General features: G+C 69.3%; 114 protein-coding genes and 1 tRNA gene (1 of these 115 only partly in view). 70 read left to right on the plus strand and 45 right to left on the minus strand.

What is annotated here, in order from left to right:
* From DVR07_RS09910 to DVR07_RS09920, 3 genes are all read left to right on the plus strand, one after another.
* A protein-coding gene (locus DVR07_RS09910; protein WP_115796876.1) for an inositol monophosphatase family protein crosses the window boundary here: on the plus strand, positions 1 to 689 show its 3' portion. 127 nt of this gene lie to the left of the window's left edge; the window shows 689 of its 816 coding nt (coding positions 128-816); its start codon lies beyond the left edge, outside the window; the stop codon is at positions 687 to 689.
* A gap of 132 nt (positions 690 to 821) precedes the next feature.
* Entirely contained in the window at positions 822 to 1,286 is a 465-nt protein-coding gene (locus DVR07_RS09915; RefSeq protein WP_115796878.1) for an Lrp/AsnC family transcriptional regulator, read from the plus strand.
* A 71-nt stretch (positions 1,287 to 1,357) separates the two neighbouring features.
* Positions 1,358 to 2,485: a DUF63 family protein gene (locus DVR07_RS09920; RefSeq protein ID WP_115796880.1), complete on the plus strand. Its 1,128-nt coding sequence runs from the start codon at positions 1,358 to 1,360 to the stop codon at positions 2,483 to 2,485.
* A gap of 102 nt (positions 2,486 to 2,587) precedes the next feature.
* Here DVR07_RS09920 and DVR07_RS09925 read toward each other — a convergent pair whose 3' ends face one another.
* The 5 genes from DVR07_RS09925 to tbsP form a co-directional block, all read right to left on the minus strand.
* The gene (locus DVR07_RS09925) at positions 2,588 to 2,761 is read right to left on the minus strand and encodes a zf-TFIIB domain-containing protein (RefSeq protein ID WP_115796882.1); all 174 of its coding nucleotides are present in this window, start codon (positions 2,759 to 2,761) and stop codon (positions 2,588 to 2,590) included.
* 156 nt (positions 2,762 to 2,917) lie between these two features.
* Positions 2,918 to 3,982 (minus strand): DUF2332 domain-containing protein, encoded by a 1,065-nt coding sequence (locus tag DVR07_RS09930; protein WP_115796884.1) that lies wholly within the window; start codon positions 3,980 to 3,982, stop codon positions 2,918 to 2,920.
* A 67-nt stretch (positions 3,983 to 4,049) separates the two neighbouring features.
* Entirely contained in the window at positions 4,050 to 4,994 is a 945-nt protein-coding gene (locus DVR07_RS09935; protein WP_115796886.1) for a hypothetical protein, read from the minus strand.
* Positions 4,995 to 5,111: 117 nt separating this feature from the next.
* On the minus strand, positions 5,112 to 6,887 hold the full coding sequence (locus DVR07_RS09940; RefSeq protein ID WP_115796888.1) for a YcaO-like family protein: 1,776 nt from the start codon (positions 6,885 to 6,887) through the stop codon (positions 5,112 to 5,114).
* An 82-nt stretch (positions 6,888 to 6,969) separates the two neighbouring features.
* Positions 6,970 to 7,794 (minus strand): transcriptional regulator TbsP, encoded by an 825-nt coding sequence (gene tbsP, locus DVR07_RS09945; RefSeq protein ID WP_115796890.1) that lies wholly within the window; start codon positions 7,792 to 7,794, stop codon positions 6,970 to 6,972.
* A 322-nt stretch (positions 7,795 to 8,116) separates the two neighbouring features.
* On the opposite strand from tbsP, the gene DVR07_RS22510 reads away from it, so the two are divergent.
* A complete protein-coding gene (locus tag DVR07_RS22510) occupies positions 8,117 to 8,251 on the plus strand; it encodes a hypothetical protein (protein ID WP_255457518.1) in 135 nt (44 codons plus the stop codon).
* Here the strand turns inward: DVR07_RS22510 and DVR07_RS09950 are convergent.
* On the minus strand, positions 8,248 to 10,350 hold the full coding sequence (locus tag DVR07_RS09950; protein WP_115796892.1) for a hypothetical protein: 2,103 nt from the start codon (positions 10,348 to 10,350) through the stop codon (positions 8,248 to 8,250). The genes DVR07_RS22510 and DVR07_RS09950 overlap by 4 nt on opposite strands.
* 103 nt (positions 10,351 to 10,453) lie before the next feature.
* Between DVR07_RS09950 and glyA the strand changes: the two genes are divergently transcribed.
* Complete coding sequence (gene glyA, locus DVR07_RS09955) at positions 10,454 to 11,701, plus strand: serine hydroxymethyltransferase (RefSeq protein ID WP_115796894.1); 1,248 nt, start codon at positions 10,454 to 10,456, stop codon at positions 11,699 to 11,701.
* A 322-nt stretch (positions 11,702 to 12,023) separates the two neighbouring features.
* Positions 12,024 to 12,917, plus strand: coding sequence for a bifunctional methylenetetrahydrofolate dehydrogenase/methenyltetrahydrofolate cyclohydrolase (locus tag DVR07_RS09960; RefSeq protein ID WP_115796895.1), 894 nt, complete (start codon positions 12,024 to 12,026; stop codon positions 12,915 to 12,917).
* Positions 12,918 to 12,948: 31 nt separating this feature from the next.
* Here the strand turns inward: DVR07_RS09960 and DVR07_RS09965 are convergent, their stop codons facing one another.
* Positions 12,949 to 13,272, minus strand: a complete 324-nt coding sequence (locus DVR07_RS09965; RefSeq protein WP_115796898.1) for a hypothetical protein — start codon at positions 13,270 to 13,272, stop codon at positions 12,949 to 12,951.
* Between the two features lie 78 nt (positions 13,273 to 13,350).
* Between DVR07_RS09965 and DVR07_RS09970 the strand changes: the two genes are divergently transcribed.
* Positions 13,351 to 14,289, plus strand: a complete 939-nt coding sequence (locus tag DVR07_RS09970; protein ID WP_115796900.1) for an alpha/beta hydrolase — start codon at positions 13,351 to 13,353, stop codon at positions 14,287 to 14,289.
* Between the two features lie 56 nt (positions 14,290 to 14,345).
* Here DVR07_RS09970 and DVR07_RS09975 read toward each other — a convergent pair whose 3' ends face one another.
* Positions 14,346 to 15,089: a DUF7117 family protein gene (locus DVR07_RS09975; protein WP_115796902.1), complete on the minus strand. Its 744-nt coding sequence runs from the start codon at positions 15,087 to 15,089 to the stop codon at positions 14,346 to 14,348.
* A 162-nt stretch (positions 15,090 to 15,251) separates the two neighbouring features.
* Between DVR07_RS09975 and DVR07_RS09980 the strand changes: the two genes are divergently transcribed.
* The 5 genes from DVR07_RS09980 to DVR07_RS22080 all read left to right on the plus strand — a co-directional run bounded on the left by DVR07_RS09980 (position 15,252) and on the right by DVR07_RS22080 (position 17,677).
* Positions 15,252 to 15,503 (plus strand): hypothetical protein, encoded by a 252-nt coding sequence (locus tag DVR07_RS09980; protein ID WP_115796904.1) that lies wholly within the window; start codon positions 15,252 to 15,254, stop codon positions 15,501 to 15,503.
* Positions 15,504 to 15,755: 252 nt separating this feature from the next.
* Positions 15,756 to 16,163 (plus strand): DUF7528 family protein, encoded by a 408-nt coding sequence (locus DVR07_RS09985; protein WP_115796906.1) that lies wholly within the window; start codon positions 15,756 to 15,758, stop codon positions 16,161 to 16,163.
* Positions 16,164 to 16,237: 74 nt separating this feature from the next.
* Positions 16,238 to 17,182: a DUF1028 domain-containing protein gene (locus DVR07_RS09990; protein WP_115798308.1), complete on the plus strand. Its 945-nt coding sequence runs from the start codon at positions 16,238 to 16,240 to the stop codon at positions 17,180 to 17,182.
* Between the two features lie 101 nt (positions 17,183 to 17,283).
* Positions 17,284 to 17,472 carry a hypothetical protein gene (locus DVR07_RS09995; RefSeq protein ID WP_115796908.1) on the plus strand — a complete coding sequence of 63 codons (189 nt, stop codon included), beginning with the start codon at positions 17,284 to 17,286 and terminating at the stop codon, positions 17,470 to 17,472.
* Between the two features lie 58 nt (positions 17,473 to 17,530).
* Complete coding sequence (locus tag DVR07_RS22080; protein ID WP_165881746.1) at positions 17,531 to 17,677, plus strand: hypothetical protein; 147 nt, start codon at positions 17,531 to 17,533, stop codon at positions 17,675 to 17,677.
* 355 nt (positions 17,678 to 18,032) lie between these two features.
* Here the strand turns inward: DVR07_RS22080 and DVR07_RS10000 are convergent, their stop codons facing one another.
* On the minus strand, positions 18,033 to 18,317 hold the full coding sequence (locus DVR07_RS10000) for an amphi-Trp domain-containing protein (RefSeq protein WP_115796910.1): 285 nt from the start codon (positions 18,315 to 18,317) through the stop codon (positions 18,033 to 18,035).
* A 176-nt stretch (positions 18,318 to 18,493) separates the two neighbouring features.
* On the opposite strand from DVR07_RS10000, the gene DVR07_RS10005 reads away from it, so the two are divergent.
* A complete protein-coding gene (locus tag DVR07_RS10005) occupies positions 18,494 to 18,781 on the plus strand; it encodes a helix-turn-helix transcriptional regulator (RefSeq protein ID WP_115796912.1) in 288 nt (95 codons plus the stop codon).
* A 270-nt stretch (positions 18,782 to 19,051) separates the two neighbouring features.
* Here DVR07_RS10005 and DVR07_RS10010 read toward each other — a convergent pair whose 3' ends face one another.
* Positions 19,052 to 20,326 carry an AI-2E family transporter gene (locus DVR07_RS10010; protein WP_115796914.1) on the minus strand — a complete coding sequence of 425 codons (1,275 nt, stop codon included), beginning with the start codon at positions 20,324 to 20,326 and terminating at the stop codon, positions 19,052 to 19,054.
* A 132-nt stretch (positions 20,327 to 20,458) separates the two neighbouring features.
* On the opposite strand from DVR07_RS10010, the gene DVR07_RS10015 reads away from it, so the two are divergent.
* Together DVR07_RS10015 and DVR07_RS10020 are read left to right on the plus strand one after the other, a co-directional pair.
* Complete coding sequence (locus DVR07_RS10015) at positions 20,459 to 21,724, plus strand: MgtC/SapB family protein (protein ID WP_115796916.1); 1,266 nt, start codon at positions 20,459 to 20,461, stop codon at positions 21,722 to 21,724.
* A gap of 90 nt (positions 21,725 to 21,814) precedes the next feature.
* The gene (locus DVR07_RS10020; protein WP_115796918.1) at positions 21,815 to 23,146 is read left to right on the plus strand and encodes a class-III pyridoxal-phosphate-dependent aminotransferase; all 1,332 of its coding nucleotides are present in this window, start codon (positions 21,815 to 21,817) and stop codon (positions 23,144 to 23,146) included.
* 20 nt (positions 23,147 to 23,166) lie between these two features.
* Here DVR07_RS10020 and DVR07_RS10025 read toward each other — a convergent pair whose 3' ends face one another.
* Positions 23,167 to 23,676: a hypothetical protein gene (locus DVR07_RS10025; RefSeq protein ID WP_115796920.1), complete on the minus strand. Its 510-nt coding sequence runs from the start codon at positions 23,674 to 23,676 to the stop codon at positions 23,167 to 23,169.
* 166 nt (positions 23,677 to 23,842) lie between these two features.
* On the opposite strand from DVR07_RS10025, the gene DVR07_RS10030 reads away from it, so the two are divergent.
* The 9 genes from DVR07_RS10030 (at position 23,843) to DVR07_RS10070 (ending at position 33,582) form a co-directional block, all read left to right on the plus strand.
* A complete protein-coding gene (locus DVR07_RS10030) occupies positions 23,843 to 24,298 on the plus strand; it encodes a hypothetical protein (RefSeq protein ID WP_115796922.1) in 456 nt (151 codons plus the stop codon).
* Positions 24,299 to 24,373: 75 nt separating this feature from the next.
* Entirely contained in the window at positions 24,374 to 25,612 is a 1,239-nt protein-coding gene (locus DVR07_RS10035) for an alanyl-tRNA editing protein (RefSeq protein ID WP_115796924.1), read from the plus strand.
* 66 nt (positions 25,613 to 25,678) lie between these two features.
* The gene (locus DVR07_RS10040; RefSeq protein ID WP_115796926.1) at positions 25,679 to 28,735 is read left to right on the plus strand and encodes a PAS domain S-box protein; all 3,057 of its coding nucleotides are present in this window, start codon (positions 25,679 to 25,681) and stop codon (positions 28,733 to 28,735) included.
* A gap of 270 nt (positions 28,736 to 29,005) precedes the next feature.
* The gene (locus tag DVR07_RS10045; RefSeq protein ID WP_240318871.1) at positions 29,006 to 30,262 is read left to right on the plus strand and encodes a carboxylate--amine ligase; all 1,257 of its coding nucleotides are present in this window, start codon (positions 29,006 to 29,008) and stop codon (positions 30,260 to 30,262) included.
* Between the two features lie 11 nt (positions 30,263 to 30,273).
* A complete protein-coding gene (locus DVR07_RS10050) occupies positions 30,274 to 30,768 on the plus strand; it encodes a DUF7344 domain-containing protein (protein ID WP_193570126.1) in 495 nt (164 codons plus the stop codon).
* A 28-nt stretch (positions 30,769 to 30,796) separates the two neighbouring features.
* Positions 30,797 to 31,186: a hypothetical protein gene (locus tag DVR07_RS10055; protein ID WP_115796930.1), complete on the plus strand. Its 390-nt coding sequence runs from the start codon at positions 30,797 to 30,799 to the stop codon at positions 31,184 to 31,186.
* A gap of 99 nt (positions 31,187 to 31,285) precedes the next feature.
* The gene (locus tag DVR07_RS10060; protein WP_115796931.1) at positions 31,286 to 32,413 is read left to right on the plus strand and encodes an acyl-CoA dehydrogenase family protein; all 1,128 of its coding nucleotides are present in this window, start codon (positions 31,286 to 31,288) and stop codon (positions 32,411 to 32,413) included.
* A 121-nt stretch (positions 32,414 to 32,534) separates the two neighbouring features.
* Positions 32,535 to 32,942, plus strand: coding sequence for a hypothetical protein (locus DVR07_RS10065; protein WP_115796934.1), 408 nt, complete (start codon positions 32,535 to 32,537; stop codon positions 32,940 to 32,942).
* Positions 32,943 to 33,018: 76 nt separating this feature from the next.
* Complete coding sequence (locus tag DVR07_RS10070; RefSeq protein ID WP_115796936.1) at positions 33,019 to 33,582, plus strand: HAD family hydrolase; 564 nt, start codon at positions 33,019 to 33,021, stop codon at positions 33,580 to 33,582.
* A gap of 459 nt (positions 33,583 to 34,041) precedes the next feature.
* On the opposite strand, the gene DVR07_RS10080 is transcribed toward DVR07_RS10070, so the two are convergent.
* Positions 34,042 to 34,299, minus strand: a complete 258-nt coding sequence (locus tag DVR07_RS10080) for a DUF5822 domain-containing protein (RefSeq protein ID WP_115796939.1) — start codon at positions 34,297 to 34,299, stop codon at positions 34,042 to 34,044.
* Between the two features lie 172 nt (positions 34,300 to 34,471).
* On the opposite strand from DVR07_RS10080, the gene DVR07_RS10085 reads away from it, so the two are divergent.
* From DVR07_RS10085 to DVR07_RS10100, 4 genes are all read left to right on the plus strand, one after another.
* Entirely contained in the window at positions 34,472 to 34,816 is a 345-nt protein-coding gene (locus DVR07_RS10085) for an SHOCT domain-containing protein (RefSeq protein WP_240318872.1), read from the plus strand.
* The gene (locus tag DVR07_RS10090) at positions 34,813 to 36,321 is read left to right on the plus strand and encodes a multicopper oxidase family protein (RefSeq protein ID WP_115796941.1); all 1,509 of its coding nucleotides are present in this window, start codon (positions 34,813 to 34,815) and stop codon (positions 36,319 to 36,321) included. The genes DVR07_RS10085 and DVR07_RS10090 overlap by 4 nt, the downstream gene beginning before the upstream one ends.
* A gap of 93 nt (positions 36,322 to 36,414) precedes the next feature.
* Positions 36,415 to 37,230 (plus strand): 3-methyl-2-oxobutanoate hydroxymethyltransferase, encoded by an 816-nt coding sequence (gene panB / locus DVR07_RS10095; RefSeq protein ID WP_115796943.1) that lies wholly within the window; start codon positions 36,415 to 36,417, stop codon positions 37,228 to 37,230.
* A gap of 174 nt (positions 37,231 to 37,404) precedes the next feature.
* Positions 37,405 to 38,127, plus strand: coding sequence for a ZIP family metal transporter (locus tag DVR07_RS10100; protein ID WP_193570127.1), 723 nt, complete (start codon positions 37,405 to 37,407; stop codon positions 38,125 to 38,127).
* An 80-nt stretch (positions 38,128 to 38,207) separates the two neighbouring features.
* Here DVR07_RS10100 and DVR07_RS10105 read toward each other — a convergent pair whose 3' ends face one another.
* Positions 38,208 to 38,987, minus strand: coding sequence for an alpha/beta fold hydrolase (locus tag DVR07_RS10105; protein ID WP_115796945.1), 780 nt, complete (start codon positions 38,985 to 38,987; stop codon positions 38,208 to 38,210).
* A gap of 220 nt (positions 38,988 to 39,207) precedes the next feature.
* Here DVR07_RS10105 and DVR07_RS10110 point away from each other — a divergent pair, with 220 nt between their 5' ends.
* A complete protein-coding gene (locus DVR07_RS10110) occupies positions 39,208 to 39,453 on the plus strand; it encodes a DUF7127 family protein (RefSeq protein ID WP_115796947.1) in 246 nt (81 codons plus the stop codon).
* Positions 39,450 to 41,714 (plus strand): CDC48 family AAA ATPase, encoded by a 2,265-nt coding sequence (locus DVR07_RS10115; RefSeq protein ID WP_115796949.1) that lies wholly within the window; start codon positions 39,450 to 39,452, stop codon positions 41,712 to 41,714. Before DVR07_RS10110 ends, DVR07_RS10115 begins: the two co-directional genes overlap by 4 nt.
* A gap of 312 nt (positions 41,715 to 42,026) precedes the next feature.
* Here the strand turns inward: DVR07_RS10115 and DVR07_RS10120 are convergent, their stop codons facing one another.
* The 3 genes from DVR07_RS10120 to DVR07_RS10130 form a co-directional block, all read right to left on the minus strand.
* Positions 42,027 to 42,980: a DNA replication complex subunit Gins51 gene (locus DVR07_RS10120; RefSeq protein WP_115796951.1), complete on the minus strand. Its 954-nt coding sequence runs from the start codon at positions 42,978 to 42,980 to the stop codon at positions 42,027 to 42,029.
* Between the two features lie 132 nt (positions 42,981 to 43,112).
* A complete protein-coding gene (gene priS, locus DVR07_RS10125; RefSeq protein WP_115796953.1) occupies positions 43,113 to 44,270 on the minus strand; it encodes a DNA primase small subunit PriS in 1,158 nt (385 codons plus the stop codon).
* Between the two features lie 345 nt (positions 44,271 to 44,615).
* Complete coding sequence (locus DVR07_RS10130; RefSeq protein ID WP_115796955.1) at positions 44,616 to 45,539, minus strand: site-2 protease family protein; 924 nt, start codon at positions 45,537 to 45,539, stop codon at positions 44,616 to 44,618.
* 204 nt (positions 45,540 to 45,743) lie between these two features.
* On the opposite strand from DVR07_RS10130, the gene DVR07_RS10135 reads away from it, so the two are divergent.
* From DVR07_RS10135 to DVR07_RS10145, 3 genes are read left to right on the plus strand one after another with little or no spacing between them, the layout of a single operon-like run.
* Positions 45,744 to 46,412 (plus strand): outer membrane lipoprotein-sorting protein, encoded by a 669-nt coding sequence (locus DVR07_RS10135; protein WP_115796957.1) that lies wholly within the window; start codon positions 45,744 to 45,746, stop codon positions 46,410 to 46,412.
* Positions 46,409 to 47,317, plus strand: coding sequence for a S49 family peptidase (locus DVR07_RS10140; protein ID WP_205410984.1), 909 nt, complete (start codon positions 46,409 to 46,411; stop codon positions 47,315 to 47,317). Before DVR07_RS10135 ends, DVR07_RS10140 begins: the two co-directional genes overlap by 4 nt.
* On the plus strand, positions 47,304 to 48,371 hold the full coding sequence (locus DVR07_RS10145) for a DUF4350 domain-containing protein (protein WP_115796959.1): 1,068 nt from the start codon (positions 47,304 to 47,306) through the stop codon (positions 48,369 to 48,371). Before DVR07_RS10140 ends, DVR07_RS10145 begins: the two co-directional genes overlap by 14 nt.
* Positions 48,372 to 48,508: 137 nt before the next feature.
* Here DVR07_RS10145 and DVR07_RS10150 read toward each other — a convergent pair whose 3' ends face one another.
* A complete protein-coding gene (locus DVR07_RS10150; protein WP_115796961.1) occupies positions 48,509 to 48,997 on the minus strand; it encodes a GNAT family N-acetyltransferase in 489 nt (162 codons plus the stop codon).
* Positions 48,998 to 49,200: 203 nt separating this feature from the next.
* On the opposite strand from DVR07_RS10150, the gene DVR07_RS10155 reads away from it, so the two are divergent.
* From DVR07_RS10155 to DVR07_RS10185, 7 genes are all read left to right on the plus strand, one after another.
* Positions 49,201 to 49,614 carry an archease gene (locus DVR07_RS10155; protein WP_115796963.1) on the plus strand — a complete coding sequence of 138 codons (414 nt, stop codon included), beginning with the start codon at positions 49,201 to 49,203 and terminating at the stop codon, positions 49,612 to 49,614.
* Positions 49,615 to 49,717: 103 nt separating this feature from the next.
* Positions 49,718 to 50,824, plus strand: a complete 1,107-nt coding sequence (locus tag DVR07_RS10160) for a DoxX family protein (protein ID WP_115796965.1) — start codon at positions 49,718 to 49,720, stop codon at positions 50,822 to 50,824.
* A complete protein-coding gene (locus DVR07_RS10165) occupies positions 50,821 to 52,302 on the plus strand; it encodes an RtcB family protein (protein WP_115796967.1) in 1,482 nt (493 codons plus the stop codon). The genes DVR07_RS10160 and DVR07_RS10165 overlap by 4 nt, the downstream gene beginning before the upstream one ends.
* A 371-nt stretch (positions 52,303 to 52,673) precedes the next feature.
* Positions 52,674 to 52,898, plus strand: coding sequence for a hypothetical protein (locus DVR07_RS10170; RefSeq protein WP_115796970.1), 225 nt, complete (start codon positions 52,674 to 52,676; stop codon positions 52,896 to 52,898).
* 80 nt (positions 52,899 to 52,978) lie between these two features.
* Positions 52,979 to 53,242: a hypothetical protein gene (locus DVR07_RS10175; RefSeq protein ID WP_115796972.1), complete on the plus strand. Its 264-nt coding sequence runs from the start codon at positions 52,979 to 52,981 to the stop codon at positions 53,240 to 53,242.
* Between the two features lie 212 nt (positions 53,243 to 53,454).
* Positions 53,455 to 53,649 carry a hypothetical protein gene (locus DVR07_RS10180; protein WP_115796974.1) on the plus strand — a complete coding sequence of 65 codons (195 nt, stop codon included), beginning with the start codon at positions 53,455 to 53,457 and terminating at the stop codon, positions 53,647 to 53,649.
* 163 nt (positions 53,650 to 53,812) lie between these two features.
* Entirely contained in the window at positions 53,813 to 53,989 is a 177-nt protein-coding gene (locus DVR07_RS10185) for a ribbon-helix-helix protein, CopG family (protein ID WP_115796976.1), read from the plus strand.
* 49 nt (positions 53,990 to 54,038) lie between these two features.
* Here the strand turns inward: DVR07_RS10185 and DVR07_RS10190 are convergent, their stop codons facing one another.
* Positions 54,039 to 54,443 carry a hypothetical protein gene (locus tag DVR07_RS10190; RefSeq protein ID WP_240147522.1) on the minus strand — a complete coding sequence of 135 codons (405 nt, stop codon included), beginning with the start codon at positions 54,441 to 54,443 and terminating at the stop codon, positions 54,039 to 54,041.
* Between the two features lie 137 nt (positions 54,444 to 54,580).
* Between DVR07_RS10190 and DVR07_RS10195 the strand changes: the two genes are divergently transcribed.
* Positions 54,581 to 55,432, plus strand: a complete 852-nt coding sequence (locus DVR07_RS10195) for a translation initiation factor eIF-2B (RefSeq protein WP_115796978.1) — start codon at positions 54,581 to 54,583, stop codon at positions 55,430 to 55,432.
* Between the two features lie 86 nt (positions 55,433 to 55,518).
* Entirely contained in the window at positions 55,519 to 55,983 is a 465-nt protein-coding gene (locus tag DVR07_RS10200; protein WP_193570128.1) for a hypothetical protein, read from the plus strand.
* A gap of 21 nt (positions 55,984 to 56,004) precedes the next feature.
* Here the strand turns inward: DVR07_RS10200 and DVR07_RS10205 are convergent, their stop codons facing one another.
* From DVR07_RS10205 to DVR07_RS10225, 5 genes are all read right to left on the minus strand, one after another.
* The gene (locus DVR07_RS10205; protein WP_115796981.1) at positions 56,005 to 57,117 is read right to left on the minus strand and encodes a Gfo/Idh/MocA family protein; all 1,113 of its coding nucleotides are present in this window, start codon (positions 57,115 to 57,117) and stop codon (positions 56,005 to 56,007) included.
* A gap of 76 nt (positions 57,118 to 57,193) precedes the next feature.
* Complete coding sequence (locus DVR07_RS10210) at positions 57,194 to 57,895, minus strand: class I SAM-dependent methyltransferase (protein WP_115796983.1); 702 nt, start codon at positions 57,893 to 57,895, stop codon at positions 57,194 to 57,196.
* A 133-nt stretch (positions 57,896 to 58,028) separates the two neighbouring features.
* Complete coding sequence (locus tag DVR07_RS10215; RefSeq protein WP_115796985.1) at positions 58,029 to 58,412, minus strand: DUF7522 family protein; 384 nt, start codon at positions 58,410 to 58,412, stop codon at positions 58,029 to 58,031.
* A 69-nt stretch (positions 58,413 to 58,481) separates the two neighbouring features.
* Entirely contained in the window at positions 58,482 to 59,450 is a 969-nt protein-coding gene (locus tag DVR07_RS10220; RefSeq protein ID WP_115796987.1) for a sugar phosphate isomerase/epimerase family protein, read from the minus strand.
* A gap of 50 nt (positions 59,451 to 59,500) precedes the next feature.
* Entirely contained in the window at positions 59,501 to 60,013 is a 513-nt protein-coding gene (locus DVR07_RS10225; protein ID WP_115796989.1) for a helix-turn-helix domain-containing protein, read from the minus strand.
* Positions 60,014 to 60,179: 166 nt separating this feature from the next.
* Between DVR07_RS10225 and DVR07_RS10230 the strand changes: the two genes are divergently transcribed.
* From DVR07_RS10230 to DVR07_RS10240, 3 genes are read left to right on the plus strand one after another with little or no spacing between them, the layout of a single operon-like run.
* The gene (locus DVR07_RS10230; protein ID WP_115796991.1) at positions 60,180 to 60,590 is read left to right on the plus strand and encodes a DUF7344 domain-containing protein; all 411 of its coding nucleotides are present in this window, start codon (positions 60,180 to 60,182) and stop codon (positions 60,588 to 60,590) included.
* Complete coding sequence (locus tag DVR07_RS10235; RefSeq protein WP_115796993.1) at positions 60,587 to 61,318, plus strand: DICT sensory domain-containing protein; 732 nt, start codon at positions 60,587 to 60,589, stop codon at positions 61,316 to 61,318. The genes DVR07_RS10230 and DVR07_RS10235 overlap by 4 nt, the downstream gene beginning before the upstream one ends.
* A gap of 32 nt (positions 61,319 to 61,350) precedes the next feature.
* On the plus strand, positions 61,351 to 61,752 hold the full coding sequence (locus DVR07_RS10240; protein ID WP_115796996.1) for an acyl-CoA thioesterase: 402 nt from the start codon (positions 61,351 to 61,353) through the stop codon (positions 61,750 to 61,752).
* 155 nt (positions 61,753 to 61,907) lie between these two features.
* On the opposite strand, the gene DVR07_RS10245 is transcribed toward DVR07_RS10240, so the two are convergent.
* Positions 61,908 to 61,992 (minus strand) — tRNA-Leu (locus tag DVR07_RS10245).
* 124 nt (positions 61,993 to 62,116) lie between these two features.
* Here DVR07_RS10245 and DVR07_RS10250 point away from each other — a divergent pair.
* Complete coding sequence (locus tag DVR07_RS10250) at positions 62,117 to 62,674, plus strand: DUF420 domain-containing protein (protein ID WP_115796998.1); 558 nt, start codon at positions 62,117 to 62,119, stop codon at positions 62,672 to 62,674.
* A 120-nt stretch (positions 62,675 to 62,794) separates the two neighbouring features.
* On the opposite strand, the gene DVR07_RS10255 is transcribed toward DVR07_RS10250, so the two are convergent.
* The 3 genes from DVR07_RS10255 to DVR07_RS10265 all read right to left on the minus strand — a co-directional run bounded on the left by DVR07_RS10255 (position 62,795) and on the right by DVR07_RS10265 (position 64,327).
* Positions 62,795 to 63,055, minus strand: a complete 261-nt coding sequence (locus DVR07_RS10255) for a hypothetical protein (protein ID WP_115797000.1) — start codon at positions 63,053 to 63,055, stop codon at positions 62,795 to 62,797.
* Between the two features lie 107 nt (positions 63,056 to 63,162).
* The gene (locus DVR07_RS22360) at positions 63,163 to 63,543 is read right to left on the minus strand and encodes a hypothetical protein (RefSeq protein ID WP_115797002.1); all 381 of its coding nucleotides are present in this window, start codon (positions 63,541 to 63,543) and stop codon (positions 63,163 to 63,165) included.
* Between the two features lie 106 nt (positions 63,544 to 63,649).
* Entirely contained in the window at positions 63,650 to 64,327 is a 678-nt protein-coding gene (locus tag DVR07_RS10265) for a hypothetical protein (protein ID WP_115797004.1), read from the minus strand.
* 91 nt (positions 64,328 to 64,418) lie between these two features.
* Between DVR07_RS10265 and DVR07_RS10270 the strand changes: the two genes are divergently transcribed.
* Together DVR07_RS10270 and DVR07_RS10275 are read left to right on the plus strand one after the other, a co-directional pair.
* Positions 64,419 to 65,054: an urea carboxylase-associated family protein gene (locus DVR07_RS10270; RefSeq protein ID WP_162829504.1), complete on the plus strand. Its 636-nt coding sequence runs from the start codon at positions 64,419 to 64,421 to the stop codon at positions 65,052 to 65,054.
* A 135-nt stretch (positions 65,055 to 65,189) separates the two neighbouring features.
* The gene (locus tag DVR07_RS10275; protein ID WP_115797008.1) at positions 65,190 to 65,933 is read left to right on the plus strand and encodes a YqcI/YcgG family protein; all 744 of its coding nucleotides are present in this window, start codon (positions 65,190 to 65,192) and stop codon (positions 65,931 to 65,933) included.
* Between the two features lie 68 nt (positions 65,934 to 66,001).
* Here DVR07_RS10275 and purF read toward each other — a convergent pair whose 3' ends face one another.
* Positions 66,002 to 67,528, minus strand: coding sequence for an amidophosphoribosyltransferase (gene purF, locus DVR07_RS10280; RefSeq protein WP_115797010.1), 1,527 nt, complete (start codon positions 67,526 to 67,528; stop codon positions 66,002 to 66,004).
* A 290-nt stretch (positions 67,529 to 67,818) separates the two neighbouring features.
* Here purF and DVR07_RS10285 point away from each other — a divergent pair, with 290 nt between their 5' ends.
* On the plus strand, positions 67,819 to 68,370 hold the full coding sequence (locus DVR07_RS10285) for a hypothetical protein (RefSeq protein ID WP_115797012.1): 552 nt from the start codon (positions 67,819 to 67,821) through the stop codon (positions 68,368 to 68,370).
* 43 nt (positions 68,371 to 68,413) lie between these two features.
* Here DVR07_RS10285 and DVR07_RS10290 read toward each other — a convergent pair whose 3' ends face one another.
* Positions 68,414 to 69,205 carry a hypothetical protein gene (locus DVR07_RS10290; RefSeq protein ID WP_115797014.1) on the minus strand — a complete coding sequence of 264 codons (792 nt, stop codon included), beginning with the start codon at positions 69,203 to 69,205 and terminating at the stop codon, positions 68,414 to 68,416.
* A 172-nt stretch (positions 69,206 to 69,377) separates the two neighbouring features.
* On the opposite strand from DVR07_RS10290, the gene DVR07_RS10295 reads away from it, so the two are divergent.
* Together DVR07_RS10295 and DVR07_RS10300 are read left to right on the plus strand one after the other, a co-directional pair.
* On the plus strand, positions 69,378 to 69,776 hold the full coding sequence (locus tag DVR07_RS10295; protein ID WP_115797017.1) for a nuclear transport factor 2 family protein: 399 nt from the start codon (positions 69,378 to 69,380) through the stop codon (positions 69,774 to 69,776).
* A 2-nt stretch (positions 69,777 to 69,778) separates the two neighbouring features.
* Positions 69,779 to 69,976: a hypothetical protein gene (locus DVR07_RS10300; protein ID WP_115797018.1), complete on the plus strand. Its 198-nt coding sequence runs from the start codon at positions 69,779 to 69,781 to the stop codon at positions 69,974 to 69,976.
* 81 nt (positions 69,977 to 70,057) lie between these two features.
* Here DVR07_RS10300 and DVR07_RS10305 read toward each other — a convergent pair whose 3' ends face one another.
* Positions 70,058 to 71,011: a zinc-dependent metalloprotease gene (locus DVR07_RS10305; RefSeq protein WP_115797020.1), complete on the minus strand. Its 954-nt coding sequence runs from the start codon at positions 71,009 to 71,011 to the stop codon at positions 70,058 to 70,060.
* A 911-nt stretch (positions 71,012 to 71,922) separates the two neighbouring features.
* On the opposite strand from DVR07_RS10305, the gene DVR07_RS10310 reads away from it, so the two are divergent.
* The 5 genes from DVR07_RS10310 (at position 71,923) to DVR07_RS10325 (ending at position 77,143) form a co-directional block, all read left to right on the plus strand.
* Positions 71,923 to 73,152, plus strand: a complete 1,230-nt coding sequence (locus tag DVR07_RS10310; RefSeq protein ID WP_115797022.1) for a Cdc6/Cdc18 family protein — start codon at positions 71,923 to 71,925, stop codon at positions 73,150 to 73,152.
* Positions 73,153 to 73,314: 162 nt separating this feature from the next.
* Positions 73,315 to 73,491: a DUF7501 family protein gene (locus DVR07_RS22090; RefSeq protein ID WP_165881747.1), complete on the plus strand. Its 177-nt coding sequence runs from the start codon at positions 73,315 to 73,317 to the stop codon at positions 73,489 to 73,491.
* A 493-nt stretch (positions 73,492 to 73,984) separates the two neighbouring features.
* Complete coding sequence (locus DVR07_RS10315; protein ID WP_115797024.1) at positions 73,985 to 76,633, plus strand: AAA domain-containing protein; 2,649 nt, start codon at positions 73,985 to 73,987, stop codon at positions 76,631 to 76,633.
* Positions 76,634 to 76,781: 148 nt separating this feature from the next.
* On the plus strand, positions 76,782 to 76,973 hold the full coding sequence (locus tag DVR07_RS10320) for an LSM domain-containing protein (RefSeq protein WP_115797026.1): 192 nt from the start codon (positions 76,782 to 76,784) through the stop codon (positions 76,971 to 76,973).
* Positions 76,970 to 77,143, plus strand: coding sequence for a 50S ribosomal protein L37e (locus DVR07_RS10325; RefSeq protein ID WP_115797028.1), 174 nt, complete (start codon positions 76,970 to 76,972; stop codon positions 77,141 to 77,143). The genes DVR07_RS10320 and DVR07_RS10325 overlap by 4 nt, the downstream gene beginning before the upstream one ends.
* Before the next feature lie 125 nt (positions 77,144 to 77,268).
* Here the strand turns inward: DVR07_RS10325 and DVR07_RS10330 are convergent, their stop codons facing one another.
* The gene (locus DVR07_RS10330) at positions 77,269 to 77,802 is read right to left on the minus strand and encodes a cob(I)yrinic acid a,c-diamide adenosyltransferase (protein ID WP_115797030.1); all 534 of its coding nucleotides are present in this window, start codon (positions 77,800 to 77,802) and stop codon (positions 77,269 to 77,271) included.
* 51 nt (positions 77,803 to 77,853) lie between these two features.
* A complete protein-coding gene (locus DVR07_RS10335; protein WP_115797032.1) occupies positions 77,854 to 78,093 on the minus strand; it encodes a glutaredoxin family protein in 240 nt (79 codons plus the stop codon).
* Between the two features lie 403 nt (positions 78,094 to 78,496).
* Between DVR07_RS10335 and DVR07_RS22095 the strand changes: the two genes are divergently transcribed.
* The 3 genes from DVR07_RS22095 to DVR07_RS10345 all read left to right on the plus strand — a co-directional run bounded on the left by DVR07_RS22095 (position 78,497) and on the right by DVR07_RS10345 (position 82,011).
* Positions 78,497 to 78,664, plus strand: coding sequence for a DUF7838 family putative zinc beta-ribbon protein (locus DVR07_RS22095; protein ID WP_165881748.1), 168 nt, complete (start codon positions 78,497 to 78,499; stop codon positions 78,662 to 78,664).
* A gap of 868 nt (positions 78,665 to 79,532) precedes the next feature.
* A complete protein-coding gene (thrS, locus tag DVR07_RS10340; RefSeq protein ID WP_115797035.1) occupies positions 79,533 to 81,461 on the plus strand; it encodes a threonine--tRNA ligase in 1,929 nt (642 codons plus the stop codon).
* 133 nt (positions 81,462 to 81,594) lie between these two features.
* Entirely contained in the window at positions 81,595 to 82,011 is a 417-nt protein-coding gene (locus DVR07_RS10345) for a DUF7522 family protein (RefSeq protein WP_193570130.1), read from the plus strand.
* A gap of 98 nt (positions 82,012 to 82,109) precedes the next feature.
* Here the strand turns inward: DVR07_RS10345 and DVR07_RS10350 are convergent, their stop codons facing one another.
* On the minus strand, positions 82,110 to 82,970 hold the full coding sequence (locus tag DVR07_RS10350; protein WP_115797039.1) for a class I SAM-dependent methyltransferase: 861 nt from the start codon (positions 82,968 to 82,970) through the stop codon (positions 82,110 to 82,112).
* Positions 82,971 to 83,125: 155 nt separating this feature from the next.
* On the opposite strand from DVR07_RS10350, the gene DVR07_RS10355 reads away from it, so the two are divergent.
* The gene (locus DVR07_RS10355) at positions 83,126 to 83,482 is read left to right on the plus strand and encodes a response regulator (RefSeq protein ID WP_115797041.1); all 357 of its coding nucleotides are present in this window, start codon (positions 83,126 to 83,128) and stop codon (positions 83,480 to 83,482) included.
* A 63-nt stretch (positions 83,483 to 83,545) separates the two neighbouring features.
* On the opposite strand, the gene gcvPB is transcribed toward DVR07_RS10355, so the two are convergent.
* Positions 83,546 to 85,036, minus strand: coding sequence for an aminomethyl-transferring glycine dehydrogenase subunit GcvPB (gene gcvPB, locus DVR07_RS10360; protein ID WP_115797043.1), 1,491 nt, complete (start codon positions 85,034 to 85,036; stop codon positions 83,546 to 83,548).
* 1 nt (position 85,037) lies between these two features.
* On the minus strand, positions 85,038 to 86,381 hold the full coding sequence (gene gcvPA / locus DVR07_RS10365; RefSeq protein ID WP_115797045.1) for an aminomethyl-transferring glycine dehydrogenase subunit GcvPA: 1,344 nt from the start codon (positions 86,379 to 86,381) through the stop codon (positions 85,038 to 85,040).
* Positions 86,382 to 86,514: 133 nt separating this feature from the next.
* On the opposite strand from gcvPA, the gene DVR07_RS10370 reads away from it, so the two are divergent.
* The gene (locus DVR07_RS10370) at positions 86,515 to 88,728 is read left to right on the plus strand and encodes a hypothetical protein (protein WP_115797047.1); all 2,214 of its coding nucleotides are present in this window, start codon (positions 86,515 to 86,517) and stop codon (positions 88,726 to 88,728) included.
* 2 nt (positions 88,729 to 88,730) lie between these two features.
* On the opposite strand, the gene DVR07_RS22100 is transcribed toward DVR07_RS10370, so the two are convergent.
* Positions 88,731 to 88,868 carry a DUF7503 family protein gene (locus tag DVR07_RS22100; protein WP_165881749.1) on the minus strand — a complete coding sequence of 46 codons (138 nt, stop codon included), beginning with the start codon at positions 88,866 to 88,868 and terminating at the stop codon, positions 88,731 to 88,733.
* Positions 88,869 to 89,105: 237 nt separating this feature from the next.
* Here DVR07_RS22100 and DVR07_RS10375 point away from each other — a divergent pair, with 237 nt between their 5' ends.
* The gene (locus DVR07_RS10375) at positions 89,106 to 89,870 is read left to right on the plus strand and encodes a DUF7504 family protein (protein WP_115797049.1); all 765 of its coding nucleotides are present in this window, start codon (positions 89,106 to 89,108) and stop codon (positions 89,868 to 89,870) included.
* Positions 89,871 to 89,914: 44 nt separating this feature from the next.
* Here the strand turns inward: DVR07_RS10375 and gcvH are convergent, their stop codons facing one another.
* The 5 genes from gcvH to DVR07_RS10400 all read right to left on the minus strand — a co-directional run bounded on the left by gcvH (position 89,915) and on the right by DVR07_RS10400 (position 95,227).
* On the minus strand, positions 89,915 to 90,298 hold the full coding sequence (gcvH, locus tag DVR07_RS10380) for a glycine cleavage system protein GcvH (RefSeq protein WP_115797051.1): 384 nt from the start codon (positions 90,296 to 90,298) through the stop codon (positions 89,915 to 89,917).
* A 2-nt stretch (positions 90,299 to 90,300) separates the two neighbouring features.
* Positions 90,301 to 91,392, minus strand: coding sequence for a glycine cleavage system aminomethyltransferase GcvT (gcvT, locus tag DVR07_RS10385; protein ID WP_115797053.1), 1,092 nt, complete (start codon positions 91,390 to 91,392; stop codon positions 90,301 to 90,303).
* Between the two features lie 70 nt (positions 91,393 to 91,462).
* Positions 91,463 to 91,642 (minus strand): hypothetical protein, encoded by a 180-nt coding sequence (locus tag DVR07_RS10390; protein ID WP_115797054.1) that lies wholly within the window; start codon positions 91,640 to 91,642, stop codon positions 91,463 to 91,465.
* Positions 91,643 to 91,817: 175 nt separating this feature from the next.
* Positions 91,818 to 93,545 carry a cation:proton antiporter gene (locus tag DVR07_RS10395; RefSeq protein WP_115797056.1) on the minus strand — a complete coding sequence of 576 codons (1,728 nt, stop codon included), beginning with the start codon at positions 93,543 to 93,545 and terminating at the stop codon, positions 91,818 to 91,820.
* Positions 93,546 to 93,649: 104 nt separating this feature from the next.
* A complete protein-coding gene (locus tag DVR07_RS10400; RefSeq protein ID WP_115797058.1) occupies positions 93,650 to 95,227 on the minus strand; it encodes a S8 family serine peptidase in 1,578 nt (525 codons plus the stop codon).
* A gap of 175 nt (positions 95,228 to 95,402) precedes the next feature.
* Between DVR07_RS10400 and DVR07_RS10405 the strand changes: the two genes are divergently transcribed.
* Positions 95,403 to 95,846 carry an NYN domain-containing protein gene (locus tag DVR07_RS10405; RefSeq protein WP_115797059.1) on the plus strand — a complete coding sequence of 148 codons (444 nt, stop codon included), beginning with the start codon at positions 95,403 to 95,405 and terminating at the stop codon, positions 95,844 to 95,846.
* A 47-nt stretch (positions 95,847 to 95,893) separates the two neighbouring features.
* Here DVR07_RS10405 and DVR07_RS10410 read toward each other — a convergent pair whose 3' ends face one another.
* The gene (locus DVR07_RS10410; RefSeq protein ID WP_115797061.1) at positions 95,894 to 96,364 is read right to left on the minus strand and encodes a hypothetical protein; all 471 of its coding nucleotides are present in this window, start codon (positions 96,362 to 96,364) and stop codon (positions 95,894 to 95,896) included.
* A gap of 112 nt (positions 96,365 to 96,476) precedes the next feature.
* Here DVR07_RS10410 and DVR07_RS10415 point away from each other — a divergent pair, with 112 nt between their 5' ends.
* From DVR07_RS10415 to DVR07_RS10435, 5 genes are all read left to right on the plus strand, one after another.
* Positions 96,477 to 97,328, plus strand: a complete 852-nt coding sequence (locus DVR07_RS10415; RefSeq protein WP_115797063.1) for a TatD family hydrolase — start codon at positions 96,477 to 96,479, stop codon at positions 97,326 to 97,328.
* 49 nt (positions 97,329 to 97,377) lie between these two features.
* Positions 97,378 to 97,965 (plus strand): DUF2150 family protein, encoded by a 588-nt coding sequence (locus DVR07_RS10420; RefSeq protein WP_115797065.1) that lies wholly within the window; start codon positions 97,378 to 97,380, stop codon positions 97,963 to 97,965.
* Between the two features lie 47 nt (positions 97,966 to 98,012).
* Positions 98,013 to 100,064, plus strand: a complete 2,052-nt coding sequence (locus DVR07_RS10425) for an Ig-like domain-containing protein (RefSeq protein WP_115797067.1) — start codon at positions 98,013 to 98,015, stop codon at positions 100,062 to 100,064.
* Positions 100,065 to 100,140: 76 nt separating this feature from the next.
* The gene (hmgB, locus tag DVR07_RS10430; protein ID WP_115797069.1) at positions 100,141 to 101,478 is read left to right on the plus strand and encodes a hydroxymethylglutaryl-CoA synthase; all 1,338 of its coding nucleotides are present in this window, start codon (positions 100,141 to 100,143) and stop codon (positions 101,476 to 101,478) included.
* Between the two features lie 349 nt (positions 101,479 to 101,827).
* The gene (locus DVR07_RS10435) at positions 101,828 to 102,895 is read left to right on the plus strand and encodes a DUF7351 domain-containing protein (RefSeq protein ID WP_115797071.1); all 1,068 of its coding nucleotides are present in this window, start codon (positions 101,828 to 101,830) and stop codon (positions 102,893 to 102,895) included.
* Positions 102,896 to 103,123: 228 nt separating this feature from the next.
* On the opposite strand, the gene DVR07_RS10440 is transcribed toward DVR07_RS10435, so the two are convergent.
* On the minus strand, positions 103,124 to 103,621 hold the full coding sequence (locus DVR07_RS10440) for an Lrp/AsnC family transcriptional regulator (RefSeq protein WP_115797074.1): 498 nt from the start codon (positions 103,619 to 103,621) through the stop codon (positions 103,124 to 103,126).
* Between the two features lie 305 nt (positions 103,622 to 103,926).
* Here DVR07_RS10440 and DVR07_RS10445 point away from each other — a divergent pair, with 305 nt between their 5' ends.
* Together DVR07_RS10445 and DVR07_RS10450 are read left to right on the plus strand one after the other, a co-directional pair.
* Positions 103,927 to 104,229, plus strand: coding sequence for a hypothetical protein (locus DVR07_RS10445; protein ID WP_115797076.1), 303 nt, complete (start codon positions 103,927 to 103,929; stop codon positions 104,227 to 104,229).
* Positions 104,226 to 106,403, plus strand: coding sequence for a universal stress protein (locus tag DVR07_RS10450; protein ID WP_115797079.1), 2,178 nt, complete (start codon positions 104,226 to 104,228; stop codon positions 106,401 to 106,403). The genes DVR07_RS10445 and DVR07_RS10450 overlap by 4 nt, the downstream gene beginning before the upstream one ends.
* A gap of 82 nt (positions 106,404 to 106,485) precedes the next feature.
* On the opposite strand, the gene DVR07_RS10455 is transcribed toward DVR07_RS10450, so the two are convergent.
* Together DVR07_RS10455 and DVR07_RS10460 are read right to left on the minus strand one after the other, a co-directional pair.
* A complete protein-coding gene (locus tag DVR07_RS10455; RefSeq protein ID WP_115797080.1) occupies positions 106,486 to 107,232 on the minus strand; it encodes an archaeal proteasome endopeptidase complex subunit alpha in 747 nt (248 codons plus the stop codon).
* Positions 107,232 to 107,960 (minus strand): proteasome subunit beta, encoded by a 729-nt coding sequence (locus tag DVR07_RS10460; protein WP_115797082.1) that lies wholly within the window; start codon positions 107,958 to 107,960, stop codon positions 107,232 to 107,234. Before DVR07_RS10460 ends, DVR07_RS10455 begins: the two co-directional genes overlap by 1 nt.
* Positions 107,961 to 108,049 lie beyond the last annotated feature (89 nt).

The following is a 108,049-nucleotide window of genomic DNA, read 5'->3' on the forward strand; positions in this document are numbered from 1 at the left end:
TGACCGAGGCCGACCGCCGGACCCAGCGCCGGGTCATCGAGGTGCTCCGCGAGGAGTACCCCGACGACGCCGTCGTCGGCGAGGAGGAGGACGAGCTCAAGGAAGTTCCCGACGAGGGCGACGCCTGGGTCATCGACCCCATCGACGGGACGAACAACTACGTCCGGTCGATACCGGTCTGGACCACCAGCGTCGCGGCGGTCAGGGACGGCGAACCGGTCGCGGCGGTCAACGACTGCCCCGCGCTCGACACGACGTTCGCGGCCGGCCCCGACGGCGCCCGGCGCGACGGCGACCCGGTGTCGGTCAGCGAGAAGACCGACCCGGAGACGTTCGCCGTGGCGCCGACCATCTGGTGGGGGTTCGACCGGCGCGACGAGTACGCCGCCGTGCTGGCGGCGCTGGTCGAGCGGTTCGGCGACGTCCGGCGGTACGGGTCGGCCCAGGTCACCCTCGGGATGGTCGCGGCCGGGTCGCTGGAGGCCGCGGTGTCGACCGTCGACCCGAACCCCTGGGACACCGTGGCCGGGGTCCACATGGTCCGGCGGGCCGGCGGCACCGTGACCGATCTGGCGGGCGACCGGTGGCGCCACGACTCCGAGAGCATCGTCGCCTCGAACGGCGAGGCCCACGGCGAACTCCTGGCCGCGCTCCGGGACGCCGCGGAGGCCGACCCCGACCCGCTGTAGCCGTCCGCGTTGGTCCCGAGTCGGCCACCCTCTCCGGATGCCGGAACGTGTCGCTCGCGCAACCACAGAAAGCCTCGACCGCGCCGAGGTGAATTCTAAGGTTATTTAGTCTGAAAGAATCTCATGGGAGGTATGGAACTCGATGATACCGACCGCGCGATCCTCGAAGCGCTGCAGGAGGACGCGAGAACGCCGTTCAGCGAGATCGCGCGCCGCATCGACATGTCGAGCGCGACCGTCCACGACCGCGTCAACCGGATGGAGGACGCGGGCGTCATCGAGGGGTACCACGCGAAGGTCGACCCCAAGGCGCTGGACTACGGCATCTCGGCGGTCGTCGGCCTGCAGGTCGAACAGGGCCAGGAGCAGGACACCCTGGGCCGCCTCGAGGACGTCCCCGGGGTCCAGGAGGTCCACCTCACCACCGGGTCGTGGGACGTGCTGATGCGCGTCTTCGCGGAGGACGCCGACAAGCTCCGCGAGCTCATGTTCGAGCACATCGCCCAGATGGACGGGTTCGCCCGCTCGCAGACCATGGTCATCCTCGGCACGCCCTACGAGACCGAGCAGCTCCCGGTCGACGGCGGCGACGCCTGAGTCGGGCGCGCGCTCGGCGGGTCCGTGGCGAGACCGGAACCGTAAAACCACGCGCTTCCAGTGTGGAACACATGAGCACCGCAACCGAGGGTATGGACAACGAGCGCCTCTGGGGCGGGACGGTCCTCGCGCTGCTGGTCGCGCTCGTCGGCGGCGCGCTGGCCTTCCCCGAGCGCGTCTACTACGGGTTCGTCTGGCACTACTTCTGGGGCCCGGTCGCCGCCGACGCCAAGAGCGCCCAGTGCGCGGCCTACGCCGACGGGTCGGTGGAGTACCTCTACGACGCCGCGGCGTGCACCGCGGCGGCCGAACCGGTGGCCTACCCCGGCTACACCCTGGTCTCGGAGGTGGGCTACGCGCTCACGATGCTGCTCGCGCTGGTCGGCGTCGTCTTCCTGCTCCGGCGACTCGGCGTCGGGCAGGACCGGGGCCTCTTCTACGCGCTGTTCCCGTACATGCTGTTCGGCGGGGCACTGCGCGTGGTCGAGGACGCCTTCGACGGGCTCTCGGCGGCCGAGACGACCATCACGTTCCCGTGGAACACTCTCATCATCAGCCCGATCATCTACTTCACGATGTTCGCCATCACGCTGGCGGCGCTGCTGGCGAGCGTCTGGCTCCGGAACGCGGGCACCACCGACAGCTACTACCGCCCGCTGGCGGGCGTCGGGACCGCGCTGCTCGCGACTACGGTCGGCTACCTGACCCTGCTGGCGTTCACCACCGACAACGTCGCCTTCCACCCCCAGATCACGGTCGTCGTGCTCGTCGGCGCGACGCTGGTGGCCCTGCTGACCTGGGAGGCCGTCGAGCGCTACGCACCCGCGATCAACCGCGGCACCGAGCGGATGGGGTTCGTCGTCATCTGGGCCCACGCGGTCGACGGCGTGGCCAACGTCGTCGGTATCGACTGGGCGAAGGAGCTCGGCCTGCCGGCCGACCTCGTCCCCAAACACCCGGTCAACCGCGCGCTCATCAACGTCGGCGAGCAGTTCCCTCAGCCGGTCATCGACCTCGTCGGCACCGCGTGGCCGTTCCTCGTCGTGAAGATCGTCGCCGCGGTGCTGGTCGTCTGGGTGTTCGACGAACGGATATTCGAGGAGAGCCCGCGATACGCCATCCTGTTGCTCGTGGCCATCGTCGCGGTGGGGCTCGGCCCCGGCACGCGAGACATGATCCGGGCGACGTTCGGCGTCTGAGACCGACTCGCGGTCCGCCGCGCCGAACCACCTGCCCCCGCGTTCTACCCCCTCGTTCGTTTTCACCGGTCGAGTTCGAGCGCCCCCGTGTCCCGCGGGGAGTTACGTACCGAGCCGCTCCAGGGTCGTCTCGGGGAAGTACCGACCGCCGCAGTTCGAACACTCCGCCACCTCGAGCGCGTCGGCGACGCCGAGACCGAGCGACTCGCCCGCCACCTCCCGGCGCGTCAGCGACGTCCCGCAGGTCGCACAGTCGAGGTCGAACTCCGAGGTCACCGACGGACACCCCTCTCGGGCCCGAGTAATAATGACATACGTTACCACGTACGTCCGACCTCGTCATAAAACCCTTGCTCACTAAACCGACACCGGCGCCGGACGACGCGCTCCCGGTACCTCCGTCACCGACGCGGCCGGTCCGGACGCGACCCGTTATCGATCCCAGGCGATCCACTCGCCGTGCTGCTGGTAGACTCCCAGACGCTCGGTCCGCAGTCCGTCGTCGACCGTCGTCAGGGTGAGGTCGATGGCCTGGTCGTACTCGTCGGCCGCGGCGTCGCCCGACACCCAGTAGAGCTCGCGGTCTGTCCCAAGGTCCGCGAGGAGGGCGTCGAACCGCTCGCGCTCGTCGTCGCCGAGCTGGTACCGGACCTGGGTGTCGAACACGCAGACCGGCCGGTGGTCCGGGATCTCGGCCACGACCGCGGGCAAGCGCTCGAGCGCGTCGCCAGTTCGGAGGTCCGGCGGGTCCTCGCGGGCGACGCCCAGGGCGTTCCGGAGCGTCCGGTGGCGCTCGGCGTGCTCGGGCCAGACCAGCGCCCGTAACCACCGGGCGTCGGCCTCGTCGGTCGCGTCGAGGGGGTTGACGTCGACGCCGACACGGGAGGCGACCGGCGGGAACGCCCCGGGCAGGGGCGGGTCGCCCGCCCTGACCGCCGACTCGATGCGGACCGGCAAGCCGGCGTCGCCGTACCGGCCCGCCGACCCGTAGTCGTAGGCGTAGTGGTCCCAGAGCAGGTTGAGGCCGGCGCTCGGGCCGACCTCCACCAGCGCGAGCGGTTCGCGCGACTCGCCGCCGGACCGCCCGCGACTCGCGCGTCGCGAGACCGTCTCGAACGCCGGGAGGAGCGCGGCGCACCGCCGGACGCTGTTGGTCTGGGTCCGGCGGGTCGCCAGCACGTTCCGAATCTCGTCGGCGTTCGCCAGGCAGAACCTCCGGAACGCCGCGACCGGGTCGCCGTCTGCCGGGTCCAGCGGGTCGTCGACGACGGTGGGGTAGTAGTCGGCCAGCGGGTCGTCGCGGCCCGCGAGCAGGCGGGAGTGGACCGCCGCGAACAGGAGGTGGGCCGGCGACCGGCCCTCCGGCGTCTCGGCGGCGAGCGCGAGCAGGTCGGAGTCGGCGGCGACGCCGCGGCCGAGACGCTCGTACAGCGGGGAGGTCCCGACGCACCAGTCGGCGAACCACTCGAAGTGGGCGGGGAGGTCGGCGCGGTCCATGCCGGCCCTTCGAAGCAACCGGCCTTAGCGGTTTCTCCGGACCCTACTCGGCCCGCCATCGCGCCGCTTACGCCCGGAGCGTGCGTTCGAACAGGCGCTCGGCGCCCGCGGTCGCGACGCAGGAGACGAACGCGACGGTGCCGAGCTTCCCGCCCGCGCCGGCGAAGGCGGTCCCGACCGCGACGAAGACCAGCCCGCAGACGGCGCCGGCGAGCGCGATCCGGGCCTCGCCGGCGAGCCGGTCGAACGAGGACATCCCGACGAACGACGCACAGAACGCGGCCGCGGCCAGCGTCCCGCTGACGAACGGGAGGGTCGCGGCCGCGAGGCCCGCGGCGAGTCCGACGAGCGCCGAGCCGACCACCGAGCCCAGGTCGAGCCGGACGCTCAGGACGGTGGTCGCGACCGCGGCGGCGACCGTCACCGGGACGACCAGCGGCGCGCGAGTCCACGGGAGGGCGCTGCCGGCGGCGTAATCGGCGCCGGTCAGCGCGGCCGCGGTCGCACACCCGAATAGCGCGAGCGTCCCAAGCTTGCCGCCGACGCCGGCGAACGACCGGTCGGCGGCGACGAAGGCCAGGCCCGCCACCAGCCCCGCTCCGGCGAGGTAGTCGACCGACGGGAACAGCTCGGGGGAAGCCATGCCGACGAACGACCCGCAGTAGGCCGGTACGTCGAGGTCGGTCCCGGACAGCCCGGCGGCCAGGCCGACGAGCGCGGAGGCGACGACCGGACCGAGGCCGGCGGTGACGCTCAGTCCGTAAGTGAGGACCGCCGCGACGGCGACCGCGAGCGCGCCGCGGGCGTCCTTCCGGTCGAAGCTGAGTTCGGCAGACGTCCCGAGGACCCGTTCGTGCTCTGCGACCACCGCGGCGCCGCCGGCGAGGACCAGCCCGCCCTCCAGGCCGACGACGGCGGTCGAGGCGTCGCCGGCGACCAGCGCGCGGGCGAGCAGCGCGGCGGGGGTCAGCGACAGCACGGCGTAGCCGGTGACACGAGTCGGCGCGTACACGTCGCCCGAGTAGTCCGGCGACCCCTGTTGTGTATTGCGATTTCGGAACGGAGAACCGGCAAGAAAAGGGGGAGACGTCGCGGCGAGACGGTCGCGAAGGAGAAAGCTGGGACCGGGTTACGGATACGGGTGGTGGTCCCGGTCGGGTCGGAACTCGAAGCCCAGCTCGCCCGGCACCTCGCGGGCGCGCTCGCCGAAGAAGGCGTCGCCGGTGAACAGCGGCTGGGCCTCGGGGACCAGCGCGCGGACCGCCTCGAACCCCAGCCGCTCGACGTCGCGGGGCGTGAGCCGGGCGGCGTACGCCGACAGCCCGGCGTCGGCGAGCCTGTCGAGGACCGCGTCGAGTTCGGCCGCGCCGGCCGGCGGGTCGGCCGGGCCGACGCTGCCGGCCGGAACGGCGGTCTCGGCGTCGACGAACTCGCGGGCGGACTCGGGGAAGTCGGCGTACCGACCGATGGCGCCGTCCGCCCCCGCGGCGTCGGCCTCGCCCATCGACCGGAGCTCCATCCAGTTCTGGAGCGCCTCGGCCAGCGCCGCCGTCGCGGCCGCCTCGGGGTCGAGGTCGGCGTCCGAGCCGACCGCGAACCGGGGCCACGCGCCCTCGCGGTGGACGGCCACCGCGACCACGGGCACGTCGACGTCCTGGGTGACCAGCAGGGCCGTCACGTCGAGGTCCTCCGCGCGTGCGCGAGACCGGAGCGCCGCGAACCGGTCGCTCTCGACCGACAGCGCCAACGGCTCGAACGACGAGTACCACGCCAGCATCGTGGCGTCGCGCTCGACGACCTCGTAGAGCCCCGACAGCAGCGCCTCGACGGTCGAACTGCCGAGGCCCAGGCCGGTCGTGATGGAGGGCTTGTGCCGGACCTCGGGCGGCGGGAAGTGGACGAACTCCGCCGGGAGCCGGACGGGGACGTCGGCGTGCAGATTTCGGCCCTCGACCCACGCGAGGGAGTCGTCCGCCGCGGGGCCGGTCCAGTCGTCCGGCCGGACGAACGCCGCCGGGGCGACCGCGCCGTCGACCTCACCGGGTCGGCCGGTCTCGAACGCGGCGGTCCGGTAGACGCCCGCGGCGTAGCGCTCGAGCGCCTCGCCGAGCGCCTTCATCAGCGCCTCGTTCCAGTCGACCGAGACGCCCGCGGCCTGTTCGGCGGCCCGCGCGTCGCTGAACCCCGTGGTGTCGGCCAACTGGGCGAGGTAGTACGGCGTCGGGAACGACTCGGCCTCGCCGATCGAGGAGACGACGCCGATTCGCTCGTCGACGGCCTGCTCGGCGCGGGTGAGCGCGTCCTCCAGGTCAGCATCGCGGTACTCGGGGTCGAGCGCCCGGTCGCCCTGGGGGTTCTTGCTCCCGTCTCGGCCCGCCTCCCGGCCGCAGATCTCGCAGCCGGGGACCGGCAGCAGGGTCCGCTCGACGTGTGGTACCTCCACGACTCCGCCGAGGACGGTCGACTCGCCGCCCGAGAGCAGGGTCGCCGCCTCGCGCCCCGCGAGCGCGCCCGCGAAACGGGCGTCGGTGGCGGAAACTTCGGGGTCATCGGTCGACGGCGCAGAATCTTCGCCCTCGCGGTTCGCCGCGACCCGCGTTCGGAGGCAGGCCCAGCAGGCGGTCGCCGGCGCGAACCCCGAGACGGCGGCGTCGACGTCGGACAGGACGCGCCCGCCGACGCAGCCGAGTTCGACAGCGAGCCACGGCGTCTCCCCCTCGCGGGCCGACCGGGCGGCGGTCGCGAACCGGGCGGTGCCCGCCTCGCCGACGACCGCGGCGAAGTCGACGGCCCCGACGCGCTCGGGGTCCGACTCGACGGGGTCGGCCCCGGCGTCGGCGAGCGCGGCTCGCACGGCGTCGGCCGCCGGCCCCGCGCCGACGAGTCCGACTGTGGGTGTGCTCATACCGGGACGGTCGCAGTCGGCGGGCAAAAGCGCGGTGCTATCGCTCGGCGGTCGGCCGACGAAAGAATATCGGATTCGGCGATCAGTTCAGCAGGCTCTGGGCCGCGCTGGCGAGCTGGTCGGTGTCGGCGTCGCGCAGGTCGTCGTTGGCCAGCTTGAGGCGCAGGCGCGGTCGGCCCACGTCGATGGGTACCTTCTCGGTGCCGATGAGGCCCATGTCCTCGAGCTTGGTCTTCGTCCGCGAGAACGTCGCCTTGCTGGCGATGCCGACGTCCTCGCCCCACTTGCTGATGTCGTACAGCAGCGCCTCGTTCTTCGCGGCCACGAGCAGGCTGATGGTGACCTCGTCGAGGCCGTCGCCGTCGCCGCGGGCGGTCTCCATCGAGGACAGCACCTCGTCGAAGTCCTCCCGGGCCTCGGGGCTGATCTCGTCGCCGAGCGTGTCGCGGACGCGCGAGAGCGGCGGCGTGCGCAGCGAGAACTCGTCGGCCTCCTCGAACTGAGCCGAGTAGGAGTCGTACGCCTCCGAGACGAACGCGTCGTCGTCGGCCGTCAGCCCGCCCACGCGGTCGTCCGCGGTCACGAGCGCGATGACGACCTCGTCGGTGACCAGCAGCGAGTTGCTCGGGACCTCGTCGGTGGTGCGGAGCGACAGCGAACCGGCGTCGATGAGGTCGGCGGCGTTGCTGGCGACGATGAAGTCCTCCATCACGTCCTTCAGCGTGCCCGACTGCGCGAGCATCCGGAGCTCCGGCAGGTCGCCGTCGTACTCGGTGGCGACGTTGATGAGCTCCTCGATGGCGTTCTTCGAGGGGTTGACCACGAGCAGCGTGTCCGGCGCGCCGTCGATGACCGTCCGAAGGATTTCGGCGATTTCCTGGTCGAGTAAATTCGATTCGGTCTCCATGTACCGACAAACGTTTTACCCCTACTTAATTTTAACGTTAGTAACGGGGGGAAATCAGCGATTATGCGCCCGTACTCCGGCGTCAGCCACACAATTCCAATCGAAAGCCCGCCGGGAACCTTAGTTTCGATGGCGGTCGGAGGGAGACCGGATTCGGCCGGTCGAAACCGAACGACGAAACCGCGACGGGGGAGTCGTCGTCTCGGATTCGATACACGTTTGCGTAGGTTTAACGGCAGATTTCCGGTGTTATTCTCCGAGTACTAACGGATGAAAGATGCGCAACAATCAAGTAGTGTGGTTGATTAACAAGAATCGAACTATGCGAGGTAAAATTCGGCAGTGGTTCGTCGACAACCCGCGAGCGATGGACGGAGCGTACGCACTCGTCGCCGCCAGCGCGGTGGCCGTGCGTATCACGACCCAGGAAGCGACCGGCGCGACGAGCGGCCCCTAAGACCGGTCGATCTGGTCGAGGAGCTCCTCCGACCAGAAGAGGTCGCCGTCGTAGACGAACGGTGTTTTCGCGCGTTCGAGGAACGAGAACAGCTCCGACCGGTCGAGCGTGAACGTCGACTCGGTCCCGTGGAGCCGGGGCTTCTCGTCGCCGTCCCGGTAGACCTCGTAGACGCCGCCGATGTTTCGCATCGAGAGGTTCCGGTACTCCAGCCGGTACTCGTCGCCGACCTCCTCGAGGGTGGCGATGGTCGGGTACCGGTTGTCGCACTGGGTGAGCTGGTGGGTGCCGTCGCCGACCACCGCGTAGTCCTTGCCCATCATGATGCGCCGCCGGGCGAGCTGGATGGCGTGGGCGATGTCGTAGCCGTTGATGAGCAGCTGGGAGAACGCGACCCCGACCTTCGCGGCCTGCTTGTTGAGGACCTTCGTGAACGTCACCGCGCCCGCGACGCTGCCCTTCTCGACGAGGTCGCGGCCCTCGTAGTAGGAGCCGCAGGCGTTCAGGAAGAACGTCTGGACCCTGCTTCGCTCCAAGTCCGCGACCGCGAGGTTCCCGTCGCGGCACCTGAGCCCGCCCTCCTCGCAGTGTCCGATGTAGTGGACGAAGTCGTGAGAGGACTCCAGCACGTCGGCGAGTTCGGCCTTCGAGAGGTGCTCGTGGACGGTCACGTCGATGGGGATCCGCTCGGCCCGCTCCTCGTAGATGGCCGCGACGGTCTCGTGCTCGTCGACCATCTCCTGGTCGTTGAGGATGACCGTGACGTCGATGTCGCCGCCCTCGCGGTCGAAGTAGTCGAACCGGTTCTCGTAGGCCTCTGGGACGGCCTTGAACACGTCGATGGGCACGCCCTCGGCGAGCCAGCCGTTGACCTGCCCCTCGTGGAGCACCGGGTTGCGCCGGTCGACCGACCGCACCGGGCCCGGGCCCTTCCGGACCCGCGCGGGCTCGGGCGACGGCGGCTCGACCCGGGACGGGTCCGCGCGGTAGAAGTCGTCGATGGACTTGTTCAGCAGTTCGTCCTTCTCGAGGTCGGTCGACTCCGGGAGGTAGATCAGGCTCAGGGTGTCGAGGAAGTACGGCAGCGACGTGGCGCTGTCGGCGCGGGGCGTGACGTGCATGGCCAGGAGCCACTCCGGCAGGTCGTCCTCGATGCGCTCGAAGGGCGCGTCGAGGTACGTCGCCAGCTGGTCGGCGGGCGACGCCTCGTAGGTCGCCGCCGCGTCGACGCCGACGTCGTCCAGCAGCGACAGTTCGGCCAGGTCCCAGCTGTACTCGCCGGCGTTCCGGACCAGGCAGTCCATGAAGAACGTCCGCCGGAGCAGGTCGGCCGCCTCGTGCTGAAACTGCGGCAGCGTCCCGAACTCGCGGTCGACGCCCGCCGCGGGCGCCCGGAGCACCGGCCGGCGCCGGTCCTCGACGCGCAGCTCGGCCTGGAGGTAGTAGGCGAGCGGGGCCGCCACGAACGCGTAGTCGAAGCGCTCGGGGACGACCAGTTCGATGCCGACGTCGAACCGCTCGTCGCGGAGCCGGTCGGGCACGTCGGTCTCGTCGCCGAGTTCGATGCGGGGCGGGTGGCCCCGGAGCGTGGGGTACGACCGGTCGGGGCCGGTGACCTTGTGGGACGACGAGAGGTGGGTGACCGCCGTCGCCACGCCCGCGGGCGTCGGCGGGACGGTTATCGTGTCGACCGGCGCCTCGTGGTGGCTCCGGAACCCGAAGGTCACCGACACCGGATCCGGAAACGAGACGTGGAGTTCGTTGTAGTCGGACGTCTTCGCGATCCTCGCGCCGCCCGAGAACCGGAGATACGTCTTCACGTTGAGGCTGAGGTTGAGCAGGTACTCCCCGTCGGGCAGGTCGAGGGGTTCGGCGTCGCCGCCGTGGGTGTACTCCTCACCGGAGTGAAGTTCGGTCGCCTTCACCAGCGCGGGCGGGAGCCGGAGTTCCGAGACGCGGCCCGAGAGGGTCTCGTCGAGCGGGCGGTCGATGTCGTAGCCGTCCTCGACCGCCTCCCACGCGTCGGTCTCTATCGAGACCTCCGTCTTGGTGCGGTCGAACACGCGCAACCCAGAACTCGTCTCCTCCCACTCGATCATGTCGGGGTTGTACAAGGTGTCTCACCGGGACTTTATATTTTTGTCGCCCGGCGTCTTTCCCTCGAAAGGTAAGCTTATACTCCGGGACGCACCGATTTTTCCCATGGAGTACGACCGCGTCCGCGCCGTCGACCCGGAGGTCGCCGACGCCCTCGAGGCCGAAGTGGACCGCCAGCGCGACACCCTGGAGATGATCGCCAGCGAGAACCACGTCAGCGAGGCGGTGATGGAGGCCCAGGGCAGCGTCCTCACCAACAAGTACGCGGAGGGGTACCCCGGCTCGCGCTACTACGGCGGGTGCGAACACGTCGACACCATCGAGGAACTGGCGATAGAGCGCGCGAAGGAGCTGTGGGGCGCCGAGCACGTCAACGTCCAGCCCCACTCGGGCACCCAGGCCAACATGGGCGTCTACTTCGCCATGCTCGAGCCCGGCGACAAGATCCTGTCGCTGGACCTGACCCACGGCGGCCACCTCAGCCACGGCCACCACGCCAACTTCACCGGCCAGCTCTACGAGGTCGAGCAGTACGAGGTCGACCCCGAGACGGGCTACCTCGACTACGAGGCGCTCCGGGAGCACGCCGAGGAATTCGAACCGGACATCATCGTGTCGGGCTACTCGGCGTACCCCCGCGAGGTCGAGTGGGAGACCATCCAGGCGGCCGCCGACGCTGTCGACGCCCTCCACCTCGCGGACATGGCCCACATCACCGGGCTGGTGGCCGCCGGCGTCCACCCCTCGCCGGTCGGCGTCGCCGACTTCGTCACCGGGTCGACCCACAAGACCATCCGCGCGGGCCGCGGCGGGATGATCCTCTGCGACGAGGAGTACGCCGACGACGTCGACTCGGCGGTCATCCCCGGGATGCAGGGCGGCCCCCTGATGCACAACATCGCGGGCAAGGCGGTCGGCTTCAAGGAGGCGCTCGAACCCGAGTTCGAGGAGTACGCCGAGCGGACCGTCGCCAACGCCGAGGCGCTGGGCGAGCAGTTGCAGGACCGCGGCTTCGGCCTCGTCTCGGGCGGCACCGACACCCACCTCGTGCTGGTCGACCTCCGGGAGTCCCACGAGGACGTGACCGGGAAGGACGCCGAGGAGGCCCTGGAGGACGTCGGCATCGTGCTGAACGCCAACACGGTCCCCGGCGAGACGCGCTCGCCGTTCGTGACGAGCGGCATCCGCGCGGGCACGCCCGCGCTCACGACCCGCGGGTTCGACGAGGAGGACTGCCGGTACGTGGGCGACCTCATCGCCGACGTGGTCGACGACGTCGACGACGATGACGTGAAGGGCGAGGTGGCCGAACAGGTCCAGGAGCTCTGCGAGGCCAACCCGCTCTACGAGTAGGCACGCCTTACCCGGTCGTATTCTTTCTTACACCGACGGAGCGCTTATTTCTCCGGCGGAGGTTCCGATTACACGACCGGTCGCCCGAGTGAAGCGACCGTCGCGCGCGCTCGCTCGCCGCCGGGCCTCATCGAACTTCACCGACGCTCGACCGAGTTCCCGGAGTTCCGGTGACCGCCGCCGGAAGAACGGCCTGGAAGACGAGGGTCAGAGGGCGTAGGGCCGCCGGAATAATACACGAACTTGTACATAACTACCATCGAGTAGCGGAAAATAGGCACGAATCCGAGGGTTGAAATGGCTCGGCGCCCCACCTCGACCCATGACGGAGGTAATCGACGGGAACGCCGTCGCCCAGCGGATCCGCGACGACCTGCGGGACAGCATCGAGACGCTGGCCGACGAGGGCGTCGAGCCCGGGCTGGCCACGGTGTTGATGAGCGACGACCCGGCGAGCGAGACGTACGTCTCGATGAAGCAGCGCGACTGCGAGGAGGTCGGCATCGAGGGAATCCACGTCGAGATCGACGAGGACGCCCCCGCCCAGGAGCTCTACGACACCGTCGAGGACCTCAACGCCGACCCCGACGTCCACGGCATCCTCGTCCAGATGCCGGTCGTCGACCAGGTCGACGAGCGCCGGGTGCTCCGGAGCGTCGCGCCCAAGAAGGACGTCGACGGCTTCCACCCCGAGAACGTCGGCCGGCTGGTCGCGGGCGACGCCCGATTCAAACCCTGTACCCCCCACGGCATCCAGAAGCTGCTGGAACACGCCGGCGTCGAGACGGAGGGCGCGGAGGCCGTGGTGGTTGGGCGGTCGGACATCGTCGGCAAGCCGATGGCGAACCTGCTCGTCCAGAAGGCGCCGTTCGGCAACGCGACGACCACGGTGTGTCACTCCCGGACCGAGGACCTCGCGGCCCACACCCGCGAGGCCGACATCGTCATCGCGGCCGCTGGCGTCCCCGAGTTCATCGACGGGTCGATGCTCACGGAGGGGACGGTCGTCGTCGACGTGGGCGTGAATCGGGTCGACGCCGACACCGAGAAGGGGTACGAACTCGTCGGCGACGTCGACTTCGAGAGCGCGAAGGAGAAGGCCGAGGCCATCACGCCGGTCCCGGGCGGCGTCGGCCCGATGACCCGCGCGATGCTGCTCTACAACACCGTGAAGGCGGCCGGTCTGCAGGAAGGCGTCGAGGTAGACCTCCCCTGAGGTCGCTTCGGCCGGCGGGTCCGGTCCGACGCTACCGGCGACCGGAGGCGTCGCGTTCCTCGCTCGCGTCGATCTGTCGGTCCGCGTCCCACTCCGACGCGTCCGCCGACGAGCGCTGCCCGCGCGCACTGCGCTTCTGGCGGACGAGCAGGCCGACGACGACCGCGACGAGCGTCAGGCCGACCGCCCGCACGACGAGCCCGGACGAGACTGCGAGCGCGGGGAGTTCGGACGATATCGCGGGCACGAGGTCTGCCCCGACGAACCCCCACCTGACGAGCAGCGGTCCCACGACCAGCGCGACGACCCCCAGTTTGACTAGCTGCCGCAACCGCGAGGTGGCGCTTGTGGCCATGGTTTGGTGTACGTTAACGAGTGTGGAAAAGGTGTCGTCGGGGCGGAGTTTTATCTCGTTTCGGGGAAACTGACACCTATGCCCTCGGAACCAGACCCGCAGATACAGGCGGTGCTCGAACAACTCGACCGGCTGGGGATGCCGGACCTCTCGACGCTCGACCCCCGGGAGGCCCGGGAGCTCTTCGAGGAGTTCCGGACCAGCGAGTCGTCCGAGGAGGTCGCCGCCGTCACCGACCGGACCATCCCCGGCCCCGGCGGCGAGCTTCCCATCCGGGTGTACGAACCCGACGGCGAGGGACCCCATCCGGTGCTGGTCTACTTCCACGGCGGCGGCTGGGTCGTCGGCAGCATCGAGACCCACGACGGGCTCTGTCGCCGCCTGACGAACGCGGCCGGCTGCGCGGTCGTCTCGGTCGACTACCGGCTCGCGCCCGAGCACCCGTTCCCCGCCGCGACCGAGGACGCCGTGGCCGCGGTCGAGTGGGTGGCCGAGCGCGGCGACGAGGTGGGCGTCGACGGCGACCGGCTCGCGGTCGGCGGCGACAGCGCGGGCGGCAACCTCGCGGCGGTGGCCGCGCTGGTGGCCCGCGACCGGGGCGGTCCGGACATCGCCCGGCAGGTGCTCGTCTACCCCGCGACCAGTCCCAGCGACGACTGGCCCTCGACCGAGGAGAACGCCGAGGGCTACTTGCTCACCAGGTCCGAGATGGAGTGGTTCGCCGACCAGCTGTTCGAGAGCCCGCTCGACGCCAGAAACCCCTACGCCTTCCCGCTGCAGGCGTGCGACCACGCCGGTCTCCCGCCCGCCACGGTCGTCACCGCGGGCTTCGACCCGATCCGCGACGAAGGGGCGGCCTACGCCGAGGCGCTGGCCGACGCCGGCGTGGACGTGACCCACCGCGATTACGAGGGGATGATCCACGGCTTCATCGGCATGCTGGAGGAGCCCAGCGTCGACCGCGCCCACGAGGCTGTCGACGCCATCGGCGCGGACCTGCGGGGGACCTTCGAGTAGCGACGCCCGGCGTCGCTCGGCCGGCCACTCCGCGAATCGTCGATTCTCCCGGTCCGTTACTCCGCCAGCCTGTCGAACCGGTCGCGCGCGCTCGCCAGTGCGTCGGCGTCGCCCTCCCGGAGGTATCGACCGACTTCCCGGGCGGCCGCCACGAGCAGTTCCGAGGTCTCGGCGTTCACGTCGCCGTCGAGCGCCTGCACGCGCCTGACGCGGTCGCCCAGGCTCTCGAGCGCGTCCCGGCCGGCGGCGTCGACCTCGTTCTCGTCGGCCCAGTCGGCCGCGTCGCTCCGGTACTCCTCGACCGCCTCGGCGTAGGCCAGCCCTCGGATCGGGTGCATCGACGTCGGCACCTCGTCCGGCGCGGGCCGCCGGTCGGCGTCGGGGTCGGTCTCCGGGTCGGCGTCGGCGCCCCGGAGGAGCGCGAGGAAGTACCACTCCTCGTCGTCGCTCAGGTCGAGGCCGCGGCCCACCACGTCGGCGGCGTGGCGGAGCTCCTGGGCCGCGAGGTACGCCTCGTCGAGGCCCAGCAGGTCGCCGCCGCGGACGAATCCGCGCTTGCGGACGTACCCGCGGGCCATCTCGTCGGCCAGGTCGGCGACCTCCCGGAGCGGCCGGGCGTCGACCGCCTCCCTGGCCTCGGTCAGGTCGAGTTCGGCGGGCGAGTCGGTGTGGAGCCGCCGGTCGTCGTCGACGCCGACGCTCCGGAGGCTGCCGCACTCCGGACACTCGACGCTCCCGGTCCGGTAGTAGGACCACCGCGCGCCGCAGTCCGAGCACTCGCGCTGGCCGCGAACTTTCATGTCGGGCCGTTGGTCGGCCCGACACAAAACACGGTCGCTCTCGCGAACGGATTCCCCGCGGACCCGCGGACCACCGTGAACCGGTGTCGGACGCGAGCAGCTGCGGAAGAATCGGCTCTCACCCCTCAAAACTTATATCGGAACACAGAGACAACCTAGAGTATGCAACCGAGCGGCAAACTCGGCCCCGTCCCGGTCCGCGTCCCCGTCTCGGGGGACTTCTGGCGCGCCTACGGGGTTCCGCTCGGATTCGTGCTGGTCGCGCTGTCGACCGTCTCGGTCGCCGCGGCCAGCGACCCCGGCCGCGGCGTCGTCGTAGGGGCGACATTTCTCGGGCTCTCGGTCGGCGCGGTGGCGGCGGGGTTGGTGGTGTACAACGTCGTCGTGGCGCTGCTGCTCGCAGCCATGCGGTAGGGGCCGGGACGCAGTGAGGCCGGTTCCGGGGGACGGCCGGTGGTGCGGTCGGCCGGCGGTCGAAAACCTTGCGACCGTCCCCGACATTTATCATCCCGGTCGCGGTAGACCCTGACGCAATGTCGAGTCACGGCCTCTCCACCGAGGCGTCCGAGGATAGAGTAAGTCGCCAGTCGGCGGCTGGTCGAGAAATTCTCCGCCGAGCGTAACCACTCCACCGCAGCGCGGTCAGACGGGGGCGAGACGGTCGCGGTGACCGTCGCCGGCGAGCGCCACGAACTCTCCAGAGCCGAGGCCGACCGGCTGCGGGCGGCGCTCGGCGACGCGCTGACCGAGCGACGGGAGTTCGTCCGCACCGCCGGTACCCACCGCGAGGACGGCAGCTACGTCGTCGCGCGCCGGAACGCCGACTCGTCGGGCCACAGCAAGGTGTTCGAGAGCTTCGCGGCGCTGCGCCGGCTGTACGACCGTCTGCCCGACGAGTTCACCGCCGAGGACGTCGGCCGGTCGGGACTGACCGGCGGCCGGCGCCACATGCTCGTCCGGCACCTCGCCGAGCACCCGGCGTTCGACTGCGAACTGGCGAAGCGCCAGCCGCTGACCGGCGCGAAGCGCGCCGCCGAGAGCGGGGACGCCTCCGGGGGTGGTAGCGGGGACTGACCACGTCGGCGGTGGAACCGGAGACCGACGCCGCCGGCCGAACGCTTTTCGGCCTCGGTTTCGACCTGTTCGACATGGAACCGCGACCAGCCACCTTCTCCGTCGTCGCGCGCGACCCCGAGACCGAGGCGGTCGGCGTGGCGGTCCAGTCGAAGTTCGTTAGCGTCGGCTCCGTGGTGCCGTTCGCCGCCGCCGACGCCGGGGCCATCGCGACCCAGAGCTTCGCGAACGTCGCCTACGGTCCTGACGGCCTCGACCTCCTCCGCGAGGGCAAGTCCGCCGACGAGGTCGTCGCCGAACTCACCGACGACGACCCGGAGGCCGCCCAGCGACAGGTCGGCGTCGTGGGGCGGGACGGCTCGGTCGCGGGGTTCACGGGCGAGGAGTGCTTCGAGGTCGCGGGCGACCGACAGGGCGAGACCTACACCGTTCAGGGCAACATCCTCGAGAATGAGGAGACCCTGGACGCGATGGAGGAGACCTATCAGGAGACCGAGGGAGGTCTCCCCGAGCGGTTGCTCGCCGCCCTCCACGCCGGCAACGAGGCGGGCGGCGACAGCCGCGGGGAGCAGAGCGCCGCGATGTACGTCGCCAAGCCCGAGGGCGGCTACGACGGGAAGAACGACCGCTGGATCGACGTGCGGGTCGACGACCACGAGGCGCCCATCGACGAGCTCGAGCGGGTGTTCAAGATCTACGACGTGACCCTGCTCGAACGCGAGGAGCCCGAGGACGTCCGGGAGCTCTCGGGCGAGACGGCCGAGGAGGTCGCGGCGACGCTGGCGGATCTGGGTTTCTACGGGGAGAGCGAGACGCCCGACGCGACAGACGCGGGCGAGTTCGGCGAGGTCGACCGCGAGGCGCTCGAGGCGTTCCGGGGGATGAACAACTTCGAGAACCACGACCTCCCCGTCGTCGAGGACGCGCTGGCCCGCGGATGGGAGGACGCCGAGGGGACCGGCGAGGACCGGCTGGTCGACGCCCTCTGGCACGGGCTGTCGCGGCTCGACCGGAAGTGACGCGGTCGGGAGGCTCCCGCCGGGCCGTTCGCCGTCGGCTCGTCTCCGAGACGGCGGATAGTTCATAATATTTAACTTATCGGACGGGTTAAGTGACGAGCATGTCTGACGTCGTCACGCCGCGGACCGTGGGAGCGGCGATCGCCCTCGCCGTTCTCGGAATCGTGTTCAACACGACGCGTCTCGAACTGACCGGAACGGCACTGCTGACGTGGGCCGTCGCGAGCGTCGCGCTGGCCTTTCTCCTCGTCCACGGCGTCAAGTACCTCCGGTTGAACACCGTTCGGTGAGGGACCATCCGTCTCGCGTCCCGCCGGACTCATTACCCGCGGCCCCGAACCGGCGGATATGCGAGACGAGGAGGAGATCCGCGAGCAGTACGAGTTCCTGAAGGAGCACCTCGACGACGAGAACATGCGCCACGAGGGCGTCCGACAGATGTTCACGTACTACAAGCGGGCGCTCGGCTGGGCGCTCGAAGAGGAGCACATATGAACCACCTAACAATTCTGAAGAATGCTGGCGCGAGGGCTCCGGAGTCCCCGCCTCACGCCCGTACCGGAACAGGACACCGGCGGCGTTAGGTTTAAGTTCATAGGGCGATTTGGTTCAGGTGACGCTTCGCTTGGAGGGCCGAAGCGTCAGCGGGGACCAATTCAGGGCGGCAAGCGGTTCGCGGGGCTTTTTCACCCCCGCGTTTTCCGCTTCCTTTCCATATCCTTTCGGAGACTACGACTCGACAGAGACGGGTCCGTCTTACGACGATTCACGTACTCCGGAGCTTCTGGTGTGGGTTCCGTATCCCGGGTGGCGGAGCCAACCGAGAGGACGCTCAGTTCGGGCGACGTGACTACTCGATGTCCAGCGAGCCGCCGGTCCCGCCGTCGCCGTCCTCGTCCCACTCCAGTTCGAACTCGACGCTGAGTTCGCCCGGTCCGCCGCCACCCGGCGTCTCGCGCTCGGCCTTCACCTCGAAGGTCGGCTGCGCCGGCGGGTCGAGGGTGACCGACTGGTCGCCCGCCGACAGCGTCAGGTCGCCGCCCGACTCCAGTTTCTCGGCGACGGTCCGGAGGTACGCCGCGACGTCGTCGCGGGACAGCCGATTCTCGGATTTGAACAGGACTTCCTCGGGCATACGCCGAAAGAGGAGCGCCAGCCGTTTAAGTTCGCCGCCGGTCGTGACGACGGACGGAGAGGTCGACGGAGCGACAGCGGGACGCCCGACACGTACCGCGGCGGTTACACGCCGAGAGTCGGCCACGCGGGGCCGTTATCTTCATTTCGGTCGGCGGCCTAGCTGACACGTTACCGATGTACGACTTGACAGGTTTCCAGAGGGATTTGCTGTACGTCATCGCGGGGCTGGACGAGCCACACGGCCTCGCCATCAAGGACGAACTCGAGGGCTACTACGAGAAGGAGATCCACCACGGCCGGCTCTACCCGAACCTCGACACCCTCGTCGACAAAGGACTCGTCGAGAAGGGCCAGCGCGACCGCCGCACCAACTTCTACACGCTGACCCGGCGGGGCGATCGCGAGATCGAGGCCCGCCGGGAGTGGGAGGCCCAGTACATCGATCTGAGCGTCGAGGCCTGAGCTGCGCTCGCGGACCGCGACGGCGCTGGTCGGCCTCGTCGCGAGTCTCGCCACCAGCATCGCGGCCTGGTAATATCTCGACCCCTACTCGTCTTCTCCGGCCTCCCGTTCGTCCCCACCCTCTCTCGCGGCGGGGGCGAGCGTCCCGACGCCGGCGGCGGGTCGGTCGCCCCGCCGCCGGCGAAGGAGTGTCCCCGCTGCGGCTTCCGGATCCGCGACACCGAGTTCACCTACTGCCAGCGAGACGGGACGGGCCTGGAACGTCGCTAGCTACCCGTCCGACGGTCGGCGCGTGGGCCCGTCCGAGTCGGTCTCGTCGCTCGCGAAGTCGTCGCCGGCCGGCGCCTCGTCGTCGTCGCGCGCGTCGGAAGCGTCTGCCGCCCCGTCGTCCACGGGTTCGCCGCCGTCGACGCCCACCTCGTTCGCCGGATGCGTGTCGGTGGGTTCGGGGTCGAAGAGGTAGGTCGGGTCGACCGCCCACGGCCGGATCGGCTCGCCGGCGACCAGTTCCGGCAGGACGATGCGGACGAAGTGAACGACCAGCACGAGCAGCATCGGCCCGAGGAAGATGCCGTACCAGCCGAACAGCAGCGGGCCGAAGATGTACGCCAGCATCACGAGCCCGACGTGGAGGTTCCGGCCCGAGACGTACGGCCGGAGCACCAGATCCGGAATCGTGTCCACGACCACGAACGAGACCATGAAGAACAGCGCCGGGAACCAGAGGAACGTCGGGTCGGCAACCGCGGTCTCGAGACCGAGGTAGGCCGACACCGGGAAGTACACCAGCTTCATCCCGACAATGGGGATGAGGCTGGCCGCGCCGGTCAGCAGGCCCAGCAGCGTCGGGTACGGCACCACGAGCTCGGTCGGGGCGATCATGTTGAGCACGTTGTACGAGGCCGCGCCGATGGTGCCGGTCAGCAGCGCGTTCAGGATGTTGCCGAAGAAGATGCTGTTGAAGTCCCGGTCGACCGCCCGGACGTACGACTCGACGACCCCGCCCTCGTCGCCGAACTGCCGGCGGAAGAACCGCGAGAGCCGGTGGTCGTCCCGGAGCAGGTAGAACGCGATGGCGATCATCACGAACAGGTGCAGCAGGCCGTTGCCGATGAAGCCGACGTACTCCAGCGCCGACCGGCCGATGTCCTGCAGCAGCGCGGGGTCCGGGTTCGCCAGCAGTTCGTCGGGCCGCAGCGCGAGCGACGACACGCCGATGTACGGCTCGATGGTCTCCTGGAGCCCGGTGATGTCGGTCCGCCGCGCGATCTTGTCGAACTCCTGGAGCGCTATCGCGGCGGTGTAGGTCATCAGCAGTAGCACCGGGAGCGCCAGCGCGAACAGTGCGGTCGCGGCGGCAAGGCTCGGCGGCCGGACCCGCCGGCGGAGCCGCCGGTACACCGGCCGGGTCGCGTAGTAGATGAAGACGCCGAAGACGAAGGTGCCCACGAACGAGTAGACGACGTACAGCACGGCTGCGCCGAGCGCGAGCCCGACGAGCCACCACGCCAGTCGCCCCCGGTCGAAGTCCAGCCCGCCGACCATACCGTTGGGACGGTGGGCCGGTGGTAAAAATGTTCGCAGTCGGAAGCGTCCGGCCGGACGGGCGACGAGGTCGCGGTGGCCTTGACCGGCCTGGGGAGAGATATTTATACCTACATAGCAATAGTGAGAGAAGTGCCGAGTATCGTCGACTTCCTCACGCAGGTGCCGCTGGACAGCAACGTCGTGCGCATCGCCATCGCGGCCGCGCTGGGGCTGTTCCTCGGGCTGGAGCGCGAGTGGTCCCACAAGCCCGCGGGCATCCGGACGTTCACGCTCATCAGCCTGCTGGGGGCGGTGTTCACCGTGCTCGACAGGAACGTCCTGCTGCTGCTGGGCGGGCTACTCGTCATCGTCCAGGGCGTCCTGCTGGCCGCGCAGGGGCTGCTGGCCGACGACGACGAGGAGGTGGGGCTCTCGCTGACCACCTCGGTGTCGATGCTGGTCGCGTTCGGCGTCGGCGCGCTCGTGATGGACGGCTACATCCTCGTCGGGGTGACGGTGGCGGTGCTGTCGTCGCTACTGCTCGTCCTCAAGCGCGAACTCCACAGTTTCGCGTGGGGAATGTCCCGCGAGGAGCTCCGGTCGGCGGTCGAGTTCGCCATCCTGGCGTTCGTCGTCTACCCGCTGCTGCCCGACGAGCAGTTCGCCTACGGCATCGAGCCCCGGACGGTCTGGCTGATGGTCGTCACGGTGGCGGGCATCGGCATCGTGAACTACGCCGTCGTCAAGACCTACGGCGGCCGGGGCATCGCCGTCACCGGCTTCTTCGGGGGGCTCGCCTCCTCGACCGCGGTCGTCGGGACCATGCTCGACCACGTGAACCAGCGCCCCGAGGCGGCCTCCTACGGCGTGGCAGCCATCCTGCTGGCCGACGCCGCGATGGCGGTCCGGAACCTCGCCATCGCGCTGGCGTTCACCCTGCCGAGCAACAAGCCCGTCCTCTACGGCGCCGTGCTGCCGCTGGGCGCGGTCATCCTCGGCAGCGTCGCCATCGCGGCCTACACCGCCGACTGGTCCCAGCACGTCGACATCGACCTCGAGAGCCCGTTCTCGCTCCGGAACGCGCTGGGGTTCGGCGCCATCTTCCTGCTGGTCATCGCTGGTGGCGCGCTCGCCCAGCAGCAGTTCGGCTCGGCCGGGTTCTACGTGACCGCCGTGCTGTCGGGGCTGGTCTCGAGCGCAGGGGCGACCTCCTCGGCGGTCCTGCTCTACATGGGCGGCACCATCGACCACCAGACGTCCGTGCTGGGCATCCTGCTGGCGACCGCCTCCTCCATCACGGTCAAGGCCGCGCTGACCCTCTCGGCGCCCGACCGGTCGTTCGCCTACCGGGTCGCGGCGTGGAGCGGCGTCCTGCTCGCAGGGTCGGCGGCCGCCGCGGTGTTGGCGGCAGTTTGAATCAGACGGAGCGATTCGAAGCTGTTGCAAGTTTTGTCCGTATCGAAACGAACCAATTCAATTAAAGGGTGGGTCTCCATACCTCGTCGCATGGACCGAGACACCGCGGAACCCAGCGTCGAGGAGATGCCAGGAGAGCGGGCCCGGGAGTGGGCTGACTACCACCACCGGTTCTCCGCGCCGAGCACCTACGTCTACGACTTCGTCTGGGACTTCACCGCCGAGGCCGAGGGGCCGTTCTGCACCGACGTCGACGGCAACGTCCTGCTCGATTTCACCAGCCACGTCGCGGCCGCGCCGCTGGGGTACAACAACCCCAAGATCATGGAGAAGTTCGAGGAGTTCGACCTGGTCGACCCCACCAACATCGCCGGGCAGGACTTCTACGCCGCCGGCGGCTGGCCGCCAGAGGACCCCGAGCTCCCCGGCCCGACCCAGCTCATGGAGCGCATCACCGACCTGACCGCCGACTACGACCTCGACACCGTCTTCCTCTCGAACTCCGGGGCCGAAGCGGTCGAGAACGCCATCAAGATCTGCTACGCGCAGGGCGGCCACCGAGCGTTCACGTTCGACGGCGCGTTCCACGGCCGGACGCTCGGCGCGCTCTCGCTCAACCGCTCGAAGGTGAACCACCGGAAGGGCTACCCCGAGATCGGCGGCGTGATGTCGGTCCCCTACCCCTCGACCGACGAGGGCTACGAGCGCAAGTGGCTGACCGACGGGCCGGGCGGCAACGTCGTCGCCGACAAGCTCGACCCCGAGCGGGGCGTCGTCGACCCCGACGAGGTCGCGTTCATCATCCTCGAACCTCTCCAGGGCGAGGGCGGCTACCGCGTCCCCCACGACGGGTTCGTCAGCGACCTCGCCGACATCCGCGAGCGCTTCGGCGTCAACGTCGTCGCCGACGAGATTCAGTCCGGGCTGGGCCGGACCGGCGAGATGTGGGGCGTCGACCACCTCGACCTCGAACCGGACGTCATCACCTCGGCCAAGGGGCTGCGGGCCGGCGCGACCGTCGCCAACGCCGACCTGTTCCCCAAGGAGAAGGCCCGGCTCTCCTCGACGTGGGGCGCCGGCAAGATCGTCGACGCGATGCAGGGCGTGTTCACCATCGACGCCATCCGCGAGCACGACCTGCTGGCCAACGTCCGCGAGCGGGGCCGCCAGTTCCGCGAACTGCTCGAGGACGCCGACCTGCCGAACGCGGTCGACGTCCGGGGGCGCGGCCTGATGCTCGCGGTCGAGTTCGACACCAAGGAGCGCCGCGAGGCGGTCGTGAAGGCGGCGCTGGAGCGCGGCCTCCTCACCCTGGGCTGCGGGTACAAGACGCTCCGACTCCTCCCGCCGCTCGACGTCACCGAGCGCGAGATCGAACTCGGCTTCGACGTGTTCCGCGCGGCGGTCGAGGACGTGGCCTGAGCCGGCGGTTTCTCGACCGACTACTCCTCGGAGGCGTGGCGCTCGACCGCCTCGCCGAGGTCGAACTCGGTCTTGAGCTGGAGCCGGGGGAACTGCCCGACGACGCCGGGAGACCCGGGCTTCTGGGTCGACGTGCGGTCGATTATCGCCGAGACGTCCGCGTCGAGTCGCTCCTGGAGCGCGCGCTTGAGGGCGGGCCCGTCCTCCCGGGACTCCAGTATCGCGTCGACCACCGGGGTCCGCGGGCGCACCTCGAGCACCTCGGGGCGCTCCGCCAGCCACGCCGTCAGTTCGGGGTAGGACTTCTCGCCGAGGGTGTCGGCGATCGCGGCGTAGGTGCCGGTGAGGTCGGCGAGCCGCCAGTACCGGGTGAGCGCGTACTCGTCGACGACCTTCTGCCGACGGGTCGCCCGGTACGCGCGCCTGATGACGCCCGAATCGCCGAGTCGGTCGTAGTCGGCCTCGAATCGGACCCGGCGCTCCTCGTCGGAGTCGCCGTCCGGGGTCCAGGTCGCGTGCCAGAGATACATAGCGGCGGCTATCAATGCCCCGTTATCAATTTTTACCTTCGGGGAAGTCCGGGAGAGAATCGAGCATAGGGAACCGACCCAGGAACCGAACGACGCGCGGGCCGGTACCGTCACCGTGAGCCTCCCGCCGAGAAGATTGATAATCCCCATCGCCGAACCCTCAGCTATGTATCAACTCGGCGACTCGCTCCGCGAGGAGCCATCGCTGGCGACCCGGCTGCTCGCGGCCCTCCGGAGCCGCGTCGCGGGCGCGCTCGGCGTCCTCGCGGTGGTTGCGGTGGTCGCGCTCCCGGACCCGCTCCCGGCGTACCCGCCCGGCACCTACGCCCTCGTCGGGGTCGCGCAGGGGGTCGGCCTCGCGGTCGCGGCAGAGAACATCGTGTGGCGGCCCGCGCGGCGGTTCGACCTCGGGCGGGCGAGCAGGCGCGTGGGCGCGGTCGCCGGGGCCGCGGCGCTGTTCGTGGTGGCCATGGCCGCCCTCGGCGTCGACCTCGGGCCGCGCGACCGGGCGCTGCTGGCGGGGTTCCTGCTCGCCGGACCCGCCGCCATCGCCGCCGTCGACTACCTCAAGGCCCGGGTCCGGGCCGACCTGCTCGCGGCCGAGTTGCCCGACCGCGAGTAGGGGCCGTCGATGTCGTTCACCGCGGATGGCCCCGCGGCGTGAGCTTTTAGTCCGCCGGCCGACTCCCGACACGGTATGAGTCAACTCGCGGCGCGCGAACCCGACGTGCGGCGGTTCGAGGCGACGGTCGCCGAGGTCGACGGCCGGACCGTCGCGCTGGACGAGACGTACTTCTACGCCGAGAGCGGCGGCCAGCCCGCCGACCGCGGCACGCTGGCCGGGACCGAGGTCGAGGACGTCCGGAAGCGCGACGACGGGACCGTCGTCCACCGTCTGGCCGACGACCCGGGCGTCGAGGCGGGCGAGACCGTTACCGCCGAAATAGACGACGAGTTCCGGACCTACTGCGCCCGGGCACACACCGCGAGCCACGCGCTCTACGGCGCGGGCCGGCGAGTGCTCGACGACCTCGGCTACGGCGGGTTCGACATCGGCGAGCGCAAGGTCAGGGTCGACTTCACCACGTCGACCGACATCACCGACGAGACGCTCGCGGAGCTCGAGCGCCTGACGAACCGGGCAATCTGGGACTCGCTGCCCGTCTCCTGGGAGGAGATTCCAGAGGCCGAGGCCCGCGAACGGGACGAGGTCGCGTTCAACACCAAGACCGAGGAGGGCGTGATGAGCGAGGCCGACGCCGTCCGCGTGGTCGAGATAGAGGGGTGGGACTGGGCGGCCTGCGGCGGCACCCACGTGACCAACACCCGCGAGATCGGCCCCGTCACCGTCCTCGACAGGTCGAACCCCGGCGAGGGGCTGACACGGGTCGAGTTCGCGGTCGGGCCGACCGCGGTCCGCCGGCGGGCCGACGACGCGCTGGCCGCCCGCGAGGCCGCGCAGACCCTCGACGTCGGCGTCTCAGAACTGCCCGAGGCCGCCGAGCGCGTCGTCAGGGAGGCCGAGGAACTCGAAGCCGACCTCCGCGACGCCAGGGAGGAGCTGCTGGACGCCCGCCTCGCCGACCTCCGGGCGGACCCCGTCGAGCGCGACGGTGGCGAGTGGCTGGTCGGGACGGTGTCGGCGTTCGGTCCGAACGAGGTCGCCGACCGCGCCAGGGAGCTGGTCGCCGGCGACGCGGGCGGATCGGACGACGGGTCCGGCGCGCCCGACGCGGTGGTGCTCGCGGGCACTGACGGCGGGACGTTCGTCGTGGCCGCGACCGGGGGCACCCCGGACGCCGGCGAGGTCGTCGACGAGGTCACCGTCGAGTTCGGCGGCGGGGGCGGCGGCAGTCCGGCGTTCGCCCAGGGCGGCGGGCTGGACGCGAGCCCGGCGGAAGTCGTCGCGTTCCTGCGAGAAGAGCGACGACGATAACGTCGTCGTTCGGCGAGTATCGGCGACCGCATCAAGACTTATTCGAGTCGATTCACTATCGCGGATATGAGCGAACCGGCGGAGACGGCCGGGGCGGAGTTCTGGAGGGACGCCGACGAGGAACGGGCCCTCCAGCGATACCGGACGCTCGTCAACGCCATCGACGACGGGATATACCAGCTCGACGCCGAGGGTCGCTTCGTCGCGGTCAACGACGTCGTCGTCGAGACGACGGGGTACGCCAGGGAGCGGCTGCTCGGCGAGCACGTCTCGGTGCTCCTCGACCCCGACGACGTCGCGGCCATCGAGCGGGAGATCGGCCGGCGGCTCGCGGGCGACGACGAGCGCTCCACCACCTTCGAGTTCGACGTCCGGACCGCCGACGGCGGCCGGATCGCGTGCGAACTGCGGCTGAACCTGCTTGTCGAGGACGGCGCGTTCCGGGGAACGCTCGGGGTCGTCCGGGACGTCTCGGACAGGCGCCGGACCGAGCGAGAGCTCCGCCGGCGCGAGCGAGAGTTCGAGCGCGAGAGCAGCCTGACCGACGAGATTCTGGAGGCCAGCCCCGTCGGCGTCGTGGTCCGGGACGCCGACGGCACGGTCACGCGGGCCAACGAGCGGGCCGAGGCGCTGTTCGGCTTCGACGAGGGCGAGGCGGCGGCGGTTCCGTCCGACGGGCGACCGGTCTTCGACGAGCGGGGCCGGCCCGTGCCCACAGACGAGCGACCCTTCGCGCGGGCGCTGGAGACGGGCGAGCCCGTCTACGACCGGGTGCTCCAGGTCGAGCGTCCGGACGGCGAGACCCGCTGGCTGTCGGTCAACGCCGCGCCGATACCGGCCGACGACGGTGCGGTCGACCGGGTCGTCACCAGCTTCGAGGACGTCACGGCGATGAAGCGCCGGGAGCGCGAACTCGCCGACGAGCTCGACGAGATGTTCGGCCGGTTCACCGACGCGTTCTACGCGCTGGACGCCGACTGGCGGTTCACCCACGTCAACGACAGGGCCGAGGAGCTCATCGACTACCAGGGCGAGGGGCTGATCGGCGAGACCCTCTGGGAGGTGTTCGAGTGGGCCGAGGACTCGCGGCTCGGGGAGGAGTACCGCGAGGCGATGGCGACCGGGGAGCCGACCACCTTCGAGTTCTACTACCCCGAGCCGCTGGCGGCGTGGTACGAGGTCCACGCCTACCCCTCCGAGACCGGGCTGTCGGTGTACTTCCGGGACGTCACCGAGCGCAAGGAGCGCGAGCGCAGACTGGAGGAGTCCGAGCGCCGCTATCGGACGCTGGTCGAGCACTTCCCGAACGGCGCGGTCGCGCTGGTCGACCGGGACCTCCGGTACGTCAGCTTCGGCGGGACGCCCGAGGTAGCGGGCGTGAGCAGGACCGAGCTGGAGGGGAACCACCTGCGCGAGGGACTCCCCGAGGAGCTGGCCGACGTCGTCGTCCCCCGCTACGAAGCGGCGCTCGACGGCGAGACCGCCTCGTTCGAGGAGCGCGTCGGTAGCGGGGTCTACCAGTTCCACTTCCTCCCGGTCCGGGACGACGACGGCGAGGTGTTCGCCGCGCTCGGCATGTCTCAGGACGTCACCGACCAGAAGGAGCGCGAGCGCGACCTTCGTGAGGCCAAGTCCCAGCTCGAGGCCGCGGCCGAGGCCGGCGCGGTCGGGACCTGGGAGTGGCACATCCCGGAGGACGAGTTCATCTGCGGCACCTCGTTCGCGCGGGCGTTCGGCGTCGACCCCGAGGCGGCCCGCGAGGGCGTCTCGATAGACCGGTTCGTCACGGCCATCCACGAGGACGACCGCGACCGGGTCGAGCGGAGCATCGACGAGGCCGTCGAGACCTGCGGCGACTACGAGGAGGAGTACCGGGTCCGGAACGCGGACGGCGAGCTCCGGTGGGTCGTGGCCCGCGGCCACGTCGAGTGCGACGAGCAGGGCAACCCCGCCACGTTCCCCGGCGCGCTCGCCGACATCACCGAGCGCAAGCGGGCCGAGCGCGAGCTCGAGGAGCACCGCAAGCAGCTCGAGACGCTGTTCGAGGTGCTCCCGGTCGGCGTCCTGGTCGCGGACGAGGACGGCAGCATCATCGAGGCCAACGAGGCTGCCAAGCGCATCTGGGGCGTCGAGTCGTTCGAGGCCGAGAGCGTCGACGACTACGAGCGCTACCGGGCGCGGTGGGCCGACACCGGCGAGCGGGTCGCACCCGAGGAGTGGACGCTGGCCCGCGTGCTCGACGGCGAGGAGGTGACCGAGCCGGACGTCTTCGAGATCGAGGCCGCGGACGGCGAGCGCAGGGTCATCATGGCCCACGGGATGCCGGTCCGCGACGCCGACGGGGCGGTCGCCCGGGGCGTCGCCACGCTGACCGACATCACCGACCGCCGGGAGTCCCAGCGCCGGCTCGAGGAACACAACGAACGGCTCGAGAGCTTCGCCAGCATGCTCGCCCACGAGCTGCGCAACCCCGTCACCATCGGCCAGATATACGGCCAGCAGCTCCCCGCCGACGAGGCGCCGGAGGCTGTCGAGTACGTCACCGAGGCGTTCGACCGCATCGAGGACATGATCGACGTCATGCTCATACTGACCCGGGGCCGGGACGCGGTCGGCGAGAGCGAGCCGCTGTCGCTGGCCGACGTCGCGCGGGACGCGTGGGAGGGCGTGACCGCGCCCGAGGCGGCCCTCGAGGTGGAGGTCGACGAGGTGCTGGCGGCCGACGAGACGTACGTCCGCCACCTGCTCCGCAACCTGTTCGAGAACGCGGTCCAGCACGGCGGCCCGGACGTCACGGTCCGGGTGGGCGCACTCCCCGAGGCCGGAGACGACGCCGACGAGGGCGCGGCGACCGACGGCACAGCCGGCGAGGCCGAGACGGTCCACGGGGAGGCCGCCGGCTTCTACGTCGCCGACGACGGCGACGGCATCCCGCCGGAGGACCGCGAGGCGGTGTTCCAGACCGGGTTCACCACGGCGTCGAACAACGGCGGCACGGGGCTCGGGCTGGCCTTCGTCGAGGAGCTCGCCGACGTGTACGGATGGTCGGTCGGCGCGACCGAGAGCGAGGCCGGCGGCGCCCGGTTCGAGTTCAGGGACGTGTGGCTGGGCGCCGACGAGTAGGCCGGCCGGGCGGACCGCGCCGGAAGCACTCGGCGGCGGGCGGGCCGCCCGTTTCGCCCCCGTTCGCACTCGGCTCAATCACCCACACAAAACCACGATATAGAAGGCCGTTCAAGTTTCAAGAACACCAATCTCCCCGGACGGCTGCCGTTTGTTACTCCCTAGCGAGCCCGCGCGACGTACACCGAGAGTGATACGTTCCGCATAACAATAGCCGGGGAACCCCTCGGTTGTCGTATGAACCCTCCCGGGTTTCCCCCCAATGCGGGAGTGGTCGTTCCGGCAATCGGCACGGCGAGCAGCACGGCCGGGCTCCGCTCGCTCGGCCGCCGCGGCGTTCCGACGATCGCCGTCTCCGAGAACGCGACCCCGCCTGGGTTCGCATCCAAGTACTGCGACGAGACCGTCTCCGCTCCCGACCCGACCGTCGACCTGCTCGCCTACGAGCGGGCGCTGGTCGACCTCGCCCGGCGCGACGACGTCGGGACCGTCCTGCCGTTCCGAGAGGAGGACGTGTACGCGCTGGCGCGGAACCGCGAGGCGCTGACCGACCACGTGGGCGCGCCGTGGCCAGACCTCGACGCGCTCCGGCAGGCGCAGGACCGCGTCGAGCTGTTCGCCGCGGCCCGGCGCGCCGGCGTGGGGATGCCCGTGACCCGGCCCATCGACGAGTGGAACGACCGGGACCGCGACGTCATCGTCAAGCCGCGCTACACCGTCCACGCCGAGGAGTACGCCGACCGGTTCGACGAGAGCCGCGCCCAGTGGAGCTCCACCAGGTACGTCGGGCCCGACGAGACGCTCGACCGCGACGAGCTGGTCGCCGAGATGGGCCACGTCCCGCTGGTCCAGGAGTACGTCCCCTCGCCCGACGAGTACGGTTTCTTCGCGCTGTACGACGAGGGCGAGGCGGTCGCGACGTTCCAGCACCGCCAGCGCCGGGGGTGGAAGTACTCGGGCGGCCCCAGCGCCTACCGGGAGTCGGTCGACATCCCCGAACTCGAGTCTGCGGGCCGGCGCCTGCTCGACGAACTCGACTGGCACGGCGCGGCGATGGTCGAGTTCCTCCGGGACCCCGACACCGGCGAGTTCAAGCTGATGGAGGTCAACCCCCGGTTCTGGTCGTCGCTCCCGTTCACGGTCCAGGCCGGCGTCGACTTCCCCCACCTCTACTGGCGCCAGGCCGGCGGCGAGACCGTCGACCGGGCGCCCGACTACGAGGTCGGCGTCGCCGGCCACCTGCTGCGGGGCGAACTCCTCCACCTCCGCAGCGTCGCGGCCGACGACTTCCCCCTCGTCGAGCGGCCCTCGCTCGCGCGTCGGGCGCTGGAGATCGGCGCCTCGCTCGTCCGGCACCCGCGGTTCGACTACCTCAGCGCGGACGACCCGGGCCCGTTCGTCCGGGACCTCCGTAACACCGTCGCGACGTTCCGCGGTGACCGGGCGACCGCGTCGCCGGCGTCCGCAGCGGTCGAGGACCGACCGTCGGGGGTCCGCGTGGCCCTCCAGACCCTGCTCCGGCGATAGGGGGTGTGACAGTGAACCCAGGACAGTCGTCGCTCGACGCGGTCCTCGAACTGCTGGCGGACCGCCGGCGCCGGTACGTGCTCTACCACCTCGCGGGGGTGGGCGAGGACCGGACCCTCGAAGTCGAGAACGTCGCGGCCCGGGTCGACGAGTGGGAGCGCGAGTGGGACGCTGCCGGGAGAACGGACGCGGCGAAGACGCACGCGGTAGACGCGGACGCAGAAGACGCAGACGAAGCAGACGCGGACGCCGCGGACCGGCGGGAGCGGGTCCGCGTCGACCTGCATCACAACCACCTGCCCCGGCTGGCGGACGCCGGGCTGGTCGACTACGACGGCCGCACGGGGACGATCCGGAGCTGGGAGGCGCCGTCGCTCGACCGCCGGATCTCGGACGATTCCGAGGAGCTCCCGCGCCTCCGGGCGCTGTTGGCGGGCGAGAATCCGATGTGCGCGGCGAACGACGACGAGACCGGGGACGAAACTGCGGGCGAGGAGTGCCGATGACCGCCGCGACCGACCACGGAGCGTCTCGATGAACCCGACCACGATACGGATCCGGAAGCGACGGTACGACGGGCTGGCCGACGCCGTCGCCGGCCTCCTCGCGAGCTACGGCGTCGCGGAGCCCCCGGACGAGGACTTCGACGTCGAGACGCTGGCCGGCGCCGGGGCGTTCGAGGAGTTCGACGTCCTGCGCGACCTCGCGGTCCGGCTCGGCGAGGGCGAGCCGGTCGAGCGCGACGGCGAGGCGTTCGTCGAGGTCGAGGTCAGCGCCCACCACCTGGTCGCGGCGACGGCCGCGCTTCCGGACCTCGTCGCCGCCTCGGACCTCCCGGAGCCCGAACTCCGGGTCGTGGTCGAGGGGCTGTGCCAGGAGTACCTCCTCGCGCGCAGCGGGCAGTCGCGGGACGGGGGCGGGTGACCGGGGTGGGAGTGCGAGGAGGAGTCGCCGGAACGGGGAACCCAGAACGGGGAACTCAGAACAGGCAACTTTTTCCACGCACTCCCCGACAGGTCGGACATGGAGCTCTCCGACGAGCAACGGGCCATCCGGGACGTGGTTCGGGAGTTCGCGGTCGAGGAGATTCGCCCGACCGCGGCCGAGTGCGACGAGGACCAGCGGTTCCCCGAGGAGGTGTGGGACGGACTGGCAGACCTCGACATGACCGCGCTCACGGTCCCCGAGGAGTACGGCGGCCTCGACGTCGACCGGATGACGTACAGCGTCGTCAACGAGGAGGTCGCCTACGGGATGCTGTCGGTGGCGACCGCGCTGTCGGTCCACTCGCTGGCGACCTCCTGCATCGCGGAGTTCGGCGACGCCGACCAGCGCGAGCGGTGGCTCCCCGACATGGCCGAGGGCCGACCCGTGGGCGCGTTCGCGCTCTCGGAGCCCCAGGCCGGGTCGAACCCCGCCGAGATGACCACCGAGGCGAAGCGGGAGGGCGACGAGTACGTCATCGACGGCAAGAAGCAGTGGATAACCAACGGCGAGCGCTCGGGGGTCGTCGTCCTGTTCGCCAAGACCGATCGCGAGGACCCCCGGTCGGTCACGCAGTTCGTCGTCCCGAAGGACGCGGACGGTCTGGAGGTCGGTAAGAAGGAGGACAAGCTCGGCCTCCGGGCCAGCGACACGACGAGCCTCGTCTTCGACGACGTGCGGATTCCCGCGGAGAACCGACTGACCGAGGAGGGCAGGGGGCTCTCGGCGGCGTTCCACATCCTGACCGGCGGGCGCATCGGCATCGCCAGCCAGTCGGTCGGGCTCGCGCAGTCGGCGCTCGACGAGGCGGTCGCGTACGCGCAGGACCGCGAGCAGTTCGACAGGCCCATCGCCGACATCCAGACCATCCGGCACAAGATCGCCGACATGAAGACCCGGCTGGAGGCCGCCCGGCTACTGACTCGGGACGCCGCCCGGAAGGCCGACCGGGGCGAGGACGTCGAGATGGCCGCCAGCATGGCGAAGTACTTCGCCAGCGAGGCCGCGGTCGACGTGACCAACGAGGCGGTCCAGATCCACGGCGGCTACGGTTACACCACCGACTTCGACGTCGAGCGCCTCTACCGGGACTCGAAGATCACGACCATCTACGAGGGGACCAGCGAGATACAGAAGAAGGTCATCGCCCGGAACGTGCTGGAGTAAGTTACCGCTCGGCACGCCCGGCGGAGCGCAGCCGACCCGCGACCGCCGCCGGAACCCGGTCGCGAACAACGGTCGAACCACCGGCACGTTTATTAATTCCGACCGGAACTGAACGAACGAGATGGTCGTCTCCGAACCCTCCGCGCTCGTCGACTTCCCGGCGGACGCGGCACTGGCGGCGGCGCGCGAGGAGGCCGACGCCGCGGTGGGCCTCTGCGTCGAGTACACGCCCGAGGAGTTCCGGACTCTCTACGCCGACGAGCAGACGGTGGCGCTGTACGGCGGCGACCGGGAGGCGATGGCCGACCACTTCGAGGAGGTCCACTCGTTCGTCCACGTCGACTTCACCGAGCGGGACCTGTTCGCCGACATCTTCCGGAGCGCGGGCGAGGTCCGGTCGTTCGTCACCGTCATGGACCACGTCGCGCTGATCCGAGTGCTGGTCGGTCAGCAGGGGCTGTTCCTCGCGGTCGACCCCGACGCAGACGTCACCGCGCTGGTCGAGGCCGTGGAGGCCGAGGTCCGGTGACCGCTCGCGCGGGACGACGGGCGCGCCGTCCGAAGCGACCGATACCCCTTTTTCGCCGGTGGTCCTACCGCGAACCGTGACCCGAGACGACGCCGGAACGCCGGTTGCGGACGGCGCCGGGCCCGACGACCCCGCGGCGGTGGTGTACGACCTCGACGGCACGCTGGTCCGCCTCGACGTCGACTGGCAGGACGTCGAACGCCGGCTGGTCGCCCTGCTGGAGCGGGAGGGCGTCGACGCCGACCCGCTGAGCGCGTGGGACCTCCTCTCGGCTGCCGAGGACGCGGGCGTCGGCGACGAGGCCGACGAGCTCATCGCCGAGGCCGAGCGCGAGGGCGCCCGAGTCTCCGAGCGCCTTCCGCTGGCCGACGAACTGCTCGCCCGCGAGATTCCGGTCGGGGTCTGCTCGCTCAACCACGAGGCCGCGGTCCGCATCGCGCTCGACCGCCACGACCTCGGACCCCACGTCGGGAGCGTCGTGGGTCGAGGCACCGTCCCCCACCGCAAACCCCACCCGCGGGCGCTGCTCGCGACGGTCGAGGAACTCGGCGTCGCGCCCGAGGACGTGCTGTTCGTCGGCGATTCGGCCAGCGACGAGGAGACCGCCGAGCGCGCCGGGACGCGGTTCGAGTGGGTGTAGCGACGCTCGACATCCAAGCCGCGACGGTCAGTGACGCAGTCCACGAACGGCGCCCTGTGACGCAAGTCACCGTCCGGGTGGACTGAAAGGGGCCGCCCGGTCGCGTTTACCTGGTCGCCTGGCCGACCCCTATCCGAAGCAGTCACGCGAGCGGAGCGAGCGTGACCTCGGAAATCGCAGCCGAGGAGCGAAGCGACGGGGACCGTCTTCCGGCGAGCGCAGCGAGCGGAGGATATGTCGCTGAGCGACCGTCTCGTGAGCGAAGCGAACGAGACCTCGGAAGTCGCATGCCCGCGCAGCGAAGCGAGCAGGAACGTCTTCCGGTGGCGACCGGGCGGGGGCTTTCGGGAACGTCTTCACTGTGCCTCGGTAGTCGTTCTGGTTCTATCCTACAGTTACCAGAATACAAAGCGACAACAGGAGACAGAGAACTGCGACGCTAGAAGAACCAATAGACGATCACGACGCCGAATCGGACGCGTCCTCCATCCGCCGAGCGTAGAGGAAGACGGCGACCGCGACGACGAACCAGACCAGCGCGCCGACCCGGACCGCGAACGACACCCGCGACGTCCAGGTCGGCAGCGAGACGCCGACGACCCACGACAGCAGCGCGACGACGGGCGCGCCGACCACGATAGTGAGGACGAAGGTGGTCTGCATCACCCACCCGTAATCGACGCCCTCGGGGTCGTGGGTCTCGACTGGTTCGGGCACGGTTCGAAGGCGCGGCGCTCGGGGCTTAAACCTTGTAGATTTGCGGCGTCCCGCGCGACTGGGGCTCGGTTCGCTCGGCCGAGCCGGTCCGGAGCCCGTCGTCGGCTCGCCGAGCCCCTTCAGTATTGTAGTCTCCGCGCAATACTTACGGCTGTGACCCGTACCTCCGTCCGTGAACGCGACTGCACTCGTCGCCCTTCAGACGGGCGGCGGCCAGATGGGGAACGGAATGGGACCGGGAGGATGGGGGTTCGGATTCGGGTTCGTCGGTCTCGCGGTGATGCTGTTGCTCGTCGGAACCGCGGTCTACCTCGTCGTCCGCGCTCTCTCGACCGGCGGCGAGACGCGGACCGCCGGCGCGCGGACCGATACTACCCGGCAGACGACTGGAGGCGGGGGCGATGAGGACCCGGCGCTCGCCGAGCTCCGAGAGCGGTACGCCCGCGGCGAGATCGGCGACGAGGAGTTCGAGCGCCGCGCCCAGCGACTCCGCAACGAGGGGGACTCGCCCCGATGACCGACGAACACCGCGCGACGCGACGTGCCGTCCTCCGGGCGGTCGGAGCCGCCGGCGTCGCCGGACTCGCCGGTTGCGTCTCGGAGTCGACCGAGCAGAACGACGGCGACAGGAGGGCCCTCCGAAACGACGCCGACGGTACCGCCACGCCCCGGCAGACGCCCTCGGGACCCGCCGACGAGACGTTCCGGCTCCGGGCCGCGGAACGCACCGTCCGGCCCGGTCCGGACGCCCGGACGCGGAACTGGGTGTACGACGGGCAGTTCCCGGGTCCGGAGCTCCGGGTCGAGGAGGGCGACCTCCTTCGGGCCGAGGTGACGAACGAACTCCGGGAGGGGACCACGATTCACTGGCACGGCGTTCCGGTGCCGAACTCCCAGGACGGCGTGCCGGGCGTGACCCAGGAGCCGATCGGGACCGGTGAGACGTTCAGCTACCGGTACCGCGCGGAACCGGCCGGGACGTACCTCTACCACAGTCACGTCGGCCTCCAGCTCGACCGAGGCCTCGGCGGTCCCCTCGTCGTCGAGGAGGAGTCGCCGCACGTCGAGTACGACCGCGAGTACGTGGTCCTCCTCGACGATTACCTCGACGGCGAGCCCCGACTGCCGTCCGGGTTCGGCGGTGGCGGAAGAGGCGGAATGGGCGGGGACGGCCCCGGCGGTGGCGGCCGGGGTGGGAACGGCGGTCCCGGATCGGGTCCCGACGGCGGGATGGGTCGGATGGGCGACCATCGGCCACCGTACGAAGGGCTGCTGGTCAACGGCCGTCTCCCGACCGACCCGCCGACGTTCGACGTGAGCGAGGGCGAGCGCGTCCGGTTCCGCTTCATCAACGCGAGCAGCGCGACGACGTTCCGGGTCCGTCTGGCGGGCCACCAGTTCTCGGTCAGTCACGCCGACGGCCGCCCGGTCGAACCGGTCGCGGTGGACTCGTTCGCCTTCGGAAGCGGGGAGCGATACGACGCGGTGGTGACGGCGGACGACCCCGGCGCGTGGGAACTCCGGGCGGACGCGGTCGACGGCGACGAACCGGCCGCGCGTGCGGTCCTCGCGTACGAGGGGAGCGGGAGCGAATCGCCGGAGTCGGTCTCGTCGGGCGGCCGCCGGCTACAGTACGAGGACCTGCGCGCGCTGAATCCGATTCGGGGCATCGGCGGCGAGCCCGACCGGCGCTTCGACCTCACGCTGTCGAGGGGCATGGGCGGCGGCTACGAGTGGCTCATCGACGGGCAGGCGTACCCCGACGCCGACCCGCTCCGGGTGTCGGCGGGCGACCACGTCCGAGTCCGGATGGTAAACCGCAGTCCGGTCGTCCACCCGATGCACCTCCACGGCCACTTCTTCCAGGTCGGCGACGCCGTGAAGGACACCGTCCTCGTCCCGCCGCGCATGGGGGAGGTGACCTTCGACTTCGCGGCGGACAACCCCGGCGACTGGCTGTTCCACTGTCACAACCTCTACCACCTCGAGGCCGGAATGGCCCGGGTGGTGACCTACGGCTGAGTTCGGCCCGCCGCGGACCGTCTATCGCGCCGAAAACCCTCACGAACGACCGGAATCGAATACGTTTAACGGAGAGGACGAGAGTTCACAGGTATGGCGACGACCGTTCAGGACCTCGCGGAGATGGCGGGCGACGAGGAGATCACGATGCTGACCGCGTACGACGCGCCGGCCGCCGCGATCGTCGACGAGGCGGGCGTGGACCTGATCCTGGTGGGCGACAGCATGGGCAACGCGGCGCTGGGCTACGACTCGACGCTCCCGGTGACCGTCGACGAGATGCAGAGCCGGACCGCGGCGGTGGCGCGGGCGGCCGACGACGCGATGGTGGTCGCCGACATGCCGTTCCTGAGCTACGGCGTCGACCGGAGCGAGGCCGTCGAGAACTGCGGCCGGATGCTCAAGGAGGCCGACGCCAACGCCGTCAAGCTCGAGAGCGGCCCCCACACCGTCGACCTGACCGAGCGACTGGTCGACCTCGGCATCCCCGTGATGGCCCACCTCGGGCTGACGCCCCAGCGGGTCAACCAGCTCGGGGGCTACTTCCGGCAGGGCACCGACCAGGAGAGCGCCGCAGAGATGCTCCAGCTCGCGAAGGCCCACGAGGACGCCGGCGCGTTCTCGCTGGTGCTCGAACACGTCCCCTCGAACGTCGCGGCCCAGATCACCGACGCGCTGGAGATCCCGACCATCGGCATCGGCGCGGGCCCCGACACCGACGGCCAGGTGCTCGTGCTCAACGACGTGTTCGGCCTGAGCGACCGCAGCCCCTACTTCTCCGAGCAGTTCGGCGACGTCAGGAGCGAGATGGAGCGGGCGGTCGCCGGCTTCCGGGACGCGGTGGAGTCCGGCGAGTTCCCGGCCGATGAGCACAGCTACGACGAGGAAGCGATCGACGACATCTACTGAGCAGGGATCGAGCGAGTGTCGGGAAGACCCTCCTCCCCGCCGCGGAAACGGACGCATCACCAGTTTCGTCTCGGTCGCTAGAAGATTCGAACGGCCGTTTTCGATAGTTCGCCGACCGACTACCGCTCTCTCGGCGATAGCACTCAATTGGCTGTGCGTGAAAGCAGTGGACAGATGGCCGGGACACTAGTTCAGGCGCTTTCGTACACGATGTTGGCCGTGGTAGCCGCGCTCGTCGGCGGCCTGATCGCCGTCTACCGTCCGCCGGGCCCGTACATGGAGAGTAACGTGCAACACTTCGCAGCGGGCGTCGTGTTCGCTGCCGTCTCGGCCGAACTCCTGCCGGACGTGCACGCGCGGGCGCCGACCGTGGTCGTCGCCGGATTCGCGATGGGCGTCGTCACCATGCTCGGTATCCATCGGCTCAGCAAGTACATCGAGAAACGGGGGATCGGCGGGAAAGTGGCGGGTGCAGCGGGCCTGCTCATCACCGTGAGTATCGACATGCTCATCGACGGCGTCCTGATCGGCGTCTCGTTCCTGGCGCAGGCGGCCACGGGGATCCTGATCGCGGTGGCGCTCGCCATCGAAGTGCTGTTCCTCGGGGTGGCCGGCGTCATCGCACTGCCGGAGGAGATGGGGACGCTCAAGAAACTCGCCGTCCCCGCCAGCTTCGGGCTCCTGTTGGTCGTCGGCGTGACGGCCGGGGTTCTCGTTTTGGAGGGGGTTAGCGGAACGCCGATCGCGCTCATACTCGCGTTCGGCTCGGCCGCGCTCCTGTATCTGGTGACCGAGGAGCTCCTGGTCAAAGCCCAGAAGGTCCCCGAAACGCCGACGTCGACGACCCTCTTCTTCGCCGGGTTCCTCCTCATCTTCCTCCTCGATATGATACACTGAACCGGCGAGCGAACGGCTCGGAGAGTCGGACCCCTCGGAGCCACGCCCGCCAGACACCGAGTCGGGCGTCGCGACCGGAGCTAAATCCCCGCGTCGTCCAGGAACTCCAGCACCGCGGCGTTGAACGACTCCGGCTCCTCCAGCATGGCGAGGTGAGCCGCCCCTTCGATTTCCCGATACCGACCGTCGGGTATCTCGTCGGCCAGTTCGCGGTGGTACTCCGGCGGCGTCAGGTGGTCGTTCTCGCCGACCACCGCGAGCGCCGGCACCGCGACGTCGCCGAGACGGTCGCGCACGTCGAACGTGTGGCACGACTCGAAGTCCCGTCGGGTGACCGCCCGCCCGACCGCCCGCATCGCCTCGGTCGAGAGCTCGACGTACCGGGAGTCGGCGTCGTGGAACAGCCGGTTCTCGCCGTGGAGGAACTCGACCGCGCGGTCGAAGTCCGACTCGAGCCACCGCCGGAGGTCGTCGAGCACCGGGAGCTTCGCGCCGGTCCCCGCGAGGACGAGGCCGTCGAAGTCGTGGTCGCGTTCGACCGCGATCCGGAGCGCGACAGCCCCGCCCAGCGAACTGCCGACCAGCACGCCCGCCCCGGTCTCCTCGGTGACCGCCAGCACGTCGTCGGCGTAGGCCGACAGCGCCTCCCAGCCGGGGTCGGCGTCGATGTCGTCGGACTCGCCGTGCCCGCTCAGGTCGAGCGCGACGACCGGCCGGTCGCTCGCCAGCCGGCCGAACTGGCCCTTCCAGACCTCGTGGGTGCCCCCGGAGCCGTGGACCGCGAGCAGCGGCGACCCCTCGGCGCCCCGGTCGGCGACCCGGTAGGCCGTGGTCCGTCCGTGGTGTGTGACTCGTTCCATAGAGTCGATGACGCCCGCGCGCATCAAAATAACCTCGGTCGGGGCCGGAGCGCGGGGCGGTGTCCACGGGCCCCGACTCCGGAGGTCGGACGGTACCGGTGCCGTCACGATTTCCGACCGAACCGCAATTCATCGGTTTTCAGGCTACCCCTGAGCCCTACTGCGATTTTTCAGAGAAACATTTAAGTACTAGAGCCACTAACTGTAGGTTAGGATTGAAATGTCACTGAAGCACATCGCCGACAGAGACGACGTGTTCGCGCGGCGCTACGCCTACGACGACGCCGAGGTACTCGTGGCGGACCTCGGTATGACCGGCGAGGCGTCCGTGGACGTCCTCGAGGGCGACGCTATCGTCGTCTTCGAGGACGAGGATGGCCCCCGGCAGCTGGAGCTCGAGCTCCCGGAGGAGGGGGCGGAAGCGTTTATCACCAACGGCGTACTCACTATCGAGGTGGGACTATGAAACTCACTGTCAAGCCGTTGAAGCAGAAGGACGCCGGGCGCGGACTCGCCGCCATCGACCGCCAGTCGATGCACGAGCTCGGCGTCGAGAACGGCGACTACATAGTCATCGAGGGGAAGAACCAGGGCCGGGCGGTCGCCCGGGTCTGGCCGGGCTACCCCGAGGACGAGGGCCGCGGTGTCGTCCGCATCGACGGGCAGCTCCGCCAGGAGGCCGGCGTCGGCATCGACGACAAGGTCACCATCGAGAAGGCCGACGTCAAGCCCGCCTCCTCGGTGACCATCGCGCTCCCCCAGAACCTCCAGATTCGGGGGGACATCACGCCCCACATCCGGGACAAGCTCAGCGGACAGGCCATCACGCAGGGCCAGAACGTCCCGTTCGGCTTCGGCCTGATGGGGATGGGCTCGGGCCAGTCCATCCCGCTGAAGGTCGCCAGCACCGACCCCGAGGGGACGGTCGTCGTCACCGACTCGACCGAGATCAACATCAGCGAGCGCGCCGCCGAGGAGATCGCGCAGGGCGGCGCGGGCAGCCCCGAAGGCACGCCCAGCGTCGCCTACGAGGACATCGGCGGCCTCGAGGGCGAACTCGAGCAGGTCCGGGAGATGATCGAGCTCCCGATGCGCCACCCCGAGCTGTTCAGCCGGCTCGGCATCGACCCGCCGAAGGGCGTGCTGCTCCACGGCCCGCCCGGCACGGGCAAGACCCTGATGGCGAAGGCCGTCGCCAACGAGATCGACGCCCACTTCCAGACCATCTCGGGCCCCGAGATCATGTCGAAGTACTACGGGGAGTCCGAGGAGAAGCTCCGCGAGGTGTTCGAGGAGGCCGAGCAGAACGCGCCGGCCATCATCTTCATCGACGAGCTCGACTCCATCGCCCCGAAGCGCGACGAGGCCGGCGGCGACGTGGAACGCCGCGTCGTGGCCCAGCTGCTCTCGCTGATGGACGGCCTCGAATCGCGGGGCGAAGTGACCGTCATCGCGGCCACGAACCGCGTCGACGCCATCGACCCCGCGCTGCGGCGGCCCGGCCGGTTCGACCGCGAGATCGAGATCGGCGTGCCGGACCGCGAAGGCCGGCTCGAGATCCTGCAGGTCCACACCCGCGGGATGCCGCTGGCCGACGGCGTCGACCTCGAGGCGTACGCCGACAACACCCACGGCTTCGTCGGCGCGGACTTAGAGAACCTCGCAAAGGAGGGCGCGATGAACGCGCTCCGGCGCATCCGGCCCGAGATCGACCTCGAGTCCGAGGAGATCCCGGCCGACGTGCTCGACTCGCTGCAGGTCACCGAACGGGACTTCAAGGAGGCCCTGAAGGGCATCGAGCCCTCGGCGCTCCGGGAGGTCTTCGTCGAGGTGCCCGACGTCACCTGGGACCAGGTCGGCGGCCTGGAGGACACCAAAGAGCGCCTCCGGGAGACCATCCAGTGGCCGCTCGAGTACCCAGAGGTGTTCGCGGAGCTGGACATGCAGGCCGCCAAGGGCGTGCTGATGTACGGCCCGCCCGGCACGGGCAAGACCCTGATGGCGAAGGCCGTCGCCAACGAGGCCGACAGCAACTTCATCTCGATCAAGGGGCCCGAGCTCCTGTCGAAGTGGGTCGGCGAGTCCGAGAAGGGCGTCCGCGAGGTGTTCAGCAAGGCCCGGGAGAACGCCCCGACGGTGGTGTTCTTCGACGAGATCGACTCCATCGCCACCGAGCGCGGGAGCGGCGGAGGCGGCGGCTCGCAGGTCAGCGAGCGCGTCGTCTCCCAGCTGCTGACCGAGCTCGACGGGCTCGAGGAGCTCGAGGACGTCGTGGTCATCGCCACCTCGAACCGGCCCGACCTCATCGACAGCGCGCTGCTGCGGCCCGGTCGGCTGGACCGCCACGTCCACGTGCCGGTGCCCGACGAGGACGCGCGGCGCGCCATCTTCGAGGTCCACACCCGCGACAAGCCCGTCGCCGACGACGTCGACCTCGACTGGCTCGCCGGCGAGACCGAGGGCTACGTCGGCGCCGACATCGAGGCGGTCACCCGCGAGGCGTCGATGGCCGCCAGTCGAGAGTTCATCCACAGCGTGGACCCCGAGGAGATCGGCGAGAGCGTCGGGAACGTCCGCATCAACCGCGAGCACTTCGAGCAGGCGCTCGACGAGGTGACGCCCAGCGTCACCGAGGAGACCAAGGAGCGCTACGACGAGATCGAAGAGCAGTTCGACTCGGCCGAGCCCGAGACCGAGCAGGACCAGCTGGGTCGGACGTTCCAGTAGAACCTTTTGCTGCGTCCTCGTGAGCGCAGCGAACGAGGGCTCGGGACGGCTTCGCCGTCCCGGCGGGTGCGGCCTGAACGCCGCACCCTGGCAAAACTTTCATGAAAAACACTGCGGTCGTCCCTGCGTCTTCGGCGCGGAGCGCCGAAGGCTCGGAGGACCGAAGGTCCTCCGGTGGTCCTCCCTTGGTCCGCTCGCTCACTCCGTTCGCTCGCGGTGAGTAACGGTGTACTCCGGCGGTATGATGATTTTTCAAGAATGGAACGACAGACCCGAGCGTATCGACTGCTGATTCCCGACAAATAGCACCGACTACTCCAATTTCTCGGCAGCCCCGCGTTCCACGAGGGGCTCCGCGTTCGCTTCCGGTAACGTCACCACATCCTCGCTTTCGAGGTCGTAGGTGCGCTCGTCGACGCCGAAAATCTCGCCGACGTCGTCGGTGATCCGGATGGTAGTTCGCTCGTCGAGCCCCGCCATCGGGTCGTCCGAGTCGGCATCTGCGTCTGCATCGGAGGCCGACGTGGAGGGTGCCGCTCCGTCGCCTGGCTCGGACGACTGCTCGGAGTCGGGTCCGTCGGCGACCGCAACCGCCTCGGCTGCCCCGGGGCGCGCGTCATCGTCGGCTGCCGCGCCGCCACCCGACGCGGTGCTCCCAGAAGCCGCGTCGGTCGTGTCGTCGCCGCCCATCACGTCGGCGGCGCTCACGTCTTCACCGGAGTCGCTTGTGTCCGACGAGTCCGCGCTCGCCGAAGGCGGGTCGCCGGGATCCGGAGTAGACTCCTCGGCGGGCGCGCCGCTGCCGGGGTCGGGCGTCGGTTCGGTCCCCGACTCGGCGTCGGCGGGCGTGGGCGTCGGCGACGAGTCGACGGGGTCGGCCTCGCCGGCCAGGATGTCGAGCACGTCCTGCTTGTTCTCCTCGATGCGGTCGACCAGTTCGCCGAACAGCTCCTGCTCCTCGCTGGTCAGGCCGTCCTCGTCGGCTGGCATCCCCGCGGCGGCGAGGCTGGCGCGCTTGACGATCTTGCCGACGCGGCGCTCGTAGATGGCCTCCACCACGTCCTCGGCGGTGTTTATCTCGTCGGTCAACTGCTCGACCTCGGGGTCGTCGAACGGGCTGTCGGCCCGCTCGGCCGCGCGCTCGCGCTGGTCCTTGAGGTCGGCGATGTAGTCGGCGACGTCGGCGTAGAACGACTCCCGCAGGTGCTGGAGGCTGTCCTTCGACCGCTCCTTGCTCTGTACCGTGCGGAGTTCGTCCAGATTCATCGTCGTCCTGTCATAGCCGTTCCGTCGCGTTCGTCGGTGGAGTCGCGTCGTTCGGTCGGTCTGGGGCGCCGCGCGAGGGCGCGCGGCGGCCGTCGCGTCGGTCGAATCGCCGCGTCGTCGGTCCGCCCTCCGTCATTCGCGGCCCTTCTCGGCCCGGCCGCGCGCCATCAGGAAGACGGCCACGTATTCGGGAACCGATACGTCACCGGCCGAGAGGGTAAAGCTTTCGTCGTTGAGCTCGACCGGTCCGGGCTCGGTCACCTCGACCGCCACCTCGTGGCCCTCGAACGTCTCGGGCACCGGGTCGCGCAAGGGGTCGAAGTCGCCGACCTCGTCTCGGGGGATGCGGGTCACTTCGAGGCCGGTGCCGCCGTGGAGGCTGCCCGGCAGCCGGATGAGCCGCCGGAGGTCGGTGGTGACGGGCTCGTCGATGGCCGCCGACTGCTCGGCGACCACCCGCTCGGTCGTCACCTTCGCGAGCTGGCGGATGCCCGGCCCGCCGCGCTCGACGTTCCCGCTCGCGAGCTCCTCGTAGTCCTCCGAGACGGCACCGAGGATGGTCTTCGCCCGGCCGTCGCCGATGCGGTCGAACTCCTTGAGGCGGTCGAGGGCGTCCTCGTCGTCCATCGCGAGCAGCTCGTCGGCCAGCGCGAGGAGTTCGCGGTGGACCCGGCGGCCCCACCCGCCGTCCTTCTTGAGCACCCGGCGGGTGGCGGTGCCGCCCATCTCGGTGCGCTGGATGGCGTCGAGGTCGATGCCCTCGCCGCGGATGTAGTCGACGACCTCCCGGCGCTCGTCCCGGTCGAGGTCGCGGACGCCCTCGTCGCGCACGTGGACGTGGTACCCGCGGCCGCCCGAGAAGACGACCGTCAGGTCCTCGAACCCGAAGTCGGCGTCGAGGAGGTCGATGAGGTTCTCGACCTCGGCCTTCCCCGCGGCGAGCATCTCGCCGTAGGCGTCGCGCTGGGGGTCGACCCCCGAGAGGTGGTCGGCGTCGATGTCGAAGACGAGGTCGGAGTCGCGCCACCCCTTGGCCTCCATGTCGTCGGCGCCGGGGTCGTCGTAGCGCCCGGCCGAGAAGTAGACGTGGCGCGGGCGCTCGCGCCGGAGGAAGTCGCCGAGGTCCCCGAGCTCCAGCAGCGACTGGTGGCGGACCATGGTCGTCGGCCCCGCGGTCCAGGGGATGTAGCCCCACTCGCGGGCCTCGTGGTCCGGCGGCGGGGACACCTCCGACCGGCGGTAGTGGTCCCGGAACCGGCCGCGGAGGTACGCCCGGGTGCGCTCTTCCATGCTGTCTCGTCCATGCTCGGGCCGCGTCTAAAAGCGTTGTCTATCGCCGCGAGGGTGGTGTTTGGGAACTGGCGTGACGGAGAACTCGGGCGATTTCTGGTCAGGGATTGAGAGAACGAGGTAGTGATTTCGTTTCCGAAAGCCCCCGCCCGGTCGCGGTCGCTGCTGGACATATCCTCGGCTCGCTCCGCTCGCCTCGGATAGCGGTCCCGCAGACGACCAGGTAAACGCGACCGGGCGGCCCCTTTCAGTCCACCCAAACGGTGGTGTGGCCTGTCGAGCGCTTCCGAGTGTATGGTTCTCCCGTCGTCGCTGGTCGAAAGTAAACTCCGCCATCACTTCTTATCAAAACGGCAGCAGCGGTCCGACGACAGCGAGAACCACCAGACCGAGCGCGAGGACCGACGCGCCGTGGACGACCGCCGACTGCGCGACCGGCGACAGTGAGACACCCGCGCGGTCGGCCACCTCGCGGAGCGCGAGCGCCAGCACCCGGCCCCCGTCGAACATCGAGACCGGGAGGGCGTTCAGCAGGGCGAAGTTGGCGTTCAACAGCGCCAGCCAGAAGCAGAAGTTCGTGAGGGCGCCGAGCGCGCCCAGCGTCGCGGCGGTCGGGGGCGCCCCGCCGACCAGCGCCCACCCGAAGTACGCCATGTAGGTCTCGCGCGGACCGGCCGCGAGCGGCGAGTAGAGGACCGCGAGCGCGGCGACGGCGACCACGAGGTTGTGGAAGACCCCGACCGCGTACAGTCGCATCCGGGCGCCCACTGGGGCGCGGTCGATGGCCGCTGCCGGCAGCACGTACGCCGCGACCGGGAGGACGCCGAGCAGCAGCGCGACGCCCCACTCCTCGACCTCGACGCCGGCGCGTCGACACGCGACGGCGTGGCCGACCTCGTGGACGACGGTGGCGACGACCAGGCCGGCGACGACGTAGGGCGCGGCAGCGACCGGCATGAAGTCGTTGAGACCCGGCACCGCCACGGTGTTGGCGGGGTCGTTGAGCGGGGTCACCCGGGGCTGGCCGAGGGCCCGCCACGCCGCGACCGAGAGCAGCGCCATCCCGCCGACCTGGAGCGCGAGCAGGGCGGCGACGCCGGCGTCGGTCCACCGGTCCCACGCCGGGTGGCTCGCCGCCGCATCGAGCAGGTCGGGGGTCGCCGTCGAGAACAGGTAGAGGGTCAGGAGGCCGACCTTCACCGGGCCGGGGAGCGCGCGGTTCAGCCGCGCCTCGACGCGGTCGAGACGCTCGCGTGCCGGAGGCGACATGACCGATTTGGCGCACGTTCGGCACATAATTGTTCTGGCAGCCCTAGAGAAATTCCGATTCGCCTCATGAAGAGACGCCGATGACAGGACCCGAGACGCCCGAGCGGTACGAATCAGGTCGGCACCGAATCGTCGCGGCGTCGTAGTTTGTTAGTGAGACGAAACTACTACATTTTTAACCCGTGCCTTGAAAATGACAGGCGCATGTCTCCAAACCGCTTGCCGCACCGCCGACGGAGCGCTCTGCTCGTCGGCGCCGTCGGTCTCCTCCTGACCGCCGGGTGTCTCGGGTCCGTCGGGACCTCGGTCGACGACCCCCGGTCGGTCGCCAGGCAGGTCGACGCGCGCTACGACTCGCTCGACGAGTACCGAACGACGATAGAGCGAACCGTCTCGGTCGGCGACAGCACCGCCACGACGCGGGCGACCCTCCGCTTCGTGAAGGACGAGTCGCTCCGCATCGCCTACGAGACCGGCCCGCGAGCGGGCACCGTCACGGTCGTCGACGATCCGACGCCGTCGACGCTGCTCGCCACCGACGCGGCCCAGGCCGAGACCGCCGTGGGCGAGACGCCCGCCTCGTACGGCGCGGTCGCCGCGAACCTGGTCCGGACGAACAACGTCACCTACAGCGGGACGACCGTCCTCGACGGCCGGGCCGCCGTGGTGCTCGCGCTCGAACCGACCGCCAACGAGACGGCCACCAACCTGGTCGAGCGCCGGGTCTGGATCGACGCCGAGCGCCGCGTCCCGCTCCGGGTCGTCTCGACGTGGCGGGGTGAGTCGGGCGAGATAACCGAGACGCTCCGGTTCACCAACACCTCGCTCTCGGTGGCGAACGCGACGCCGACCGACGGGAGGGTCGCGGCGTGAAGCCGAGCCAGCCCTCCGTCGTGGACCGCCTCGGCGGGCCGGTCGTCGTCTTCGGCGTGCTCGGCCTGCTGGTCGGCGCGGCGGTCGCGCCGTTCGCCTGGAACGCCGCGACGGCGCCCGACGGCACGGTCGCGGTCATCGAGGTCCACGGGACCATCACCGGCGACACCGCGGCTGCCACCGTCGCGGACCTGCGCGAGGCCCGGCAGAACGACTCGATAAAGGCCGTCACGCTCGACATCAACACCCGCGGGGGGACGGCGTCAGCCAGCGAACAGCTGTACCTCGCGGTCAAGCGGACCGAACAGGTGATGCCGGTCACGGTCAGCGTGACCGGGTCGGCGGCCTCGGGCGGTTACTACACGGCCTCCCCGGCCGACCGCATCTTCGTCACGCCCGCGAGCACCGTCGGTAGCGTCGGCGTCCGGGCGGTCGTCCCGTCACAGCAGGAGATAGCCGGCCAGATAGCGAGCGGCCCCGACAAGGTCTCGTCCGCGACCGAGGCCGAGGTCCGGCGCCGGGTCGAGACGCTCCGGCGCGCGTTCGTCGGTTCCGTCGTCGCCGAGCGCGGCGACGCGCTCGAACTCACCGCCGAGGAGATCTCCTACGCGAAGCTCTACGCCGGCTCCCGGGGCATCGAGGTCGGCCTCGCCGACGAGGTCGGCGGCCTCGACGCCGCGATCGCTGCGTCGGCCGAGCGAGCCGACCTCTCGGACTACCGGACCGTCCGGATGGAGTCGCCGACCCCGAGCGTCCTCAGCCAGATCGGGCTCAGCAGCTCCGCCGAGACGTCGGCGACCGGCGCGGCGACCCGCGTCGACAGCGTCCAGTACCTGATGCTCCACGGACAGCTCCACCGACCGACCGCGGAAACACAGGAGGTGACTCCGAATGCAACGAACTGACCTGCTCAAGGGCGTCGGGGCGTTCGCGCTGATAGCCGTCGTCGTCATCGGCAGCACGGTGGCGGTCGGCACGCTCACCGGCGGCCCGACCGACGCGTCCGCGGCGCCGAACGCCACGGCGTTCACGTCCGAATCGCTGCAAGCCACGCCGGTCGCCGACGACGGGACGGTCGCCGTGCCCGACGCCGGCGAGTCGAAGACGGTCGTCGTCGACCGGAGCCACGCCAACGCCGTGGAGAAGGGCCAGATACAGCCGCTGGTCGACGCGCTCATCGCCGGCGGTCACGACGTCCGGTTCCACAGCGGCGCCGGGCAGAGCTACAGCGCGCTCTCGGCCGGGTCCTCAGGGTCGTCGCTCAACGCGACGCTCCGGTCGGCAGACGCCTTCGTCGTCATGAATCCCGGGAGCGCCTACAGCGAGAGCGAGATAGACGCCATCGAGGCGTTCGCCGAGGCGGGCGGCCGGGTGCTCGTGCTGGCCGACCCGGTCGGCTCCTCGGGGTCGTCGGGGACGTCTCTCCCGCTGATCGGCAGCAGTTCGACGTCGTCGGTGACCCCCGGTCAGCCGACGAACCTCGCCGCGCGGTTCGACGTCTCGTTCGACACCGGCTACCTGTACGACATGGCGGATAACGCGAACCACTTCCAGAGCGTCTACGTCAACGGAACCGGGAGCGACCCGCTGACGGCCGGGACCGACCGCGTCGTGCTTCGGAGGGCGGCCGCGCTGACGCTCGGCCCGGAGGCGACGCCGCTGTTCGAGGCCGAGAGTACTCGGCTCTCCGCGACCCGCCGGGAGGGCGACCACGCGGTCGCGGCCCGGAACGGGAACCTGACCGCGGTCGGCGACACCGACTTCCTCGCGCCAGCGAGCGCGACCGTCGCGGACAACGACGCGTTCGTCGGGAACCTCGCGAGCTTCCTCGTGACCGGCGAGAAGCGGTCGGGCGTGCCCGCCGCGGGCGGTTCGACCGGGGCCGGTACGAGCACGAGGTACGGCGGCGGACTGCCCACACAGACCGGCGACGCGTCGGGCAACTCGACGTCGACCTGAATCTACCGGCTATTCTCTTTCGATGGTTCGCGGACGGTGTCACGGCGAAGTAGCAGCGCTGAGCGAAGTAACACTCCGGCAGTGAGGAAGTGAGAGCCGACTACCGGCGGCCGTTCGCGGGTCGACCGGCGCGCCGGTCACCCGCGCATGAACTCCGAGAGCTTCTCGGTGAGCCCGCCGTTCCCGCCGAGCTTCAGGTAGTAGGCGTCGCCGCCGTCCTCGTAGTAGTTCTGGATGTGGCGCTCGACCTCGAACCCCAGGTGCTCGTAGAAGCCCAGCGCGTTCTCGTTGCTGGCGCGGGCGTGGCAGGTGATGCTCTCGTGGTTCTCGGCGACCCGGCCCACGAGGCGCTTGCCCACGCCCTCTCCCCGGAACTCGGGCGCGACCGCGAGAAAGAGGATGTAGCCGTCGCGCCGGACCGCGGCGAACCCCATCAGCTGCTCGTCGGCGTCGTCGCGCGTCACGAGGAGGTGGACCGTCGAGCGCCGGTAGGCGTCGGTGAAGAAGCCCTTGCGCTGTTTCAGCACGTCCTCGGACTGCCGGATGTGCTCTTTGAGCTCCCACGCCCCGTCGACGTAACTGTCGTCACCGGGGCGAGCGATTTCGGTGTCGACGTTGACGCTCACTAGTTTGGCGTAGGTTCGTGGCCAATATAATTCCACCGCCCCGAGGTTCGAGCGGCCGGGCCGTGGCGCCGGTCAGCGCGCCCGTGCGACCGAGACGGCGGGATGTCGACGCGAGGGGAGTCGACCGAGCGGGCGGAATGTCGACGAGAAGGGACTCGTCCGAGATGGCGAGACCTTTCCGACGGCGCCGCGTGGCGTGGCGTATGAGCTACGAACTCCGCGACCACACCGCGGACGTCGCGGTCGAGGCGACGGGGCCGACGCTCGGCGGGGCCTTCGCCGCGGCGGCCGACGGGATGGCGGCCGCGATGTGCGAGGAGGTCCCCGCGTCGGGTGGCGAGCGGTTCGACGTCGAGGTCCGGGCCGAGGGCCGCGAGGCGCTGCTGTTCGACTACCTCGACGAACTCATCTACGAGCGAGACGTCCGCGGCGTCCTGCCGGTGGACAACGAGGCCGTCGTCCGACGGGAGGCCGACGAGTGGACGCTGACGGGGAGCGCCCGCGGCGTCCCGCTGGCGGGCCTGGGGGCGCGCGACCTCAAGGCGGTCACCTACTCCGAGATGGCCCTGGATGAGACCGACGACGGCTGGCGGGCGTACGTGGTCTTCGACGTGTGACCGACTGCTTCGACGAGTGACGGTCCAATCGGGTTGCGCGGATGATACCCGGTGCCCGGATGGACGCGGGACTTTTACGCCGCCTCGGTCAAACTCAACCGTTATGAACTGGCGACGGCGGTGCGTCTGCTCGCTCGCGGCACTTCTCGCGGTCTCCGGGACCGCCAGCGCGCACGTCAAGTACGTGGTCGACAGCGCGGCGGACGTCGGGGACGCGCTCGCGTTCCTGGCGGAGGTGGTCTCGGAGCCGTTCAACGCCGCGCTCCTCGGCGGGGGCGGCCTCGCCGTCGCCGTCGCACTCGTCGCCTACCTCCGATTCCGACCGGCCGAGCGCGACCTCGAAGTGCTGCGCGAGACGCTCCGGGGGTACGACGACCTCGTGCCGTGGATGCTCCGGCTCTCGATCGGCCTGCCGCTGGTCGGCGCGGGGTTCGCGGGCTACTTCTTCAGCCCGGTCGTCAATGCCGAGGCGAGGGTCCTCCAGGTCGCCGTCGGGTTCCTCCTGCTGTTCGGACTGGCGACGCGGGCGGTGGCGCTGGTCGGGCTGGGCGCGTACCTCGTCGGCCTGCTCGCCGAGCCCGCGCTCGTGCTCGCCAGCGAGTACGTCGGCGGCTTGCTGGCCGTCGCGCTACTGGGCGGCGGCCGACCCAGCGCCGACCACATGCTCCAGCGGGTCGCCGACGCCGAGGGAACCCTCTACGGGCGCTTCGATCCGGTCCACCGCGCGTCGTCGTGGCTGAACGACCGGACCGCCTCGCGGCGGCGGTACGCTCCCACGCTAGTTCGGCTGGCGCTGGGGTTCAACTTCTTCTACCTGGGATTCACCCAGAAGCTGTTCGCGCCGGGCCCGGCGCTCGCGGTGGTCGAGAAGTACGACCTGACGGCCGTGGTGCCGGTCGACGCGGGCCTGTGGGTCGTCGGCGCGGGGCTGACCGAGATGGCCGTGGGCGCGGCGCTGTTCGCCGGCCTGTTCACCCGCGCGACCGCGGCCACCGCGTTCACCATGCTCACGCTGACGCTGTTCGGGCTGGCCGACGACCCCGTGCTGGCCCACGTCTCGCTGTTCGGCATGGTGTCGATGCTGTTCATCACGGGGTCGGGGCCGCTCGCTGTCGACAGCTGGCTCCGGGAGTTCGCGTCTGGTGACAGGTCCCACGCCGGAGCGGATGGCGAAACCACTTCGGCGTCCGCGCCCAACGGACGGGTATGACCACGGACGACGCGGAAGACACCACCTACGAGGCGGGCGACGTGACGCTCCACGAGGTCCGCGACTACGTCTGGGAGATTCCACAAGAGGGCGACATGCGCGTCCCGGCGCGCGTGCTGGCCAGCGAGACCCTGCTGGACCAGATCGCCGACGACAAGACCCTCGAACAGCTCAAGAACTCCACCCACCTGCCCGGCGTCCGGAAGTACAACGTCTGCATGCCCGACGGCCACCAGGGGTACGGCTTCCCGGTCGGCGGCGTGGCCGGCATCGACGCCCAGGACGGCTGCATCTCGCCGGGAGCGGTCGGCTACGACATCAACTGCGGCGTCCGGATGCTGAAGACCGACCTCAGTTACGAGGACGTACAGGGACGTGAGGAGGAACTGGTCGACGCCCTCTTCGCGAACATCCCCTCGGGCCTCGGCGGGGGCGGCGTCGTTGAGGGTGACATCGACACCGTCGAGGCCATCCTCGACCGCGGGATGGAGTGGGCCCTCGAGGAGGGCTGGGCGGTCGAGGAGGACCTCGCCCACTGCGAGGACGAGGGCGTGCGCCACGACAGCGACCCCGCGAAGGTCTCCCAGAAGGCAAAGGACCGCGGGAAGAATCAGATCGGGAGCCTCGGGTCGGGCAACCACTTCCTCGAGGTCCAGCGTGTCACCGACACCTACCTCGACGACGTGGCCGACGCCTACGGGCTCGAGGAGGACCAGATCGTGGTGCTCATCCACTGCGGGAGCCGCGGGCTGGGCCACCAGGTCTGCACCGACTACCTCCGGGACATCGAGAAGGCCCACGCCGGCCTACTCTCGCAGCTCCCGGACAAGGAGCTCGCGGCCGCCCCGGCCGGGAGCCAGCTCGCCGAGGACTACTACGACGCGATGTGCGCCTCGATAAACTTCGCGTGGGTCAACCGCCAGCTCATCATGCACCGGACCCGGCAGGTGTTCGAGAAGGTGTTCGGCTCCGACTGGGAGTCGCTCGGGATGGACCTGCTGTACGACGTGGCCCACAACATCGCGAAGAAGGAGACTCATACCGTGGAAGATGGGGAAGAGCGGGAGCTCTACGTCCACCGGAAGGGCGCGACCCGGGCCTTCCCGGCGGGCCACGAGGAGGTCCCCGGCGCGTACCTCGACGTGGGCCAGCCCATCATCATCCCCGGCAGCATGGGCGCCGGCAGCTACGTCCTCCGGGGCGGCGAGGCGTCGATGGACCTGACGTTCGGCTCGACCGCCCACGGCGCGGGCCGGACCATGAGCCGGACGCAGGCCAAGCAGGACTACTGGGGCGGCGACGTCCAGGACGAACTCGAGCAGGAGCACATCTACGTCAAGGCCCAGAGCGGCGCCACGGTCGCCGAGGAGGCTCCGGGCGTCTACAAGGACGTCGACGAGGTCGTCCGGGTCTCGGACGCGCTGGGCATCGGCGACAAGGTCGCCCGGACGTTCCCGGTCTGCAACATCAAGGGGTAGCTCGAATCCGGCTTTTCCTGTTCTCGCGCTGGGGGACATCACGGTCCGGGTGGACTGAAAGGGGCCGCCCGGTCGCGTTTATTCAGTCGTCTCAGCGACCCCTCTCCGAGGCGAACCGAAGGTGAGCCGAAGATATATCGCTGAGCGACCGTCTCGTGAGCGCAGCGAACGAGGCCTCGGAAGTCGCATGCCCGCGCAGCCGAAGGCGAGCAGGAACGTCTTCCGGTGGCGACCAGGCGGGGGCTTTCGAAACCTTGTCCATCGACTTCCTTGTCGACACTCGGAACCTCCTCAACTAACCGTTTCACCAGACGACCACCACGAAACGACCCATCGACAGACCTTTCCCGTACACCTCGGCAGACCGACGTATGAACGACGAGCAGCGCAGGGCGGTCGCCAGGAACGCCTACCGATTCGGGTTCGTGCTCATCGCCTACGTGGTCGCGGAGAGCGCCTACTTCGCCAGCGGCTATCAGAGCAACCGCGGCATGGCCGTCCTCGGCGCCCTCATCTGCGTGTTCGCCATCGGGTACGACCTCGCCACCGTGCTCTCGGACGATGTTGCCACCGTTCTCGCCGACGATTCACCGTGAGGGCCGTCTTCGTGGTCGCTGGTCACTGAGCGTCCGGAACCCCGGTAGCTTGAAGCGCGTTTCGACCCTACAGTCCGTTGATGAGTCTCTTCACCGCCGTCGCCGTCTTCGTCGTGGGGTTCGTCTCCGGGACCGTGGTACGCTGGGTCGCGGGCCTCGCCGCCTTCGTCGCGCTCGTGCTCGTGATTCTCGGGGTCGCGACACCGGAGGTCGGACTGGTGAACCGGATAATCGAGCAGTACTACCTCGGCAACGAACTGCTGTTCATCTCCGGGTTCCTGTTCGGCATCGACGCGAAACAGACCAGGGAGGTCGTGGTCGAGCGCCGGGCCGCCGGGGAGTAGCGAACCGAGCGCGGGTTCGACATCCCGGTGTCGTTGACCGACGCCCCGGCCGCTATCGCGTTTCCCTCGACGAGTCATCTCGTCCCCTCCTTCGCTGCGCGTCGACCAGTTCCCGCGCCGACCAGCTATAACTTATAGATACGTTATTTCAATCCCATCTATTTGTAACTCTGTGGATTTATATACCCACGCCCCGTATTATAGAGTATACGATGAACTACTACGACCTCATTCTCGGCCTGATCCCGCTCGCTCTCCTCGGTCTGACCGCCATCCTCACCACGGTCGGCGTGGGTCTCACCACCGCCGTCCCGCTGGCCGGCACCGTCTCGGTCGGCATGATCGGCCACGCGATGTTCGTCCGGACCCCGACCGAGACGCCCGCGCCCTCGGCCGTCCAGCAGTAGACCGACTGTTCTCAGCCGTTCTCTCTCCCTCTCGTCTTCTCTTCGATTTTCTTTCCCGACGGCCTCCGGCCTCGTTCTGTCCCCTCGAATCCGACGGAGTCGGGGCTCGTCGGCCGCCCGTCTGACGAATTTATTTGTGCCCGTGCGTCGGTGGATTCGGAATATGCACCAGGACCACCTCGACATGGAGTCGGTCACTCTCGACCTCGAGGAGGAGGAGCTCGACCGCATCGACGACATCGCGTTCGCCGACCACCGGGACAACCGCGAGGCCGCGATTCGCGAACTCCTCGACCGGTGGTTGAAACAGCGCGAGCCGGACGAACCGGCCGACGAGTGAGCGACGAAGGGATACCGGATCGCGACCGCGAACCGCAGCCGGACCGCGACTACGGATTGAAGTCGAACCGCGGGCCGTCCTCCTCCTCTTCCTCCGCGTCGTCTATCGTCGGCCCCGACACCGCGGGCGGGACGAACGACCGGTCGGCCGGGTCGACCTCCTCGCCGTCCTCGAACTTCACGAAGCTGAGATAGAAGACCTCGCCGCAGCCCTCGCCGTCGGTCTCCGCGGCCCCGCAGACGATCTCGACGCCGTCCGCCTCTCCTCGCGGGCCTCGCCCGCTCGAACGGTCCGCGGAACTTCGTTCCGCGCTATCCTCGAAATCCTCGTAGGGCGCCGCGTACTCCCAGCCGTCCAGCGGCGTCGGCGTCACGCACTTGTCGGCGAGGTACCCCTCGCGGTCGAGGGCGGCGACGGCCCCGCACCGGGGACAGTAGTAGCGGACCTCGGTCATGGCCGGAGATTTGGCCGGCGGCTACTTCCGACTGTCGGCGCTCGCCCGCGCCGGAACCGCCGAAACTGACCCCACGAGCGACCGGTCTCACACCCGGAGAAGCAAGACCTTTGGCCCGCGGCCGAGACGGTTCGGGTATGATAGACGAGACGGTCGAGGAGATACGGGAGATGCAGACCCACAGCTCCTCCGTCGTCGCCGTGAAGGCCGCCCGGGCGCTGGAGGACCTGGGCGAGCGCGAGTTCGCGTCGGTCGAGGACTTCGAGCGCGACCTCGAGCGCAACTCGTCGGCGCTCCGGCGGGCCAACCCCTCCCACGCCTCGCTGGTGACGACCCAGCGCGCCATCGTCTCGATGGTCGAGGACGCCGACAGCGGGACGGTCGCGGCCGCCAAGGACGCGCTCGCCGACGCCGTCGACGCCGTGGTCGAGCAGGTCGAGACCGCCAAGCGCCGGGCCGCAGAGAACGCCGAGGAACTGCTCGAGGACGGCGCGACCGTCCTGACCCACGACTACTCCTCGACCGTGCTGGAGGCCATCGAGCGGGCGGTCTCGGACGGGCGCTACCTCACGGTGTACGTCACCGAGGCCCGGCCGCGATACCTGGGTCGGAAGACCGCCCGCGCGCTCGCCGAGATGGACCGGGTCGACGCCCACCTCCTCGTCGACGGCGCCTCGGGCCACTACCTGCCCGAGTGCGACCGCGTGCTCATCGGGATGGACTGCATCGTCGACGACACCCTGTACAACCGCATCGGCACCTTCCCGCTGGCCGCGACCGCCGCGCAGGTCGGCGTGCCCGTGACCGTGGTCGGCTCGTCGGCCAAGCTCGTCGGCGAGGGGTTCCGGTTCGAGAACGACTTCCGGTCGCCCAGCGAGGTGCTGCTCGAGCCCGCCGAGGGGTTCTCGGTGGAGAACCCGGCCTACGACGCGACCCCGACCGATCTGCTCGACGCGGTCGTCACCGACGAGGGCGTCCGGGAGTTCTGAGGGGAGCGTCTCCCCGTTCGGCAGCGGAGACCGACCGGACGCCGTAGCCGGTAGCCCGAAGGACGCCCCCGTCGTGGGTCCGCTCCATGGACCCGAGAAGCCGACTCGCGCACAATCTCACGGCCGAGTCGGAAGCCTACGGCTACACCCTGACCATCTGGGGGTCGGGCGCGATGCTCATCTACAAGGTCCAGACGCCGGACCTGTTCCACATCCTCCTGCTGGCGTTCGGGGCGTTGCTCGCCTTCGCAGTCCTCGGCGCCTTCGCGTTCGATGAGATGGTGCGGGAGCCCGCCGAGGACGACACGCCGCTGGTCGTCACCTCGATGGTCCACGTCGCCTCGACGCTGGGCAACCTGGTCATCGCGTACGTGCTGGTCCGGTTCGTCGTCAGCGGCGCCACCCCGGGCTGGCTCGCCTTCCCGCTCGTGGGGTTCCAGGCGACGTTCACGTACAACGTGTTGCTCCTGCTGGAGGACTTCCTCTCCGAGGAGTTCGTCGAGGAGACGCGGTTCGGGGAGGACATCGACGACATCGAGGAGATGGAGTGACCCGCGGCCGCGGACGACCGCCTACGCCACGTCGACCCACTCGCCGCGCTCGTCGCTCTCCTGGACGGCCGAGAGGACGCGCTGGACCGCGAGGCCGTCCTCGAAGTTGGGCCGGTACTCTCCGCCGGAGCTGTCGGCGTCAACCACCGACAGGAACTCGTAGTTCTCGTGGACGAAGGTGTGCTCCCACCCGATGACGTGGCCCGGCGGCCACCAGTGCTCGACGTAGGGGTCCTCGGCGTCGGTGACCAGCACCGTCTCGTACCCCCTGTCGTCGCCCCGGAGCACCTCCAGTTCGTTCAGCCGCTCCAGCGAGAACTTCAGACTCCCCTCCGACCCGTGGACCGCGACGGTGTGGTCGTTCTTGTGGCCGTTCGCGAACCGCGAGGCCTCGAAGGTCGCCATCACCCCGTCTTCGAGTTCGGCCTGCGCGGAGTAGGCGTCGTCGACCGTGACCGGCCGAGTTTCCCCGTCCTCGCCCTCCACCGGGCGCTCGTCCACGAACGTCCGGAGGTGGCCCGAGACGCGCTCGACGTCGCCGACGAGGAAGCGCGCGAGGTCGATGGTGTGAGCGCCGAGGTCGCCCAGCGCGCCGCTGCCGGCCAGTTCCTCGCTGTTGCGCCACGACCACGGCGCGTCGGGGTCGACCAGCCAGTCCTGGAGGTACCGGCCGCGGAACTGGTGGATCTCCCCGAGCACGCCGTCGTCGATGAGGTTCTTCGCGTACTGGATGGCGGGGACGAACCGGTAGTTGAACGCGGTGGCGGTCGGGACGCCGGCCGACGCGGCGGCGTCGGCCATGCGCTCGGCCGATTCGAGGTCGTTGGCCAGCGGCTTCTCGCAGAGGACCGGCGTGCCGGCCTCCAGCGCCGCGACGGACGGCTCCGCGTGGACGTGGTTCGGCCCGAGATTGTAGAAGACGTCGACCTCGTCGACCACGTCCTCCCAGTCGGTCGCGGTCTCCGCGAACCCGAGGCGGTCGGCCGCGTCGGCGAGCGCCGCCTCGTCGCGACCGACGAGGACGTGTCGTTCGACCTCCGGGGCGTCGGGGAAGAACATCGGTAGTCGCGCCATCGCGTTGGCGTGCGCCTTGCCCATGAACCGGTAGCCGAGGACGCCGACTTTGACGGTCATCGCCTCGGACGTACTCGGGGGAGACCCTTATGCGTTCAGGCGTCGGCCGGCGGGAATCGACCCCCGACTCCGCCAGTCACTCGACCGCCGCGCGGACGACGAGCAGTTGCGGGTCGGTCATCGCGTCCTCGTACCGGTCGGGGCAGTGCTCGCGGAACGCCGCGGTCGGTCTCGGCTCCTCGAACGACTCGATCCGGAGTCCGGACGAAACGACGGCATCGACGACCTCTCCCATCGGTCGGTAGTACGTCGGGATGTCGGCGCCCGGCCACGGATTCTCGAACGCCGCGGTCTCGTAGTAGTTCGCGTCGGTTCGCTGCCGGAGGTAGTGGGGATGGACCGTGGCGAACGCGAGCGTCCCGTCGGGCGCGAGGAGGCGCCGGAACGACGCGAACACGGGCGGCCACGACTCGACGTGGCTCAGCGCGAGGTTGCTGACGACGAGGTCGAACGCCCCGTCTGCGAAGTCCAGCGCGTCGGTCAGGTCGGCCCGGCGGAACGTCGCTTCCGTGCCGAACCGGTCGCGGGCGGCCGCGACCGCCCGCTCGCTCACGTCGACGCCGACCACCCGGGCCCCGCGGTCGAGGAACCAGCCGACGTGGTCGCCCCGACCGCACCCGGCGAGCAGTACCCTGTCGTCCCCGACGTCGGGGAGGATGGCCTCGAGCGCGGGCCAGGCGTAGTGGCGCTGGAAGCGGCTGTCACCCCAGGGGCTCTCGGTCCGGTCGAGGTCGTCGGAATCGGCCCGGTCGGCCAGTTCGTCGTATCCCGCTGCCACCGTCGAACGCGAAGAATCGGTGTGTTCCTCTCCCAAACTTTCCCTCGCCACCGCGTAGCACGGAGCGGCTGATATACTTTCTATCCCCCGTCCGGCGGCGCAGGGGATCGGGCTACCCGGCGGCGACGGGGTCTCACTCCGGATCGTGCCCTTCGAGCACTGATCCGACCGCCGAGGCGAGCTCCTTGAACAGGTTCATCTCCATCTCGTCGGTCGTCACGAACGCGCCGTGGTCGCCGACGATGACCCGGGTCACGTAGCCGCGGTCGAACACGCGGATGTTGAACCGGTAGTCGCCGAGTTCGGTGTCCTGGTACACCGCCTGCGTCCGGAACCCCAGCCGCTCGTTGTCCGCGAAGCCGACGAGGTCGGCGTCGGCCTCGAGGCCATCGCGGAGGTAGATCTGGTCCTCCGCGTCTTCGGTGAAGTACGTGATGCTCCGGAGTTCGTCGCCCACGCTCGTTCGGGCTGCGCTGACGAGCTGGTCGGCGAGGTCGTCGGCTACGTTGTCCCCCATGGCTGGACCGTCTACCCGCAGCAGGAAAAGTGCTGGTGGCGGTCGCCGAAGTCCGAGAATCGGCCCCGTTCAGGCCCAGTAGGCCTCGCCGGGCTGGTCGCGGAACACCGCGCGCTGGAGCATCGCCACCGCCTTCTCCAGGCCCTCGTTCGAGCTGGTCAGCGAGTCCTCGTGTTCGATGGAGAGCGCGCCGTCGTAGCCCACCATCCGGAGGGTGCTCACGACGTCCTTCCAGTGGTCCTCGCCGTGGCCGTAGCCGACCGACCGGAACAGCCACGACCGGTCGGCCTCCTCGTCGTACGGCACCGTGTCGAGTACGCCCTTGTACCGGGCGTTGGCGTCGTACACCTTGGTGTCCTTGGCGTGGAAGTGGTGGATGGCGTCGTGTTCGCCCAGGAACCGGATGGCGTCGGTCACGTCGATGTCCTGCCAGTAGAGGTGCGAGGGGTCGAAGTTCGCGCCGATGCGCTCGCTGGTCTCCTCGCGCAGCCGCAGCATCCCCGAGGGCTCGTACACCAGCATGTTCGGGTGCATCTCGATGGCGACGTCCACGCCGTGGTCGGCGGCGTGGTCCGCGATCTCCTGCCAGTACGGGACGGCGACCTCCTCCCACTGGTACCGGTGTGCCTCGGCGTGCTCGCCGGGCCACGGCGCGGTGATCCAGTTGGGCGTCTCGTCGTTCGGACTCCCCGCCGGGAGCCCCGAGAAGGTCGTGACCGTGTTCACGTCGAGCTGGTCGGCGAGTTCGATGGCCTCCCGGAGCTCGGCGTCGGCCCGCTCGGCGGTCTCGTCGTCGGGATGGAGCGGGTTGTTGTGGGTCGCGAGCGCCGAGATACGCATCTCGTACTCGTCGAGCAGGTCGAACAGGTGGTCCTGGGCCTCGTCGTCGCCGAGGTACTCCTCGCGGGGGAGGTGGTCGTCGCCGGGGTGGCCCCCGCAGCCGAGTTCGACCGCGTCGACCCCGATGCCGTGGAGGTACGCGAGCGCGTCGTCGAGCGACTGTCCGCCGAGCGGAACGGTGAGAACGCCGATGTCCATACCTCGTCTCACCACGGAGGGAGGAATAAAATTGTGGGCGGCCGGCGGGCTCACCGGTTCTCGGCGAGCTGGACGTCCAGGCGGTCCTCCAGGGCCTCGATGAGCGATCCGCCGACGTTGGCCTGGTTCGCCCGGCCCTGCTCGACCGCCAGCAGGTCGTTCTCGGGAACGTCCAGTTCCTCGGCGAGTTCGTCGCGCCGGAGCCCCTCGTCCTGGCGGGCCCGCTCGACCGTCTCACCGTAGTCGGCGACCAGGTACGGCAACTGGTCGTCGTCGTAGTTGGTCCCCTCCTCCTCCCAGTGGCTGGAGTCGCCGTCGTAGACCCCGCTCGCCTTCGCGGCGTTCTGTGCGGCCTTCTTCCTCCGGTTTCGCTCGTCGTCGCCGCCCGACTGCGTCTGTGTCTTCTTCGCGTTGTCGTTGTGCGAGGACGCGCAGTCCGAGCAGACCCGTAGCTGCGCCCCGGCCACGTTCGCCTCGGTCAGCGCGTCGCTCGACTTGCCGCAGAGTTCGCACGAGCCGCCGCTACCGCCGCCGGACGACCCACCAGTCGAGTACTTAGCCATACCCACCTGTTGGAGCACGACGCATTTGAATACCCCGCTTGGCGGGCGGCCGCGACCCGCGGTCGCGGCGGTTCCGCGCGGAGGGGCGGTCCGGGTTCGAGTCGCGCCGGTGACGCTTTCCGGCGGCCGAACACTCTTTAGGCCCGAATCCCGAGACGTGATGACGATGGGCGCGGACCGACCCGACGACGGTTCCGAGACGGTGGGAGAGCTATTCGACGTCCTCTCGCGGCCCGAGCGCCGGCTCCTGCTGTACTACCTCCGCGACAGAGAGGCGGTCCCGGTCGAGGAGCTGACGACCGTGGTGGCGGGCTGGCTGCGGGCCCGCCGGGACCCCGCGGAGGCCGTTACCCCGGCCGAGCGCGAGCGAGTCCTGGCGGCGCTCCACCACGTCCACCTGCCGCGGCTCGAGGCCGCCGGGCTGGTCCGGCGCGACCGCGAGTCGGGCGAGGTCGCCCTCGCGGAGCCGTCCCAGTTGTTCGAGGACATCCTGACGCAGGCGCTCGCCCAGGAGCGAGGTGCCGCCGAGCGGACGACCGGCGAAGCGAGCGACCGGACAGACCCGGAGAACCCATGACGCTCCGGGACTTCGTCGACGAGGTCGCGTCGGACAGCCGGACGCTCACGGTGTACGCCCCAGAGCCCGACGAGGCGCTCGAGCGCCACTTCGAGGCGCGGCAGGTGGCCGTCGAGCACGAGCCGATACCCGACGACGGGTCGGGCGGCTTCGTCGTCGTGACCGCCCAGGGTGAGTTCGTCGGGAGCCTCGGCGCGACCGCGGTTCGAGAGCTGATCTTACCGTCTGTCGACGAGTGGGAGCTCGGCCCCAACGAGTCGATACGGGTGCCGATGAACCTGCTCGCGGACACCACCTTCGTCTCGTTCGACGCCCGCCAGCTGCTGGTGGCGACCCGCGAGATAGAGGACCGGGCCTACCGGCGCGGTCGCGGGACGCTCCGGGCCGGCTTCCAGTCGCTGGCCCGACTCTCGACCCAGTGCGGCAAGTACGAGACGCTGTCGGGCGAGACGGAACTCGACGTGCACGTCTACGGCCGGCCGGACGCCGACCCGGACCTGCCGCGGGCGACGATTCACGGCGACGACGCCGAGGAGATCGCGAGCCACTGGTTCGTCGTCTTCGACGGGGGCGGCGACGACCGGCAGGCCTGCGCACTGCTGGCCGAGGAGGTGGCGGACGACCCGCGGTCGTTCCGTGGCTTCTGGACCTACGACCCCGGGACCGTCGCCGACGTCGACGGCTACCTCCGGGAGACCTACGGAAGCGAGCGAGCCGGAAAGCGATAGAGGGAACTTGGCCGACTCCCGACGTGTGACCGATGACTGACTACTCGTTTACCGCGGACGTGGAGGTTCGCTTCCGGGACATCGACGCGATGGGCCACGTCAACAACGCGGTGTACGCGACGTACTTAGAGCAGGCCCGGACGGCCTACTTCGACGCGGTGCTGGACGCCTCGCTCGCGGACGTGGGCACCGTGCTGGCCAACCTCGAACTCGACTTCCGGCGCCCGGTCGAACTCGGCGACGAGGTGACGGTCGCCACGCGCGTGTCGGAACTGGGCCGGTCGTCCATCCCGATGCGGTACGAGGTCCGGGCCGACGGCGGGGTCGCCGCGGTCGGCGAGACCGTCCAGGTGGCCATCGACGAGGAGAGCGGCGAGTCGAAGCCGATCCCCGACGCGTGGCGCGAGCAGATCCGGGAGTACGAGGGGTTGTAATCGGTTCTTGCTGGAGGCTCTTCGCGGCAGTTTAGAGCGGTCGAGAGAAGACCGGAGCTATCGCTCGGGAGTTTGCGTCCGAAAGGAATTGTGCGTGGGTGCAGTCCCAAGGGACTCCACCTGCATCCTTCGCGCGGCGGAACCGCGCTATGCGATGCGTGGGACCGGATTTGAACCGGCGGACCCCTACGGGACAGCGCCCTCAACGCTGCGCCGTTGGCCTAGCTTGGCTACCCACGCTCGCCGGGTCACTTTCCGCAGTCAAACGTAGACACTACCCGGATAAAATGCCTTTCGTTTCAACCCCGGGACGGCACCGCCACACACGGCAAGGCGTATTTCGCTGGGGTCCCTATCGGCGCCCATGCAGCGACTCGCCGAGCGTCACGTCCCCGCGCTGACCGGGCTCCTGACCGTCGTCTCGCTCGCGCTGGTGTTCGCGGCCGCACTGCGCGTCGTGCCGGAGGGCGCGCTCCCGCGGGCGCCCGACGCCGTGCTGGCGGCCATCCCGCACGTCAACGCCGCCATCAGCACTGTCGCGTTCGCGGTCGTCGCGGCCTCGTGGCGGGCGATTCGGCGGGGAAAGGTCGCGCGCCACCGGACGGGGATGCTGACCGGCGTCGTCCTCTTCGCGGCGTTCCTGACGCTGTACCTCTACCGGGTCGCGCTGCTCGGGCCGACCCACTTCGACGGCCCGCAGGTGGTCGAGCAGTTCGTCTACTACCCGATCCTCGGGATTCACGTCCTGCTGGCCGTGGTCTGCATCCCGCTGCTGTACTACGTCCTGCTGCTGGCGCTGACCCGGCCCGCCGCCGAACTCCCGGCGACGAACCACCCCCGGGTCGGCCGCGTCGCGGCGTCGCTGTGGCTGACGTCGTTCGCGCTCGGCGTGGTGGTGTACCTGCTGCTGTACCTGTTCTGAGGTTCGCCGAGTCGGTCAGACCCGTCGGAGCCGGGCGGGGTGCGCCGGGTTCGGTCGGAGTGCGCCGGGTTCGGTCAGATGTGCCGGATTCAGTCGGGACACCGGCTCCGGGGGCCAGCCTCACTCCGTCAGTTCGCCCTCGTAGGTCTCCAGCAGCACCTCCCACGCGTCGTAGCCCGCGTGGTAGCGGCTGTCGAGGACCCGCCCGTTCGGTCCGACCTCCGCGGCGTGCCGCGGCTCGCGGAGCTGCATCCACCGGAGTTCGGGTTGCGGCCGGGTCGCGACGCGCTCGTCGGCCGCTTCAGCCTCTTCGACCGCGTCGGCTCGGTCGGCGGTGTCGCCGCCGTCCGCGCGAGGTGACCTGTCGGGGCCGCGAGTCATCCTCGAGTTCCACGGTACCGGTCGGATTAACCGTTGTGGCCCGTCAGCCCGCGGCGTCTGCTCGTCGTCGAACCCTCAGTGTCGCACCGGCGAACCTTCACTGGAATTTACGTCTCGTCGCGCTCGTCGTCGTCGGCCACGGAGTCGTCGCTGTCGACGTTGATGCTGATGCTCTCGGTCCGCTCGGTCCGGTCGGACTCGCCGCCCTCGCCCAGGAACCGCTTCCGGAGGTCGTCGGCGACCGACTGGACCTGGTCGCGCAGCGTCTCGACCTCGCGCTCGAACTCCTCGACCGTGCGCTCGACGTGGTACACCCGCGAGGCCGGGATGCGCCGCACGAGGTCCCGGCCCTCGTCGTCCTCGCCGGTCTTGACGATCCAGTGGTCCTGGAAGTACGCGACGTGCTCGTTCTGGACGGTCTTCTCGACGGTCTCGCCGTCCGGTGCCTCGTAGGTGATCGTCGCCTCTCCGAGGTCCTCCTCGACCATGGTTGGTGGTCGGCCTCGAAACGGGTAGTGACTGTGGCCGCCGGGGCCGGTCGACGGAATCGTAATCGTAACGGGGGGCGACAAAACCGAATCGCGTCGGTCCGACTCAACTGATCTGGATGTGCTCGCGGGCGCAGTCGGCGAAGTAGAGGTGGTCGCGCTTCTCGTACCCCTCCGGTCTCGGGTCGTTGCGCTCGCTACAGAGGTTGACCCCGCCGCCGCCGTGGCCCATCGGCGTCCGGTTCCACGACCGGGTCGCCTCGTCGACCCACGTCCGGCCCCAGCTGCGCTCGTGGCCGCCGGCGTGGAGGTTGTGGCCGAGCTCGTGGAGCGCGCCGTAGACGCAGTGGCGCGGGTCGTCGGGTCGCACCCACTCGGCCATGTCCGCGTCCTCCGTGAGCGTCCCGCCGGGCGCGATGCCGGCTCGCTTGCCCAGCTTCGAGATGCCGCCGCCCTTCCGGTCGGTGAGAAGGAGGTTCGAGTCCTTCCGGACGTGCGGGGTGCGCTCGTCCGCGAGGCGCTCGGCCCACTGGTTCAGCTGGGTGCGCTTGTTCTCCCTGCCGGGGCGCGACGGCGCGACGTCCTGGACCGGCGGCAGGTCCCAGACCACCCGGTAGGAGACGCCGAGCCGCTCGAACGCTCGCTCGACGTACGCCGCGACCTGCGCCTCGGGATGGCCCTTCGCGCGCTTCGAGAGGTCGCCGGTCTGGCGGACGGATACCTCGACGGTCGGCCGGTCGGTCTCGACCGGTTTCGGTACGTTCGATAGCTCTTTGACTCGCACAGGAGGATTGCGCGACTCGCAGGCAAAGGTACTCCGGCCGGTCGCCGCGAGTGCCGGGTCGCTTTTCCGTCCGTCGGCCTTCAGACGACCCGTGGAGACCCATCGCATCCCGGCCAAGAGCGCCGGTGCGTTCGCCGTCGACGCCGGCGCGTCGTTCTCGGTCGTGACGCCCGAACCGCGACAGGTCGCCGACCTCGTGGCGTTCGTCCGGGACGACCCCGCCGAGGCGTTCGCCCAGTCGTACACCCGCGACCTCAACGGTCGCCTCCGGATCTCGACCGGCGACGCCCTCTACACCACCGCGGGCCGCGAACTCCTGACCATCACCGACGACGATTGCGGCGTCCACGACATCATGTTCGGCCCCTGCACCGGGTGGATGCTCACGGACCGGCCGACCGAGGAGGGCCACCAGAACGAGCCCGGCGGCTGCCGGGAGAACCTCGGTCTCGCGCTCGACGCCTACGGACTGGACGTTGCCGTCCCGGACACCATGAACGTCTTCCAGCGCTCGACGGTCACCGACCAGGTGTACTTCGACGCCCGCGAGAGCCCCGCGGCGGCCGGCGACGCGGTGGCGTTCCGGGCCGAGCGGGACGCGGTGGCGGCGGTGGCGGCCTGCTCGGCCGCGGGCGTCGCCAGCGGGACGACGCTCACCCCCATCGACGTGGTCGTGCCGGACGGGACCGAGGTCGACCTCGCCTCCGTCCAGGACGACCGGCCGTGAGTTTCCCCGCTTTCTTCGCCGGCGCGGCTCGCCGGCCACGTGCGCCGAGTCCGATGGCGTCCCACGTCCGTCCGCGTGGCACCGTCCCGCACGCGGGCCGCCGCGCTTAACCGCGGGAAGTCCAAGAGAGCCACAATGAACGGACCTGCCACTCGAACGGGGGTCGAGTCCGCTATCGGCAGCGGTGGTCTCGCGGCGTGGAAGGCCGAGCGCTACCGGGCGTTCCACCGGACGATGACGGACGAGGAGGCGCCGTTTCCGTGCTACTTCGCCGTCGACGCCCATAGCGACGGCGACCTGCGGTATCTCTTCGCGCCCTCCCCGACCACGAGTGCGGGCGAGACGGTCGTCGCCGACGGCCTCGCGGAGTACCTCGACGGCGCCCGCGACATCGCCGACATCACTGCGCTCGCTGTCTTCTTCGAGCCCTCCGAGAACGACCTCTCGGTCGCGGAGTACCGCGACCGGGTCTGGACCCTGCTCGCGTCCCTCCGCCGGAACGACCCCGAGCCGTGGCCCGACGACGTCCCCGCGGACCCGGCGGACCCCGACTGGGAGTTCTGCTACGCGGGCGAGCCGATGTTCGTGGTCGCCCGGGCGCCGGCCTACGACCGGCGGCACAGTCGGCACGCGCCCCACGGCCTCGAACTCACCGTCCAGCCCAGGTGGGTGTTCGACGGCCTCGGCGGTGACACCGAGGCCGGGCAGCGTGCGAGGGAGGTCATTCGAGAGCGACTCGCCGAGTTCGACGACGTTGGGCGCCATCCGGCCATCGGCGACTACGGCGACCCCGACGCCCGCGAGTGGGAGCAGTACGTGCTCTCGGACGACAACGACGACCGGTTCGAGGAGTTCCCGGTCGACGACTGGGCGGCCTGAGAGGGGCGGTCGGCGGCCCGACCCCCGTCCGGCGTTGGCCGCCGGACGAACGGACCGGGCGGGCCGCGCTAGTCGTCGCCGCTCGCGGACTCGCCGACGTCGGGTCGGGGGTTGTCGGCGTGGGTCGGGGCCATCTCCTCGCCCTCGATGTCGTAGGGGTACTCGCCGGTGACGCAGCCCATGCAGAGGTCGTCCCGGTCCTCGCCCAGCGCCTCGGCGACCGCGTCGGGCGAGAGGTAGCCCAGGCTGTCGGCCTCGATCTCCTCGCAGATCTCCTCGACCGACCGGTCGGCCGCGATGAGCTCCTCGCGGGTCGCCATGTTGATGCCCATGTAGCAGGGCGCGGCGATGGGCGGCGCGCCGATGCGCATGTGGACCTCGGCCGCGCCGCAATCCTTGAGCAGGGCAACGAGCTGCGTGGAGGTGGTCCCGCGGACGATGCTGTCGTCGACGAGCGTGACGGTCTTGCCCTCGACCGTCGACTTGATAGGGTTGAGCTTCAGCCGGACCGCGCGCTCGCGCTCGTCCTGGGTCGGCATGATGAAGGTGCGGCCGACGTAGCGGTTCTTCATCAGCCCCTCGGCGAACTCGACGTTCGCGCCGTCTTCCTGGGAAGCCTCGGCGTACCCGGAGGCGAACGCCCGGCCCGAGTCGGGCACCGGCATTACGACATCGGTGTCGATGCCGCTCTCCGCCCAGAGCTTGCGGCCGAGCTCCCGTCGGACCTCGTAGACGAGGTTGTCGTCGATGACGCTGTCGGGCCGGGCGAAGTAGACGTGCTCGAAGAAGCAGTGGGCGGTGTGCTCGCGCTCGAACAGCTGGTAGGAGTCGAACCCCTCGCCGTCGGGGCTGAGGACGACGAGCTCGCCGGGCCGGACGTCCCGGACGAGTTCGCCGTCGAGGGTGTCGATGGCCGCCGACTCGCTGGCAACGACGTAGCCGTCGTCGAGCTTTCCGATGCAGAGCGGGCGGTTGCCCTCGGGGTCCCGGACGCCGAGGACGGTGTCGTCGTGCATGATGGTCAGCGAGTACGAGCCGTGGATGCGGCCCATCGTGCGCTTGACCGCCCGGACCAGGTCGGCCTCGAGCAGATTGCGCGCCAGGTCGTGGGCGATGACCTCGGTGTCGCCGTCGGAGGTGAACGCGTGGCCCTGCGCGGCGAGCTCGTCGCGGACCTCGTCGGCGTTGACCAGGTTGCCGTTGTGGCTCAGGCCGAGCGCGCCGCTCCGGAACGAGACGGTGAACGGCTGGGCGCAGGACTTGTCGACGCTCCCCGCAGTGGGGTAGCGGACGTGGCCGATGCCCGCGCTCCCCCGCAGGCTCTCGATGTCCTCCGGGCCGAAGGCGTCGCCGACGAGTCCCATCTCGACGTGGTCGTGCTGCTGGAACCCGTCGTGGGTGACGATGCCCGCCGACTCCTGGCCCCGGTGCTGGAGCGCGTAGAGCGAGTAGTAGAGCGGCCGCGCGGCGTCGCGCTCCTCGAGCGAGACCCCGACGACGCCGCACTTCTCGGTGGGTCCGGAGAGTGCGGCGGGGGCGTGTGCATCGGCGTTCTCGGTCGGACTACTGGGGACCGTGTCCCGGCCGTCTGGCATGGTCGGAGCTACCGCGCCGGCGCAGTAAAAACCCTCGCTATCGTGCCGAAATATCCGCCGGGCGGCGCCGAAGTATTCACGTTCGCGGATATATCGTCGTGGCAGGTCCTGCCTCGGCCCTCCGGTCGGAGCGACCACGGCTACGCCGCAGCAGCATCGGAACCGCGCCGCAGAGACAGCGGAGCGGGCCCGGAAGTACGAGAACCGAGCCGTAAGCGCACCCTAACCGCGACTGCGGGACCGTCGGGACCGATACGTTAATCCGCACTCGGTCGCTGGACACAGATAGCATGCGGATACGCGAGTGGCAGGACATCGTCGAGGACGTGGTCGAGAAGGACGTCGACCCCGACGGCTGGCGCGCGGTCGGCGGCAAGCGCGCCGGCGGCGTCGGCGAGGACCTCTACCTCGGCCACCCGCGCGGGGGCGTCTACCTCCTCAAGACCTACGCCAAGAACCCCTACGAGGTCCGCGGGGTCGGCAGTCGGGTGGCGCGCAGTCTCGACGACGAGATCGGCTCGTTCCTCCCCGAGGAGGAGTCGGGCGGTCGGTTCGCGGTCCAGAGCCCGCCCGAGGACGAGGACGACGCCGAGGAGAAGGCCCGCCACCTCCAGGAGGTCGTCAAGGCCCACGCCGACGCGCCGACGACGCCCGACGACTTCTTCGACGACGTGATGGACGCGCTGGAAAGCCCGGCGTTCGGCCCGATGGACTTCGATCGGTACGGCCGCCCGGACCCCGCAGAGGAGCTCTCCGACCGGTTCGAGGAGGCAGAGGACCTGCTGAACGAGGAACTGGACGACCTCGTTGACGAGGACGACGTGGGTCGCGGCTTCCAGTGAGCGGCGGGCGGTGACTTTCGGGCGGTGAGTTCTCGGCGGTCGTTCAGTCCAGGTAGGTCGTCGTCCCCTGACGGCGGTAGTCGAGCCACGTCACGCCGTCCAGGTCCTGCATCGCCTCGACGGCCGCGGGCGTCGCCCGGACGTCGACCCGGAGCCAGCCGGTCCGCTCGACCGTCACGCCCTGGATATCGCGAAGTCGGGCGGCGACCTCGGCGGTCCGGTTGTCGGCCCGGCGCTCGTACTCGTCCTGTAGCGCCTGCTTGTACTCGGTGTCGGTCAGATTCTCCCGATCGACGGCCTGCTTGACGGCGGTGCGATTGATGTCGGCGACCGAGACCGCAACCGGGATCTCCTCGCCCTGGTCGGCCGACTGCAACTGGTCGAAGAGTTCGCGGCTAACGTTGCCGTACTTTCGCTCGTAGGCTCGTTCGGCCCGCGCTTCGACCGCCTCGCGGTCGACCACGGTGCCGTTCTCGGCGACGAACACCCCGAGCGTCCGGCCCGACTCGCGGTCCCGGACCTTCGCCGAGTAGTAGCACTCGCCGAGCAGCGGGTAGTCCACGAAGGCGTCGTTGACGACGGAGACGTTCGCGGCGTCGGACCCGGTCTCGCCGGCGACGCGGTCGGTCGCAATCGCCCGATACCGGTCGGTACTGTCGGGACAGTCGACGGTTGCAGTCGCGGGCGATCCGCCGCTGTCTGTGGTGGGTCCGGCGAGGGTCGTCGCAGTCTCGGAGGTCGAGTGGCTCGTCGGGCCGCCGGAGGCTCCGAGGCACCCCGCCGAGACGACGAGGACGACCAAGAGGCCGGCGAGCGCGGCGTTCGGGCGGGTCACGATTCGAGTGAGGGAGTTCGGCGATAAATGCTTTCAGGAGAATGAGACGCGCGTTTCATCCTTCGTAGCGCATTCCGTGTCTCGACTTTCGAAGTGCGTTCCGTGTCTCGATTCTGCGGCCGCCCGGTCACGGACGAGTAGGCTTAAGCGAATCCGCCGACACCGATTTCCCATGAACCCGACCGAAACCGTCGAGGAGTACTACGACGCGCTCCGGCGGGGCGACCCGCTCGCGCCGTTCTTCGCGGAGCGCGGGGACGTCGTGAAGTTCGGCGTTCGCGAACGCCTCGCGGGCGGCGAGACCGTCGCCGAGGGGCTCCGCGAGCAGACGCGGGCCACCGAGGACTGGCGCGTCGAGAGCCGGGACCTGCGGGTCACCGCCCGCGAGTCGGTCGCGTGGTTCACCGACGACGTCGGGCTGGCGTGGACCGACGCGGGCGGCGACCGACTGTCGTTCGACACGCGCTGGAGCGGCGTCCTGGAGCGTTCGGCGAGCGGTGACGTGGAAGGCCCGGAGAGCAGCGACTGGCGCTTCGTCCAGATGCACGTCAGTGCGCCCCGCGACTGGTGACGATGGTCGGGCCACCGTCTCGCGAGGAGAAGCGCGACGCGATGAACCGGCTCAAGGCCGGCATCGTCCTGCTGGTCGGGGCGTCGGCCGGTCTCATCACGCTGTCCGGCGGCGGGTCGCTGCTCCAGATCGGACTGGCGGTGGTGGCGGGGCTCGTGGTCGGGGCGGTCCTGCTCGCCTACCTGGTCCGCATCGCGTGAGGCTGCGCGCAGAACCACGAGAAGGGTCGTTTCCAGACGGGACGACCGATTTCGAGTCGACTGATTGCTGGCCGACCGATTTCAGGGACTCACGCGCGCCAGCCACCGCTGGGGGTCGTCGAGTTCGGCGTCTGTCGGCAGGTTCTCCGGGCGGTCCCACACCGCACTCGCGCCCTCGATGCCGCGGTCGACGGCCACCGCGTCGAAGAACGCCTTGCCGCGCTCGTACTGCCGGCGCTTCAGCCCGAGCCCCAGCAGGCGGCGGACGAGTCGGGACAGGGGGTCGCCGCCGCGACGGCGGGCCTCCATCTTCTCGCGGAGGTCGGCGTACTCGTCGTCGAACGCGCCGTCCATCAGGAGTTCGGCGTACCCCTCGACCGCGGTCATCGCGGCGTCGAGTTCGCGGAACGCCTCGCGGTCGAGTCGGCCGTTCGCCAGCGCGTCGATGCCCGACTCCATCCGCTCTTCGAGGTGGTCCGAGAGCCACGGGGCCGCGCCGAACTCCGCGGCGTGGGTGACCTCGTGGAACGCGATCCAGCGCCGGAAGCGGTCGTAGTCCACGTCGAGTTCGCCGGCGATGCGGTCGATGTTCGGCCGGACGAAGTAAAGGGCGTGCTCGTCGGCCTCGGCGAGCAGGAGCGGATCGTACTGCCCGAGGACGTTCTTGGCGAGCACCGAGAGCATCACCGACATCGTCCCGGTGTTGATGGTCCGGGCGACGCCCGGCATGACCGCGGGCCCGTGCTCCTCGACGGGCTTCATCACCCGCCGGAAGGTGTCGATGTTGGCGTCGATCCAGTGGTGGCGGTTCTGCACCTCGACGGTTCCGGGGACGTCGAAGTCGGCCCCCGACACCTCGCGGACTCGGCTCCGGGCGTCGCGGACGTCGGCCGCGTACCCCTCGCGCTCGGCCGCGGAGAGGTCGAGCGACCCGGGCGGCGTGGCGGCCTTCGCCGCCTCGCCGACCGCGTCCCAGTCGATGGGTCCGTCGCCCGAGGCGTCGGCGATGGCCCGGACGCTGCGATAGAGAGTCACGGTTTCAGTTGGAGGCGAGTCGTCAAAATCTTTCTGCCGGCGCTCGGCGGGGCTGACCGCCGTTCCGGGGTCGTGGCCGCCGAGTAGAGTTTCGACAGTGTGGTCGAGTTATAGACGCGCTCGAATGGCGGAAACGCGGAGACGCGGAGCGGAAACGCGGAGACGGGGGCACGCCGCCGAAATCGGACCGAGGTGGCCCACACCACCGTCGCGTTTGTAAGCGGGGCGGTGAAGGGACGGTGGGTCGACGGTGTCGTCGGGCCCTGACACCACGGTCGCGGATGTATTCGGAAACCGTCCTCCGAGAGAGTATTTGAGATTGGAGGATTGTGTTTTAGTCCATCTAAACAGTATTTACGCCACATCTACATACGCGAGGGTGGTGTGTGTTCTACGTCTAGATACGTTCGTCGTTACAGACGCGACGGTGGTGTGTCAGTGTTCCACGTACATCGCTCTCGTCGGCTGATCGCCGCAGTCAAGGCCTCGTAGTTGCCTGCAGTGTCGTCGAAACTCGCTGACGCTCTCCGGAGGAACTCAGCAGTCACGTCGAGTCCCGGACCCACCCCTCCCGTCCCCCGGCTTACATCCGCGATGGGGGTGTCTGGGGTAATCGCCGACGATTCTCCGAACGAAAGTAGCGTTGCCCGTACCGACCGAGACGTCCGCGAACTCCGTACGAGAAGTCCAGAGACGCGAGATCCCGACCAGCCTACAGGCGGAACATCACGACCAGCCCGGAGACGAGACATCCTGGCCAGTCTGCGGGCAGAACATCCGCGAGGGTACTCGAAACTGCCGGTTCGTTCGAACAGGTTCCAAACCCGGTTCTCCCGACGCTGGCCGGCGAGATACATCCGCGACGATACCCCCTCCATTTATGTGTTGAAGTGCGAACCCACTGCCAGCAGATGGCCACCGACGACGACGTAGACCGAGACCCGCTCTTCCGGTACGACGAACCGATATTCGCCGACGAGGATCTGCTCCGCATCTCCCACCTCCCCGGCCCGAACCGCATCGTCGGCCGCGACGAGCACATGCAGAAGGTCGCCGAGGCGCTCAACCCCGCCATCTTCGGCCAGGAGCCGACCCACCTCTTCATCTTCGGGAAGACCGGGACCGGCAAGTCGCTCATCTCCCGGAGCGTCTCGAAGCGCGTCGAGAACGAGGCCCGCCACGAGGACGTCGACGTCGAGACCGCGTTCATCGACTGCGGCGAGCAGACGACCGAGGCGTCGGTCATCAAGACGCTCGGCCGGGAGCTCAACGACCGGAGCGAGACCGGCATCTCTGTGCCCCAGCGCGGGCTCGGTACCGGCGACTACTACGACCGGCTCTGGCAGATCATCGACGCCTGCAGCGACGTGGCGATAATCATCCTCGACGAGATCGACATGCTGGAGGACGACGAGGTGCTCCGGAAGCTCTCGCGGGCGGGGGAGAACCGCCGCATCACCGACTCGACCATCGGCATCATCGGCATCTCGAACAAGATAGACTTCCCCGACGAGCTCAACGAGCGGGTCAAGTCGAGCTTCGCCCACGACGAACTGGTCTTCCCGCCGTACGACGCCCACCAGCTCGTCGACATCCTCCAGAACCGGGCCGACGCGTTCCGCGACGGGGTGCTCTCGGACGACGCCGTCCCGCTCACCGCCGCGCTGGCCGCCCAGGAGCACGGCGACGCCCGCAAGGCCATCGACATCCTCCGGAACGCGGGTCGCATCGCCACCAAGGAGGAGGACGAGACGGTGACCGAGGAGCACGTCTACGCCGCCAAGGAGAAGACCGAGGCCGACCGGTTCGCCGAACTCATCGAGGGTGCGCCGACCCAGGCGAAGGCGATACTGCTGGCGCTGACCGTCCTGACCGAGAACAAGCCCCGCGACCAGTTCCCGACCCAGCAGATCTACCGGCAGTACCAGTCCATCGCGCGAAGGCTCGACATGGACTCGCTGTCCGAGCGTCGGGTCCAGGAGATTCTCCAGGAGCAGGACTTCCTCAACGTCATCAACTCCGAGACCAAGGGCCGGGGCCGGGGCCGCGGCGTCCACACCAAGCACCGACTGCTCGAGGACCCCGACATCGTGAAGAAGGTGCTCAACCGCGACTCCCGGATCGCCGACCTCGGCATCTGAGTCGGCCGCCGTTCTCCGGTTGCTTCGCCGTCTTCGTATTCCCCTCGAAATCCCAGTATCGAATCCCTCATTATCGTGAGTATAATGGACATATTACCGTAGCTAAGGTATCTAAGTCATACCGAGGTAGAATTTATATATCCGGACGAAGCGATTCGAACCATGTCAGCCACGACGACCTGGACCGACCCGAACGACTGCCCGTTCTGCGGGAGCGAACTGCAGAACCCCGGTGCCGGGTTCATCGACCACATCGAGGACAATCCGAACTGCGAGGCCGGCTTCGAGACGTGGCGGAGCAACATCACCGACGACATCTGCGGCGGCTGGTCCGGATAACCCGGAACGACTTTTTTCGGACACTCAGGGAGTATCGACGGCAAGTCTAGCTAGGACAAATACACCAGCTTCTCCTGCCAGACGATCCTTTTCTTCCTCGATACGGCTTCTTCGCCACCTGTTGAGATTTCACGCAGAATGCCCGGATATAATAGGTGACCTTATACTAATAATGTCGAATTAGAGGATCTTATAGGAAGGCTTATCCGCACGTCTCGGTTACGGACTCCCACGATGAGATGCCCTCAGTGCAGCGGTAAACTGGTAGACGCCCACGGGTACGAGTCGTGCCAGCAGTGCGGCCACATCCCGCCGCACGGCGCCGACTGACGACCCGGCGACCCAGTCGTACAGCCATCCGAACAGCAGCTCGCGGCCGTTTTTTCGTCGGAGTCGTTCCACGCGAGCACCCCGCTACGGGAGCGACTCCGTCGGCACCGGCCCCGCCCGCGACCGGCGGGATTTTTCTACCGTCGGGCGCTACGGGTCTCCCGTGAACGTCCGGGGAGAAGTCGCGGAAGTCGGCGAGGTTCGGACCGTCAGCACGCAGTACGGCGAGCGCGACCTCGCGGAGGTGACGGTCCGCGAGGACGCCGGCCACGAGACGGTGACGCTGTGGGGCAAGTGGACCGAGAGCGCCGACCTCCTCGAACCGGGGATGGAGCTACTAGTGACCGACGTCGCCGAGGACGAGTACCGCGGCGAGACGACGTACTCCACCGACGGGGACTCGTACGTCGTCGTCGAGCCGTCGTTCCTGGTGGACGTGACCGACGTCCGGTCGTGGGTCCAGTGTCCGCGGATGTACTACCTGAACAAGCTCTCGGGCATCCCCCTGAAGTACCCCGTCACCAAGGGGACCATCGTCCACGAGGTGTTCGGCGACCTGCTCCGGGGCCGCGACCTGGAGGAGTCCATCGACGAGCGCGTCGAGGAGGCCGGCCTGGAACTCGGCCTGCTCGGGCGGGAACGCGACGAGGTCGCCGAGGAGGTCCGGCAGAACGCCGCCGCCATCGAGGGGTGGCTCGCGCAGGGCGCGCTCACGGACGAAGACAATTGGCGGAGCGAGCAGACGCTCATCAGCGAGCGGTTCGGCATCAAGGGCCGGGCCGACGCGCTCCGGCGGGGGATGCCGGTCGAACTCAAGACCGGCAAGAACCTCAAGCGCGACCCCCGGTTCCAGGACAAGATCCAGGCGGCGTGCTACGCCCTCCTGCTCCAGGAGAAGGGCGTGCCCGCCGACACCGGAACCCTCCTGTACACCAAGAACAGCGCGCTCGACCGCAGCGAGGAGACCGGCGACCTCTCGCCGGCAAAGGAGTTCTCGCTCGGCGACGGCCTGCTGAAGTTCGTCGTCCGGACCAGAAACGAGATCGCGGCGATGGAGTACGACTACGGCGTCCCCACCGGCTACGAGGCCGACGCCAAGTGCGAGTACTGCTTCGAGCAGGACACCTGCATGGTGGTCTCGGGCCGGCTCGACCAAGAGTCGAAGGCAGGCCAGATCGGTACCGCGATTCCCGAGGAGGAGCGCGAGTACTTCGACCGCATCTACCGCCTGGTCGAGGAGGAGCGCCGGGCGACCCACGCCGAGTACGCCAAGCTCTGGGAGCAGACCGCCGAAGAGCGGGCCGACGACGACCGGGCGCTAATCGACCTCGACCCCGCGGGCCGGCGCCAGCTCGACGGCGGTCGGTGGGAAATGCGGGCCGAACGGACCGGCGGCGCCGTCTCCAAGATCCGGGAGGGCGACGTGGTGCTCGCCAGCGACGGCGACCCGGTGAACGGCCACACCGAACTCGGACGCGTCGAGCGACTCGACGAGGAAGTGATCGTGACCGCGGACGAGCCGGTCGAGCTCCGGCGGCTCGACGTCTACCCCTCGGAGCTGTCGGCCGACCGGATGCTGACCGCGCTCCACGACTTCCTGCTGAAGGGTGACCCCCGCCGGAAGGACGTGCTGTTCGGGCGCGCGGACCCCGAGTTTCGGAGCGATCACCGGAGCTACATCGACAACAACGAGGCCCAGAACGAGGCCGTGAACCTCGCGGTGAACGCCGAGGACCTCGCGCTGGTCCACGGCCCGCCGGGCACGGGCAAGACCTACACCATCGCCCGCACGATACGGGCTCTCGTCGAGCAGGGCGAGAGTGTTCTGCTCTCGGCGTTCACCAACCGCGCGGTCGACAACGCACTGGAAGCCTTGCGCGACCAGGGGTTCGAGGACATCGTCAGAGTGGGCACCGAGAGCGGCGTCCGCGAGGACATGCAGGACCTCCGGCTGGAGCAGGCCGGCGACCCCGGGGAGCGGGTGGCCGAACTCCGCGACGCGAGCGTCGTCGCCGCCACGACCGCGACCTGCGGGTCGCGCATCATGCGCGAGCAATCGTTCGACGCGGCGCTGGTCGACGAGGCCTCCCAGCTCACCGAGCCCGAGACGCTCGCGGCGGTCAACCGCGCCGACCGGTTCGTCCTGGTCGGCGACCACCAGCAGCTTCCGCCGGTCGTCAGGACCGAGAACGACCTCTCGACTTCGCTGTTCGAGCGCCTCATCGAGGAGTACCCCGCGGCGGGCGTGATGCTCGACCGCCAGTACCGGATGTCCCAGCGCATCCAGGCGTTCGCGTCCCGGGAGTTCTACGACGGCGAGCTCCGCCCGGCCGCCGGCGAGGTGGCAGCCCAGCGCCTCGCCGACCTGCCCGCGGTCGACGCGACCGCCCTGTCCGACGACCTGCGGGGCGGCGGCGTCTCGTTCGTCGACCCCGGCGGCAGCACCGACGGGAACACCAACCCCGTCGAGGCCGACCGCGTGGCCGAGGTGGTCGACGAGTTCCTCGCGGCGGGCGTCGACCCCGCGGAGATCGGGGTCATCGCACCGTTCCGTGCGCAAGTCGCCGAGATCGGCCGCCGGGTGCCCGAGGAGGTCGCGGTCGACACGGTCGACCGCTTCCAGGGGTCGAGCAAGGAGGTCATCGTGGTGTCGTTCGTCGCTACCGGCGACCTCGACAGCCCAATCTTCGAGGACTACCGCCGGGTGAACGTCGCGCTCACCCGGGCGAAGAAGTCGCTCGTCCTGGTCGGCGACGAGGCGGCGCTTCGGAGCGAGGACCTCTACGGCCGGATGGTCGACTGGGCCGAGTGAGCCGGCGCCTGCGGGGCGTTCGGCTCGATTCGTTCGCCGGGAATCGGACGCCCTCCGGCCCCGTTCTGTTCAGAAAACTCGTTCCGAAACTTTCCCCAGAGAGCCGCTTTCGGTACGTTTAAGGCTCCGACGGGTGGCGCTATTGTGTATGAGTGGACGACCGCTCGACGTACTGGAAGCCTCTCTCGACGAGGAGGTCACAGTGCGATTGAAAGGCGGCGAAGAGTTCGAGGGCGTGCTCACGGGGTACGACCAGCACATGAATCTGGTGCTGGAGGACACCCAGGAGGAAGACACAACCATTATACGCGGCGATAACCTCGTTTCGATTAGCCCATGACCGGAGCAGGAACCCCGAGCCAGGGGAAGAAGAACAAGACGACGCACGTCAAGTGCCGTCGCTGCGGCGAGAAGTCGTATCACACCAAGAAGAAGCAGTGCTCGAGCTGCGGCTTCGGCAAGTCGAGCAAGCGCCGGGACTACGAGTGGCAGAGCAAGTCCGGCGAGTAACCGCCGCGGACGCGACTCTCCCTTCTCTCTGACTTCAGGCCGAACCGCGGCGAGTCCGCCGATCCGACGAGCCACCGCCGACTGAATCCCGCATCTCAGAACCGCCGGTATCAGAATCCCGCGTCTCAGTACGTCGGCGACTCCTCGGGCACGTCGTCGCGCTCGTTGACCACGCGACCGAGGACGAACAGCGCGTCCGAGAGCCGGTTGAGGTACGTGACCGCGGTGTCGTTGATGTCCTCGTCGGCTTCGAGCGCCACGGCCCGGCGCTCGGCGCGCCGACACACCGTCCGGGCGTGGTGGAGTCGCGCGCCGGCGTCGCCGCCGCCGGGCAGGATGAACGACTGGAGGGGGTCGAGTTCGTCGTCGTACGAGTCCATCCACTCCTCGAGCTGCTCGACGTGCTCCTCGCGGACCTGCGGGTCGTCCTCGTCGGGGTCGGGGTTGGCGAAGTCGGCCTGCACGACGTGGAGGTGGTTCTGTATCTCCCGCAACCGGTCGTCGACGTCGTCGTGCCCCGTAGGTCGAATCCGGCCGACCAGCGCGTTCACCTCGTCGACGGTGCCGTAGGCCTCGATGCGGGGGCTGGCCTTCGAGACCCGCGACATGTCCCGGAGGTCCGTCTGGCCCTCGTCGCCGCGGCCGGTGTATATCTTCATGGCTTCGACTACCGACGCGCTCTACTTAGTTCCCCTCCCGAACCGCTTGGTTCAGGCCAGCGACTTCTCGACGTACTCGACGATCTTCTCGCTCTCGGCCATCGTGACGCCCCGCTCCTCGTCGATCAGGACGGGGACGCCGCGCTGGCCGCTGACGCGCTTGACCTCGTCGCGCTCGGAGTGTAGCGCTTCGACCCACTCGGTCTCGTACTCGACACCGTGCTCGTCGAGCGCGTCGTGGACGGTCTCGCAGTACGGACAGCCGTCGAGCGCGTACAGCGTGATGGACATGCGCGACGCTTGGACGTCGACACGCAAGTAGCTATTGCCGGCGGAGCCGCCGTCGCCGGGCGTTCCGGTCGACGAATCCGACCGTCAGAAATCTCCCCGACGAGCGATACGGCGAGGGACTGCGCCGCTCGCAGTTCTACCCTCACCACACTCTCCCACGCTCTGCGGCCGGAGAAGGCCGCACACGTAGACGACGGTCGATCGTTTCCAGTTCGACTGGACTGCAGAATTAATATATCGTAATGGGATTTATCTTATATCGAGTGGCTCGTCTCACCCAGCAGTCCAGACGCCTCGCAGGGCCGACGCGGGTTCCCTCGCTGCCGGGTGGGACTACGACAACTCGGCCGAGCGGCGCCCCGAAACCAGTATCCTCAAATGCGACGCGGTTCGACGTTCGAACATGGCCCAGGAACTCGACCACGACTGTCCGCAGTGTGGCACCGAGCGGACGTTCTACCGCACCGCGAGCACGACCCTCCACCTCGGCGAGAAGACCAAGTGGGGCTGTCCGGAGTGTGACTTCCGGTTCGTCCGCATCGACGGCGACATCGACTCGGCGGAAGCCTGATTGCGCTCTCTCCTTCGCCGCGACGCCGCACATCGGACAGTCCCGGAACTGTCGAGTGTTCGCCGGTCCGTGCCGCGCCCGCCGACCGGTTCGCAGACGAGACGATCTCCGTTCGGACACGTATTCTGGCACGGAAGTCGACGTGAGACTCGTTTTTCGTGATTTTTCGCGTGCGCGTGGGCAGAACGGGGTACCCTCACTACGTGTCCCCTCCTGATTTCTCGACTCAACTCGCGGGCGCGATAGCAGGAGCTGGTAACTCTGCGTTCGCCTCTAAGCGACTCGGCGGAGTAATCCGGAGAACCGGGGAAAAGAGGATGCCGCAACGGGTCTAAGAGCCGGGGCGAGATTGACTCAGCATTCGCCCGCCGGACCCGACAGCCGCCGGTCGCAATGTTTCGGCCCGCCATCCGAGTCGTGCCATCGCACCGATTGTCGATGGAGTTCACGGAAGACGAGTCGTCGGGGACTCGCAGCGATCGCCGTCCCGGACGGACGTGTCTCCCACTTGAATCCGATCTGAGGGGCCGCTACAGCCGCTCTCGGGGAAGCGAGTCCCGACACGACCTATACTGATAAATCAGGTATTGATATACAAAATCTGTTCCTCGTCACTTCAGTTACCGATGTTCCGATGACGACGGTTCGATGGAACGCTCGTGGTCGAGGACGTACCTGAACGCCGGACTGCAGACCATATCTGGAGGAACGGTGCAGTTGCAGCCGACCAGTACTGGTCTGCGGACGAACCTACCGCGAGGCGTGTGCCGGTCTGGACGGAACGCCGAGCAGGGCGACGGTCTGACGTTCGTGCGATCGAGCCCGCGTGTAGAAAGGGTTATCAGTCGACCGGGACCGTAAACGAAACATGAGCGAAATCACCGTCGTCCTCCCGGACGGGTCCGAACTCGAACTGGAGGACGAAGCCACGGTCGAAGACGCGGCGTACGAGATCGGTCCCGGACTCGGCCGGGACACGGTCGCGGGGGTGGTGGACGGCGACCTCGTCGACAAGGCAAGCGAACTCCACGACGGGGCGAAGCTGGAAATCGTCACGCCCTCCAGCGACGAGTACCTCGACGTGCTTCGCCACTCGGCGGCCCACGTCTTCGCCCAGGCGCTCCAGCGGCTCTACCCCGACGCCCGGCTGACCATCGGGCCGTGGACGGACGACGGGTTCTACTACGACGTCTACGGCGTCGAACTCGACGAGGAGGACCTCGAGGCCATCGAGGAAGAGGCCTACGACATCATCGAGGAGGACCTCGCCATCGAGCGGTTCGAGCGCTCCCGGGAGGAGGCGTTCGAGGTCTACGAGGACAACCGGTTCAAGCGCGAGATTCTCGACGAGGAGGCCGCCGACGCGGAGTCGGTCTCGTTCTACGAGCAGGGCGAGTTCGAGGACCTCTGCCGCGGCCCGCACGTCGAGTCGACCGGCGAGATCGGCGGCTTCGCGCTGCTCTCGATCTCCGGGGCCTACTGGCGCGGCGAGGAGGACAACGAGATGCTGACCCGGGTGTACGGCACGGCGTTCGAGAGCGAGGAGGAACTCGAGGAGTTCCTCGAACGGCGCGAGGAGGCCGAGGAGCGCGACCACCGGAAGATCGGCCGGGAGATGGACCTGTTCTCCATCCCCGACCACTCGCCGGGCTGCGCCCACTACCACCCCAACGGGATGACCATCCGGCGGGAGCTCGAGGACTACATCCGGACCAAGAACGACGAACTCGGCTACGACGAGGTCTGGACGCCCGAGCTCAACAAGGCCGAGCTCTGGAAACCGACGGGCCACTACGACACGTTCAGGGAGGCCGGCGAGATGTTCGCGTGGGAGCAGGACGACACCGAGTACGGCCTGAAGCCGATGAACTGCGCGAACCACGCCTCCATCTACGACGACCACAGCTACTCCTACCGCGACCTGCCGGTCCGGTTCTCGGAGTTCGGGACGGTGTACCGCAACGAGCAGTCGGGCGAACTCTCGGGCCTGCTGCGGGTCCGCGGCCTGACCCAGGACGACGGTCACGCGTTCATCCGCGAGGACCAGATCCGAGAGGAGATCACCCAGACGCTGAGCATCATCGAGGACATCTACGGCCACTTCGACCTCGAGGTCAAGTACAAGCTCGAGACCGAGGGCGACAACGCCGTCGGTAGCGACGAAATCTGGGAGACGGCGACCGGGGCGCTGAAAGACGCGCTCGAATCCCAGGGGCTCGAGTACGACGTCGAGGAAGGCGAGGCGGCCTTCTACGGCCCGAAGATCGGCCTCGACGCCGTCGACGCCATCGGGCGGGAGTGGACCATCGGCACGGTCCAGCTCGACTTCAACATCCCCGAGCGCCTCGACCTGACCTACACGGGCGAGGACAACGAGCCCCACCGCCCGGTGATGGTCCATCGCGCGCTGCTGGGGTCGTTCGAGCGGTTCATGGGCGTGATGATCGAGCACTTCAAGGGGAAGTTCCCGACGTGGCTCGCGCCCGAGCAGGTCCGCATCCTCCCGGTGAGCGACGACAACATCGGCTACGCCAAGCAGCTCCAGAACCGCTACCTCGGCGACTTCCGGGTCGAGATCGAGGACCGGTCGTGGACGGTCGGCAAGAAGATCCAGCAGGCCCACGACGACAACGTCCCCTACATGCTCATCGTCGGCGACGACGAGGAGGCGGACGGTACGGTCTCGGTCCGCGACCGCCAGGAGCGCGACCGCAACGACGTCGACGTCGAGGCGTTCCGCGACCACCTCCGAGAGGAGGTCGAGAGCAAGGCGACCGACGTGACGTTCCTCGAATAGCAGAAATCCGGTTTTGCTAAATTTCGTCCGAAATTGATTCCGTAGGGCTGCTAAGTTCGTGGTGCGTATCGGCCTCCTCTAAGGCTAATTTGAATCCAGTAACGTGATATCCTTCGACGGCGGTTAGTACGACATGCCAGAAGAATCTGCGAATCGTCTGGTGGCCTTTCTCGAAGAACGAGCGGGCGAATACCTGCGCGGTGCAATTCACTATTCTGCAGACGAATATGTCTCGCTCTACATGCGAGACGACGTCGAGGCACTGTATTCATCCGAGAAAATGGACGAGCTGGCTACGTATTATCGACAGGAGAACCGGAATCAAACTACCGAAGAGCCGTTTCACCTCGGAACGAACCATTGCACGGTGAATTTTTATGACGACGCGATTCTGTTCCACTTCACACAGGGGGAGAACCTGGGGACGGTGATTACCCTTGAACCGGATGCAGGCCGAGATATTGTCGGATTCATCACGGAATGTCTGAAACAGCTTCACTACAACTCTCCACAAGAGATAGCAAGGGCACCGACATGGTTGGAAGATTGACCCTCTAGCTCGATATACGCTCTGCAGTTAACGAATTGTAGAACTCACTCGGAAGAGTAGAACCGCGCTACCATCCACGTTGATCTCTGTCCCGCGGTTCAGGCCGGCTCCCACACAACCTCCGAGAGCGGGTGGAGCGGATTCCCGCCGACCACGTCGTACGTGGCGCTGGTAACGTCGACGCCCTCCGCCGCCCGGAGCGACGTCAGCAGGTCGTCGTTGTAGTCGCGCAGGTCGGCGTAGGCTCGGCGCATGTGGCCCAGTAGCGTCTCCTCGGGGTGGAGTTCATACACGTGTTCGAGGTGGACGCCGGCACGGGCGTCGTCGAGATAGTCGGTCAGGGTCTCGGCGACGATGTCGGCCACGCTCGGCAACGCAGTCAGCGACCCCTGGGTGAACAGGACCACGTCGTTGTCGTCTGTTTCCGCGAGCGCGTCTTCTAGCAGGTCCCACCTGTCGTCGCGGAAGTCGAACGCGCCGAACGAGATTCGCTCGCGGTCGCCCAGCAGTTCGCGACCGAGTTCGACGCCGTTCGCGGCGGGGTCGCCGCCGACGAACACGCAGTCGGGGTAGGCGTCGGCGAGCACGCCGAGTTCGTACCCCCAGCCGCAGCCGAGCGCGACCACGGTCTCGCCGCCCTCCAAGACCCCGGCGAACGAGGCGACGAGCGCCTCGTCCTGCAGTTCCTGCTTCTCGTCGACGTCCGCGAGGTAGAGCTGCTCCGCCCTCGAGATCGGGACCGGGCTCTCCTCGGCGTGGTGGTTGGCGACGCGCTGGACGTCCCGGAAGTTCATCTCCGGGTTCTCGCGTGCCAGCCCGAGCAGCTTGCCGTACACCTCGTCGTAGATGTCGACCCCGGTCCCGCCCAAGCCCGGCTGTTCCTCCCAGTCCTCGCGGCCGAGGAGTCGGGCGGGCCACGGCGAGTGGGCCGACAGGTCGTCGAGCGGGAGTTCGCGCACGACCCGTAGGCGGCCCGCGACGCGAAAAAGCGTTCCGGAAGGCCGGCGGTCGCGCGCCCGCAGTCCAGCCGCCGGGCGCATCGAGCGTCGGCGAAGGACCGCGACTTTCGACAGGTTTTATTCGGGGGGCTCCGTGGCCGGACCACAGGAAACGAATGGCTCCAGAGTTGTTAATCGTGGACGACAGCGACTTCCAGCGGACGATGGTCCGGCAGGCCGTCGAGAGCGAGTTCGACGTGGTCGCCGAGGCCGCCGACGGCGCCGAGGCGGTCGAGCAGTTCGAGCGCCACCGGCCCGACGCGGTGACGATGGACATCATGATGCCCGAGATGGACGGGGTCGAGGCGACCTCCCGGATCAAGGCCGACGACAGCCCGCCGGCGGTCGTGATGGTGACCAGCGTCGACCAGCAGAGCAAGATGAAGCAGGCCGTCAAGGCCGGCGCGGACGGCTACGTGACCAAGCCGTTCGAGCCCGAGGACGTCACCGCGGAGTTGTTGTCGGTCCTCTGAGGTCGGCGAGGCGGTCCGGGAAGTCGCGTCCCGGAGGTCCACGGAACGTCCCCGACTCGCGAGCTACTCCTCGGTGTCGAGCGATTGCCACGACAGCCGGAGGTCCCGCGCCGCGCTGGTCTGGTCGATGCGCCGGGCCGTGGTCCGGTTCGGCGCGCTCGCCAGCGACTCCTCGTCCTCGGCGGCGACCGCGTCGAACGCGTCCGCGAGCTGGTCTAGCGTGTCCTTGCCCTCGATCTCAGTGGGTTCGGTCATCAGCGCCTCCGGGACGATCTCGGGCCACTTCGTCGTCGGCGGGTGGACGCCGTAGTCGAGCATGCGCTTGGCGACGTCGGCCGCGTCCTGGTCGCCCGCGCTCGCGACGAACTCGTGGTGGAAGGGCTCGAACGGGACCTCGTAGTCGATCTGGCTGGCGAGGTAGTTGGCGTTGAGCACCGCCTTCGCCGAGGCGTCGGCCAGCCCCTCGTCGCCGAGCCGGGCGATGTAGGCGTACGCCTTCACGAGGACGAGCCAGTTGCCCTCGAAACCGTGGACCTTGCCGACCGTGTTCTCGGGGTCGAAGCGCTCGTACACGCCGCCGGTGCCCCGTCCTTCGCCCTCGCGTCGGCCGACCTCCCGGACCCGGGGCGCGGGCAGGAACTCCGCGAGGTCCGAGACGACGCCGACCGGGCCGGCGCCCGGCCCGCCGCCGCCGTGGGGTGTGGCGAACGTCTTGTGGACGTTGTAGTGCATGATGTCGAAGCCCATGTCGCCCGGCCGGGCCCGGCCGAGCAGCGCGTTGAGGTTCGCGCCGTCGTAGTAGAGCAGCCCGCCCGCGTCGTGGACGACGTCGGCGATCTCCTCGATGTCGCGCTCGAAGAGCCCGAGCGTGTTGGGGTTCGTGAGCATGAACAGCGCGGTCCGGTCGCTCGCAGCGGCCTCCAGGGCGTCGAGGTCGACCCGGCCGTCGTCGCCCGACGGAAGTTCCACGACCTCGTAGCCGGCCAGCGCCGCGCTGGCGAAGTTGGTGCCGTGGGCGCTGTCGGGGACGATGATCTCGTCGCGCCGGTCGCCCTCGCCGTTGGCCTCGTGGTAGGCCTTCGCGACGAGGATGCCCGTGAACTCCCCGGCCGCGCCCGCCGGGGGCTGGAGGCTCACGGCGTCCATCCCGCCGATGCGCGCGAGGTAGTCCTGGAGGCCGTGCATGAGCGCGAGGGTGCCCTGGACGCTCCGGCCCGACCGGTCGGGGTGGACCGCCGCGCTCGGGAGCGCGGCCACGTCCTCGGTGAACTTGGGGTTGTACTTCATCGTGCAGCTCCCGAGCGGGTACGGCCCGGAGTCGACCCCGTAGTTCATCTGGGAGAGTCGGGTGTAGTGGCGCGCGAGCTCGGGCTCCGAGAGGTCCGGGAGCTCGACGCTGTCCCGGGTCAGGTCGTCGGGCAGCGGGGAGTCGACGTCGACCTCCTTGGTGTTCTTCTCCGAGAGCAGGGGTTCGTACTGGCCCTGAGCGTCCTCGCCCTCACCCGTCTCGCCGCCGTCGGCGTCGTGAGTCCAGCGGGCCTGGTCGTATCTCATCTCAGGCCACCTCCTCGAAGGCCGCGACCAGGTCGTCGACGGCGTGCTCGTTGGCGTCGGTGACGCAGACCTGGACCAGGTGTTCGCCGACGGCGTGGACCGCGAACCCCTCGGCTTCGAGATCCGAAGCGACCGCTGCGGCGGGCTGGTCGGTGTGAGCGACGAACTCCCGGAAGTGGTGGCGGTCGTGGACCGGCGCCTGGACGCCGGTCACGTCGTCGAGCCTGTCGGCGAGGCCGGCGGCGAGGCGCACGCAGTCGTTGCCCAGGTCCACCAGCCCCTCGGGACCGAGGTAGGCGGCGTGGATGGCGGTCCGGAGCGCGACCCACGCCTGGTTGGTGCAGATGTTGCTCGTCGCGCGCTCCCGGCGGATGTGCTGCTCGCGCGTCTGGAGCGTCAGGGTGTAGGCCCGCCGGTCGGCGGCGTCCTCGCTCGCGCCGACGAGGCGGCCGGGCACCTGTCGGACGAAGTTCTCGCGGCAGGCGAAGAGTCCGAGGCCCATCCCGTAGGCGGTCGGCAGGCCGAGGGTCGCGGCGTCCCCGACCACGACGTCCGCGCCGACCGATTCGGGCTCCTGGAGAATCGACAGGGCGACCGGGTCCGACCCGAGGCAGAACAGCGCGTCGTGGTCGTCGGCGAGGTCGCCGATCTCGGCGAGGTGCTCCTCGACGGTCCCGAGCGTGGTCGGGTTCTCGGCGTACACCATCACCGCGTCGTCGTCGACGGCGTCGGCGAGCGCGTCGGGGTCGACGTTGCCGTCGTCGGTGCCGAACGCCTCGACCGTCAGGCCCGCGCCGTCGGTGTAGTTCTCCAGGACGTCCCGGCGCGCGTCGAGCAGGTAGTCGGGCACCAGCACCCGGTCGCCGTCGGTCGACCGGACGCGGGCGGCGAGCAGGGCGGCCTCGGCGAGCGCGCTCGCGTGGTCGTACATCGAGGCGTTCACGACCTCGAGGCCGGTCAGCTCGACCAGCATCGACTGGTACTCGAAGAGGGCCTGCAGGAACCCCTGGGTGATCTCGGGCTGGTACTGGGTGTAGGAGGTCAGAAACTCCGAGCGCTGCGAGAGGTGGTCGACCAGCGACGGGACGTAGTGGTCGTAGTGGCCCCGGCCGAGGAACTCGGTCAGGTCGTCGTTGCGCGAGAGCAGCCCCCGGACGCGGCGTTCGGCCTCGCGTTCGGTCCTGGCGTCGATGCCGAACTCCCCGTCGAACGCGACCGACTCCGGGATGTCGAACAGTTCCGCCGCGTCGTCGGCGCCAACTGCGTCGAGCATCGCCGCCGTCTCGTCGGCGGTGTGCGGTGCGTACGGGCTTCCCCGGACCCCTGGCTCGTGTCGTCCGCTCATGTGCGCTGAGGTAGGGAGTCGACGGCTTTAACGTAGGGGGTCTCGGCGCGGACGGGGTCGAGGAACGGGTATCCGACCGAGGGTTTTTTACGACTGGCCCCGACCGGAGTGGTACGTTCAGGGTTTCCCACTCATGTCTCTCTCCCCGCGATTCGAGTCGACACCGGGCGCGACGGGCGTCGACGTCGTCGACCCGGTCGAGACCCGACACTTCCCGCTGGACACCGACGCGCCGGTGGAACCGACCCCCGGCGACCCCGGGACGTTCGCCTTCCCGGTCGACGCGGCCTGCCGTATCTCGGTCGGTCGCCTCGGGCTCCCCTACATGCTCCCGGTGGACGTGCGGACGCCCGAGGGTGATCCGATCGCTTCGGTCGACAGTCCCACGACCCGCGAGCTGCCCGACGGCGACTACCTCGTGGAGCTTCACTCCCCCATAAAGGTGTACCTGCGCGCCGCGGGACCCCTCCGGGTCGCCGCGAGCCCCGACGGCGTCGCGTTCGAGTTCGACGGGACCGCCGCGGTCGACGTCGGCGCGCGGTCGTACCACAGCGCGCCGGCCGCGACCGTCACGGTGCCCGACGACCCCGCGGCGGCGATGGACGCCGTCTCGACGTTCTCCTCGGCGCTCAAGACCACCTCGCCCGAGCGGGCGTGGCCGACGCTGCGGGGCCACCCGCCGGCCGTCGAGCGGGGCGACGAACTGGCGATTCCCGACGGCCTCGACGCGCCCGAGACGGGCGTCCGGATCGTCGCGCCGCCGGAGTACGCCGCGGTGTACGCGGTCGCGCCCCTGGCGTACTACCTCAGTGCGGCCGTCGTCCCGGGCGAGACCGCCCGGCTGACCGCCGAGAGCGGCGTCGACCGGCCGCTCGGCGACGACCCGACCGAGCTCGCCGACGCGGTCGCGGCGCTGCTGAAGCGGGTGTTCTTCCTCGACTGCGCGACCAGGACCGAGGGGCTGTACCCCGACGAGCTCCACGAGCGCGACGTCCTGGCGGCCCGGACGGACCTCGACTTCGCCGACCTCTACGACGCCGACCCGGCCGACCGGCTCGCGGCGTACCTGTCGGTGCCCGACGACGCCGTCGCGGCCGCCGCCTCGCCGTGGCACCGGGTCACGTACGTCCGGCCCGACGCCGGCGCGGTCGAACTGCTGCCCGCGCTCGTCAACGACCTCTCGCTGATCCGACCGAAGGCGTCGGCCGACGACCCGGCGGACCGGACGGTCGACGACCGGCTCGACGGGGCGCTCGACTCGTTCCTCCGGCGCCCGCGAGCGAGCGCCGACCGGGCGAGCCCGGAATCAGCGAGTACGGGGCGGTCGAACGGCGAGCGCGCGAGCGCCGCGCAGTCGGACGCCGCGAGCGAGGAGTTCGTTCGGTCGGTCCGGAGTCCGACGGGGGACGCCGAGGACGCGACCGCAGACGGCGTGCCGGAGGTCGGCGAGTACGTCTCGCTGCCCGAGACAGACGCGCTCGAACGGGCGTGGGTGGGCGACGGGACCCCGATCAGGGGCACGAAGCTCGTCCCCGAGGCGTTCGCCCACGAGACGCCCGAGCCCTCCGACGGGACCGTCGACGTTACCGTGGTCTGCAACGACGAGGCGATGCGCGAGGAGTGGGACTCGGTGGGCGAGATATACGGCAGCCGGGAGGACCTGCCGGTCGACGTGACCGCGCGGGTCGGGGTCTCGACGGCCGACCTCCGGCGCCTGCTCGCCGAGGACTGCGACGTGTTCCACTTCGTCGGCCACATCGACGGTCGGGGGTTCCAGTGCCCGGACGGCGTCCTCGACGCGGCCGCGGTCGGCGAGACGAACGCGACCACCGCGCTGCTGAACGGCTGTCGGTCCCACGACCAGGGGGTCGAACTCGTGAAGGCCGGCGCGAGCGCCGCCGTGGTGAGCCTCTCGGACCTGTTCAACTCGGGCGCGGTCGAGGTCGGCGAGACGCTGGCCCGACTGCTCCACCACGGGTTCGGCGTCGGGGCGGCGATGAAGATCGTCCGGGAGTACACCTCCATCGGGAACCGGTACGTGGTCGTGGGCGACCCGGGCGTGACCGTGGCGTACTGCGAGAGCGGCCTCCCCATGATCCACCACGTCGTCGACGGGGGCGACGAACGGTTCGACGTGACCCCATACTCGTACCCGACGCGGGTTCGCAGCGTGGGGACGAACATCCGGTCCTACCTCCAGGGGTCGGACCGCTACCACGTCGGAGTGGGACCCTGCGGCGAGAAATCGGCGACCCCGCAGGCGCTCCAGATGTCGTTCGTGGGCGACTCACAGCCGCTGATCGTCGACGGCGAACTCGTCTGGAGCGACGAGTGGCTCGGTCACTGAGTCTACGGTCCGGACTTCGCGCACGCGCAGTCGGCGACCGCGCTCCCGCTCTCTGCGAGCAGCAGCGCGACCGTCCAGAGCGCGCCCATCAGTTTCGGGTTGTCGGCCAGCCGCGCCGTGAGGTCGGACGTTCGTGCCATTGCGTGACAGTATCCGGTTCCTGCTAATATCTGTCTTTCTTAAATTTACCTAGAACAACAATAACAGATAAACTACCGGTTCCGACGAGGGCGACTCGCCAGCGCCCAGCCCGCCGTCAGTGGTGTACTCCGAGATCGGAATACTTCCTTTTACGCCTCCCGGGTCATCATGCATCCAATCGTTCGAAGAGGAAAATTTATAACTCGACCGTGAAAATGTGAGTCACACACAGACGAATGTCGTCCCCAGAATCCGCGGGTTCCGTACGCGGGACCGGGCCGCCGGTCCCCGACGACGACCTCGCGAACTTTCTCGACGTCCTGAACGAGCTGAAATCCACCGGATGCAATCTGCTGGTCGTCGGCGACGCGCCCCGGGAGCTGTTCGCGCGGGCGAGCGCGCGAATGCTGGGCGACGACGACGCGACGCGGTACCGCGTCCTCGCGGCGACCGACGCGACCCCCGGGAGCATCGCCGACCGGCTCCCCGACCCGACCGAGTCGTCGCGCCCGGTCGGCGAGACGACCCACGTGCTCAACCACGTCGGCGCGGTCCGGTCGGTCACCGCCTCGGCCGACGAGACGCCCCGGGCGGAGCTCGCGGGCGTCAAGGAGACCCGGGTCGCGGACCCCCAGCTGGCCGGGCTCCAGTCCGCGCTGGTCGAGGCCATCGACGACTTCGCGACCCGCGCCGGCGATTCGCTCGAACCGGCGGCGCTCCGCGTGGGCGTCGACTCGCTGGCGCCGCTGGTCGACTTCCACGGCGAGGACGTGGTCCGGCGGTGCCTCCGCATCGTCGGCGGGCACGTCCGGAAGCGCGACGCCATGGCCCACTACGTGCTGCCGAAGCCGTACGACAGCGAGCTCGTCCGGGCGTTCGCTCCCGCCGCCGACGCCGTCGTCGAGGTCCGGCTGGCCGACGCCGCCGAGGACGGACGGGTCGGCGAACAGCGCTGGCACGTCCCGAACCGGGAGCTGTCGGTCGGCTGGACGCCGCTGTAGCCAAAAGGAGTCCACGGGCCGTCGCGGCCCCGTACTGCCCACCGCTACTCGATCTGCTCGCGATACTCCTCGGCGCTCAGCAGTTCGTCGAGCCCGTCGTCCTCGGCCAGTTCGACCTCCAGCATCCAGCCCTCGCCGAAGGGGTCGTCGTTGACGAGTTCGGGCTGGTCGGCCAGCGCGTCGTTGACCGCGGTGACGGTGGCGTTCACCGGCGAGTAGAGGTCCGAGACCGCCTTGATGGACTCGACGACGCCGAACTCCTCGTCCTGGGAGAGCTCCTCCCCCTCGTCGGGGAGTTCGACGAAGACGACGTCGCCCAGTTCGTCCTGGGCGAAGCCGGTGATACCGATTCTGGCGGTGCCGTCGGTCGTCTCGACCCACTCGTGTTCGCTACTGTACTTCCGGTCGTCGGGAACTTCGAAGCTCATGGTTACTCACTCAGGAATGGCGTGTTCGCTATCTTTGCCTTTTTCGACTGGCCGCGGACCACGACGCGGACCTTGGTCCCGGCGTCGGCGTACTCGGTGGGGACGTAGCCCAGCGCGATGGGCTCGTCCAGCGTCGGACTCATCGTGCCGCTGGTCACCTCGCCGATGACCTCGCCGTCGGGGTCGGTCACGTCGTAGCCGTGGCGCGGGACGCCGCGGTCGACGAGTTTGATGCCGACGAACTCCTCGTCGGCGCCCTCGGCGTCGACGCCCTCGAGCGCGTCCCGGCCGACGAACTCGGTGTCGAGCTTGACCGTCCAGCCGACGCCCGCCTCGTAGGGGTTCCGGGGGTTCTCGTCGGCGTCGAAGTCCTGGCCGGACAGCAGGAATCCCATCTCCATGCGGAGGGTGTCGCGCGCGCCGAGACCGCAGGGCTGGCAGTCGAACAGGTCCCAGACCGCCTCGGCCGACTCGACCGGGACGACCAGTTCGAAGCCGGCCTCGCCGGTGTAGCCGGTCCGGGCGGTCCAGCAGTCGACGCCCGCGAACGCCGCGTCCGTGCCCTCGAACTTCGAGAGGTCGGTCACGTCGTCGTCGGCCGCCTCGGCCACGAGGTCCGTCGCCTCGGGCCCCTGGACCGCGTACATCGCGTACTCCTCGGTGGCGTTCTCCACCTCGGCGTCGAGGCCCCACTCGTCGCGGTGGTCGGTCCACCGGTCGTACATCTGCTCGTCGTGACCCGCGTTGGGGACGAAGAGGAACTCGGCGTCCCGGCCCTCGGGGAGGCGGTAGACCACGGTGTCGTCGAGAATCGTGCCCTCCTCGTCGACGACCATCGAGTAGTGGGAGTCCCCGCGGCCGAGTTCGGTCACGTCGTTGGTGGTGAGCCGCTGGATCAGGTCGGCGGCGTCGGGCCCGCCGACCTCGATCTGGCCCATGTGGGACACGTCGAAGATGCCCGCCTCCTCGCGGACCGCGGCGTGCTCGACCTTGATGGAGTCGAACTCCACGGGCATGTCCCACCCGCCGAACTCGGTGAACGACGCTCCCTCGGCGGCGTGGGCCTCGCGCAGTGGCGGTTTCCGAAGGCTCATGTGAGGTGGGTTAGACGCCCGGCACGTAATGTCTTTGTCTTCCGGATAGCTGGCCGGTCGGTTCGACGCCTCACGCGGGTTCGACGACGATCTGGCCGTCCCGGAGCTTGTAGACCAGCCGGTCGCCCTCCTCGACCTCGACGCCCTCCTCGGCGAACTCCTCGCGGACCGCCTTGATGAGGCTGATTCGCCACCGCTGGGTCACGGTCGTCGTGCCGAGTATCTTCTCGTCGGAGTCGTCGGAGCTCATCTACGGTCGCCTTGGCCATCGGTGTTCATAGGGACTCTTAGCTATTTCGACTATATTGACACCCCACCCGATTGCCGAGCCGGCCTCGACAATCCGGACACTTTGGGAAGAGTTGCCCAATCAAGGGGTTGGATCGGCGGACCGCGGCCGACTCGACGGACCGGCGGGCGCGGCTTCAGTCGTCTGCCTTCTGGGCCTCCGGTCGAGTCTCCAGGCCGAACTCCGCGGCGCGCGAGCGCCAGAACTCCTCGTAGGCCTCCTCCTCTTGGCGGTCGGTGACCGTGCTCTCGCCGGACTGCACCCGGTCGAGCTTGAGGTCGATCTCCTCTATCAGCCGGCGGCCCACGTCGTCGCTGACGGTGCCGTTGCGCATCGCGTCCATTAGGGCGCTCTTCTCCTGCTTGAGCACCCGACGCTCGCCGACCAGCAGCTCCTCGCGCCGGAGCTCGGGGTTGTTCTCGAGCAGCTGGCCGATGGCCTCGCTCAGGTCCTGCTTCTCGCGCTCGTACTCCCCGCGGAAGTCCTCGTAGACCTCCTCCGAGAGGTCGCCCGCGGCGTGGAGCCGTTCGGCCGATTCGAGCGCGGCGTCGACCGCGCGAGCGCGCCCGACGAGCAGTTCGTACAGCTCCTCGGCCTCCGACCGGGTCACGATGTCGAGGCCGTTCATCAGCCGGCCCATCGTGAGCCCCTGGACCACGAGGCTGAACGCCGCGACGCCGAACACCATCGCGCGGAGCTCCTCCAGCAGCGGGAAGTTCGGCGGCAGCCCCAGCACCAGCGCGATGGGAATCGAGCCGTGGAGCCCGCCCCACACCATGACGTGCTGGTAGTCGACCGGCACCGGTCGGGCGACCGCCTGGTTGACGAGGTTGACGATGGGGTAGACCACCGCCGCGCGCGCGAGGACGACCAGCGGGATGGCCAGCAGGATGAGTCGCCCGTGGGTCACCACCTGGTGGATGGGCGTCTTCGCGCCGATGAGCAGGAAGATGAGCGTGTTGACGAGGAAGGCGGCGGTCTCCCACGTGTTGAACACCGAGATCTTGGTCTGGGCGCTCATCGCGCGCTCGGCGCCCCGGTTGCCGATGAGGAAGCCGGCCGTCACCGTGGCGATGACGCCGCTGAAGTAGTAGTCGCCGATGACCCCGCTCAGGGTGTGTTCGGCCAGCAGGAAGCTGCCGTACGCCAGAACGAGCGTCAGCACGATCTCGGTCATGTGCTCGTCGAGCCGGTACATGACCTGGTACACCGCGAGGCCGGCCACCAGTCCGACGAGCGCTCCGCCGACGCTGGCGACCAGGATGTCGGTCGAGGCGCTGACGATGGTGTCGGCGGTCACCAGTTCCGCGAGGTCGGTCCCGGCCCGAGTGGACTGGAGGACGAGCGCGTACAGCGTCGTGAAGATGACGACGCCCACGCCGTCGTTGACGAGGCTCTCGCCCTCGACCAGCACCGAGAGGCGCTCGGGCGCGCCGAGTTCCTCGAACAGCGCCAGCACCGACACCGGGTCGGTGGGCAGGATCATCGCCGCGAACAGCAGCGCGACCAGCAACGGGAAGCCGAAGGCGTAGTGGCCGACGACGCCGAGCAGGAGGATCGCCGCTATCAGTCCCACCACCGCGAGGACGAGGATGTGCGTGAGGTTCGTCCGGAAGTGTTCGAGGTCGGTGGTCGCCGCGCCCTCGAACAGAAGCGGCGGCAGGAAGACCAGCAGGATGAGGTCGTGGGACAGTTCGATGTCGATGGTGACGCCGAGGATCGAGACGGTGAGACCCGCGAGCAGGAGCGCGATAGTGTAGGGGAACCGGCCGATCTTGGCGACGAAGACGCCGACGCCAGCCGCGATGACGAACACCGACAGCAGGTCGATGAGCTCGGCGGCGATCCCAGTCTCTGCGACCATGTCCGAAGGTAAGCCGCTGAGTCATTAAACGTCCGTGGCTCGCTCGCGCGAGGGAGACGGTCAGCGGGCCGGAAAGAGAGGCGACGCCGGCTGGCGCGGGTGCGTTACTGGTACTCGGTGATGGTCAGGTCGTAGCTCCCCGACCCGCTGTAGGAGTCGACGTCGATCTGGAGCGCCGTCGACGTGTCGGGGCTGTCGACGGTGATGGACTCCCGGCTGTTCGTGCTGATCGACCGGTAGTCGTAGTCGCTCGGGGAGGCGTCGGTCGTCGTGCCCTCGTTGACGTAGAGGTCGAAGTCGGCGTCGCTCGGCCCGTCGAGTTCCACGACGATCTGGCTCGGCGAGCTGTACTCCCACGACCACGAGTAGTCGTCGTAGTCGTAGGAGCCCGACAGCGACCCGCTGACCGTCTCGGACGTCGACCCGCCGTCGCCGCCTCCGCCGCCACCGCCGCTACCGGGTTCGGTGGTGACCGCGTCGTAGGCGTTGACCTGGCCCGCGCCCTGCTCGTCCGAGGAGAGACCGATGTCCTCGGCGGTGTTCTTGAGGTGGCTGCGGAGCTCCGAGTTGGTGAGGTCCCACTTCGCGAGCGTCAGGCCGGCGACGCCCGACGTGACCGGCGTCGCCATCGAGGTGCCCGACAGCCGCTCGTAGGAGCCACGCTCCTCGGTCGTGGTCGAGAGCACGTCGACGCCGGGCGCGCAGAGCTCGACGCTGCTGCCGTACTGGGAGAACGACGCGAGCTGCTCGTCGCTGTCGACCGCCGAGACCGCCACGCACTCGCTATAGGCGGCGGGGTACGAGACGCTGCCTGAGCCGTCGTTCCCGGCGGCCGCGACGACGAGCGCGCCGTTGTCGGTCGCGTAGGAGACGGCGTTCTTCATCGTGGACGTGTAGCCGCCGCCACCGAGGCTCAGGTTGATGACGTCCGCGCCCCGGTCGGCCGCCCACTCGACGGCGTCGGCGATGTCGGCCGTCGACCCGCTGCCGCTCTCGTCGAGCGCCCGGCCGTTGATGAGCGTTGAGTTGCCCTGGCCCGCGACGCCGGCGCCGTTGTCGACGACCGCCGCGGCGCAGCCCGAGACGTGGGTGGCGTGGTACTCGTCGCTCGGCGCGTCCGGGGCCGGGTCCGAGTCGCCGTCAGCGAAGTCCCGGCCGGGGTCCGAGGCGTAGTTGGCCGCCAGGTCGGGGTGGTCGTACTGGGCGCCGGTGTCGACGACGGCGATGGTGACCTCCGAGTCGCCGAACGTGGCGTCCCACGCCCGGTCGGACTCGACCTGCTGGGGCGCGTACTGGTCGCCGAACCGGGGGTCGCTCGGAGTGGCGAGTGCGGTGTGGGTCGCGTTCGGCTCGGCGTACTTGATGCCGTCGCGCTTCGTGATGGCGTCGATGAAGTTCTGCTTGGCCTTCTCCGGAGCCCGGCTCGGGAACTCGACCGCGGCGTACCGGAGGTTGTCGTTGGTGTGGACGACCTCCGCGGTGCCCGGGAGGTGGCCGGCGACCGTCGCCTCCACGTCGCCGTGGCCGGCGGAGACGCCGACGAGAATCTCGTCCTTCTTCGGACCGGGCTCGCGGCCCGGCGTCGCTGCCGTAACGCCACTCGCCGCGGCGGCGGCGCCGACCGCACCTGTTGCCTTGAGGAAGTCGCGTCGACCGCATCGGTTGGGGGTTTTGTCCGACATGCTTCATCGTGATACGAAAAGCCATGGTTATTTATTCTTTTTTCATACTGAAATAAAATATTTATTTAATTTAGTTAGTGTATCAATTAATTAGAGAGGCCTTCGGGCCCACTGTCTCGCGACCGATTCGCGACGGACCGCCACCGCTATGGTCCGAGGTCGGCTATCGCCGGGTATGCAACCGCTGCGCTCGCTCCTCGACGGGGCGACGACCGTCGCGCTGTTCGTGGACGGGCCGAACGTGCTGCGAGACGAGTTCGACGTGGACCTCGACGACGTCCGGGCGGCGGCCGAAGAGATCGGCCAGCTCTCGGCGACGCGGCTCTACCTCGACGAACACGCCACGCCCGGGCTCATCCAGGCCGCCGAGGCCCGAGGCTACGAGGTGACGGTGACCAGCGGCGACGTGGACGTGAAGCTCGCGGTCGACGCGACCGAGTTCGCGCTCACCGAGGGGCTGGACGTGCTGGCGGTCGCCTCGCGGGACACCGACTTCAAGCCCGTGCTGGAGAAGGCCGCCCGGAACGGAGTCCGGACGGTCGCCATCGCGCCGGGCGAGCACGGCCGGTCGGACGCCCTGCGGAACGCGGCCCACGACGCGGTCGTGCTGGAGGAGTGAGCGCGGGGGCGGAGCAGTTCGCGGTCCCGAAGTGTGTCGATCGGGAGCTACTCGTCCGCGCCGCCGGCGTCGCCGAGCGTCGCGACGTCGACGCGGTGGTCGTCCCCGTCGAGCCGGAGGACCACCGAGTCCGCGATGGAGGCGGCGACCGCCTCGCGCCACGCCTCGACCGATGCGACGTGGCGCTCGCGGTGGCGCTCGACCGAGAACTCGACCTCGGAGTCCTCGCGGAGCGCGTCCTCGGTGTCGTCAGGCGTCGGATACTCGGGTACCGTCCCGCCGTCGACAAATCGTGCGGGCGGGACGTGGACCGCGCCCGTCTCGGGGTCGCGGTCGTCGCCCTCGCGTGTCGCCGGGCCCGGACCCGTGTCGTGGAGTCGAGCCCGCATCCGGCCCGAGAACGGCGGCGTCACCCGGAGGACGGGCCGGCGGTCGCTCCGGCGGCTGGCCTCGTACGCCGTCACCACGTCACCGGTCGTGACCGCGAGCGACCGGACGTCGCGGGGGTCGGTACTCATGTGGGGTCGTGCGGGCCGGAGGCACTTGGAGGTCGCGCCACATCGGAGCGCGACCGCGACGAAGCAACGTCGATTCACAGCCGTTTTTCCCCCGCAACTCCAACACTCGGCCATGAGCGAGGACCTCGGAACGCCGGTGCTCGACGACCACCTCCACCTCGACCCCGACCACGGCCGGGGCATGGAGGCGGTCAAGGACTTCGCGCGCAGCGGCGGCACCCACCTGCTCGTGGTCAACAAGCCCTCGTGGCTGCTCGGGGTCGAACCCGAGACCGGCGAGGAGTTCCGCCCCGTCTTCGAGACCACCCTCGACGCGGTCTCGCGGGCGGACGAGATACTCGACGGCCGGGCGTGGCCCGTGCTCGGGGTCCACCCCGGGCTGGTCTCGAAGCTGGTCGACGACCGGGGGTACGCGCCCGAGGCGGCCCGCGACCTGATGCAAGCGGGGCTGGACCTCGCGGCCGAGTACGTCGAGTCGGGCGAGGCGGTGGCGCTCAAGACCGGTCGACCCCACTACGACACGACCGACGCGGTGTGGGAGGCCTCGAACGCGGTGCTCCGCCACGGGCTGGCGCTGGGCGCCGACCGGGATTGTGCGGTCCAGCTCCACACCGAGGCCAGCGAGGACCTGACCGAGATCGCCGACTGGGCCGAGGACGCCGGCCTGGACCCCGAGAAGGTCGTCAAACACTACGCCGGCGGGAAGCTGGCCGGACCGACGCCGAGCGTGATGAGCGAGAAGGACAGGCTGGCACGCGCTGCCGAGCGGGGCGAGCCGTTCCTGATGGAGACCGACTTCGTGGACGACCCCGACCGGCCCGGCGCGGTGATGGGGCCCAAGACGGTGCCCCGGCGCGTCCGGTGGATGCAGGAGGAAGGGTACGACGAGGCGCTGGTAATCGCCCACGTGGAGGCGCCAAAGCGGGTCTACGGCCTCGACACGGAAGAAACGTTGGACCGGTAGCGCAGCCCAAGCAGAAAGGCATATGAAGCGGGCAACACTCGGAAAGCATATGAGCGCGCCTCCGGAGGAATTCTACTCCGACGAACGCTGGCAGAACTGGCTCGACCGCATCCGGGAGGAGGACATCGACCCGGAGGACGAGGACTCGGCCCGACTGCTCCTCAATCTCCAGGACGACGTCGCCATCGCCGTCGCCAAGATCGTCACCGCGTACGACGACGGCGAGGTCGAGGAGGAGGAGGCGCTCGAGGAGCTCGCCGACATCCGCGAGGTCGTCCTCGACGAGGTGGAGTTCGACAACGACGAGAAGGCGATGCTCATCGACGGCGTCCAGACCAGTCTGGTCTGCGTCTTCTACGCGGCCGAGCAGTACGTCGCCGACGGGCCCGCCGACGAGGGTGGCGTCGAGGAGTACGTCGTGGAGGCCGGCCGCGCCGAGGAGGGCGAGGACCTCGACTCGGCGCTCGGACTGGTCGCGGCGGCCGGGACGCGCATCATCGACGGCGAGGAGCTCGACATGACGGTCACCGAGGACATCGAGTACGGCCTGGTCACCGAGTGGGTCAACGGCCTCGACAGCCTCCAGAGCGCCATGAGCGACCCCGAGGTCGTCGAAGAGGAAGAGGAAGACGAGTAGCCGCCCCAGCGCTATTTTTATCTGTTCGCCCTGAAAGGAGGCGAGTAGTGCGACTGCGAACCGACGACCGGGGCGTGACCGTGCAGGTCGGGACGGTGCTGCTGTTCGCGGTGGTTGTCGTCCTGCTGTCGACCTACCAGGCCTCGGTCGTCCCCCAGCAGAACGAGCAGGTGGAGTTCGACCACAACCAGCGGGTCCAGGGCCAGCTCCAGGACCTCCGTGACGAGCTCCTCCGGACCGCCGTCACCGGCAGCGGCGGGTCGTCGTCGGTCGCGCTCGGGACCCGGTATCCGGTCCGGGCCGTCTTCGTCAACCCCGCGCCGCCCTCGGGGACGCTCGCGACGACGCCGGCCGCGAACGCGACGATTCGGAACGCCACCGCCGACGGCGAGACCGGCGACTACTGGACAGGTCACAGTCGGAACTTCTCGACGCTGGGGCTGACCTACGACCCGCTGTACCACGTCTACCAGAACCCCCCGACGACGGTGTTCCGGAACGGCGTGCTCTACAACCGGTATCCGGACGCCAATCGGACGCTGTCGGGTCAGCGACTCGTCCGCGGGAACCGGATCTCGCTCGTGGCGCTGAACGGCAGCCTCTCGGAGTCGGCCAGCGGGAGCGCGACGGTCGACTTCCGCGCGGTCAGCGCCGCGACCCGGACCGTGACGGTCCGCAACGAGACGGCCAACCTCTCGGTGGTCGTCCCGACCACGCTCGCCGAGGGGAAGGCGGTCGGCCTCTGGAGGCAACTGCTCGCAGACGAGTGGAGCGAATCGCCCGGCGACGACCGCCGCGTGCTCGCCGTGGAGGCCGGTCCCCGGCCCGACGTCGCGGACGTCCGAATCGTCCTCGAACCGGGAACTTACGAGCTCCAGCTCGCGAAGGTCGGCGTCGGCTCGGACGTGACGGGCGTCGACCCTCACTACGTGACCGACGTCCGGGGCGACAACGCGAGCGCGCTCGAAGGCGGCAAGCAGCAACTCGTCGTGGAGGTGCGCGACCGGTTCAACAACCCCGTGTCGGGCACGATCGTGAACGCGAGCGACGTCACCGACGGGACCGTGACTCCGCAACGGACCCGGACGAACGCTGCAGGTCGCGCAACGTTCGTCTACGATGCCTCCGGGGCGGCCGGGACCGAGGCGGTGACGTTCAACATCAGCGACGACCCCGAGCCGCGGGAGGAGGCGACCCTCCGCGTTCACGTCAGCTCGGCTGGCACGGGGAACGGCACCACCGGAGGAGACGGGGACGACGGTGCCTACTGGACCTGGTGGGAGAACGCCACCATCGACTCCCGGCCCGGGATGACGTGCCACGCCAACGACACGTGCAGGTACGACCTCGCGTACGGCGATACCGTGACGCTGACGGCGAACACGACGCCCACCGCCGACGGTGCGACGGTCCAGTTCGCGGTGAACGACACGGCGACAGCCCAGTTCGCCGCCGACCAGGGGACCACCGGGAGCGACGGCAGCGTCGAGGCCGACCTCCAGGCGCTCGATACCGAGAACGTCACCGTCTACGCCGCCAGCGGCGGGACCGGCGACAGGCTGGCGATCCAGATCTACGACTCCGGAGCAGAGCCGACCGGCACCATCGTGTACAACGACGACGGGACCGCGACGCGCGGCGACAGACAGGGCGGGCAGAAGTCCGGATTGACCTTCAGCGTCACGAACAACGAAGCCGAGTCGGTCACCCTGACCGACGTTCGCGTCGAACCCGAAGACGGGTCTATCGACGAACTCAGTGACTCGTCTGCGGACGAGGGCATGTACCAGAGCGAACTGCACGTCGACGCGCAGCGCGACGGAACCTCCGACATCGCCGGCGGGACTGCGCTTCCCAGAACGTTCGACATCGACAGCGACGGTCAGGAACCGCACGCAAACGAGTGGTACGGTGATGTTACCTGGACGCTCCAGCAGGAACCGATCATCGCCGGTGACGGCGGCACCGCGACGTTCTACCTCTACGAGTTCTTCAGCGACGGGAACCCCGTCTCGATGACGAGCGAACGCGTCACCATCACGCTGCGCTTCGAGAACCACGACCCGGTGACGTTCACCGTGCGCGGAAACGACGGTTGAGCCGAGCAGCGGTATTTCGACGACCGTCGAAAGCGGTATCGACAAAACCTTATAGCCGGTCGCCGGACTTGGGGACATGACAGCCGTCGGTATCGACGCAGTCGAAATCTGGACGGGGAAACTCAAGCTCGACCTCCCGGAGACGTTCGCGCCGGCGAAGGGCGAGGACCCCGAGAAGTACACAAAGGGGCTGGGACTGCACGCGAGCTCGTTCCCGGACGCCCACGAGGACATCGTGACGATGGGCGCCAACGCGGCCAAGCGCCTGATGGACCGCAAGGGGCTGACTCCCGACGACATCGGCCGCATCGACGTGGCGACCGAGTCGGCGTTCGACAACTCCAAGCCGGTGTCGACGTACATCGCGGGCTGCCTCGAGCAGGTGTACGACGGCGACTTCCACCACGCCAACAAGGGCGAGCGCAAGTTCGCCTGCATCGCCGGGACCCAGAGCCTCGACGACGCCTACAACTGGATCAAGGCCGGGCGCAACCGCGGCCGGGCGGCGCTCGTGGTGGCGACCGACACCGCCCTCTACGCTCGGGGCGACCCCGGCGAGGCCACCCAGGGCGCGGGCGCGGTGGCGATGCTCATCGACGAGGACCCCAACCTCGTGGAGCTCTCGACCCACCAGGGGTACGGCAGCGCCGACGAGACCGACTTCCTCAAGCCCAACCAGCAGTTCCCGAGCGTCGACGGGAAGCGCTCGATGCAGGTGTACCTCGCCCGGATGCGCGAGGCCCTGGAGGACTACGAGTCGGTCGCGGGTGCCTCCCATCCCGACGACTTCGCGTACATTCCGTTCCACACGCCGTTCCCCGGCATGGTCCGGCGGGCCGCGCTGCTGGCCTATCGCCACATGATCCGGGACACGCCCATCGAGGAGGAACTGGCCGAGGAGATCGGCTTCCAGCCCCGCGAGGAGGACTTCGACGACCGCGAGGCCTACGAGGAGGCCATCCGCGACCACATGGACGACCTCAAGGCGACCGAGGCGTACCGCGAGTGGTACGCCGACACGGTCGAGCCGACCCTCTCGATCTCCCGCGAGGTCGGCAACTGGTACACCGGCTCGGTCCACATCGCCCGCGCCGCAGCGCTCAAGGGCGCCGCCGAGGAGGGCCTCGACCTCGCCGGCCAGAAGCTGGGCGTCGGCTCGTACGGGTCGGGCGCGCAGGCCGAGGTCCACGCCGAGACGATCGCGGAGGGCTGGCGCGAGGAGATCGAGCAACTGAACATCGACGAGCAGAACGAGCGCCGCTACGACCTCTCGTACGAGGAGTACGAGGACGTCCACGACCGGCACAACCACGACAAGACAATCGAGATGGAGGACTTCACCGTCCCCGACGGCGAGTTCGTGTTCACCGGGCGCGGCCGGATGAACGAGCGCCTCTACGACTACGTGGAGTAGCGGGCCAGCACGCCTGTCTTCTCGGTTCCGCGTCGATTCTCGTTCTTCTCCGGCTCTTCGGTCGAATCTCGTTGGCAAGATGAGTACGCCTGAGTCTACGAGCAAATGGGGACGGGAGCTAGCTACTGCCGTCACCGATGAATTACCCCACCGCGACCGCGAGCCTCACACCTCCCCAGCCTCCTCGCTCGCTACGCTCACTCGTCCCTCGCGCGAACGAGCGCGGCACGGGGCCGCGCTCGCACGCGCCGGAGCACATGAGGCGACATCCTCTTCCCTTCAGTGCTGTCCGAAACTGCGGTCGAATCCGGCCGAGGCCTTTTAAACGAGCACCTCCGACTATCGGCCCATGAGCGATGTCGGCACGGAGGGCGCGAGCGAGCCGGCCGGCGGCGGAACCCCGGCGGAACTCGAATCGGACGAAACGGTCGATCCAGACCCGGACGAGACGAGAGTCGCCGAAGCCGAGACCCGCACGCTCGACCCCGACGTCGAGTCCGCCGAACCCAGCGACGCCTTCGAGGCGCTGGGCAACGAGGTCCGGATGGCGGTCCTGCGGGCGCTCGTCGACGGCGGCGACGGAGACGGCGAGGGCGGCGTCTCCGGTCGGGCCATGACCTTCTCGGAGCTGTTCGAGGCGAGCCCCGCCGACACCACCGCGGGGTTCGCCTACCACCTCCGGCAGCTGACCGGCCTCTTCCTGGAGAAGACCGGCGAGGAGGGCGACGAGTACGCGCTGACCTACGCCGGGTTGGAGGTCACCCGCGCCATCGTCGCCGGGACCTACACCGACCGAGTGTCGTTCGGCCCCGTCCCGACCGGCGACCCATGCCCGCTCTGCGAGAATGGGGACCTCGCGGCGGTCTGCGAAGCCAACTACGTCACGGTGGCCTGCGAGGACTGCGACCGCGCGGTGCTGACCCTACCGTTCCCGCCGGGCGCGCGCCGCGACCGCGACCCCGAGCGCCTGCTCGCGGCGTTCGACCGCCACCACCGCCACCGGCTCTCGGTGATGTCCGACGGGGTCTGCCCGGAGTGCGCCGCGACGATGGAGGCCGCGCTGTCGTCGCCGCCCGACTCGATGACCGAGCGACTGCCCGACAGCGAGGCCCGGCGGGCGCAGGTCCGCCTCGACTGCCGGCAGTGCGGCTGTCGCCTCCACGCGCCGGTGACCCTCGCGGTGCTCGAACATCCCGCCGTCGTCGCGTTCTTCCACGACCACGGACTCGACGTCCGCGACCGTCCCGTCTGGAACGTCGGCCCGGAGTGGGCCGAATCGGTGGTCTCCGACGATCCGTGGTGCGTACGGGTCAGCGCGGAACTCGACGACGAGGTGCTCGACCTGTTCGTCGCCGCCGACTGCTCGGTCGCCGCGACGCGGCGCCGCCCCGCCGACGGGGTTCGGCAGGCGTCGTAACCCCCGGTCGGCGATTCGTTTTTCTGCCTCCGAGCGCCGAGCGACGTCGCCACGGGTCGGAACGGAACGTCGCGGGAACCGCAGATAAACCAATTACCACGATATAAAATCAAGGCGCTCGAGGACCGCACGGTGCTATCTCCGTTCGTGAGCGTGTCCGCCTATAGCCTGTTGGACGTTCGACAGTGAAGAAGAACGAGGAGGGCCGACCGAAGCGACAGTCTCGGGCTACTCGTCGGTTCCGGGGACCGGGGACTCCTCATCGGACTCGAGGAACCCGTGGTACGGACAGACGTGCTCGTCTCGGATGATCTGCTCGTCGACGATGTCGAGACCGAGCCCGTCGAGTTCCTCGGCGATCCGGTTGAGGTCGTCGTGGCTCCGGCCGATGGCGTTCACGTACACGTTGCGCTTGCCGGTCATGATCTCGCGGACGGCCGTGACGCCGTGTACCTCGCGGGCCCGGTCCGCGAGTTCGTCCCGCTCGGTGACCGGTGCGGTACAGATGATCTTGGTGTAGAGGGGGTAGCCCGCCAGGTCGTAATCGATGTCGATGTGGTAGCCTCGGATGATGCCCTCCTCCTCGAGTTTGTTGATCCGGGTTCGGACGGTGCTCGGGGACAGGTCGAGCTTCTCCGCGATGTCGTTCGAGGACGTCCCGCGGGCGTCCTGCTGGAGGTAGTAGAGGATGGACTTGTCGACCGAGTCCAGTGCGCCGTCTTTCATCTGCCGAACGGTTCGGCGTCCGGAGTATTATGGCTCCTGATTTCGCTCCGATCGTCGGCAGGTAGACCGCCTCCGTGCCGAATTCCCTCCTCCGGACTTCGACGGCACGGGTCGCCGAGACGCCCGGGACTCTGTGGAGCGAATGGAGGTCCGCAGAACTCCGTCTGCGGGTAGATACTGGAGATGCGAAGACGTAACGCGCAAAACGCGCGCCTAATTTTGACGATTCGTCATTAGAAACCACTAATTTATGGTGTCCCGTCGATTACGTAGGAATACACGCCCGCCCCCGGGCACTACTCACCATGCTTGCAATCATCGACGGAATCTTGAACGCGACACGGAACCGGTCCGCGAAGGAGGAATCGCCCGGCACGGAGGTCGACGCAGACCTCTACGCCCTCTGCGGTAACCATCTGGGAGCGTCGATAGCCCGGCGCCTCCGGGCGGACGGCAACTCGATCGGGCCCGTCGACGAAACGCGCGTCCCGGCGGAGATGCCGGGCCGTCGCGCCGGTCAGGAACTGGTCCGTGCGACGGCCGCGCTGACGGACTCCGTCGCGGAGGGCCTGCAGAACGTGCGAGTCGACGCGGAGGAGACCGCATGAAGGAGCTGGAACGGGACCTCGGGCTCCCGTCGGTTCTCGCCATCAGCATCGGCGCGATGGTCGGCAGCGGCATCTTCATCCTGCCGGCCCTCGCGCTCGAGATCGCCGGCCCCGCCGTGATCGTGGCGTACCTGATCGCCGGCCTGCTCGTGGTGCCGGCCGCCCTCTCGAAGTCGGAGATGGCGACCGCGATGCCGGAGGCCGGCGGGACGTACATCTACATCGAGCGCGGGATGGGTCCCTTGCTCGGCACCATCGCCGGCGTCGGGACGTGGTTCTCGCTCTCGTTCAAGGGCGCGCTCGCTCTCGTCGGCGGCGTTCCCTACCTGCTGCTCCTGTTCGACCTTCCGCTGAAGCCGGTCGCGCTGGCGCTGGCGGCGGTCCTGATACTGGTGAACCTCGTCGGGGCGAAGCAGACGGGGCGGCTCCAGCTCGCCATCGTCGTCGTCATGCTGGCGGCGCTGGGCTGGTTCGCCGCGGGGAGCGCGCCCGCCGTCCAATCGGCCAACTACGTCGGCTTCTTCGACGCCGGCGTCGGCGGGCTCTTGGCCGCGACCGGGCTGGTGTTCGTCTCGTACGCGGGCGTCACGAAGGTCGCGAGCGTCGCCGAGGAGGTCGAGGACCCCGGCCGGAACATCCCCCTCGGCATCCTGGGGTCGCTGGCGTTCACGACCGCGCTGTACGTGGCGATCGTCGCCGTGCTGGTCGGGATAACCGACCCCGGGAGCGTCGCCGGCTCGCTGACGCCGGTGGCCGTCGCGGCCGAGGTGACGCTCGGCCGGACCGGCGTCGTCGCGGTGATCGCAGCGGCGCTCCTCGCGCTCGTCTCGACGGCCAACGCCGGCATCCTCTCGTCGTCGCGCTACCCGTTCGCGATGAGCCGGGACAGGCTGGCCCCGCCGTCGTTCTCGACTGTCAGCGAACGGTTCGGGACGCCCGTGTCCTCCATCACGCTCACCGGCGCGGTGCTGCTGGTGCTCATCGCGTTCGTTCCGATCCTCGAGATCGCGAAGCTCGCGAGCGCCTTCCAGATCATGGTGTTCGCGCTCATCAACGTGGCCGTCGTCGCCTTCCGGGAGGGAGACGCGGAGTACGAACCCGAGTTCTCCTCGCCGCTGTACCCCTGGATACAGGCGTTCGGCGTCGTCACCGGAGCGATACTCCTCACCCAGATGGGGACCGTCGCCCTCGCGGGCGCCGCCCTCATCACGGTCGGGAGCGTCGGCTGGTACCTCCTCTACGTGCGCCCGCGCGTCAGCAGGGAGGGCGCGGCGACCGACGCCATCCGGCGGCGGGTCGGCCGGGACGCGCTCACCGACGTCGAGTCCGCCATGGCGGAGGACACCCGCGAGGTTCTCGTCGCGCTCACGAAGAACGTCGACGAGGACCGCGAGCGCTCGCTCGTGGCGATGGCCGCCGATCTCGTCCGCCACGACGACGGTCGCGTGGTGGCCGTCCGGTTCGAGGAGATACCCGACCAGGCGCCGCTCACCGAGGATGCGACCGTCCAGTCGGCGGCCGACATCTCGTTCGAGACCCGAACCGAGGCGCTGTCGACGGAACTCGGCGTCGAGGTCGAGGCCGACGAGATCGTCAGCCACGACACGAAGCACGCCGTCGTCAACTTCGCGGAGCACCGCGGCGTGGACGCTATCGTCGCCGAGCACGAACCGCTCCGGCTCCGGTCGCGGCTCTTCGGCGACCCGATCGACTGGGTCGTCCGCCACGCCCCGTGCGACGTGCTCCTCGTGGACAACCTCGGCTACGACCGGCCGGAGCGCGTCGTCCTCTCCGGGGACAGCGGCCCGTACCAGCCGGCGGCGGTGACCGTCGCCGAGACCGTCGCCGCGGCGAACGACGGAACCGTCTCCCTCTGGTACCCCGAGAACCGGCGGGGGACCGACAGACGCCGGCGCACGATAGACGCGTACCACTCCGGGCTGTCCGAGATGCTCTCCGTCCCGGTCCGGAGCGAGTCGGTCCGGACCGACGGGGGACGGCAGTCTCGGCCCGACCTGCTGGTGCGCCGCGGCGCCGACGGCGGGCTCCGGAACGCGGTGTTCGACGACAGGCCGGTGGTCCCGAGTCCCGGCTGCACGACGGTCACCGTCTACCCCCACGAGTCGCGCCGGCCCGCGTTCGCGCGCCGACTGCTCGAACGGGTGACGTTCTGAACGACGGGGGCCTCGGCGCGGACCCCGCGGCCCGTCGACGTTCGGTCCGGCCAGCCGGGGCGCGGATATTCCGTCTCGACCTTCAGGACGCCCGGGACTCTCCGCCCTCGTCCAGCAGGCCGAGCGCGTCGAGCGCGCTCCGGCGCTCGTCGGTCGGGATAACCCGGTACCCCTCGCCGACGGCGACCGTCGCGACCGCCACGTCCGCGGGCGAGAACGACGCGTCGTCGGGTGCCGCCAGCGCCTCCAGCGCGAGGTCCACGCCCGAACCGAGGTCCGCGTCGGCGGCGTACTCTGCTTCGAGGAACCCCCGTATCTCGGCGCTCTCCCGACCGACCGCCGCGGCGTTCCACGCCGAAGGCGTCCCCGATGGGTCGGTCTCGTAGAGCGCGGGCTCGCCGTCGGTGACGCCGCCGACGAGCAGCGCGGTTCCGAACGGGCGGGCGCCGCCCGACTGGGTGTACTCCTGGACGTGGTCGGCGACCTCCTTCGTCAGGGGTTCGACGCCCATCGGCTCGTCGTAGGTCAGTCGGTCGCGCTGGGCGGTCTGGCGGACGAACTCCACGAGCTTCCGGGCGTCGGCCGCGTTGCCGGCCGAGGCGACGCCGAGGTGGTCGTCGACCTGGTGGAGCTTCTCGACGCTCTCGGGGTCCATCAGCGGCGAGCGCACCCGGCGACGGGCCGCGAGCGCGACGCCGTCGTCGGTCCGAACCCCGACGCTGGCGCTGCCGCGCTCGACCGCCTCGCGCGCGTACTCGACCTGATAGAGCCGCCCGTCGGGCGAGAAGATGCTGGTGCCCCGGTCGTAGGCCCGCTGGTCGCCCTGCATCAGGCCCCCTCCTCGCGGTCGATAGCGGTGTTCGGACGAGTCGAAGTCTCGTCGTAGAGGTCGGCGGGGTCGTCGTAGGCGTCGATGGTCACCCCGTCCGCGGTGACGACGGCCGCAGTGACACCGTTACCGGAGGCGGTGTCGCGCTCGATGGCGCTCTCGACCGCGCGGGCCGCGGCCGCGGTCGCTTCCTCGACGTCGAGGCCGGGCCGGAACTCGCGTTCGAGCGCGCCGAGCGCGAACTGGGTCCCGCTTCCCTTCGCGGCGTACGGGGCCTCCATCACCGCCCCGCCGCCGTCGAGGTCGTAGACGCGCGGTCCCTCGTCGTCGACGCCGCCGAGGACCGGGCGGACCAGCCGGTACGGACCGTTCCGGAGCAGGTTGCCCGCGAACGTGGCGAACGCGTTCACGCTCGGCGGGTCGCCCCGCCGGATCGCGTACTGGTCGGCGTGCGACCGGAGCCGCCGGGTGTAGTCCTGAATACCGCCGACCGCGCCCGAGAGCGCGACCGCGGCGGTCGGGTGGACCCGCTCGACCTTCTGGGTGTCCTTGCTCGTGACGAACCGGCCGCCGGCGCTCGCCCGCCGGTCGGCCATCACGACGACGGCGTCGTCGGCCGTCACGGCGACGGTGGTCGTGCCGGTCTTCGTGAGTTCGGTGTCGGCGTCGGCCGACGAGCGGGGGTCGCCGCCCGCTCCGGACGTCGGTTGGGGGTGGGCGTCTGGCATCGAAATCGGGTAGGAGCCAGATACCAAAAAGTGTTAGCTAAAATATATTTTAGCCGGGCGCCCGAACCGAAGGTCCGACGGGCGTCCGG

Origin of the sequence: Halorussus rarus, assembly GCF_003369835.1 — an archaeon.
Classification (GTDB): domain Archaea; phylum Halobacteriota; class Halobacteria; order Halobacteriales; family Haladaptataceae; genus Halorussus; species Halorussus rarus.

What these genes read in the sequence shown, in the direction of transcription:
- DVR07_RS09915 (WP_115796878.1), top strand. Translation starts at nt 822, where the DNA reads ATGGAACTCGATGATACCGACCGCGCGATCCTCGAAGCGCTGCAGGAG.
- DVR07_RS09920 (WP_115796880.1), top strand. Translation starts at nt 1,358, where the DNA reads ATGAGCACCGCAACCGAGGGTATGGACAACGAGCGCCTCTGGGGCGGG.
- DVR07_RS09930 (WP_115796884.1), bottom strand. Translation starts at nt 3,982, where the DNA reads ATGGACCGCGCCGACCTCCCCGCCCACTTCGAGTGGTTCGCCGACTGG.
- DVR07_RS09940 (WP_115796888.1), bottom strand. Translation starts at nt 6,887, where the DNA reads ATGAGCACACCCACAGTCGGACTCGTCGGCGCGGGGCCGGCGGCCGAC.
- tbsP (WP_115796890.1), bottom strand. Translation starts at nt 7,794, where the DNA reads ATGGAGACCGAATCGAATTTACTCGACCAGGAAATCGCCGAAATCCTT.
- DVR07_RS22510 (WP_255457518.1), top strand. Translation starts at nt 8,117, where the DNA reads ATGCGAGGTAAAATTCGGCAGTGGTTCGTCGACAACCCGCGAGCGATG.
- DVR07_RS09950 (WP_115796892.1), bottom strand. Translation starts at nt 10,350, where the DNA reads ATGATCGAGTGGGAGGAGACGAGTTCTGGGTTGCGCGTGTTCGACCGC.
- glyA (WP_115796894.1), top strand. Translation starts at nt 10,454, where the DNA reads ATGGAGTACGACCGCGTCCGCGCCGTCGACCCGGAGGTCGCCGACGCC.
- DVR07_RS09960 (WP_115796895.1), top strand. Translation starts at nt 12,024, where the DNA reads ATGACGGAGGTAATCGACGGGAACGCCGTCGCCCAGCGGATCCGCGAC.
- DVR07_RS09965 (WP_115796898.1), bottom strand. Translation starts at nt 13,272, where the DNA reads ATGGCCACAAGCGCCACCTCGCGGTTGCGGCAGCTAGTCAAACTGGGG.
- DVR07_RS09970 (WP_115796900.1), top strand. Translation starts at nt 13,351, where the DNA reads ATGCCCTCGGAACCAGACCCGCAGATACAGGCGGTGCTCGAACAACTC.
- DVR07_RS09975 (WP_115796902.1), bottom strand. Translation starts at nt 15,089, where the DNA reads ATGAAAGTTCGCGGCCAGCGCGAGTGCTCGGACTGCGGCGCGCGGTGG.
- DVR07_RS09980 (WP_115796904.1), top strand. Translation starts at nt 15,252, where the DNA reads ATGCAACCGAGCGGCAAACTCGGCCCCGTCCCGGTCCGCGTCCCCGTC.
- DVR07_RS09990 (WP_115798308.1), top strand. Translation starts at nt 16,238, where the DNA reads ATGGAACCGCGACCAGCCACCTTCTCCGTCGTCGCGCGCGACCCCGAG.
- DVR07_RS09995 (WP_115796908.1), top strand. Translation starts at nt 17,284, where the DNA reads ATGTCTGACGTCGTCACGCCGCGGACCGTGGGAGCGGCGATCGCCCTC.
- DVR07_RS22080 (WP_165881746.1), top strand. Translation starts at nt 17,531, where the DNA reads ATGCGAGACGAGGAGGAGATCCGCGAGCAGTACGAGTTCCTGAAGGAG.
- DVR07_RS10000 (WP_115796910.1), bottom strand. Translation starts at nt 18,317, where the DNA reads ATGCCCGAGGAAGTCCTGTTCAAATCCGAGAATCGGCTGTCCCGCGAC.
- DVR07_RS10005 (WP_115796912.1), top strand. Translation starts at nt 18,494, where the DNA reads ATGTACGACTTGACAGGTTTCCAGAGGGATTTGCTGTACGTCATCGCG.
- DVR07_RS10010 (WP_115796914.1), bottom strand. Translation starts at nt 20,326, where the DNA reads ATGGTCGGCGGGCTGGACTTCGACCGGGGGCGACTGGCGTGGTGGCTC.
- DVR07_RS10020 (WP_115796918.1), top strand. Translation starts at nt 21,815, where the DNA reads ATGGACCGAGACACCGCGGAACCCAGCGTCGAGGAGATGCCAGGAGAG.
- DVR07_RS10025 (WP_115796920.1), bottom strand. Translation starts at nt 23,676, where the DNA reads ATGTATCTCTGGCACGCGACCTGGACCCCGGACGGCGACTCCGACGAG.
- DVR07_RS10030 (WP_115796922.1), top strand. Translation starts at nt 23,843, where the DNA reads ATGTATCAACTCGGCGACTCGCTCCGCGAGGAGCCATCGCTGGCGACC.
- DVR07_RS10035 (WP_115796924.1), top strand. Translation starts at nt 24,374, where the DNA reads ATGAGTCAACTCGCGGCGCGCGAACCCGACGTGCGGCGGTTCGAGGCG.
- DVR07_RS10040 (WP_115796926.1), top strand. Translation starts at nt 25,679, where the DNA reads ATGAGCGAACCGGCGGAGACGGCCGGGGCGGAGTTCTGGAGGGACGCC.
- DVR07_RS10055 (WP_115796930.1), top strand. Translation starts at nt 30,797, where the DNA reads ATGAACCCGACCACGATACGGATCCGGAAGCGACGGTACGACGGGCTG.
- DVR07_RS10060 (WP_115796931.1), top strand. Translation starts at nt 31,286, where the DNA reads ATGGAGCTCTCCGACGAGCAACGGGCCATCCGGGACGTGGTTCGGGAG.
- DVR07_RS10065 (WP_115796934.1), top strand. Translation starts at nt 32,535, where the DNA reads ATGGTCGTCTCCGAACCCTCCGCGCTCGTCGACTTCCCGGCGGACGCG.
- DVR07_RS10090 (WP_115796941.1), top strand. Translation starts at nt 34,813, where the DNA reads ATGACCGACGAACACCGCGCGACGCGACGTGCCGTCCTCCGGGCGGTC.
- panB (WP_115796943.1), top strand. Translation starts at nt 36,415, where the DNA reads ATGGCGACGACCGTTCAGGACCTCGCGGAGATGGCGGGCGACGAGGAG.
- DVR07_RS10100 (WP_193570127.1), top strand. Translation starts at nt 37,405, where the DNA reads ATGGCCGGGACACTAGTTCAGGCGCTTTCGTACACGATGTTGGCCGTG.
- DVR07_RS10105 (WP_115796945.1), bottom strand. Translation starts at nt 38,987, where the DNA reads ATGGAACGAGTCACACACCACGGACGGACCACGGCCTACCGGGTCGCC.
- DVR07_RS10110 (WP_115796947.1), top strand. Translation starts at nt 39,208, where the DNA reads ATGTCACTGAAGCACATCGCCGACAGAGACGACGTGTTCGCGCGGCGC.
- DVR07_RS10115 (WP_115796949.1), top strand. Translation starts at nt 39,450, where the DNA reads ATGAAACTCACTGTCAAGCCGTTGAAGCAGAAGGACGCCGGGCGCGGA.
- DVR07_RS10120 (WP_115796951.1), bottom strand. Translation starts at nt 42,980, where the DNA reads ATGAATCTGGACGAACTCCGCACGGTACAGAGCAAGGAGCGGTCGAAG.
- priS (WP_115796953.1), bottom strand. Translation starts at nt 44,270, where the DNA reads ATGGAAGAGCGCACCCGGGCGTACCTCCGCGGCCGGTTCCGGGACCAC.
- DVR07_RS10130 (WP_115796955.1), bottom strand. Translation starts at nt 45,539, where the DNA reads ATGTCGCCTCCGGCACGCGAGCGTCTCGACCGCGTCGAGGCGCGGCTG.
- DVR07_RS10135 (WP_115796957.1), top strand. Translation starts at nt 45,744, where the DNA reads ATGTCTCCAAACCGCTTGCCGCACCGCCGACGGAGCGCTCTGCTCGTC.
- DVR07_RS10145 (WP_115796959.1), top strand. Translation starts at nt 47,304, where the DNA reads ATGCAACGAACTGACCTGCTCAAGGGCGTCGGGGCGTTCGCGCTGATA.
- DVR07_RS10155 (WP_115796963.1), top strand. Translation starts at nt 49,201, where the DNA reads ATGAGCTACGAACTCCGCGACCACACCGCGGACGTCGCGGTCGAGGCG.
- DVR07_RS10160 (WP_115796965.1), top strand. Translation starts at nt 49,718, where the DNA reads ATGAACTGGCGACGGCGGTGCGTCTGCTCGCTCGCGGCACTTCTCGCG.
- DVR07_RS10165 (WP_115796967.1), top strand. Translation starts at nt 50,821, where the DNA reads ATGACCACGGACGACGCGGAAGACACCACCTACGAGGCGGGCGACGTG.
- DVR07_RS10170 (WP_115796970.1), top strand. Translation starts at nt 52,674, where the DNA reads ATGAACGACGAGCAGCGCAGGGCGGTCGCCAGGAACGCCTACCGATTC.
- DVR07_RS10175 (WP_115796972.1), top strand. Translation starts at nt 52,979, where the DNA reads ATGAGTCTCTTCACCGCCGTCGCCGTCTTCGTCGTGGGGTTCGTCTCC.
- DVR07_RS10180 (WP_115796974.1), top strand. Translation starts at nt 53,455, where the DNA reads ATGAACTACTACGACCTCATTCTCGGCCTGATCCCGCTCGCTCTCCTC.
- DVR07_RS10185 (WP_115796976.1), top strand. Translation starts at nt 53,813, where the DNA reads ATGCACCAGGACCACCTCGACATGGAGTCGGTCACTCTCGACCTCGAG.
- DVR07_RS10190 (WP_240147522.1), bottom strand. Translation starts at nt 54,443, where the DNA reads ATGACCGAGGTCCGCTACTACTGTCCCCGGTGCGGGGCCGTCGCCGCC.
- DVR07_RS10195 (WP_115796978.1), top strand. Translation starts at nt 54,581, where the DNA reads ATGATAGACGAGACGGTCGAGGAGATACGGGAGATGCAGACCCACAGC.
- DVR07_RS10200 (WP_193570128.1), top strand. Translation starts at nt 55,519, where the DNA reads ATGGACCCGAGAAGCCGACTCGCGCACAATCTCACGGCCGAGTCGGAA.
- DVR07_RS10205 (WP_115796981.1), bottom strand. Translation starts at nt 57,117, where the DNA reads ATGACCGTCAAAGTCGGCGTCCTCGGCTACCGGTTCATGGGCAAGGCG.
- DVR07_RS10215 (WP_115796985.1), bottom strand. Translation starts at nt 58,412, where the DNA reads ATGGGGGACAACGTAGCCGACGACCTCGCCGACCAGCTCGTCAGCGCA.
- DVR07_RS10220 (WP_115796987.1), bottom strand. Translation starts at nt 59,450, where the DNA reads ATGGACATCGGCGTTCTCACCGTTCCGCTCGGCGGACAGTCGCTCGAC.
- DVR07_RS10225 (WP_115796989.1), bottom strand. Translation starts at nt 60,013, where the DNA reads ATGGCTAAGTACTCGACTGGTGGGTCGTCCGGCGGCGGTAGCGGCGGC.
- DVR07_RS10230 (WP_115796991.1), top strand. Translation starts at nt 60,180, where the DNA reads ATGGGCGCGGACCGACCCGACGACGGTTCCGAGACGGTGGGAGAGCTA.
- DVR07_RS10235 (WP_115796993.1), top strand. Translation starts at nt 60,587, where the DNA reads ATGACGCTCCGGGACTTCGTCGACGAGGTCGCGTCGGACAGCCGGACG.
- DVR07_RS10240 (WP_115796996.1), top strand. Translation starts at nt 61,351, where the DNA reads ATGACTGACTACTCGTTTACCGCGGACGTGGAGGTTCGCTTCCGGGAC.
- DVR07_RS10250 (WP_115796998.1), top strand. Translation starts at nt 62,117, where the DNA reads ATGCAGCGACTCGCCGAGCGTCACGTCCCCGCGCTGACCGGGCTCCTG.
- DVR07_RS10255 (WP_115797000.1), bottom strand. Translation starts at nt 63,055, where the DNA reads ATGACTCGCGGCCCCGACAGGTCACCTCGCGCGGACGGCGGCGACACC.
- DVR07_RS22360 (WP_115797002.1), bottom strand. Translation starts at nt 63,543, where the DNA reads ATGGTCGAGGAGGACCTCGGAGAGGCGACGATCACCTACGAGGCACCG.
- DVR07_RS10275 (WP_115797008.1), top strand. Translation starts at nt 65,190, where the DNA reads ATGAACGGACCTGCCACTCGAACGGGGGTCGAGTCCGCTATCGGCAGC.
- purF (WP_115797010.1), bottom strand. Translation starts at nt 67,528, where the DNA reads ATGCCAGACGGCCGGGACACGGTCCCCAGTAGTCCGACCGAGAACGCC.
- DVR07_RS10285 (WP_115797012.1), top strand. Translation starts at nt 67,819, where the DNA reads ATGCGGATACGCGAGTGGCAGGACATCGTCGAGGACGTGGTCGAGAAG.
- DVR07_RS10295 (WP_115797017.1), top strand. Translation starts at nt 69,378, where the DNA reads ATGAACCCGACCGAAACCGTCGAGGAGTACTACGACGCGCTCCGGCGG.
- DVR07_RS10300 (WP_115797018.1), top strand. Translation starts at nt 69,779, where the DNA reads ATGGTCGGGCCACCGTCTCGCGAGGAGAAGCGCGACGCGATGAACCGG.
- DVR07_RS10310 (WP_115797022.1), top strand. Translation starts at nt 71,923, where the DNA reads ATGGCCACCGACGACGACGTAGACCGAGACCCGCTCTTCCGGTACGAC.
- DVR07_RS22090 (WP_165881747.1), top strand. Translation starts at nt 73,315, where the DNA reads ATGTCAGCCACGACGACCTGGACCGACCCGAACGACTGCCCGTTCTGC.
- DVR07_RS10320 (WP_115797026.1), top strand. Translation starts at nt 76,782, where the DNA reads ATGAGTGGACGACCGCTCGACGTACTGGAAGCCTCTCTCGACGAGGAG.
- DVR07_RS10325 (WP_115797028.1), top strand. Translation starts at nt 76,970, where the DNA reads ATGACCGGAGCAGGAACCCCGAGCCAGGGGAAGAAGAACAAGACGACG.
- DVR07_RS10330 (WP_115797030.1), bottom strand. Translation starts at nt 77,802, where the DNA reads ATGAAGATATACACCGGCCGCGGCGACGAGGGCCAGACGGACCTCCGG.
- DVR07_RS10335 (WP_115797032.1), bottom strand. Translation starts at nt 78,093, where the DNA reads ATGTCCATCACGCTGTACGCGCTCGACGGCTGTCCGTACTGCGAGACC.
- DVR07_RS22095 (WP_165881748.1), top strand. Translation starts at nt 78,497, where the DNA reads ATGGCCCAGGAACTCGACCACGACTGTCCGCAGTGTGGCACCGAGCGG.
- thrS (WP_115797035.1), top strand. Translation starts at nt 79,533, where the DNA reads ATGAGCGAAATCACCGTCGTCCTCCCGGACGGGTCCGAACTCGAACTG.
- DVR07_RS10345 (WP_193570130.1), top strand. Translation starts at nt 81,595, where the DNA reads ATGCCAGAAGAATCTGCGAATCGTCTGGTGGCCTTTCTCGAAGAACGA.
- DVR07_RS10355 (WP_115797041.1), top strand. Translation starts at nt 83,126, where the DNA reads ATGGCTCCAGAGTTGTTAATCGTGGACGACAGCGACTTCCAGCGGACG.
- gcvPB (WP_115797043.1), bottom strand. Translation starts at nt 85,036, where the DNA reads ATGAGATACGACCAGGCCCGCTGGACTCACGACGCCGACGGCGGCGAG.
- gcvPA (WP_115797045.1), bottom strand. Translation starts at nt 86,381, where the DNA reads ATGAGCGGACGACACGAGCCAGGGGTCCGGGGAAGCCCGTACGCACCG.
- DVR07_RS10370 (WP_115797047.1), top strand. Translation starts at nt 86,515, where the DNA reads ATGTCTCTCTCCCCGCGATTCGAGTCGACACCGGGCGCGACGGGCGTC.
- DVR07_RS22100 (WP_165881749.1), bottom strand. Translation starts at nt 88,868, where the DNA reads ATGGCACGAACGTCCGACCTCACGGCGCGGCTGGCCGACAACCCGAAA.
- DVR07_RS10375 (WP_115797049.1), top strand. Translation starts at nt 89,106, where the DNA reads ATGTCGTCCCCAGAATCCGCGGGTTCCGTACGCGGGACCGGGCCGCCG.
- gcvH (WP_115797051.1), bottom strand. Translation starts at nt 90,298, where the DNA reads ATGAGCTTCGAAGTTCCCGACGACCGGAAGTACAGTAGCGAACACGAG.
- gcvT (WP_115797053.1), bottom strand. Translation starts at nt 91,392, where the DNA reads ATGAGCCTTCGGAAACCGCCACTGCGCGAGGCCCACGCCGCCGAGGGA.
- DVR07_RS10390 (WP_115797054.1), bottom strand. Translation starts at nt 91,642, where the DNA reads ATGAGCTCCGACGACTCCGACGAGAAGATACTCGGCACGACGACCGTG.
- DVR07_RS10395 (WP_115797056.1), bottom strand. Translation starts at nt 93,545, where the DNA reads ATGGTCGCAGAGACTGGGATCGCCGCCGAGCTCATCGACCTGCTGTCG.
- DVR07_RS10400 (WP_115797058.1), bottom strand. Translation starts at nt 95,227, where the DNA reads ATGTCGGACAAAACCCCCAACCGATGCGGTCGACGCGACTTCCTCAAG.
- DVR07_RS10405 (WP_115797059.1), top strand. Translation starts at nt 95,403, where the DNA reads ATGCAACCGCTGCGCTCGCTCCTCGACGGGGCGACGACCGTCGCGCTG.
- DVR07_RS10410 (WP_115797061.1), bottom strand. Translation starts at nt 96,364, where the DNA reads ATGAGTACCGACCCCCGCGACGTCCGGTCGCTCGCGGTCACGACCGGT.
- DVR07_RS10415 (WP_115797063.1), top strand. Translation starts at nt 96,477, where the DNA reads ATGAGCGAGGACCTCGGAACGCCGGTGCTCGACGACCACCTCCACCTC.
- DVR07_RS10420 (WP_115797065.1), top strand. Translation starts at nt 97,378, where the DNA reads ATGAGCGCGCCTCCGGAGGAATTCTACTCCGACGAACGCTGGCAGAAC.
- hmgB (WP_115797069.1), top strand. Translation starts at nt 100,141, where the DNA reads ATGACAGCCGTCGGTATCGACGCAGTCGAAATCTGGACGGGGAAACTC.
- DVR07_RS10435 (WP_115797071.1), top strand. Translation starts at nt 101,828, where the DNA reads ATGAGCGATGTCGGCACGGAGGGCGCGAGCGAGCCGGCCGGCGGCGGA.
- DVR07_RS10440 (WP_115797074.1), bottom strand. Translation starts at nt 103,621, where the DNA reads ATGAAAGACGGCGCACTGGACTCGGTCGACAAGTCCATCCTCTACTAC.
- DVR07_RS10445 (WP_115797076.1), top strand. Translation starts at nt 103,927, where the DNA reads ATGCTTGCAATCATCGACGGAATCTTGAACGCGACACGGAACCGGTCC.
- DVR07_RS10450 (WP_115797079.1), top strand. Translation starts at nt 104,226, where the DNA reads ATGAAGGAGCTGGAACGGGACCTCGGGCTCCCGTCGGTTCTCGCCATC.
- DVR07_RS10455 (WP_115797080.1), bottom strand. Translation starts at nt 107,232, where the DNA reads ATGCAGGGCGACCAGCGGGCCTACGACCGGGGCACCAGCATCTTCTCG.
- DVR07_RS10460 (WP_115797082.1), bottom strand. Translation starts at nt 107,960, where the DNA reads ATGCCAGACGCCCACCCCCAACCGACGTCCGGAGCGGGCGGCGACCCC.